Source organism: Paenibacillus sp. fava2, from assembly GCF_058313675.1.
Genome location: NZ_CM177755.1, coordinates 1,783,460 through 1,898,802, shown reverse-complemented (window position 1 = coordinate 1,898,802; position 115,343 = coordinate 1,783,460). Strand labels below are relative to the sequence as shown.

Below are 115,343 nucleotides of genomic sequence, written 5' to 3'. Positions count from 1 at the left end.
TCCAGGCCATGCGCTCCAGCTGCAGAGTGTGACAGCCGAGCTCCTGATCTACATTGCCCGTACTGTCCAGAAGCGCGGCATCCAGCCGGATGATCCGGCCTCCCCCTCCCAGCGCAAGGTGACCGAGATCGTCCGGCATATCAACCAGCATTACGGGGAAGCCCTGCAGCTGGACGATATGGCGGAAGCCTTTTACATCAGCAAAAGCCACCTGAGCCGCAGCTTCAAAAAAGTCACCGGCTTCGGATACACAGAATACGTCAATCTGATCCGGGTCCGGGAAGCCGAGCGGCTGCTGCGGGAGACCGTCTGGAGTGTCACCCTGATTGCGGAGCACTGCGGATTCGACAGCCTTACCCATTTCGGCAAGGTGTTCAAGAGCATATCCGGGGTCCCGCCGCGTGACTACCGGAAGCTGCACAGCTCCTGACGCCGCGGGAGTACGAACGCAAAAAGAGCAGCTTCTCCTTAGAAAAGCTGCTCTCTTTTACCCTATTAAGTTGTAACTCCCCACGTTAGCCGATAACATCCCTGATATGCACGAGACTCGTTTTACTCAAATCTATGAACTCATTTTGCGCCAGGGCAATGAGCGGGCGGGTCGGATAGTTCGAATTAGTCAGCACAATAGTGCCCGTCCGACCATCCGATAAATGGACCTCGCAGCCAACCTGGCTGGCCAGCAGCGAATCGAGAAACGTCATGCCTATATAAGAGTCAAAGCGGTTATGTATGATACCTTCGTGAATATTGTTGATGACTTCAAAAAATGAAACTGCAGGCCTGTGCGGCCGGTCGGAAATCATGGCCATGTAGATGTCTGCCAGGGTAACGATTTTGCTCAGCCGGTCGATCTGGTCCCCTTTGATCCCGTGGGGGTAGCCGCTGCCGTCTTCTCTCTCATGATGCTGCAGGGCGACCAGGGCAATACGGGGATCAACCCCCGAATTGGACAGCAGCTCATACCCGAGAACCGTATGCTGCTTCATGATCTCGTATTCATGCTTGTCCAGCCTGCCAGGTTTGGCGATCAGCGTGGACGGCAGTCGGACCAAACCGATATCATAGACACAGGCGGCGGTTGCCAGCAGCTCCATTTCTTCGTCGTCCAGTCCAAGCCGCCGGCCAAGGGATGTAGCGATAACCGCAACCCCTATGCTCTGCTTGTAGCGGTAATCCTCCTGCTCCTTAAGCTCCGAGAACACCTGGAACAGATTGAACCGCTTCGCAGTATCTTTAATGAAAGGAAGAATCTTCTCCTCTACATCGTCAATCGGAACGATTCCGTTGGCCCGTACGAGCCGGTCTATTTCCTGCAGATGCTTTTCCGTGCGCTTGGCCAGTCTGCGTGATTCAATGCTTGAAGGGCGAAGCCTGGCTTCTGCTTCAGGATGCTCCTGCTGCCCCTCCCCGTTCTCTTCGACAGCCTCCTCCACAATCCTGAGCTTGATTTTGAAATTCGCCAGCTTGTCGATGTGATTCTGATGCAGAACGGTATCCTTCGAAATTAACAGGATTCCGTCCGTGCTGTAGATATTGCTGCCCAGCTTTTTTCCGATAAAAATATCATATGCCTCAAGCGACATTTATGGACTCGCCCCGCCTTCCTTCCCTTAATTGCACAGACGCGCCGGATCACGATGATCATCCATCTGATAGATAGTATTCTAAGCCCTGTTCGGGCAGGTTCAAAGCATTAATTAGGGTTGTTTCCGGAAAATGAATCCTAAGTATGAGCTGTTGAACACTCGGGCCCCCGGAAGTGCATTTAGGACTACAATATACGATTTATTTCTTGGGTCATTGGAAGGATTGCTGCAGGGGTATGGATGCGCTCATTTGCACGCTTCTGCACACAAATAAATATCAGATACATAAGCCGCAACAGCTGCCGGATTTTTTAGTATTTTCATATTCATCAATATAATTTTTAAGCGTTATCATTTTGAAAATATAATTTTTTGGCTTAAATCTATGAAAAAGCTTCCGATTTTAATTAAAATACTATATTATAGTTTTCTATATGTATATTAAATGTGTTTTATGTATATTAATTCGTCACACGCAATGTGAATATTACATATTCATGGGAGATTTGCCGTACGAATCTACAGGAGGGATGCATAAATCTGCATAAGCAGACTCTACTGCCGTCCGGGCAGCGATCTATCAAACAAGACACTGGGAGGTATATGATGACTAAGAAATTTTTATCCTTATTAATCGCGTTAACTCTGACCCTATCCGGAATTATTCCGTCAGCCTATGCCGGAGCAGCTGTTACCGAGGTCCAGCCTCAGGTACAGACACAGGTTCAATCCTCAACGGTAACTGAAGAAGTCTATCAGACCCCTCCGGCCACCGTATCGGAAGAAGTCTACCAGGCTTCGATGACCGAAGCCAGAACCATGCCGGTTACGCTGACCCTTCCTGAAGGCGTTACAGCAGACCAGCTTACCTGGACATTCGGCAGAACCGCGGAAGAGATGAAGCCGCTGGCCGAATGGAAGAAATGGAATAATGCTTCGAACGTTAGAGCTTATACGGGAGATCCTTTTGTAAAAGTATCCTATGAGCCTGCTGCAGCTTCTACGGTAACCGCTCTGGTATACTTCGATATGCCATACGGTGTGAACCTGGCCGTCAGCGGCATCCGGGCCGAATATGTGAAGCTTGCCGGGGTATATAACCTGACTGCAAAAACGCCTGCCGGTGATGTGCTGGTAGAGCAGCAGGTGGATCTGAACCCGTATGATACCTATCATACATATGATGAAATCAAGCCGGCGATTGATAGAATCACCGCTGACAGCAACAACAAATACGGCCGTTATGTGGAGTACCAGCAGATTGGAACGTCCACACAGGGACGGGCAATCCACTTCTCCATCGTCGCCAAGGACAAGGCGTCCGTAGACCAATATTTGAACGAAACGCTGCCGCTGATGAACAACGACCCTGCCAAGCTGCAGGAAATGATCAAGAACGGCCAGCTTAAGGATTATAAAGTGCCGATCTGGCTGAACAACATCCATGCGGATGAAGCCAACGGTGTTGACGTTATTATCAAGTTCCTGGAAACCCTGATGACGGAAAAGATCGTCAACTATGATACAACCGATGCCAATGGCAATGTAGTTCCGGTAGCCCTCGATATCGACAAGGCGCTGGACAATGTGATTTTCCTGCTGGATTATGTAGAGAATCCGGACGGCCGTGCGCTCAATACACGTGCGACTTCCACCCTGCTTGACCCGAACCGTGACAACTCTTACCAGACACAACCTGAAACTCAGGCTGTTACTGCACAGATTGCCAAATGGACTCCGCTGAGCTTCCTGGATATGCACGGATTCGTGAGCGGCTTCCTGATTGAGCCTTGTACCCCGCCGCATGATCCGAACATTGAGTACGATCTTGTTATGGACAGCATGCTTGAACAGGCCAACGCTATGGGTAATGCCGGTATCGCCAACACCAAGTATGATGCATACCACATTCCTTATCTGGAAGCTGAAAAGCTGAAAAATGATCCTAACTATGCCGACCCATACGGCAACGCAACGGGCTGGGACGATGCTTCTCCGGCGTACACCGCTGTCTACGCTATGCATCAGGGTGCGCTTGGACATACCATTGAGGTTCCTGAGCTGAACGAAGATTCCCTGGATGCCTTCTACTATGCAACACTGGCTGCCACTAATTATGTACAGGGCAACAAAGAAGAGCTGTTCCTGAACCAGCTTGAAATCTTCAAACGCGGTATTAACAATGAAGACCACAAAGAAGTTGATCCTTACCTGGTTAACGCCAACTACGAGTCTATCGGCCGTGAGCGTGAAACCGAAGACACGAACTTCTTCCCTGAATATTATGTGCTTCCTGTAGCTAAAGATCTGCAGAAGAACGCGCTGGAAACTTACAAAATGGTGCAATACCTGCTCCGTAACGGTGTAAAAGTTGAACAGACCACTGCAGCGGTAACGGTAGACGGCAACACTTATCCTGCCGGAACTTATGTCGTAAACATGCATCAGGCTAAACGGGGTTATGCCAACCTTGTCCTGTATGATGGACTGGATGTATCCGACTTCGACGCCATGTATTCCGATACCGTACAGAACTTCGCAGATATGCGCGGATTTGACCGTTACATCAGCCGCAGTGCTGGTGCATTCACCGGCAAAACTACGCAGGTCAGCAGTATCGTAATTCCGGCAACGAACCTGGATCAGTATCCATTCTCGCAAAATTACGTTATCCGCAACAGCAACAATGATGCAATCAAAGCGGTTAACGAGCTGATCACGAACAAAAAAGCAGTAACACTGCTCGAAAACGGCGGTGCCGGCTATGAAAAAGGCAGCTTCCTGGTATCCAGATCCAATCTGCGGACCGTAGCTTCCAAATACCTGCTGGACATTGTACCGTTCTATGCCACAGGCGACAAAACAGGCAAGCTGCTGAAGCCGGCTAATGTAGCCATTGCCGGAGCACCTTCCTACATCCTGGCGGATCTTGGGTTCAAGGTAACTTCTGATCCTGTTGCTGCAGACGTGCTGGTTAACTCCGGTACTAATCTGATCGCCAGCGGCAAGCCGTTCATCGGTTATGGCCGTACGATCCTGAGCAGCGTTAAAGCTTTGAACGTCCTGCCAGGCCTTAATTTTGCCAATCCGGTGAATCAATCGAATAGAGCCGCCGCACATGAGGGCTTGTTCAAAGCAACCCTTTCACAGGATAGCCTGATTACTGCTGCTTATGAAGAAAGTGAATACCTGTACACTGTATCTGCAGCTTATATCACAGCTGTTCCGGAAGGCGCTGAAATCCTGGCGAAATACGGAACCGGCGATGACTTCTTCAAAGCCGGCTGGTGGCCGAACAATGATGCTGCCAAAGATCAGGTACTGGCTCTGGATTACCAGACGGACAGCATTCATGTAACCCTGTTCGCCAACGACCTGCTGAATAAATATCACCCGCAGAACCAGTTCAGATTACTGGCTAATGCCATCTACGCTTCGGCTCCGGCAGCCACAGAAGCTGACGGCATGGATCCTGGCGTACTGGAATCCGAGCCTGTAACGGGTGGACCAGCTCCAGCTGCAACTCCGGCACCGACTGCAACACCAGCTCCAACGGCAACACCGCAGCCGACAGCAACACCTGCTCCGGCAGGCAGCTTTACAGATCTGGGTAAGGTAACCTGGGCTGCATCGGCAATTGAAGAATTAAGCGCTAAAGGTATTATTAACGGCGTAGGCAACGGCAGCTTCGCACCGCTCAAGGAAGTTACCCGTGCCGAATTCATCACCATGATCGTCCGTGCTTTCGCTCTCCCGCTGGAGAATGCATCGGCTGACTTCACTGATGTGGCAGCAACCAACTGGGCTTACAGCTATGTTGCCGCCGGTGTAGAGAACGGTCTGGTTAACGGTGTAGGCAACGGCAAATTCGAGCCTAACCGTTCCATCACCCGTGAAGAGATGGCTATCATTGCTGCCAATGCCCTGACGAAGTTCAAAGGGAAATCGGTAAGCAATGCCGATGCCGCCCTTGCAGGCTTCAAGGACAAGGCAAGCATCGCTTCCTACGGTAAAGACGCTGTAGCGCTGCTCACCCAGGAAGGCATTGTGAAAGGGATGACCGCTGACACCTTCGCGCCAAAAGGCATTGCCAACCGCGCTCAGGCTGCTGTCATCATCAGCAATATCCTCAATCTGCAATAATCTGCATATAAAAGCTTAAACAGGGATGCCACTCGGCCGTTACGGCTGAAGGGCATCCCTGTTTTGCCTTGCAGATTCGTCTTGGGGCATCCTGCCGTTGGCAGTAGAAGTCTGCAGACTACTGTATATACATACTTACTCGTTCAATCTAGTTAGTTGGATTTTTGCTACTTAATTCTTGTATTTATCGGAGTTTGCGGCCATTAGGTGGAAAAAAGACATCTATTTCAGGCTACTAATCGCAAAAGGGCATATAGGGTGAATTTAGTTGGCGTTTTTCCAACTAGATTCCCGATAACCAGGTTTAGCGTAAAAATAGATGCCGAATTTCCACTTAGTTTGGATTCCCCCTTCCCCGACAAGCTGTCCCCGAAAATATGACAGATAATCGGAACTGAAACGAAATAAACCGTATCACACCGGAGAGTCCCCCGGTATGATACGGTTTATCAGTTTATTTAGAGCTGCAGTTCTTGGCCGTCCGGTACCGGCAGGCCGAATACCGGAAGCCCCTGCTCATCCCACTCTACCGGCTGGACACGGGCATGACGGTTCGGATCAAACAGGGGATCCCCTGTAATCTCCTTATAGTTTCTGGCATGATAGACGATCAGCTCCTGCGATCCGTCAGCCGATACCGTAAAGCTGTTATGCCCGGGACCATACTGGCCGGTCTCCTCGCTTGATGTGAAGACAGGAACCGGGGATTTGGTCCATGAGCCGGCATCCAGCAAATCACTGTCATCTGCTGCCGTGAGCATTCCCATGCAGTAATGATGGTTTGTTGCGCTGGCAGAATAGGTCAGGAAGATCTTGCCGTTCTTTTTGAGAATTGCTGCTCCTTCATTGACCCGGTAGCCGATTACTTCCCAGTCATACTCCGGCCGGGTAAGCACCGTCTGTCCGCCGTCCAGCGTCCACGGGTTGGCCATCTTCGAGATGAACAGGCTGGAGTTGCCCTGGACTGACGGGTCCTCCTGGGCCCACACCAGATACCGCGCTCCCCCATGCTCAAAGGTCGTTGCATCCAGCGAGAAGGTATCCCAGGCGGTATAAATCCGGCCCTTCTCTTCCCAGCTTCCCGTAAGCGGATTGTCCGATCCGTTCTCCAGTACATACAGACGCTGTGCAAAAGGCGCATCGTCGCTGCCTGCGGAGAAATACACATACCATTTGCCGCCGATAAAATGAATCTCAGGCGCCCACACATAACCGCTCATGATGCCGGTGACATGCTTGGTCCAAATGACTACCGGCTCGCTGCCGGCAAGCTCCCCGAGGGTCCGCGCTCTGCGCAGCTCAATCCGGTCGTACTCGGGAACTGAAGCGGTGAAATAATAATAACCGTCACTGTGTCGGTAGATGCAGGGATCCGCCCGCTGCAGGACTAATGGATTGGTAATGGTTTCTTTCATCTCTATTCAACCTCCTGATTATCTGAAGCTTCTACAGGTTCACCGGCTGCATCAGCCCGTTCTCGCCGAAGCTTAACGGATCGATGCAGGTTTCGCGGTGTATTCCCTTATAATCGTTGAACCGGGTCAGCGGTGTAACGAACCGGTGATAGGCAATCCAGTACTTTCCGGTATCCTTGTCCAGCATAATGGAGTGATGGGCGGTGCCGAGCATATCCTTGTCCTTATTTTTGCTGAGAACCGTATACTGATAAGTTACCGGCCCGTACAGCTGCTCCGCCGTTCCATAGTTCACATGATAATCTTCGCTGCCTGTATCGTCACAGGACCAGGTGAAATGATACAGCCCGTCCCGTTTGAGCACGGTGACTGCTTCGCGGAAATCATGCAGTCCTTCCAGATTCCGCATGGTGTCTTCCACCACCGAAATCATATCTGCGCCCAGCTCGACAACCGCAGCATGGCTGTTTCCGAACAGCAGGTATACCTTGCCGTCATCCTCGGCATAAATGGACGGGTCAATCGCCTGTCCCATGGTGATTCCCAGCCGCTGCAGCTGTCCCATGGTAATGAGCGGCTCAGGCTGCGCCGTGAACGGACCGGCAGGAGCATCGGCAACCGCTACGCCGATCGCACTCTCTCCGTCCGGTTTTTTGCCGCAGAAATAATAGAAGTAGCGGCCGTCCTTGCTGGCGATGCACGGAGCCCATGCGCTGCTGACTGCCCACGGCACATCATCGGTTGCCAGATCCAGAATGACGCCTTCGTCCTTCCACAGCTTCAAATCATCCGATGAGAAGACATGGAACTGCGTTCCCGACCAGCCGGTAAAGCCGTCTGTTGTCGGGTACAAATAGTAACGGTCACCGAACTTGGCCAGATCCGGATCAGCGAATTGCCCCGGTAGTACCTGGTGGCCGTCCCCGAAGGCCTGCAGCAGCAGGCTGGACTCTTCAAAGGTGATTGGCAGCACACCGCCATGGCGTTTTTTGTTTCTGCCGAGGTCAAACTCGCTGTCTTCCAGCACCCGGAACTCGCCGCTGCCGAGGTCAGAGGTTAGAAGCGGCAGATAGCCCTTACCCTCCGCATAGCGGTCCACGATCAGGCACCACTCCTCGCGCCCGTTCAGCTTGAAGATTTCCGGGCCCTCCACACCCATAATGGCTCCCAGAACAGGAGCATCTACATAGCTGAAGGCATCCTTATCCAGCGACGCACCTTCCTCTACCCGGATATTCTTCGTTGTCTCATCCTTGGAATAGCGGTAATACTTGCCGCCTGCCTCAATAATTGTAGTATCAATAATATGGTTGTCCCGCTCGATATATTTCTCAGCCGGCGTGAAGGTACGGAAATCCTTCGTGCGTGAGCTGTAGATTTTGTGCTTCCGTTCGCTTTCCTGCGGCTCCTGTGTAGCGGAAGCCCAGAATACCAGGAATTCATCCGCAGTCTCGTCATATATGGCTTCCGGAGCCCACACACAGCCGGCTCCCTCCACCCCGACAGTAACCGGCCAAGGCTCTGACCAGTTCACCAGGTCGGCAGATTCCCAGACGATAATATCACGGCTTCCTTCCTCAACGGCCGCCCCCCAGCCCTTGCCGCTGGCAATGCGCAGATCGGTGGCGATCAGATAGAATTTCCCTTCCTTGGGCGAACGGACGATAAAGGGATCTCTGGCCCCCTTTTCACCCAGCTCTGAGCGCAGAACCGGCAGGCCTCCATTCAGATCCTTCCAGTGCAGGCCGTTCTCGCTGTAAGAGAAATAGACCTGCTCACCGTCAGGCTGCTCCCCGATAAAATGGACTAACAGATAACCGGAATAAGTTGGTTTCGATTCGGACAAGATGAACCCTCCCTGCGGGATTAATAGATAATGTAATGGCAAATAGCGGATCTTACGTCTTGTTTAAGCCTTCTGTACTCTGAACACAGTAACCGAATGTGCCGGGAACTCATAATCAAAGCTGCTTCCTTCAAAGGCAATCGTCCGGCTGGACGGGCTGACCTTCAGCGGCTCAGCAAAGCTGTTCTCCGCATCCAGCTCCACTCCCGACAGCTCATGGACCTCAGCCTGGTAAGAAGCTGCGGCCAATTCCTGCAGTTCGACTGTAACCGGAAGCGGAGTGTCCTGCACGTTGACCGCCTTGACGATTACATCACCGGTTGCCTCTTCCACACTTGCCGTGTAATACAGCGGCTGAATGTCCGGCACACGGTCTTCCGCCGAGTTGATAACAACCCCGTTTATTGAAGCTGTAATCACGCGGCCGCTGACATGCAGCTCCAGCTCATAATCGGTATCATTCTCTACGGTGAACAGGCTCTGGGTCAGGCAGGAGCCCCGTCCGTTAACGACCGCACTCAGCGTGCTGTCCTGGTTCTGCCAGCCGCCAAGCTCCCAGTTCAGCCGGTTCTTGCTATCCTGCATACCGAAGAAGATCAGGAAGGCGCGGACGCCGCCTGTTTTGCGGGCAGTCAGGCTGAGCGTATAATCCCTCCAGTCCGTTTCCCCCAGCAGGAATGAGCGCTGTTCTTCCTCCTTGCTCACAGTGTCTTCCGTATCATTTAGCTCAACAGGCGCTTCGATCCTCTTCTGTTCACCTGTCAGATTGTTGGTCAGCGTAATGTTGCTGTACGTAACGGCAGATTTCTCGGCAGCCAGGACAATGCTGCCCTTCACCGGCTCCTGGACAGGCTCCGGCTTCTCCGGAAGATTCTCCGCAGCGATACTTAGCAGCCGGTCACCCTGATGGTTCATAAACAGCTTCTGTACATAATAATTCGGCGTACCGAACACCTCATGGTTATTGAACCAGATCATATCCGGCTTCCAGTTAACATAGTCGACATTGCACAGCATCGGCGCATAGCAGGCCAGGCCGATGGCATGAGCATTTCGCTCCAGCCGGGTCATGAACGCAGCCTCTACTAGAGCGTTATAGTAGGTATTGCCCCAGGATGCATATTCACCCAGGAAGACCTTGGGCTCATCAGCCTTGAAGCTGTCGTACCGGTCCATGTTGGCCAGGAACCATTCCGGGGACTGGTAGTAATGCTCGTCAACCAGATCCGAGCCGTGTTCTCTGGCCGAGGCCCAGCCCCGTTCGTATTCGCCGCCGGCAGCAAACGGACCGCTGCTGTTGATTACCTGGATATGAGGATACCGTTCCTTGATCGCCTTATGGAAATACGGATACCGCTCAAAGAACGGCTCGCCGACCTCCTCGTTGCCGATCGCGATGTATTCCAGCCCGAAGGGCTCGGGATGGCCGAGTGAGCTGCGGATTCCGCCCCACTCCGTCGTTGCGTCGCCTGTGGCGAATTCAATCAGGTCCAGTGCATCCTGGATCCACGGTCCGAGCTCGTCAAGGGGAACGATCCGCTTATGGTGGGGATCATAGCCGCCGGGCAGTACAGGAATGGCTTTGGCCCCGATGTCTTCGCAGAACTGGAAGTATTCGTAATAGCCCAGACCCAGCGTCTGATTGTACTGCCAGTTATTCCGTCTAGCCGGGCGTGCAGCAAGCTCTCCGATTGTATTCTTCCAGCGGTACATCGAATTCCGGTCATCCGGGTTCAGTGACCCGTCATGAACAAGGCAGCCTCCGGGAAAACGCATAAATTTCGGCTTCATATCCGCCAGCAGCACGGCAATATCCTCGCGCAGCCCGTTACGGCGGCCGAGATAGGTGTTCTGAGGGAACAACGATACCAGATCAACCTCGAGTCTGCCTTGCCCGCCGGTCAGAATGACCAGCCTGCAGGCATTGTCGGTGCAGCCTGCCGTAAGAACCGCTTCATATTTCTGCCACTGATCAGATTCTACGGCAAGCTCAGCTGAAGCACATACCGCCCCGTTGCTGTCTTCAATGAGGACACGTACCGGTGTGCTGAAGCTGTCACTGCGCCGTGCATACAACGAGAACAGGTAATGTTCGCCTTCCTTTACCGGAATACCTGTATTAAAGCCGGCATTGGACAGGCCCACACCGTCTCCAGGCTCGGTTATTTCAATCACCGCATAGTGCGGGTTTTTGGGATGGAACGGGGATTCGCTCGCAATGCTCAGCTCCGCACGCCCGCCTCCTCGCTCTGCCTTTTCCCAGGCTGTCAAAGCGTGGTAGGTGGGATGATCAATGGGATCAAATTCAAATGAGCGGTTCTGGACCAGCTCCGCATACAATCCCCCATCGGCTGCATGGTTGAGATCTTCAAAGAAAATGCCGAACAAATCGCCCAGCGGCGCTCCCGTTTGTTGCGCATACACCTTCAGCTTGGTCTGTTTATCCATTGGTTTGAGTCCTCTCTGCATAAACTTATTTAGTTAACATATTTATTAATACATTTATAATTATAAAAGTATTATAGGCAGATGAAGGAGAAGGAGTCAATCCATTATTATTGAAGAAGCTGACTAAAGAGCAGTTCAATGAATCCGCTTGCGATTTTTAATTAATGAATATATTAATTATATTTACATTCCCCATATAGTACAGCTCCCGCCCGGCCGCTTCATATCTGCTTCACACCTAACAAAAAGACCCGCCTCCCGGCAGGTCGCCCCTCTTCATTCTTATACTCGCACAGTTTAGGATACACTTTCCTCCATACAGGCAGCATAATCGCTGACCCACGGCAGGCTGACCTTCACATTCGTTCCCGCCTTTACTACGGAATTCACCTGGATTTGTCCGCCGTACATTTCGATTAATTGTTTACAGATGGATAACCCGATGCCGGTTCCTTTTGGCTTGGTAGTAAAAAACGGGTCAAAGATCCGGCTTAGCTTGTCCATAGGTATGCCCGCCCCGTTGTCGGCAAAATACAGAATAATCTCGTTCGTATCCGCTTGCGTCGTAATGGTAACATCAATTTGGCCGCTTACGGCTGTGAAGGCATCGATGCTGTTCTTCAAAATATTCAGGAAGACCTGCTCCAGCTGCGAGGCGTTTCCAAGCGTCCACACCTGTTCAGCAGAATAATGTACATTCAGAACAATATTATTGCTGATAATGAGCTGATTTACGATATTTACTACTCTATGTATCACCTCAATTACATTGAAAATCTCACCGTCTCTTTGCAGACTGTCCCCCTTCCGGGAGAGCACCAGAAAATCCGTGACCAGTCTGTTCAGGTTATCAATTTCCTTGATCGTGATATCCAGATAAGCCCGCAATTCTGCCGCCTTGATCTCGGGCTCATTCAGCCGGTTATGGATCAGCTGGGCAAAGCCCTTAATCGAAGCCAGTGGATTGCGGATTTCATGTGCCATTCCTGCAGCCATCTGTCCCATTACTGCTATTTTTTGCTCATGCAGGCTGTCAATTTCCTCATTTTTATTTGACAGATAGCCCTGGGCGAAACCGGTAAACCTGACCCAGTTGCATTCCATCAGACGGCCGTTAAAAAACAGCCGGTTCACGGGTTCATCCACCTTCTCCTCGATAATTCCGAACATGATGTTCTGGGCTGTCAGGTTCAGATCCTTGCTCATTTCCATCATAATATCAAAGTGCTCGCCGAATATGTCCGCGAGGAATATCCCTTGCTGGACACCCTCCTTGTGCGAATTATCAAGAAACTGTCCATAATCGGCAGCGTTCATGTACAGGGCCTCTATCATAAGTAATAAAATCGTAGTGAAGCTGGAATCCAGCAGTTCCTTGTGTGATTCTATAAACCAGGCAAGATTGTTATCCTTCCTCATTAAGGACTGATAATGACTGTCCAGAATAACCGGAACCGATAACATTAATGACGTGCGCAATTCAACTTCACTGTATGCCATTACTGTCCTCCCTTTACATTAGCAGCTATATTCAAGGAGCACCTTAAGCGCTTAGCCCAATATTCCCTATCTGAACTGTACGCTGACCTGTGCATTTTGTAAATATTGGATTACGAAAAGTTTCGGAACCACAGGATCCCTGTCAGATATTAGCCGGATTCCGGCATTGCATGCTAAAATCATCTGAGAGAATTCTTGATGTCGACTGCTTACGGATCGGAGAGTATGAATGTGAACAATCAGCAATTAACCCGGATGTATATGGAGAATCTCGAGGTACGCGTAACGGCTGCAGGATACAATCAGGTATGGACCGACTGGCGGGAATTGGATTATACGCCCGACTATAACAAGTTCTACCTGATATGTGAAGGGGAAGGCTGGCTGAAAATCGGCGATGCCGAGTTCAGCCCGCAGCCCGGGGAATGGTTCCTGATGCCGCAGGGCATCAAGCAGTCCTTTTCTTATACCTCCGGTCCCCGGTACACGAAGTACTGGTGCCATTTTACCGCGCGGATCGGGGAACGCAATCTGTTTGATCTGCTGCAGACGCCCCTTTGGATCGACACGGAGCAGGACAGCGGGCCAATTGAGCTTTTCCGTGAGCTGCTGAAGCACCATAAGGATTCTGCCCTCACCGGTCCGCTGCTCGTCAAATCCGCCATGCTGAAGCTTATAGCCCACTATCTGGAACAGAGTGCCCTAACCCAGCAAGGCCTCAGGCCGGCAGCGGTATCTGAGCCGCTTCAGCAGGTCATCTCGCATATTCAGCGCTGCTATCACCGGAATCTGACCATTGAAGAACTGGCTGAGCTGGCGCATCTGCAGCCCAATTATTTTATCCGCGTGTTTAAACGGCAGTTCGGGACCTCCCCGATCCAATACATCAATAAAAAAAGACTCGAGGAAGCCAAGCTGCTGCTTGCAACCACGAATCTTCTGCTGTCGGAAATCGGCGACAGGGTAGGGATACCCGACATTTCCTATCTGTCCAGAACCTTCAAGGCATTCACCGGCTTCTCGCCCTCAGCCTACCGGCTGACCTTCAGCCCGGAACAGATGCCGGTGAACGCCAAAAAACCTCAGTAATGAGGTTTTTTGGGCTGAACAGGCTATTCCTTTACGGTGAGGGTATACCGCTTGCCGGCTTCAACCGGAAACTCGGCAATCCCGTCTGTTACCGTAATATTCTCTACTCTCGTTCCGGCTTCGCTGATCTGAATCTGCCGACCGGCCAATATCCGGCAGGTTTGTGTACGGGAGGCTGTAATAACCGCCCCGGACAAGCTTCCGTTGCTCCAGTCTATATCCACTTCATAGCCCCCTCTGGCCCGCAGCCCTTTCACATATCCTTCCGGCCAGGAGTCCGGCAGCGCCGGCAGCAGCGCAAGGAATCCCTGGTGGGACTGCAGCAGCATCTCGGCAATTCCCGAAGTGGCGGCAAAGTTGCCGTCAATCTGAAACGGCGGATGAGCGTCGAACAGATTCGCGTATACGCCGCCCTCTGCAGCCCGCTGGCTCGCCGTTTCATTTTCCCTGACAAGGGTGAGCAGATTGGAAATGAGCCGCTCCGCCCGGTTGCCGTCCTTGAAGCGGGCCCACAGGCTGATTTTCCAGCCCAGGCTCCAGCCCGTTCCGCCGTCTCCCCGGATCTCCAGCGCCGTTCTGGCTGCCCGGAACAGCTCGGGAGCTGACTTCTCCGAGATCAGCCGGCCCGGATATACACCAACCAGATGGGAGACGTGACGGTGATGGACGTCCTCCTCCGGATAATCCTCAGACCATTCCTGCAGTCTGCCCTGGCGGTCTATGCGCAGAGGCAGCATGCGTTCCTTCGCGCGCCCCAGAGCATCGGCGAACTCCTTATCCGTCTGCAGGAGTTCAGCCGACTCCATACAATTGCCGAACAGTTCGGCAATCAGCGACAGATCCATCGCTGTGGCTGCACTGACTGCATGCAGCCCGCCTCCGGAAGCAAACTTATGCTCCGGGGAGGTGGAAGGTGACGTAATCAGCTCTCCGGCCTCATTCTCAATCAGCCAGTCCAGGCAGAACAGCGCCGCATCCTTCATCACCGGATACGCAGTCTCACGCAGAAAATCCATATCTCCGCTGAAAAGATAGTGCTCCCACACATGCTGGGTCAGCCACACCGCGCCCATCGGCCAGAACGCCCACACCGGATCACCGTCACCATAAGCGCCTGCCGGGCCTGTCTGGGCCCACAGGTCGGAATTGTGATGGGCAACCCAGCCTCTGGCGCCATAGTTCACCTCGGCAGTCTTCCGGCCGTTGACCGCCAGAGCGCCGATATAATCAATGAACGGCTCATGCAGCTCGGCCAGATTGCACACCTCCGCCGGCCAGTAATTCATTTCGGCATTGATGTTCAGCGTATAATTGGAGCTCCACGGAGCACGGGTCTCCTGGTTCCAGATCCCCTGCAGGTTCGCAGGCTGGGTTCCCGGCCGGGAGCTGGCGATAAGCAGATATCTGCCGTAATGAAACAGCAGCTCCACCAGCCCGGGATCACTGCTTCCGTATTCGGCAATCCGCTGGTCGGTCGGCAGATCGGCAGGAGCCTTGCCTGGCCCGAGATGCAGCTTCACTCTGTCAAAAAGCGAGCGGTGATCCTGAAGGTGATCCTGCAGAACCGCAGCGTATTCCCTGCTGCCGGCCGCCTGAATAATCCGGGCCGTCACCTCCCCGGGAATACGTTCCGGGCTGCTTGCCCTGAGCAGCGGATCGAAGCTTGTCGCTGCGCTGAAGTACAGCGTGGCCGAGGTCGCCCCGCTGATACGCAGCCCTTCCGCTCCCGCATGCAGGCTTCCGCCCTCATGTGTTACTGCAAGCCTTCCGTGGAATTGCAGCCCCCGGGATGCTCCGGAATCGCCGTAACGGACCGGTTCGGCAGACGCATAATAATTCGGGTCCACATGCTCCGGAGCATGGCCGGAGAGGGTTAACTGCTCCTGCTCCAGCCGGATGCTGTGGCGGAGCGGGCTGTCCAGCCTGGCAAGGAAGCTCAGCGCGCCTTCCCGGCTGGCCGTCAGCCTAACGGCTATGACCTGATCCGGATGCGAGACAAATACCTCGCGCGCGTACTGCACGCCCCCGATCTTGTATTGTATGCCGACTACACCGGCTGAAAGATCCAGCTTCCGGCTGTAGCTTCCCCGCTCTAGCGATTGCCCGTGCTCCATCGTAATATTCAGGTCCCCCAGCGGCAGATAGGACTGCGTGTAGGGACCCAGCATTTGCCGGCAGAGCTGATCCGCCTCCCCGTAGCGGCCCTCCGCAATCAGGGATCTTACCTCCGGCAATACTTCCCTGGCTCCCGGATTGTTCCATTCGCGGGGATAACCTGACCAGAGGGTATCTTCATTCAAAGCAATCCGTTCACGCTCAATACCGCCAAATACCATAGCTCCAAGATTACCGTTCCCTGCAGGCAGCGCTTCTGTCCAATAGACGGCAGGGGCAGAAAATTGTATATTCACCAGGGTAGAACCTCCATTTATCCGGTTGATGATGTTTCCATCTAATCCTACCAACCCCGGGCAGCCGGATGAATGTCCGATCCTATCTTTCTTTTGGAGAAAATTATCATTCAATCCGAAAAATGCGGGAATCCGAAAATCCAGATCAGCACACCGAGAATCAGCATGGCTATACCGGCGATTCTGGATAAAATCAGCGGAACGCCCTTGGTATACTTTTTGGTTTCCACTTTATTGGGCGTGGTGATGTTTACGGTCACTTTGCTCTGTACAAGGTACAGAAGCCCAAGAATAAACAGCGCCAAGCCTGCCAGTACCCTAAGGATCAGCATTGTGTAACCCCCTCGTTCATAGTCATCTCTGCCGCATACTGTTCATTACCCCCTAAGCTGTGCATTTAATGATACGCCCGTTACTTTTTCCTGTGTTATTATGAATCAAAATGCTCAAAAGGGGACTTAGATGATGAAGCTGATCATTCTATTCGGGCCGCAGGCCTCCGGCAAAATGACCATCGGACATGAGCTGGAAAAGATTACTGAGCTGAAGCTGTTCCACAACCATATGACGATTGAGCTGCTGGCACCCTTTTTCGGCTTCAGCCCGGAAATGTGGGGGCTCGTCAACAAATTCCGCCAGGACATATTCGAAACGGCTGCCGGCAGCGGGCTGTATGGAATGATTTTCACCTATGTATGGGCCTTTGATCTGCAGAGCGACTGGGATTACATCGAATCCGTCTGTTCCATAATCGAAGACCGGGGCGGAGAAGTATACCTGGTTGAGCTTGAGACCGCACTTGAGGAGCGGCTGGAACGGAACAAAACACCGCACCGGCTTGAGCATAAGCCAACCAAACGGGATGTCGCCCGCTCTGAGCAGAACCTGCTGCAGACGATGGAACAGCACCGGCTTAATTCTGATGAGGGTGAAATCACCAGGGAGCGTTATTTAAGAATCAACAATACGGACCTGTCTGCCGCTGAGGTCGCACAGAGAATTAAGGAGAGCTTTCAGCTGTAGTGTTTAAACGTAAAGAGGAGAATTGGAAATGAATAACGGATTGGTCAACGCTATAATCGCTTATATCATGTGGGGAATTCTCCCGCTGTATTGGAAGTTATTTAATGATGTGCCGGCAGGCGAGATTCTGTCGCACCGGGTAGTCTGGTCGTTCGTCTTCATGGCTGTTCTCGTCGCCGTCCAGCGCCGCTGGGGTGACATCAGGCGGATTGCGGCCAGCCGCTCACAGCTGTTATCGCTCACCGCCAGCGGACTGCTGATCGCTGTGAATTGGCTCATCTTTATCTGGGCGGTGAATAACGGGCATGTCGTCGAGACCAGCCTCGGTTATTATCTGAACCCGCTGTTAAATGTGCTGCTTGCAGTCGTCTTCCTCCATGAGAAGCCAAACCGCGGCCACTGGCTCGCGATTGCCATCGCCAGCGCTGCGGTGCTTATTATCGCCATCAACTACGGACGTTTCCCGTGGATCGCGATCTCGCTGGCCGTGTCGTTCGGCCTGTACGGCCTTGCCAAGAAGAAGACTATGCAGGATGCTTCTGTGGGCTTGCTGTCTGAGACAGCCGTAGTTTTGCCCGTCGCGCTCGGCTACTGGATCTATTTGGCGGTCACAGGAGAGTCTACAGCCTGGTTGCTGTCCCCGTCTATGTTTGCCGGGTTGCTTCTCTCCGGCGCAGTAACGGCCCTGCCGCTGCTCTTTTTTGCAAGGGCAGCTGCCCGGATGTCACTGTCCGCGCTCGGCTTTGTACAATACATCGGTCCGACCATTATGCTGTTATTGAGCATATTTGTGTTTAAGGAAACGGTCTCGCCTGTTCTGCTCCTCGGCTTCGGTCTTATCTGGACAGCGCTTATCGTATACGCCACATCCTCGGTCCGCGGCACAAAGCTTGCCAAGGCAAATTAATCTTCCCCCTTAACCCAATCAAAAAGCGGCAGTCTAAAGACACTGTATTCCCGTCCTTAGCTGCCGCTTTTTTTTGCAATTATAGGGTTAAGCTATCGCGAACCGGTAATTCCCTGATCCTATGGTCAGCTTCCGGACGCCGGCGTTCTCTTCTGCGGATAGAACCCCGCTTACGCGATCCAGCGCTTCCCCGCTCTCCAGAATTTCCCCCTGCTGCCCGGCCGGCACTATGAACTCAGCTGTAGTATTGGCCGGGACCGTTATCTTCAGCTCCAGTGAACCATCCGCCTGTTTGCTCCATGCTGAACGGATCGGACCGTATACGGAGCTGTAGGAGGCTTCCGCCCAAGTGAGCTGACCGCCCGGCTGGGGCTGGATGCGGATTTTTTTGTAGCCCGGCTCGATAAGCTCGATGCCCCCGGCAATACGGTAGAGCCAATCTCCTACAGCGCCGTATGCATAATGATTATAAGAGTTCATATTGTCGCTCCAGAAGGAGCCGTCCTGCTTGATTCCATCCCAGTGCTCCCAGATCGTCGTCGCCCCCTGAAGGACGGAATACAGCCAGGAAGGGTATTCCTTCTGCTGTACCAGCTCATAGGCCAGTTCGGTGTACCCGAAGCGGGAGAGGACCAGGCACAGATACGGCGTTCCCACAAAACCGGTCGTCAGATGGGTCCCGTTTTCTTTTACATGATCAGCCAGCATCGCGGCCGTACGCGGACGGTCTTTTTCCTCCAAAAGATCGAACATCAGTGCAACTGCATAAGCCGTTTGTGTGGGAGAGGCCACCCGGCCGCTTGGCGTTACGAATTCCTCACGGAAAGCGCGGATGATATTGCCGTGCAGCTGACGGTATTTCTCAGCCTCCTCCTGTTGCCCGGTTACCTCTGCGGTTTTGGCCAAAAGCTCTGTTGAGTAGGCAAAAAAGGCGGTCGCGATCAGATCCTTCGGCGTTGCCCCGATGTAGCTGTTCTCCTTCGCATCCAGCCCCAGCCAGTCTCCAAAGTGGTGGCCGGTGTTCCACAGGAATTCATGCTCGCCCTGGGCACGGATATATTCCACCCAAGCCTTCATGCTTGGATACTGCTGCTTCAGTATGCGGACGTCCCCGTAGCACTGGTATAGTGTCCACGGACAAATGACGGCTGCATCCCCCCAGGCCGAAGATCCATAACCTGCTGTCGGGATGTCAGGAATGACATGCGGCACTCTTCCGTCCGCCTCCTGGTCGGTAGCGAGATCCTTTAACCATTTTTCGAAAAAAGGCACCACATTCATATTAAAGGCCGCCGTACGGATGAACACCTGCGCATCCCCCGTCCAGCCCAGTCTTTCGTCACGCTGCGGGCAGTCGGTCGGCACATCGAGGAAATTCCCTTTTTGGCCCCACAGAATGTTATGCTGCAGCCGGTTCACCAGCTCATCAGAGCAGCTGAAGCTGCCGGTCTGCTCCAGATCAGAATGGATCACACAGCCGGTGAACTGTTCCAGCAGCTGATCGTGCGGCACACCCGTCACTTGTACATAACGGAAGCCCTGGAATGTAAAATGCGGCTCAAATGTCTCCGGCTCTCCGCCCCGGCAGATATAAGTCACGGTCTGCTTGGCGGAACGCAGATTACCGGTATAAAAATTACCGTCACGGTCCAGCACCTCGGCATGCTGCAGCGTGACCACTGTACCGGCTTCAGCCTTCACTGTAAATCTGACCCATCCAACCATATTCTGGCCCATATCCAGCACAGTTGCTCCTGCCGGTGTAGTTATGACCGCGATAGGCTTAATGGTTTCAACAATCCGGGCCGGCTCGTTCTCCTGGGCTACCAGCAGCGGAGGCGGAGCATCCGTGAGTGCCGCCTGCTTCCAATGGTGGCCTGCAAAGTTGGGAGAAGCCCATCCGTCCGGCTCAAGCCGCGCATCATAGGTTTCACCGTGATACAGCTCTGACATCAGCAGCGATCCGGTTGAAGTGCGCCAGCTGCCGTCTGTGACAATGATTTGTTCCGAGCCGTCGGCTAACGTAATATGCAGCTGAACGAGTAACGCACGCTGTTTGCCGTAATGGTCCTTGCCTCCGTCCCAGGCCAGATAGCCTTTGTACCAGCCGTTTCCTACGATACAGCCAAGTGTATTCCCGCCCGCCGTGAGCATCCGGGTCACATCATAGGTCTGATACTGCAGCCGTTTGTTGTAGCTCGTCCAGCCGGGGTTGAACAGTGTATCATCCGCCGGGGAACCGTTTACATATAATCTGTACAAGCCAAGTGATGTTGCGTAAATGCGCGCAGAGACAGCACCGGCAGGAAGCTCGAATTCTGTGCGGAAATAATCGCACGGGTCTTCGTTCTTCTCAGTGAGCTGCCCGGGAACGGGTGCCGTTATCCAGCTCGCCTGCCAGTTTTGCGCTGAGAGCAATCCCGTTTCCCAGTATGCCGGTGCGCTCCATGCTGAGCCGTTACCTTCGGAATCCCATACCCGGATTCTGAAGTAATAACGGGTGCGCGGCTGTAAGGTCTGCCCCTGGTATTCTATGTGCACACTGGAATCGGATACGACCTTTCCGGTATCCCACACGAGCTCTGCTTCTGCTTCAAAGGACAGATCACAGCCCGCCTGAATCTGATAGGCGGATTGGATGAAGCCTCTTGTCTCCGCCTGGATCTGCCAGCTGAGCCGCGGGTTAAGATCATCCATTCCCAAGGGATTTCTTCTGTAATTCACCATCAGATTTAACACTTTACATTGGGTCATTTAAGCCGCTCCTTTAAGTAAGATGTAGTCCTCAGGCCGGTCACGGTCCTCTGCTTCCTTCTGTTCCCGGCATTTCTACGTCTATTGTATGGGGCAGATCGATTGTATATGGAGGCTATTCCAGACATAGTTATAGGCGGATCTGGACATTCACAGCCTGATTGCTTAGGATGAAGTCAGTATGTTAACCAACGTGCAGAGGAGTAATCCGCATGACCGTCAGACGCAGCAGCTTCGTGATGTCGGGCCAGGCGTTTTTTGGCCCGGATATTCCCGTCTATGTCAACCGTGCCTACGAAAATTTCGAGCTGCATGAGCACTCTCATGAGTTCGTCGAAATTACATATGTGAGTGAAGGCTCAGGGGTTCACTACATTGACGATGAGGCACTGCCGGTGGAGCATGGAACCCTGTTCTTTATTCCGGTCGGGCGCAGCCACGTGTTCCGGCCCAGAACAACCAAGAAGGACCGGCCGCTGATCGTATATAACTGCTTGTTTCCGGTGGACTATTTGACCGGGCTCCGGGGGGCTTTTCCGCAGGCTGCGGTTATATGTGATTATTTCACAGATGAGCATATGCCCTGGTTCTCCATAAAAGACACTACCGGAGTCTATCATTCGCAGTTCCAGGAGCTGTACAGCGAGTTCTCGGCCAGGCCGCCGGGGTATTTGGCCGTTATAGCCGCGCTCATTGTGCGGCTGCTGACCGGCCTGTACAGGCAGCAACTGCAGACCGGCACATCTGCAGGGACGAGACCGCAGTGGATGGCGGTCGAAGAAGCCATCGCCAGCATGAAAGTCCATTATGCCGGCGGTCTGACGCTAAGCGGGCTTGCCGCCGCAGCCAACCTCAGTGAGCGGCAGTTCAGCCGGCTCTTCCGGCAGCAGACCGGCATGAGCTTCACCGGCTACCTGCACAATATCCGCATGGATGCTGCCTGCCGGCTGCTTGCGGACACCAGCTTCAGCGTTGCCGAGACCGCTGCAGCCGTCGGCTATGCCGATCTGAAATTTTTCCATCAGCTGTTCAGGCGGAAGATCGGCATGGCTCCCCGGCAGTACCGCCTTAGCGTGCGGGCTGGGGAGTGATCTGGGCTAGGAGCGGGCTGTTTCGAGGCGCGGGGACGGGCAGCTTTTGTTTGGGGATTAGTGGAGGAAGGGGATTTTTCCCTTTAATGGTGGGTTGGGACGGGGTTTTAGCTCATTTAAGGGGATTTTTCCCTTTAATGGTGGGGTTGGGGCGGGGTTGCGGCTCATTTAAGGGGATTTTTCCCCTTAATAGTGGGTTTGGGGCGGGGTTTTGGCTCATTTAAGGGGATTTTTCCCTTTGATAGTGGGTTTGGGGCGGGGTTTTGGCTCTTTTAAGGGGATTTTTCCCTTTAATGGTGAGTTGGGACGGGGTTTTAGCTCATTTAAAGGGATTTTTCCCTTTAATAGTGGGTTTGGGGCGGTTTTTTGGCTCATTTAAGGGGATTTTTCCCTTTAATTGTGGGGTTGGGGCGGGTTTTTGGCTCATTTAAGGGGATTTTCCCCTTTAATTGTGGGTTGGGACGAGGGTTTTGGCTCATTTAAGGGGATTTTCCCCTTTAATTGTGGGGTTCGGGCGAGGGTTCGGCACATGGGGCGGGGTTTCAGCGCATTTTAAGCCGGCACAAATAGCAAGCTGCTGTGTCAGATCCATAGATTGTATAGAACATAATGTTAGTTTTAACAATCAGCTCGTCCTCTACTCTTGCGGAACACTGCGCGGCTAACTCCTACCGTCCCCGCTCTTCCAAAACACTTCCGACTAACTCCATACCGTCTCCGCTCTTCCAAAACACTGCGCGGCTAACTCCATACCGTCCCCGCTCTTCCAAAACACTGCGCGGCTAACTCCTACCGTCCCCGCTCTTCCAAAACACTGCGCGGCTAACTCCTACCGTCCCCGCTCTTCCAAAACACTGCGCGGCTAACTCCTACCGTCCCCGCTCTTCCAAAACACTGCGCGGCTAACTCCTACCGTCCCCGCTCTACCGACAACGGCAGCTGTATTGGATTAACCACAGCTCTATGGCAGCACACTTTTGGGTTGAAGATGCTGGCCGGGGCAGCAGATATTAGTTAGTTAAAGATGCACCAGTGCTATCCAGCGCTATCCCCGCTATCACAGTATCTCAGCCCCCAAGCTAAGCCTCATCCTTACTCTACCGCCACTTCTGCAGCAAGCCCAACCAATGTAATAACTAATTGCCCGTTTTCAGCACTATCAACCAACCGTACCTGCCGGGCCCTCAAAAAGCCAGTCCCTTATTTATTACGATTATTGCTCTCACACGATCCGGTTCAATACCGCCGCAGCTTCTTCTTCCGTGATAAGATGCCGGCTAAGCGGTTCAAATCCCGCATCACGGATTCCCCGGGCTGCCAGCCTCGCGATCTCAACAGCTCCTGCTTCCGTGAAATGGGTATTGTCCTCGGCACCCTCAGGCAGGTTAGCGTACTGACCCGGCTCTGCCCACAGAAAAACCTGCTTGGTGCGCTCATCCCCCAGCTCTTCGAAATAAGCTCTGCTCATAGAGGCCAGGTCAATATAAGGCACCTCCTCCCGCAAGGCAAGCTGCCGCATAGCTTCAATGTAATCCCCGTGTGTATTCCGGATACTCCCGTCCGCCTCGAAGAAGCGCCGGTGCATCGGGGATACCAGCACAGGATAGGCCTCTTTTTCTCTCGCAAGATTGATATACTGCTGCAGATAGTGCGGATAGGTAGTAAACGGCCCTGCTCCGTCCTCTGTTTCCTTTTCGTCATTATGAGCGAACTGAATCAGCAGAAAATCGCCTTTGCGCAGCTTTTTGGCAATTCTGGTCAGGCGGTCCTCTTTAATAAAGCTTTTGGCGCTTCTCCCGGAGCACGCATGATTGGCAACAGCAAGATCATCCCGCAAAAAAAGCCCGAGCATCTGTCCCCAGCCGGAATACGGATACTTCGACGATGCCTGATCCGTAACGGTGGAGTCTCCTGCGAGAAATAGTGTTGGAATTTCTGCGTTCCGCCTGATCTCGACCTGCCCCATTACAGAGCCTGCTCCCGAGGCAAGCAGCAGTTGGCCGTTATTAACATGAACAGCGAAGGAGGCCGTAACCTGCGGATCAGCTTCCGTATTTTGCCGCAGCAGTCTGATATGTCCCACTCCCTCCCGCAAGGCTGTTATCCCCTCCTGAGCCGATAATGCTATCTTTACTGCAACATTGTAATTGCCGTTCGGCACATCCATCAGCAGCGTGGGCACAGGCGGCGAATAATAATCCCCCGGCCAGGAGTCCCGCAAATCCTCGTTTCCGGACAGCCCCGGCGCAGCAGCATAACCGTTTCCGCGGCCCGCATCATATGTACATTCTGGATAAGGTTTCAAAACACAGCTATATTCCATTTCCATCCGCCTCTCTATTCTACTAAATTCCAACGCGAAAGCCCCCGCAGCCTGTTAAGCATTGTTTTCCCCCGCTCATTACTTGTGCAGACGGTAAAGACCGCTCTGAGGATGATACTTTCATGAAATTTTTTTCATAAATCCTTTTCTTCATATGCCATTTTAGCAACCAACGGGGTGCCGGGCTATAATCAAATCAATTGATTGTCGTACATTCATCCGCAGCACCGCACAGGAATGCGTTTCTTTTGAAACCTCCTCCCCGTGTTAACCGTAACTTTTACAAACAGGTTCCAAATCGTAATTATTGGGCAAACTGATGTATCATACCTGAGTAGAAGACGAATGTAACGGGTATTAGTCCAATAAATCGAAGCTTATGTGCTACAGATAAAAAGACACCGCACAGCAGAGAGGAGAAATCATTAGTGGAGTATTACCGCAAAAGTGTATCAGACAGCTTACAGGAGCAGAAAAGCTCGGCAAAAGGGCTCACCTCAGCAGAGGTCCAGAGGCGGCTGGAACAGGATGGCTACAATGAAATCAAGGGACGGGACAGGGATCCGCTATGGAAGCTTTTCCTGGAAAATTTCAAAGACCCGATGGTGGTCGTGCTGCTGATCGCAGCTGCCGTCCAAATTTTTATGGGACATGTCATGGAATCGCTCATTATTTTCCTCGTCCTGATCCTCAATGCCGTAATCAGTGTCATTCAAACCCGCAAAGCGGAAAGCTCTCTGGCTGCCCTGCAGCAGATGTCGGCACCTGAAGCTAAAGTGCTGCGTGACGGCGCCCCCCGGACCGTTCCCGCTCGCGAGCTTGTCCGCGGTGATATCGTTATTCTCGAGGCCGGGGATTTCGTCCCTGCCGACGGCCGGATCATCGAATCCGGAAGCCTTAAGATCAATGAAGGTATGCTGACCGGGGAATCCGAGGCTGTTGAAAAGCATACCAACACCATTGACCAGGAAGCCCCGCTCGGCGACCGCCGCAATATGGCATTCAGCGGTTCCCTGGTGGTATACGGACGCGGTGTTTTTCTCGTTACTGGCACTGCTCTGACTACTGAAATTGGTAAAATCGCCGAGCTGCTGGAAAGCGCCGAAGCCAAGCAGACACCGCTGCAGCGCAAGCTCGAAGCCTTCAGTAAACAGCTCGGTATTGCTATTCTGATCCTGTCGGTCATTATCTTCGGTATCCAGGCCGGCCGTGTATGGCTGTCGGATACTAACGTTGATACCACTGAAGCCATATTCAACGCTCTTATGTTTGCTGTCGCTGTCGCGGTAGCCGCTATTCCTGAAGCGCTCTCCTCCATCGTGACGATTGTCTTGTCTGTAGGCACGAACAAGATGGCCAAGCAGAATGCGATTATCCGCAAGCTGCCGGCTGTTGAGGCGCTCGGTTCGGCCGGTGTCATCTGTACGGACAAAACAGGTACTCTCACCCAGAATAAAATGACGGTTGTCGATTATTATCTGCCGGAGGGACAGAAGGACCAGTTCAAGCTTGAACATCATGAATGGTCCCCGGAAGCCCGCAGGCTGCTGCATATTGCCGTTCTCTGTAACGACTCGAATATCAATGAAGAGGGTAAGGAGCTGGGTGACCCGACAGAGGTTGCGCTTATCGCCTTCAGTAATAGCCTTGATAAGAATTACCAGGAAATCCGGGATAACTTCCCCCGGGAGGCAGAGCTCCCGTTTGACTCCGAACGTAAACTGATGAGTACCCTGCATACGTTTGGCGGACAAAAGAAAATGATCACCAAAGGCGGACCGGATGTGCTCTTTAGCGTATGTTCGCATGTGCTGATCGATGAACAGGAAGTACCGTTTACAGAGGAGCTGCGTGAGCGGTTCATTAAAGTCAATGAGGATTTCTCCACCAGGGCACTGCGTGTCCTCGCGTATGCCTACAAAACGGTACCGAATTCCACTACACAAATTACGCTTGAGGATGAAAAGAATCTGGTGCTCGTAGGATTAACTGCGATGATTGACCCTCCGCGTGAAGCGGTCTACAGCGCCATCGCCGAATCCAAAAACGCCGGTATCCGCACGATCATGATCACCGGCGACCACAAAACCACGGCCCAGGCCATCGGCCGCGACATTGGACTGATGAGCAAAACGGATATTGCCATCACCGGCCAGGAACTGGATGCCATGTCCGATGCAGAGCTCGACAGCAAGCTGGAGCAGATCGGCGTATATGCCCGTGTCTCCCCGGAGAACAAGATCCGGATTGTCCGCGCATGGCAGCGTAAAGGTAAAATCACAGCCATGACCGGCGACGGCGTAAATGACGCCCCTGCGTTGAAGCAGGCGGATATCGGCGTAGCGATGGGCAGCGGGACCGATGTTGCCAAGGATGCAGCCGCAATGATTCTGACTGATGATAACTTTGTCTCGATCGTTAACGCAGTCTCTGTAGGCCGGACGGTGTTCGACAATATCAAAAAAGCGATCGCCTATCTGTTCTCGGGCAACCTGGGTGCGATTATCGCCATCCTGTTCGCCCTGATCTTCGACTGGATCAACCCGTTCACGGCGATTCAGCTGCTGTTCATCAATCTGGCTAATGACTCCCTCCCTGCGATTGCCCTGGGTATGGAAAAAGCCGAGCCGAATGTGATGAGCAGAAAGCCGAGAGAGCTTAATGAAGGCATCTTCTCCGGCGGCCTGATGCAGGCGATCATTACCCGCGGTGTACTTATCGGAGCAGCGGTTATTGTCTCGCTGTACCTGGGTCTTCAGCATTCTGATGAAATGGGTGTAGCGATGGCGTTCACCACGCTGATTCTGTCCCGTACGCTTCAGACCTTTGCCGCGCGCTCCAATACCCAGACTTCGATTGAAGCCGGCTTCTTCAGCAACAAATATGTGATTGGAGCTGTCCTGGTCTGCTTCGCCTTCTACGGTGTTGCAGTACTGCCGGGAATCAGACAAATCTTCTCCATTCCCGATACGTTCGGCATGTCCCACTGGCTGACAGCAACAGGCCTGGCACTGGGTGCCGTTATCCTGATGGAGCTGGTCAAGCTGGTCCGCAGAGCCTTCAGCTCCAAACCGGCTGAAAGTGCCCGGGCCTGAGAATAAAGCCGGATACGCCATAGCCTTACTAGATAGACAGCACAGCGCTGCTCCCGCCTGCGGGAGCGGCGCTGTTTTTTGCGGACGGGTGTGATAAAGTTACAGTCAGATACTATTCCTGCAAGGAGGCCACCTACAGCTATGGATATGTCCGCAGGCACCTACGGCTTCCGGTTCGCCGAAGATAAAGAGCTCAGGCTATGCGTGCTGTATGCCGCCGGCTGTGATTCCATTACCACGCCGGCCTACCGCTGGGACGGACTGGAACGGACCGATGGCCCGCTTCTGCTGTTTCAGTACACCCTCTCCGGCGAGGGTGTGTTTGAATCCGGGGGCCGGACTTACCGGGTCACGGCCGGACAGGCTTTTCTGGCGGAGATTCCCGGACCCCACCGTTATTATTATGACCCGGAGGCATCAGAGCCGTGGGAGTTCCTGTTCCTGCTGTTCCGCCCCGACCTGATACTGCCCCATTGGCGCAAATTTCTGCGCGAAGCCGGGGAAGTCCCTCACCTGCCTGCCGACTGCGCGCCAATCCGGCTGCTGAAGCTGATTGTCGCCGATGCCGCGGCAGGCCGGATCTCCGACCCGCTAATCGCCTCCTCCTCCATCTACCAGTTCATGACAGAGCTGGCCAGGATGCAGGTAACGACCCAGCGGGACAAGGAAAACTGGTCGGATAACGTGAAGCGGGCAGCTGAATACATAGAGCAGCATTATGCGCAGATGATCAGCATCGATCAGCTGTCCGAGCATGTGGCGCTGTCCAAGTACCATCTGATCCGCCGCTTCTCGGCCAGCACCGGACTGACTCCCGGCGCTTATCTGACCCGGGTCCGAACCGAGAAGGCCATGGAGCTGCTCAGGGGAACCGGGCTCAGCATTGAAGCCATTGCCAGGCAAATCGGCTATTCCAGCGGAAGCTATTTCATCAAGGCGTTCCGGGGGCTGACCGGGCTGACGCCGGGCGAATTCCGCAGCGGAGGCGAGAGCCTGACCTACCGCAGGCTGTTCTTTGATTAACAGCAAACCGCAATATAGTGCTACCCGGCTTGTAAGATTACTATAGATATTGCGAATCTCCTACCTTATGATGATCTTAACAAGAGCAATAATCCATCAGAAAAGGAGATTTACAATGACACATAAGCTTGCAGCACCTACTCCTCCGCTCGGCTGGAACAGCTGGGACTGCTACGGCGCAGCCGTAACGGAAGCCGAAATCCGCGGCAATGCGGAATATATGGCAGAGCATCTTAAAGACTACGGCTGGAACTACATCACCGTTGATATTCAGTGGTACGAGCCTTACGCCAACTCCTCCCAGTACCGGCCGTTCGTTCCGCTGGTCATGGATGAATATTCACGGCTGATGCCTGCCGAGAACCGCTTCCCTTCGGCAGCGGACGGCCAGGGCTTCAAGCCGCTTGCTGATTACGTACACAGCCTGGGGCTGAAGTTCGGCATTCATATTATGCGCGGCATTCCGCGGCAGGCTGCACATGCCGGTACGGTGCTGCTCGGCACAACCGCAACTGCACGCGAGATTGCCCATACGAACTCCATCTGCCCTTGGAATACAGATATGTATGGAGTGGACGCCTCCAAAGAAGGTGCACAGGAATATTACGATTCGCTCTTTGAGCTGTATGCACAGTGGGGCGTCGATCTGGTCAAAGTGGATGACATCGCCGCTTCCAGGCTGTATGATACCCACCAGCCGGAGATTGCCCTGATCTCCAAGGCGATCGAGCGCAGCGGCCGGCCGATGGTGCTGAGCCTGTCACCGGGCCCGGCTCCGGTGGAATACGCAGACTTCTTCGTAGAGCACGCCAACATGTGGCGGGTCACGGATGACTTCTGGGATCTGTGGCCGCTGCTGCTGGACATGTTCGACCGCTGCCGCAAATGGCAGGGCGTACCCGGGGACGGCAGCTGGCCGGACTGCGATATGCTGCCGCTCGGCCATATCGGCATCCGTTCCGTGGACGGCGGCGGCGCAGACCGCTGGACCCGGTTCACGCGCGACGAGCAGCTGACGATGATGTCGCTCTGGAGCATTTTCCGCTCGCCGCTCATCTTCGGCGGCGAACTGCGCGACAATGACGAGTGGACACTGTCATTGCTTACGAACCGCGAAGTGCTGCGCATCCAGCAGGAGAGCCACGGCGCAAGAGAAGCCCTCTGCAAGGGCGAGCTCATCGTGTGGACAGCCGAGCATAACGACGGCACCCGTTATGCTGCGGTGTTCAACACCGGTGAGGCCCCGCTGCAGGTGGAGCTGGCTCTTGAAGAGATCGGCCTCAGCGCAGCAGCCGGTACCGAGCTGTGGAGCGGTGAAGCGGCTGAGCTTGCCGCAGGTACACTGCAGACAACCGTACCGCCGCATGGCGTGAGATTGTATAGCTTCGCTTAGATAGTAAGGGGTATCCCGTAAGCCGTCAGCAGACGGCCGGGATACCCTTTTTTGATGCAAAAGTTACACTACATTAATGATCAGCTGTGCCGGATACATTCCTTCCGAGTAAGCTGATAATACAATGCGCCCCTTCTCTCCGGTCAGACGGATGGCCGTGCTGAGACAGCCGTGGTACAGATGCATCCAGCTGCGGTCATACGGCTCGCTTGAGCTAAGATCGCCGTTGTCCACAGCAATGATCTCCGCCGGGCCTTCAATCTCAAAGGTCACCTTGGAGCTGTCACGGAACACAGGCACACTATCAGCATCTACAGCCCGGACAGTGAGCAGCTTTTGCGATACATCCTCCGCTTTCAGACGCACAATCTCCTGATCAAACACCAGCCTGACCGCAGGCCCTGCCGTCTTCAGCACATATTGGCTCACTTCTTCGCCGCCGATATAGCCCTTTACTGTAATCGTACCAGGCTGATAAGGCAGAAAACCGGTAATCATCCGGCCCGGGTAAGCGGCCGGCTTGCCCACATGAAAGCTTTTACCGTTCAATTCAAGAGTGACCTCTTCGCAGTTCGTAGCAATCATGTATGGAATCACCGTCTTGTTGAACTGCGGAAAGTTCCAGTGGCCGGCATACCGCGGCGTATCCCAGTGCTCCTTGGTGCCCTCGTCCTGCAGGGAATAATCCATGACGGCCAGATAGGCCATCGGCTTATCAGACCAGTAGCTTTCATAGAGATAAGACAGCGGCTTGCGCTCATTATTCGTATAGAACAGCGAGCCAGCCCAGCCCTTGGCCGGATACCCCATCGATTCCCCGAGGTAATCAATCCCGGTCCACAGCATACCGCCAATTACATAATCGTGCTGCTCCACATCCATCCAGGGAACCTCTGCCGTAAAATTCTGCATCTGCTCGCGGTGGCCGCGGAAAAACTGGTATGTCTCCGTGCCCAGAATCAGCTTATCCGGCAAAGCCTCATGAATCTCAGGGTACCATTGCTCCTGGTAATTGCAGCAGACCACATCGACGATTTCCCCGATCCGGCGGATCCGCTCCACCCGTTCGGCCACATCATAAATTTCCGTATCATCCGCTTCATCAACAAACTGCTGGATATCCTCTATTTTGGACACATCGACATTACTTTCAACTTTAAAATGCGGGTTCATCGCATACGACACCGGCCGCGTATCATCCAGCGTTAGCAGATGCCCTCTCAGCATACTAAGAATCTTCAGCATGGAGGCCTGCCCCTGATGCTCCACCTCATTGCCGACACCCCACATAAAGATGCACGGATGATTCCGGTCGCGCTTCACCATCCCCTCCAGATCACGCTGCCACTCCGTCTCGAAGTAACGCCCATAAGCCCCGCCGGTCCATTTGTCAAAAGGCTCCTCGTACACCAGCAGGCCCAGCTCATCACACAGGTCCAGTAACTCTGCCATAAAAATATGGTGGGAGGTGCGGATCGCGTTACAGCCGATTTTTTTGAAGGCAAGCAGCCGGTCTTTCCAGATCTCAGTGGTAACTGCCGTTCCGAGACAGCCTGCATCCTGGTGGATACACAACCCCTTGATCTTGGTGAGCTGCCCGTTGATGTACATCCCCTTGTGCGGAACCATCCTGATCTCTCTGATGCCGACATTCAGGCCGTAATGGTCCACAGCTTCATCCCCCTGCAAAAGCGACAGCTCCAGACGGTACAGCTGCGGCTGCTCCGGACTCCACAGCTTCGCTGATGGAACCTCAAACCGGATAATGCCCTGCTCGTCGGACTCTTCCGTGTAAGAGGTGTCTGTATCTGCATCAGTGAGAACGGCTTTTACGAGGGCAGTTGTGCCGGTTTTTACAGTGACAATGCCTTTGTTGTCATCAATTTTCGTTGTTACTTGAATTTCATAAGGCACCAGATGATTCTGCGGCAGCTCCAGCAGCGTTACATCACGGTAAATGCCTGCACCCGAATACCATCTGTCCGCCGGGAACACGGTGTTATCTACCTTAACCTGAATCAGGTTATCGCCTTCATGAATCAGGTCTGTGATATCCAGTTCAAAGCTAGTATAGCCGTATTTATGGCCGCCTGCTTCTTTGCCGTTGACCCAGACTGTACTATTTTCATAGATTCCGCCAAAATGCAGCTTATACACATAGCCTTCCTTAATTCTGCTGATGGTCAGCCGCTTTCTGTACCAGCCTGTTCCCCAGCGGTCCCTGAAGCCCTGAGCCTCACCCTGCTTCATCTGCGTATTTACCGCAGCGGTGATCGCCCAGTCATGCGGCAGCTTTACGGGTGCGAAATTTCCGTCCCCAGGCTGCTGCAAGGTGAATTCCCAGCCATCCATGATTTTGGTTTCAAGCCTGCTCATTGTGATGTACCATCCTTTTAATATATTTGTAAGCGCTACACAAACTTTGTTATATTTATATTGTAATGATGTCATCCCCTGCGAACAATCTAAGGATATTCATATAAACATTAAAATATTAAGGTCGTGATCCTATGTACAGGCGGCTTCTGCCCCTTATCACGGAATCAGACAAAGCGCTCCCCTACTACCTTGTGGACGCGGGTGTTCACTGGGAGCAGGAGCCTATTGTCCGTCCGGACGGCTACTTATATCAATGGATTCAATGTGTGGAGGGTGAGGGCGAGCTGATCACCGGCGGCAAAACCTTCCGGGTAAAAGAAGGCACCGCGATGCTGCTGCTCAAGGGGGCTCCCCATGAGTATTATGCGGTCAGCCCGACCTGGCGGGTGAACTGGATTGTGTTCGACGGCCATCAGGTGGAGGGATTCCTGAAGCGAACGGCGGGGATTACCGCTCCTGGCGTTTACTATATTTCGAAGCCTGAGGTTTTTACAGCCAGAATCCAGAGCATTATGGATATTCAGCAGTCGGACTATGCCCTGCGAAGCCTGGAGTGGTCTGCGCAAATCTATTCCCTGCTCATTGAAATGGTCCAGTATGCCTCTGTCCACCCGCACAACAGCGCATCCAGCCTCAATCTGAAGCTGAAGCCGCTGTTTGACTATATCGAGCAGAATGCCCACAAACCGCTGACGCTGGAGGAGATGGCCGGAGTGGCCGGCATTACGCCGCAGCACCTGTGCACTGTGTTCAAGAAGACGACGAACATCCGGATTTTCCAGTACATCCATTCGGTGCGGATCAAGAACAGCAAGGAGCTATTGCTGCGCAGTCCCAATATGCCTGTAAAAGAGGTGGCCCTCCTGTCCGGGTTCGAGGACCCCAACTACTTCTGCACCGTGTTCAAAAAGCACGAGCAGCTCAGCCCGAACCAGTTCAGGAAGCTGTATTACTGAGCTGGTTCGGGTGGCGGTGCGGGGGTAGCGGATGCGAGACTGCCACGGCTGAGGCTGGGACGCAATGCAGCCGCAAACGCGAATGCGCTTGCGGCTGCTGATGCGGCTATGGGTGGGATAACTTTTGTGTAGCTGCGATCTCCTTAATGGAGCGGATGTGACGCAGACAAGGATATGGTGCGGACATGACTGCTTGTGCGTTCGTGGATACTGATACAGCACGGCATGTCTCTGGGGCGAACGCAGCTGCGGGTGACTTTTGGATGCAAATGCGGTGCGGATGATCATGGCGCGAGCGCATCTGCGAGCTCGTCTATAGACGCTGATGCAGCGCGGATGACTATCGCTGAGATGCGGACGTAGCTACAGTTATCGAGCCGATGCAGTTGTGGTGGCATTGACCGCAGCCTCCACAGCCTCACCCCAGGTCCCCTCATCTCCGCTGCCCCCGGAGCCGTCCATTACAAGCTGCAGGCTGCCGCCGCTGGCTGCAATTTCACCGATCCGGCTCCAGGGCTGGTCCATATTGTCCTGCAGCAGTCCGGGACGGAAGTCATCCATCGACACGTCGATCGGCTTCCGCTGGATTTCAATATGCCCGTTGCCCGAGTGCAGATCAGTCCCGCTGTCCTCTGCCCAAAAGGCGGCGTAATCCAGCATACTGCTCTTGGCCTGCTCATATGGAATGTCGGGTTTTACCGTGGCGTAGGCCCAGTTATCCCACTGCCGGCCGACCTTATAGCCCCTTGAAAAGCCATTGTCGTCCATGATCGGCAGCGGCACGGACGAATCTCCGTCTACATAGACCAGCCGGGTCTGAAACCCATACTTCTCATAATGAGTTTCCGTGTATACACCATGGTTAGTCCAGCCCAGAACGGGATAGGTTACCCGCTTGTAGACTGCAGCTGTGTCCCTGAGGGCAGCCGTCAGGCTGCTGTTCTCGCCGGTGAAATACTTCCCGTAGGCCGGTGTCCCGAAGGAAATGACTACAAACGAGACCGCCCACAACAGCAGGAATGTCCCTGCCGGCCAGAATTTCCCGGCAAAAGGAGTCGCCGCCTTCTCCGGCGGAGCCACGATCCCGATGCCGCAGGTGCTGTCTGTGCAGCCGCCCTCCCGTTTGCGTTTCGCTGCCACCTTGCCGTAAATGGCCGCCGCGATACCGTGGAACGGCGGCAGGCCCAGCAGAAGCCCTGCCGGATAAGCCCAGCCCATCGACCGCAGAACCGCAGCGTAGGTATCCACTCCTTTATGCAGCCTCTCTCCCTTTTCCACGGCATAAATGTCATGCAGCAGATCTGCCTCCGGAATATCAGCCAGCAGCTTTTCCTCAGCCGCAAAATCCTGCAGCGCCTTCCACTCAATTCCCTTGCGGAAATCCAGTGCCGAGAGAATGCCTAACGTCTGGCGGCACAGCGGGCAGAGCCGGTCATAATAGACGGTCAGCCGTTTGCGCTTCGCGGCGATCCACCGGTCATAGAGCTTGCGGTAGGCGCTCTCCGGAATTATCGCCAGATGAATGGTGATCACCAGCAGGCTCATTGCCGGAATCGGGAAAACAACCAGCACACCGGCATGCAGGAGTATTCCGGCAAGACTCATCCATATCCTGAGCCGCTTGAACCACACCAGGAAGATATACACGCCTTCATAGAGAAGCAGAGAATAGCCAAGGATGCGCACCAGCCATTCATGATCGATCAGCCAGGAGACATCATAGTAAGTAGTAAAGGGCAGGGAGGCCGGGGCCCATAAGCCAAGTCCCGAAAGATACATGTCCGAGGAGAGCTTGTAGAACATCGAATCCAGATAAAACAGCCCGATCAGCAGAATCAGAAACGCGGTATGCATAAATCTGGCCTGGGGCCGGGGAAGCTTCCGTACACGGACTCTGGACTGGCGGCGTCGTTCCATCAGACTCTCTATTGACAGGCAAGCCGGCACAGGCATGAACATCAGCAGAAACGAGCCTGTCAGAAACAGCGAATCCACCTGCCAGTTGTTCGCTTCATTCACCACAACAAAGCCCAGTATATAGACACTAATCAGATAGTTGACGATTGCAGCGGGGCGGGTCAGGTATCCGATCAGCAGCAGGAACAAGGCGATCATCCAGAGTACAAACAGGACGGTCAGGAAGGCCGGCACGGTTGCGGCCAGGCTGTCTTTTTGAAAAATCAGCTCCCTGAGCGTCATCATCTGCAGCAGCTCAAGCATAAATACTAGCGAGAACCCGATCCGGAACAATGCCAGCGGAAAAGCCGGCTCCTTCCGGTCATACAGCTTCTCTTTCATCTTACTCCACATCGCATAGCCCCCTTGCACCTGTCTTGGTGTTCACTCACTCAATCATTAACCGATTACCCGCCGTGCAAACAGCAGGAACTCAGACGCAGCCGGCTGTAACGGACTCAGATAACCTTATTTAGCCAAAATCCCGCTCTTGGCCTGGCTAACGGACACCAGCGCTCTTATTTGCGGAAATGACCTGTCCGGCCTTCATTTTAGGGATAATAAGAGCATCCCGGTCCGTTAGCGCCAATAAAAAAACCTTGATGGCATCCAGCCATTCAAGGTTTAATAAACGATCCGGCAAGTATAGCGTCATACCGGCTGAACTCCAGATGAGGCTGCCGGCCGTCACCTGCCTGCAGCCCCCGGGGATTATACCAACAGGCCTGCCAGCCTGCTGCCAGCGCGCCGGTCACATCTTTGTCCCAGGAGTCTCCGATGTATATACATTCCGGCGGCAGCGTTCCGGTCATCCGGTTAACGTATGCAAAAAGCCCAGGGTCCGGCTTGGCCAATCCAAGCGCACCGGAGATAAAGATCAGCTCCCTGGCGATGAACCGGTCCAGCCCGAGCCCCCGGATCTTGGCCCACTGGTAATCCTCGGGCCCGTTGGTAATAATGCCGACCGGATGCCCGGCCTCCATAAGCCGGCGGATACACTCCCTTGCTCCGCTGATCCAGTCAAACCGGCGCTGGCGCTGCAGATAATCGCGCTGGAATTGCTCCGACCGGCTGCGGTCCAGTTTCAATCCGCAATCCTTGCAGGCCAGCTCTATTCTAAGCAGCTTAAGCTCGGCCAGCTCCAGCTCACCGCTCTCGTAACGCGGCCAGAGCTGATCGCTGTGGTGGCGCATCCGGTAGAACAGCCGTGCCGTATCCGTTGCTTGTTCATCCGCAGTAAGCAGCCTGCTTACTGTTTCCTCAAAGGGCACAAAATGATCGTAAAGCGTATCGTCCAAATCAAAGAAAAAGGCCTGTTTACGGGTTATCACGGCAGACTCCCTTCACTGCAGATTTAGGTTATCCCGGCAGCCGGATCCGGACCAGCTCGGCAAAATATTCCGCCCCCCGCTTCAAGATCCGGTCATTAAAATCATAACCGGAGCTATGCAGCGGAATATTGCCCGAACCTTCAGCATCGTCGCCGTTGCCGATAAATGCAAAGCAGCCCGGAATATGCTGCAGAAAGACGCCAAAGTCCTCGGAGATCATCATCGGCCGCACATTCCGGTCAACACAATTATCACCGGCGACGGTACGCGCTGCTTTTACAGCGAATTCGACGCACTCCGCCCAGTTAACAGTAGGTGCAAACTCATGGGTATATTCAAACGTGCATTCCGCCCCGTTCATTCCGCAAATGGCTGTGCTGATCGTCCGCATCCGCTCCTCCAGCAGCTGCTGCACCTCAGGCGTATAGCTGCGGGTATCTCCTTTGATTTCAACACGGGTCGGAATGGCATTGCGGATTCCGTCCGTATGAAGCTCCGTGCAGGAAATTACTGCCGGCACGCCCGGCTCGAGATTGCGCGAGATGATGGTCTGCAGAGCAATAATGATTTCCGAGGCAATAACCAGCGGGTCCTTGCTCATATGCGGTCGTGCCGCATGCGCACCCTGCCCCTTAATCCTGATCACAAAATTATCCTCACTAGCCATTATACCGCCGCTGCGGGTAGAAAATGAACCCGCCGGCATTCCGGGCATATTATGCAGGCCATAGATTTCATCCACCGGAAAGCGTTCGAGCAGCCCGTCCCGGAGCATGGCCAGCGCCCCTTTTCCCGGCTCCTCGGCAGGCTGAAAGATAAAACGGACCGTGCCGTTAAAATGCTGGCGCTGGGTTAACAGCCTTGCTGCACCCAATACCATTGCCATATGGCCATCATGACCGCAGGCGTGCATCTTGCCGGGATTCAGTGAAGAGTAAGCGTGCTGTGCTTCTTCAGTCAGATTAAGGGCGTCCATATCCGCACGGATGCCGATGACCCCTGGCCCGTTCCCCGCTGTCAGGCTGGCCACTATACCTGTTCCGCCGATGCCTCTATGTACCTTGAGGCCCATCTCCGTCAGTACAGCGGCGATATAATTGGAGGTGTCCTTCTCCTCAAACGCAGTTTCGGGGCGCCTGTGCAGATCATGTCTCCAGGCGGTAAGCTGCTCCTCAAAGTCTGACACATCCGTATTCATCGCCGCAGCCTCATCTATATCCCTGTCCTTGTCTTTGTCCTTGTCCTTGTCTTTGTCCTTGTCCTTGTCTTTGTCCTTGTCCATGTTTTCCCCCTTCCCGCCGGCCCGAAAAACTGCCTTTCCAGACAATCTCCCTGTAGCTCTCCGGATCGGTATCACCCTCAGTACTAATCAGTAGTATTTTGGCATTCTGGTCAAGATTTAGCCTTTCAGCCAGCTCATGCTGATCTCCGTGCTCCAGAATAGAGTATAATACGCCCAGCCCGACTGCCCCGGATTCGCCTGAGATCACTTTGGGATCACCTTCCAGCGGATTGCCGAGGATTCTCATTCCACTCGCGGCGGTATAATCCGGACAGGATATGTACAGATCCGCATAATCACGCAAAAGCGGCCACGCCATCGTACTCGGTTCCCCGCAGGCCAGTCCTGCCATGATTGTAGGCATATAACCTTCTACAGCATGCGGTTTGCCGTCACCTGCCGCCGCTGACTTGTAAATGCAGGCCGCCTCATCCGGCTCAACAATGACGGTTACCGGCCTGTCCGCACCAAACTGCATCAACAGATAACCAAGCATGCTTGCTGCAAATGACCCCACCCCTGCCTGCAAAAAAACATGCGTCGGAGCCTCCTCCCCTTCCGCCCTGATCTGTTCCAGCGCCTCATCGATCAATGTGCAGTAGCCCTGCATAATCCAGACGGAAACTTGTTCATATCCGTCCCAGGCGCTGTCCTGCACCAGTGTGCCGTTATTCTCAGCCGCATAAGTGCCAGCCCATCTTACCGCATCGTCATAGTTGAAACTGGTGACCGATGCGTCTGCGCCTTCTTTTCTTATATTAGCGAGCCGGGTTGCCGAGGAGTCCCTGGGCATGAACACGACCGATTTCTGGCCCAGCTGCTGTGCCGCCCAGGCAATGCCTCTGCCATGATTTCCGTCTGTCGCCGTTACAAAAGTGACCGCTCCAAGCTGCGCTCTAACCGCATCCGTGTTCAGTTCACCGAAAGTCAGCTGCGCCGGTTTCCTTTCAAGCTTTTCCGCCAGAACCATTCCGGCTGCGTAGGAGCCTCCCAGCACCTTAAAAGCATTAAGGCCAAACCGGAAGGACTCGTCTTTAACCCAGATTTTATTAACCCCGAGTTTTCCGGCCAGCTTATTCAGACTGTGCAGCGGCGTTACCTCATATTGCGGAAAGCTCTGGTGGAATGCCCTCACCCTGTTAACCGTCTCCCTGTTTAAAAAAGGGACTGCACTCTCCTCTACCTCCTGCTTCCGGGCCCGTTCATTGGCCACATATTTCAGTTCACCAGCTTTCTTCACATGCGACCCTCCTTAGAAAAATATGGTGCTTGGCCTGTATTGATGATTCCGGTTTGTATTGATGATTCCGGCTTGTGTTGATGATACCCGTCGCCAAATTGATATGTGATATATTACATGTTAATCAGACTGCCCGCTTGCTGTCAATCCAAAATTGTATGTGATATATTACTTCTATGTGTAATTGTAATGAAGGAGGGTTTTCGATTGCTGCCGCAAGATACTGCCAAGGTCAAACGCTCATCCATCCGTGAGCAGGTGTACCTTCAAATACAGGAATGGATTATTAACGGGGTGCTGAAGCCGGGCGATAAGCTCAAGGACCAGGAGTTGGCTGAAACACTCGGGGCCAGCCGTACTCCGATCCGCGAGGCGCTGCTCCGGCTCGAAGAAGAAGGTATGATTCAGAGCAAGGCCAACAGCTGGACCCAGGTTGCACCTGTGGATGTTAATCAGGCTTACCGGCTGTATCCGATGATCATCTCACTGGAAAAGCTGGCTGTCTCCTTTGCCAAGGACCATGTCACCTCTGCGCATATCCGGGAAATGGAGCAATATAATGAGCAGCTGGAGCAAGCGTTGAACACCCGGGATGCACTGGAAGCCCAGCGTCTGGATACGTTATTTCATCAGGTGCTGATCAGCCTGTCAGCTAATGAGGAGCTGATCAGCGTACTGGACGGGCTCAAAAAAAAGCTGCGCCGCTATGAAGGAACCTACTTCAACGGTTTCACTGGTGCCGGGCAGTCGGTTGAAGAGCATCAACAGATTATCAGCGCCTTGCGGACAGGTGATTTCACGGCTGCGGCAGCGGGCATTGAACGGAACTGGCAGGAAAGCTTCAAGCGCCGGCTCGGCGGGCAGGGATTGGACGCATAAGCGCCTATTTTCGCGTAACGATCAGAACGGTAAAGGGGATATCATGGAATCCAATACAACAGAACGAATTCAAGAGGACAACTACAAAGTCTTAGCCTTGTTAAGCCAGTATTTAAATAACAGGCCAGATTACATTAGCAAAGAAGATATAGATGAGATAACCGGACTCGGCGTGTCTGCGGAGTATGCATTCGGTGTTCTTTTTGCGGGGGCGCTGGGGCTGGATATTGTGGATAACGCTGAGGATACGATCCTTTACAACCAATACTTCAGCAAAATGCTGCACAGGCTGGATGTCCAGGAATATTACGCTAACCCCTACTTCAGGAACATTACAATACCTGCGGTCACGATCGGCGGCAGTGAATTGAAATATGAACAGTACAAGCCTTATGAGGCTTTTGTCTGCAATGACATCATTACCACGCCCGAAGGACGGCTGATGCCGCAGATCGGCTTTTTTGAGACGGAATTCCGCTTTCCGGCGGTGCTCGAGAATAACCGGATCTGGATGACGATTACCCCGAATGAGATCGAGACGATGAAGGAAGCTGTCACAGGAGCGACTGGCAATGTGCTTACGTACGGGCTCGGGATGGGGTATTATGCCTACATGGTGTCGGAAAAAGAAGACGTGCAAAGTGTAACGATTGTGGACAGCAACGAGGATGTGATCAGGCTGTTCAGCCAGTATATTCTGCCCCAGTTCGGTAACGCGCACAAGGTCAAGGTTATTCAGGCAGATGCTTTTGAATATGCGCAGCGGCAAATGTCCCAGGGCCAATTTGACTTTGTGTTCACCGACCTGTGGCATGACGTTTCAGACGGCCTGGACATGTACCTGCGGATGAAGACATACGAGAACCAGAGCCCGGCTTCCCGGTTTATGTATTGGATTGAGCAGTCTATTCTGTGTTACTTGTAAAAAGAGGATACTTGCCTCTGAGAGGGATGAAGAGGGCGGTGGCGCATGGTTAGCGTGACCCGAGGTGCTGAGCCGCGTGGGGGACGAGGCGCGGGGCCGCAGGGGCCGCAGGGGCCGCAGGGGCCGTAGGGGCCGCAGGGGCCGCAGGGGCCGCAGGGGCCGCAGGGGCCGTAGGGGCGCGAGGTGCCGTCACGGTTGCTGCGTAGGAGGTCAGTTTAAAGGGAAAAATCCCCCTATTTGACCTCCACCCACCTGGTTTGAGCCAGTATAAAGGGAAAAATTCCCTTATTTGACCTCCATCCACCTGGTTAGAGCCAGTTTAAAGGGAAAAATCCCCTTATTTGATCTCCACCCACCTGGTTTGAGCCAGTTTAAAGGGAAAAATCCCCTTATTTGACCTCCATCCACCTGGTTAGAGCCAGTTTAAAGGGAAAAATCCCCTTATTTGACCTCCATCCACCTGCTTTGATCCAGTTTAAAGGGAAAAATCCCCTTATTTGACCTCCACCCACCTGGTTTGAGCTAGTTTAAAGGGAAAAATCCCTTTATTTGACCTCCATCTACCTGTTTTGAGCCAGTTCAAAGGGAAAAAATCCCTTTATTTGATCTCCACCTACCTGGTTTGAGCCAGTTTAAAGGGAAAAAATCCCTTTATTTGATCTCCACCTACCTGGTTTGAGCCAGTTTAAAGGGAAAAAATCCCTTTATTCAGCCACAGCCACAAACAGCCAGTCCCCGGTTTTTACTAAAACAAGGAGCTATGGCTGTCGTCCCCCTGTCCCAGGCGAGCGGGGGCTGCTTTAACCTTCACAGTAAGCCGACCAGAAAGCCATAAAAAAGCGTTCAGCCCGCAGACGGGCTGAACGCTTTTTACACATCAACAGTATTGCTTATTTTTCAAGGAATCCGGTAGATGGATTTGTGATAAAGAAGCCTTCCTGCGGCACGTAGAAGTATTGAATCCATACTCCGTCCAGCAGCGGCTCACGTGTATCCAGCAGGACCTCGATATCCTTGTCGGTTGCCACAATTTCATCATGCTCAGTCGGTGTATCCAGGGTCACATCATAGTGGCCGTGGTCCCCGTGATTCTGGGTAATCACTACGCGGATCTTTTTGCCTTCCGCTTCCGGAGTGTTCAGCATGTCCTTCAGGACTTTAGCGGCATTACGGTTAATTTTACATTTCATCCTCTGGCGACCTCTATTCTTCATAGTTTGCAGTAAGAAGTCCATTATAACATATTATAAGGTACTATATATAATTTAGTGTGACCTAGTCCTTGCCATCTAATTTAGTGCGGCCTGGTCCTTGCCATTTAATTTAGTGTGACCCGGACCGTAACATATAATGTAGTGCAGCCCCGTCCAAGTCCATGCCGGATTCCTGTTTTATTACTCCCAATCCCCGGCACTCAGCTGTACTTCAAATCCCGGCTCCGAAAAATCGAGCTCGATCCGCCGCTCCCTATAAACTACAGTAACCCTTCCGCCGGCTATGGAGCGAACGTTGGCCCGGACAAGCCTGCCGCCGCTCCACTCCATTTCCACCTCGAACCCTCCGCGCGCCCGCAGACCTTTGACCAGTCCCTGCGGCCAGGCACCGGGTAATGCGGGCAGCAGGCGGATGTCTCCCCCGTGGCTCTGCAGCAGCATCTCGGCGATGCCTGCCGTCCCTCCAAAGTTCCCGTCAATCTGAAACGGCGGATGATCGCAGAACAGGTTGGGCAGCGTGGAGGTGCGAAGCAGCTCAAGAATATTTTCATAAGCACGCTCAGCCTTCCCAAGTCTCGCCCACATGTTCAGAATCCATGCCCGGCTCCACCCTGTATGTCCGCCCCCATGGGCAAGCCTTCTTTCAAGGGTGATCCGGGCAGCCTCCGCCAGTTCCGGGGTTGTGTCCGGGATAATTTGTGATCCGGGATGCAGGGCAAACAGATGCGAGATGTGTCTGTGTCCCGGCTCCAGCTCTTCATAATCTATACTCCATTCCTGAATCTGACCATGCTGTCCGACTGCAAGCTCCGGAATCCGCTCCAGTGTCTTGCGCAGACTATCCCCAAACTCCCGGTCTTCCTGAAGAATTTCCGTACTGCGGCTACAGCTGTTAAACAGCTCCCTGATAATCTGGCTATCCATTGAGGCGCCATAGCACAGTGCCCCTGACTCGCCGTTTGGCAGAAGGTAACGGTTCTCCGGCGAGGAAGACGGGCTGATGACCAGGTTCCCGGACGGATCTTCTATTAAGTAGTCCAGCAGGAAGACCGCGGCTTCCTTCATTGTTCCGTAGACTTCCCGGAGGAACGTCAGATCCTGCCCAAACTCATAGTGATCCCATAAATGCAGGGACAGCCAGGCTGCACCCATGACCCAGAACGTCGAAGTAATGCACACATCCTGCGGAGCGGTATCCGCCCAGATGTCTGAATTATGATGGGCCATAAACCCTTTGCAGCCGTACATCACCTGTGCCGTCTCTGCTCCGCGTTCCTTCAGCCTGCCGATAAAATCGAACAACGGGAGGTGACATTCAACCAGATTCGCTGCTTCAGCAGGCCAGTAGTTCATCTGCGTGTTAATGTTGATCGTATATTTGCTGTCCCAGATCGGCAGCATATGCTGATTCCAGATGCCTTGCAGGTTGGCCGGCAGAGAGCCGGGCCGGCTGCTTGCGATTAGTAAATAACGCCCGAACTGGAAATACAGGCTGATCAGCCCGTTATCCGCCGCCCCGCTTCTGACCCGCTCCAGCCGCTGATCAACCGGAAGCATTTTTACTCCATCACTGTCTTCATCCTGCAGCGATAATTCTACACGGCTGAACATGGCCGCATAGTCCAGCACATGGCTGGCCCGCAGTTCCTCATATGTTTTGGCTGAAGCCTGATCGAGCCTGCGGAGACATTCCGCTTCCAGCTGATCCTTTGGCACACGGAAATCGGTGCAGGCTGATACAAGAACCGTCGCCGCGCTCCCTTTTTCGAGGGCAATCTGCCCGCCCGTGCAGGTTAACCGGCCGTCCCCGGCTACAATCCGGATGGCCGCGCAGAACCGGATCCCTTCCTCACCGCCGGTGCGGCCGCGTACAATCAGATCAGCCGGTGTGCGTGCCTCGGCACGGTCCAGATAAGCCTGGAATCCTACAGGCCGCTTGAGAATATCGGACCATGGGGTCGGTTCCAGCACAGTCCCTCTTCCAAATAAAGCTGCAAAGGACAAGCTTCCCGGCTCACTTGCATTCAGCCGAATAGCTATCACCTGATCAGGATAGCTTGCAAAACATTCCCGGCTGTAATGAACCCCGGCTGCACTGTAGCTTACAGATGCCACACCTTGTCCAAGATCAATCTGCCGGCTGTAGCCAGCCGCTTCCCCTTCATTATGGCCCAATTCCAGATACAAATCGCCCAGCGGTTCATAGTGGCGCTGTCCGTCAGGCACGCCAACCAGCGATTGTGCCGCAAGCTGCTCTGCTTTACTGATTTGGCCCGCGAACAAAAGCCGGCGTATTTCATCCACAGCCCCGCGCGCCTGCCGGTTGTTGCGGTCCATAGGACCGCCATACCACAGACTGTCCTCATTCAGCTGAATCCGCTCGATTCCGTTCTTGCCGAACACCATTCCCCCAAGAGTTCCATTCCCTATAGGCATAGCTTCTTCCCATTGTTCTGCCGGCCGGTTAAACCGGATTATATGTTCACTCATTCCCTGGCCTCCTGTCGCTAAGACTCTCTCATTCTAATGCCTCCTCCCTGCACAAATGAATGCAGAAAATTATCTATGTTATGTAGAATCCTATCGACTTAAATCCTCCCTGTTTAGTTCCTCCGGCACGGGTTATTTATAATGTAGCACTTTATAAATCTACAAGGAGGCATACATGAAACAGCACTTGAGCTGTCCAAATAACCGCAGGAAAAATTCGCACTATTTCCGGCAGTCCGGTTAGATCCGGGCTTTTTTTTGACGGCAATTATTTGACCCGGCTTATTCTATTTTATAAAGGTAACAATAAAAACCATACATCATCCACTTACAGGGAGGAACAAAGATGATATCCAATGAACAAGCCATTAGCTCTGCTAACCTTACCACAAATATTCATTTGGAGAGTCTGCATCATGTTCCCCACAGCAACTGGGCCTACCCTTACGATAAAGACACCTTTCATCTGCGCGTCCGGACCAAAAAGCAGAACGTGGAGCGGGTCTATGCGCTGACCGGGGATAAATATGACTGGGAAACCTACAATCACGAATACGAGATGCGGAAAGTAGGAACCGACCGGCTCTTTGACTACTGGCAGACGACCGTGAAGCCGGACCATCGCCGTTTCTCCTATGCCTTCCGTTTTCATACCGGCGAGGAAACCGTGTGGATGACAGAGAACGGAATTCATACCCGGGACCCGGAAGCGCCAAACGGCTTCTATGACTGGCCGTACATCCATGAGATTGATATCTTCCAGGCGCCGGAATGGGCAAAGTCGGCGGTGTTCTATCAGATCATGCCTGAACGTTTTGCGAACGGGGATACAAGTAATGATCCCGATGACGTTGCGCCATGGGGGGATAAACCCACCACGGATAATTTTTTTGGCGGAGATCTGCAGGGGATTATCGACCATCTCGACTACCTGGAGGACTTGGGCATTACGGCCATTTACCTCACTCCGATCTTTGAGGCACCTACGAATCACAAGTATGATACCACCGACTATATGAAGGTTGACCCTCATTTTGGCGATACGAAGCTGCTGAAAAAGCTGGTCGATGAAGCCCACTCCAAAGGAATCCGGATCATCCTTGATGCCGTGTTTAACCATATCGGGTCTAATTCTCCCCAGTTCAAGGATGTTATTGAAAAAGGGGAGCATTCCAAATATGCGGACTGGTTCCATATTAACGAATTCCCGGTCCAGGTCAAAGACGATAAGCCTAATTACGATGCCTTCGGATTCTTCGCCGAGATGCCCAAGCTGAATACGGCCAATCCGGAAACGCGCGAATATCTGCTGAATATTGCCGAATACTGGCTCAAGGAGCTTGGGATGGACGGCTGGCGGCTGGATGTCGCCAATGAAATTGACCATCGTTTCTGGAAGGAATTCCGTGCGCGCATTAAAGCGGTTAATCCGGATGCGTATATTATCGGGGAGAACTGGAATGATTCCCTGCGCTGGCTGCACGGGGACCAGTTTGATTCGGTGATGAATTATCCTTTGTCTGACCGGCTGATTGAATTTTTGAAAAGCGACGATATGGACGCCCAGACCTTCTCGGAATATATCAGCAGTCTGCTGATGCGTTATCCGCAGCAGGCCAATGAAGTGCTGTTCAATCTGCTGGCCAGCCATGATACCGCGCGGCTGCTTACCCAGCTCGGAGGCGACAAAGACAAGCTCAAGCTGGCGGTTGCCTTCCTGCTCACTTTTACCGGAACCCCGTGTATTTATTATGGAGATGAAATCGGACTTGCGGGTGAAGATGATCCGGATTGCCGGAAATGCATGATCTGGGAGGAAGACCGGCAGGACCGCGATCTGCATCAAGCCTATAAGCAGCTGATCAGGCTCCGCAAAGAGCATCCGGTTCTCCGTACAGGAGACTTCGGGTTCCTGCTGAACAACCCTCAGGAGCGTCCGCTGATTTACGAACGTTATAATGATGAAGATCATTGTACCGTCTGGATGAATCCGTCCGGAGAGCCGGCAGCCCTGGCCCAGAAGCTTGAGGGCAGCTGGAAGGATGCCCTGACCGGAGAATTAGCCGAAGCGGATGATGGCGAGATCAGACTTGAGCTCGAGCCCTTCAGCTTCAGGATTTTGATTAAAGAATAAGAGCGGCTGCTTTTGCACAACCTGGCTGCTTTATTCTCTTCCGGGAATAAAGCAGCTTTTTATTTGCCCGGATTTCCATATAAATAATTCTGCAATTTCTGTACATTTCCGGGCATGCTATTTGTTGTTCCATATTTAACTTTAACGACAAAGGAGCATAATCATGACAGGAATTTTAGGCGGTAATCCCAAAGACGAGCCGATGCATTACGGTGAGATTTTTAGTGTGTGGTCAGCCTCGACAGTAGCCAAAGGCGCTTTATCCTGTTATCGGGCATACATGTATCACGCCGGTGATCATGATCTGAAGAAGATATTAGGGTCTATGATTGATCAGGCGGAGCTGGAAATCAGCGAATTGGACTCACTATTGGCCGAACAGGGCCTTGCTTCTGCACCGGCTATGCCGCTGCGCCCTGAAGCCAAGCTGGAGGACATCCCGGTTGGTGCAAGATTTACGGATCCTGAGATTGCAGCCAAGCTTGCTGCAGACAGTGCAGCCGGATTGGTTGCCTGCAGCCAGGCCATGGGAATATCCATCCGTGAGGATGTCGGCGCCTTGTTCGGCAAATATCACCTCACCAAAGCAGCACTTGGGTTGAAGGTGCTTCACTTAACCAAGAAGAACGGCTGGCTGATCCCTCCGCCGCTTCAGGTTAAAAGACCCGAGGCTGTCATGGCGTAACCGCTTTATTTACAACACTAAGGCGGACATTTCGGTGAGATGCGGACATTGATGCAGTATTTCTTCCAGAGCAGCAGCTTCCGCGGCAAGGAGACCCTGTAACGGAATCTCCTGCGCGGCGTACTTCTGGAGGAAATTGCCCATGTGGAGTTGTTCATGCCTTAAGAGGCCTGCGGTTTCCGCAGGCCTCTCTTCTTGTCAGGCACCAGTCCGGCTGTAATGGATCGGCTCCTGATATTCCCTGTGCAGCAACCGCAGCGGAATGTCATTCTCCCGTTGCATTTTTTAACCGCTATTCCCGCTGCATAAGCTCTTTAATATGGGCAGCCAGTTTATCAGCCGCTTTATGATGAGTAACCGGAGACGGATGAAAGTCGGACGCATAACCGTCTGCAGCCTGCTGTACTTCAAATTTCATCGCCGATAGATTGCGGTCGCCGGTTTCTTCGGTGTAGCGGCTAACCGCCTGCTCTACATAAGGATACAGCCTGTCCCCCATAATTCCCAGCGTACACAGGATATGCGCATGGGGGTTGCAGCTTCTGACCGTTTTTAGAAATCCGGCATATTCCCGGGCATACTCGGCTTGCCGCACAGCTTCATCTTTGGTATAGGAATCATCATTGGTACCCAGATTAATAACGATCAGGTCGGGTACAAACCGCTTGAAATCCCACGGAATCTCCTGGGGAAGAAGCGTATTATTAAATCTGCCCTCGGATTTGCCCACTTTTTCATAGTAATCCGGAAGCAGATGTGTGGTCAGCTTCTGGTCATTTTCCGTATAGCCTGTGATAATCCCGTATCCGCTGAAGGATACCATGCTGTAGTCTGCCTGAAGTCTCCGGGCGGTCAGATACGCATAAGCTTTGGTTACATCTTCAGTAGCTGTGGTAAAAGGGTGCGTTCCGTCCTCATCATCCACACCATAGCCGCAGGTAATGGAATCGCCGATAAATTCGATCTTATGTACTCTGGCCGGGGCCGGCTTAATGCCGTCCGCAGCATCGACTGTAATGGCCTTAATCCCAGCGGTCGACATGGCCGCCTCGGACAGCTTGATGACGGTTACCGTGATTTCCTGCTCTGTATCACTTTCAAACACCGTATAGGTTACCAACGGCTGTTTAATCTGGTCATCAATTACCCTCACGCCGTTTACACAGATAGCGATCCGGGCCAGGTTATTGCCGGTTGCGGCGATGGCATCCCCCTGCAGCGTAATTTCCGCTTTGCGGCCGTAAAAGGTGAACTCAACGCCGCTGCCGGAGAGGGCCATCCACAGCACATCATTATAATAGTGGGTCCTTCCGATAATTTTTACCTTGTCCTCCGTTGCTTTATATACCTGAATGGATTCTGTCATACTGCAGCAACCTTCCTTCTTGGCGTTTATACTCGCAGTAGTAATGTAAACCCAAGTCCGGTTTTTTGGCAACAGCTTTAAAGGAACAGTGAGGCTGAATTCATATAAATGTTGATTCATTTTTTTTGCTGAAAAAAGAGGTCCGCTCACTCTCCCTTATTAGCCTTGCCCTGAAAGCTGTCTTGCAGGGGCAAGCATGTAGCTGCGGTATAGAATGGTGACAAAACCGAGCATTAAGGATAGTATGCCTACCCAAATAACATAGGGTGTACCCATCTGAGAAATAAAGACTCCGCCCGCAGCTGCACCTACAGTCGTTCCGACATTACAGGCAGATATGAATAATCCATTAGCAAAATCAGGCGCATCAGGAGCAGCCGACATAATCAGATATTGATTCAGATTAGCCATAATCCCTCCGGCGAGTATTCCCCAAAAGACCGTCGTCAATGCCATCGGCACAGCAATAGGTCCGGTAAAGAAAAGAAGGGCGTAAACAGCAGCAAGCAGCAGCGGAAAGACGATTACGGTTGCAGCAGCCCGGCTGGTAAGCAGTCTTCCTGCAATAATATTTCCGATTATATTCGCTCCGCCGAAGAGGAATAACGTCAAGCTTACAGTATTGGAAGACATACGGGTTACTGTGATCAGGTACTCGGTGAGGTAGCTGTACACCCCAAATATAGACGCGTTCAGTAAAATAACCGTAACAATCGAAACCCATAAGAGCGGCCGTTTCAAAACAGAGAACTGTGTGCCATAAGAAAGCCGTTCCCCGACAGGCAGAGAGGGCACAAACAGTAAGGTAGCGATGAATACAAGGATATTTACCAGGGGAAAGAGGGCCATCGCCATTTCATAGGAAAGAGTACTATTGATAAAGCTTGCGATCGGAACGCCTGCCACCATCCCGGCAGAGACGCCTATAAATATTTTTGACACAGCTTTGGGCGCTTCTTCTTTACTTACCGAGGAGGCTGCAACTGTAAAGGCCAAGGAACAATAGATCGGATGGAATAAGGCTGGTATAATTCTGGCTATTAATAAAACAGTAAAGTTAGTTGTAAACAGGGAGACCAGATTACCCAGAATGAAAACTCCCAGTACCAGCAGCATGACCTTTTTACGGTTTATACCTGAGAACAACAGCGGCATGACCGGACCCGATACAGCGATCCCCAGAGCAAAAACACTCACCAGCAGCCCCGCTTCTGTAACACTGACATTAAAGCGTTCAGCAAGGGACGGCAATATGCCAATTACGCCCATCTCGGTATTGAGTATACCGAACACACCTATCGTTAGAATGAAAATCAGTAACGGATTTCGTTTAGTCAATCTTGATGCAGCGTTCATTTATTCATCCTCACAATCTAAAGAAGTAGTCACAATTAATTCCAACAGCAGCTGCATAACCATAAACATTTGTTAAAACAACTCGTGTCTATTATTATAGAATTACAACGTGCAGATTCAATGGTTAAAAGCATGCATTCTGTTGATATCTCAACACATCAGCTTGAATTGTCAATTAACTGAGAAGGTTTGGTGGAAATCGTATGGCAAAAGTGGACCGGAGGATTGTTAAAACACAAGAGGCTTTAAAAAAAGCGGTTCTTGAGCTAATGGGCGAAAAAAGCTTTGATGAAATTACTATCCAGGACATCGCTGACAGGGCAAACCTGAACCGGGGCACCATCTATCTTCACTATCAGGATAAATATGATCTTTTGGATAAACTGATAGAATCCCATATGGATGAATTAAGCGAGATGGATGAATGGGCATGCAGGCTGGATTGGAGCAACGGGCTCACACCTTTTTTTGAATACTTCGAAAAAAACTATTTATTCTTCTCGACCATGCTGGCAAGCAAAGGCGCCCCTACCTTCAGAGCCCGGCTGCTTGAATATGTCATGAAGGGGTTCAATGAAGAAATCGACAGGGACAGCGGAAAAAATGCCGATATATTTGAAGATGTGATGCTGCAATATACAGGCACCGCTTATGTGGGGATTATTGAGTGGTGGATTATTAACGGAATGCCGCATCCCCCGCAGGTCATGGCAAAGCAGGTTGGCACCCTTTTGGAAAGAAATCTTTAACGGTATAAAAAAGGGCTGCACAAAAAGCGCCTCCACATGGGAGGCGCACCATAAAGAATAATACTGTTACAGCTTATTAATAATTCTGTACATAATAACCGCAGCCTCTGCTCTGGTCGCATTGGCGTGAGGATTGAGCTTGCTTCCGCTTCCGCTGACGATTCCCTCTTTTACCATCGCAGCCACATCCTCCACCGCATAAGCGGCAAGCCCGGCCCGGTCGCTAAACTTACGGATATCGTCAGCGCTGCCTGCCGGTATTGCCGCCCCGCTAAGCGAAAGAGCCCTGCTGCCGAGCACCATCAGCTCCTGGCGGGAGATCGGCGTATCCGGCTTAAAGAGGTTATTGCCCGCTCCGCCCGTGATCCCCAGCTCCCTGGCAATCCCCAGCGCTTCATAGTAGTATTTCGCAGGACTAACATCGCTGAAGTTATCATTGAAGCTGGCTGTAAGTCCCAGACCTCTTACCAAAATAACCAGGAAATCCGCCCGGGTGATGTTCGCTTCGGGGGCAAAGGACGTATCCGAAATCCCGTTGATCACCCCTTTGGAGGCCAGTGCTTCTATGGATTGCTGCGCCCATGTAAATTTAGCAGCATCAGCAAAAGTCTTGAATGCATAGGAAACGGCAAACTTGCTGAAGTGCGTGGTACTAAAGGTTACCCTCCCTGCCGCCGCGTCAAATCTGGTATTAGGTATCTTGGCTGCCTTCCCCGCCGGATCAATATACCAGACTACAAGATGTTCACTGCTGTTAAGTTCGTCCTGCTTAGGTGTGTATGGAACAGATACTGTAACCGGTGCATTTTTGTTGCTCCATTCAACGGCTGCACCGTCAACCTTCGCAGTCAGCTCGATGAACGGTTTACCGCTGGCGCTTTCTCTCAGCGACGGGTCATTTATTGCCGCCGCATCCGCTAAGCCGATAACCACGGAAACAGTGGAGCTGCCTGCTGTAAGCGCAGCTTCGAACATATTTCCGGGCAGCTGGGCGGTTCCAACCGGAGTAACCAGCCGGATCACTTGCTTCGGATCTCCTGCAAACAGGCTGGCCGGCAGCACCGGCTCATACGCCTTGGCTCCTTCTGCCTGCGTTATAATGATCTCCACCGTTCTGATTCCTCTAGCATCCGCTGCCGCCATGGACAAGGCTGTGCTGACGGCTGCTGCAGAGACCTCTGCCTTCGCGACAGCCGTTGCCGGATCAAGCACCGCAGTCAGCGTGATAGCAGAGCTGCCTGCCGATGGCGATGGCTTCGGTGTCGCTGTTGCTGCGCTGGGTTGCCCCCCTGGTACAGGTGGCGCTGTCGCAGCAGGTGTGACGGTTGGCGCCGGTGTTGATGTTGGTGTTGGAGTTGGAGTCGGCGCTGTCCCGCCGCCGACCTTTACCACCAGCTCCACCGTTTGCAGGCTTCCGTTCACATTACCGGTAACCGTGAATTGGCCGGCTGTACCGGTATCCGGCACTCCGGACCATTTCACCCCTACCTCCCGGTTAGCCCCGCTGTCGAATACAGCAACTACGGAGCCGGGCAGTACAAGCTTCCCGCCTTTGGCAACTGTAATAGCCTGCAAGGGCCTGAAGCCCGTTATCGTCTCGGTATGCTCAACCATGAAAGCCTGCAGCTCTGCCTTCCCGCTGCCGGCCGAGCTCACGGACCCGTAATACTCTCCCTTTGAAAGCACGGTCTGGAAGGTGTGCTGTCCGTTTTTAAGCTCAGCCTGATCCATATAGGCGATGGACCCGGTCTGCTTTTGCATAATCAATACCGTTACTGTGTCCTGCTCATTGGCTGTACTGGTAACCTTGATTGCTGCTGTATTATGATCTACCTCCAGGCTAGCCGTTAAGGCTGCAGCTGCCGATACACCGGCACTGCCGAATGGAAGCACCAGCAATGAGAATATGATCCATGCTATACATGCTCTGAAGCACCTCTTGTTCATAAGCCTCCTCCTAACTGCACGGACTTCTCGTTGGAAATGAGCTGCCCTTCTTGCACATTATTGACCACATAAGCCTTTATCTGCAGCCCTGTAAGATGCAGGGGAGTGCTGAACATGGCTTTTACAGTCTTGGTCCCGTTCACCCCAAAGGCTGACTTCACATAAGACGAGGATAGGACATTGCCCTCAGCGTCACACAGCTGGACTACAATGACCCCCTCCGGGGCAGCAATGGAATTCCGTTCAACGGTAACTGCGGCTACTGCGGTCAGCCCCGGAGCCAGCTCCGTTGCCTGATTTCCCAAGGCATCTGTAAGCTTGATATCCGTTACCGTAAAGGAGCTGCTGAGCTGCACATTCGAGAATTTAGCCGTGTTGTAGTATTTATCCCCAATCGCAGGCTGGGTCCCGTCGACGGCAAATCCGATATAAGCCTCCTTATCCATAGCAAAGGTATCCCTGAACAGCTCTTTCCAATGCTCACCGTCATAGGAGGTAAAAGCAACAATGGTATCCCCTACACGCTCCAGCTTCAGCCAGATCGGCAGGGTGTTATCGGTTAAGGCCGGCAAATAATCCTGCGGATAATCGGCATTGTTCAGTGTGCGGATTGTCTCTCCTTTGTTCATCCGCGATGAGAAGTAGGTGGCGTAGAATGTATCATCCTTATCACCGTTTCCAAGCTCATCCCGGTCTGCCTTCACGATGGAGGTGCTGATCACCGCTGCAGCCGCGTCCGGCTCCAGGCTGTCCCGGATCATCAGGCCCGAAATGGCGTTGTTGTCCAGCAGGGCAATGGAATCCAGTCTGGCGGTTAAGGAAGCATTGCCGCTGACCTGCTGATATACATAATGGAAGCTGTCATTGCGGCCGGTGATTTTTCCGGACCCTTTCACAGTCAGCGTACCGGAGCCGTCCAGGCTCCCACTGCCCTTCACCGGCGTATTGCCGATATCCGCAGAGGTCCAGCCCGAACTCACCCCGGGACCGTTGACATGAACCGGCAGGGAGGTGGACTGGGTTGCATTTCCCTTCGTATCGTAGGCACGCGCCGAGATAAAATAAGTGCCGTCCTCCACATTGTCCAAAGAGAAGCTGTACGGGGCCTTCTTTACTTCCCCCAGCAGCACATCATTGCTGTAAAATTGCACCTTGGCAATTCCATCCTTGTCTACAGCCTCTGCATCGATTTGGATGGCTCCGCCCTCGGCAAACAAAGCGTTATACACCGGTGATTTCAGCTTGACCACAGGATTGTCTGCAGCATGGGTCATATCTGTCAGACTGTTCAGATAATTTTCCAGATTGCTGTACCCGTTCGGACTGATGGCTTTGCCGTCCGCTTTGTCCAGCTTATTCAGGCCATTAGCCTCTTCCCAGGCATCCGGCATGCCGTCATGATCGCTGTCCAGCGGAGCCTCTGCGGATCGTAATTCCGGGTAACCGCCCACCTCATATTCCCGGTTGATCGTCCGGCCGGTTCCGTCTATTACATCCTGCACGGCCCGGGCGTCTGCGGCATCTCTTCTTGGCAGCACCGCACCAGCCATGTTAAGCACATCATTGTATGCCTGCTCGGCATCCGTGATTTTTACGGTTGTATAGCTGTCATTCTGAAACGGGGCCTTTGAGATAACCGTGGCGGGGATTGCATTCTGAATCCCCTTGCTGTTGTCCGCGCTGATCTCCGGACTGCCGTACATGTAATTGCCGCCCACAAAAAACTCGCCGTCCCCCGGATTAACGATTCTTCCTTTTACAGACTGGAGTGTGGATGGCCCCGGCTTGTAGTAATTATTCACTACGTTGAACTTCATGGCAGTCGTCCCGCCATAGCTGCTGTTGAATCCCCAGTTGTAGATCACATTATTGGACATCGTCATATCTCCGTTTGCGATTCTCGGCATTCTGCTGGTATGGCTGGTAAGCAGATTGTGGTGGAAGGTTGTCGCATTGCCGCCCCAGATCCCGCCGTACCCGTGTTTTCCTTTTACATGCCCTGATAAAGTAAGGCTTTCGCTGATAATGCTCCATTGCACTGTCATATTAGTATTATCATAAAAGGACAGAGATTCGTCTGTAGACCAGCCGGCCGAGACATGATCTATCATGATATAGCTCGAGCCCCGGCCTCCCAGCGCATCCGGCTCGCTGGAGATATTGGATGAACCGGGCCTGAATCTCAAATACCGGACAATAATATTGCGGGCATTGCTTACGTCCGTATTGTGCCCGGCAATGCAAATCCCGTCTCCCGGAGCTGTCTGTCCGGCAACGGTAATATTCTTTCGGTTGTTAAAGCTGAGCGAGCTGGATAGCTGAATCGTTCCTGACACGCGGAACACAATCATTCTGTTATCTCCGCTGATCGCGTCTCTTAACGAGCCGGGACCGGAATCATTCAGATTGGTCACCTCATACACGTCATACCCCCGGCCGCCGCTGGCATACATCCCGCCGCCTTCAGCACCCGGAAACGCCGGTATCGCCGCCGGTGCCTGGTCTGCATAAGCAGGCATTGCATCAGCCAGAAAAGAAAGGCCCAGCAGCCCACAAAGCGCAGTTGAAACTATCCGTTTCTTCATATTTATCCTCCCTGCGGATTAATTAGGCTTCAATTCAATAACTTCAGAAACAGGCTGCATGTCAGTCATGTTGTCCCAGACAAAGGCTTTGAGCGTATAGCCGTCCACATCATCAGGAAGCCTCAGCCGGGCGTATAGGGTATCCGTCTCACCACTGTACAGGGTCTCAGCCGTACTGATGAATTTGATCAGGTTGTTATGTTCGTCATACAGGCCGATAAACAGCAGGACATCTTTGGTGTCAGCGATATAATTTTCAGCTTCTGCCTGTATCCAAATTTCCTTGCCTGCTTCGAGCACAGTAACGGTTTGCCCCTCTGCATCATAAAAGCCAATGCTGCCCGCTCTATACGTATAAGTGACGGTATACTTAATAACGGTTTCATTGCCGTACGTATCGGTGGCCTTGATTTCAATTTCATTCAGTCCCGGCACCAGAATCAGCTTCGCACTGAACGTATCCCCTTTGTGTAAAAGTAATTGCTCTTCCGTCCCGTTCAGCTTTTCTGGAATTCCGTTATTTCTGATTGTCAGGATGCTCTCCTTATCCACGGTCCCGCTTAGCGGCAGCAGAGCACTGAATACCCGGGCGGCCGGCTCAGCCGAAGTCATCGTTAGAACCGGAGGCATATCCGCTGAAGCAGCAGGCGAGACACTTACCACCTGTGACGGCACGCTTTCCCCGCTGGCATTCTTTGCAGTTACGGCAAAATAGTAGGTTCTGTCATTTTCCAGCCCTGTAACGAAAGCTTCGTATACAGAGCCCCCAACGGTCAGCGCTTTTGTAAACGGCCCTTCCGGGCTTGTGCTTTGTTGTACCGTATAGGAAGTGGCTGTATTTAACGCATCCCAGGTAATGCCGGCACCTGCATTATAAGGCTTGGCCTGGACATTCTTCGGCGCGACCGGCTTGCCGGCGTTGGCATCAAACAGCACGGTTCCATCGGCCATCACAATTTTGACATCCTCGAATACAGCCTTAAGGGAAGAAGATGCATTGGCGGCATTCACCATCAGCCCCACGTACAGCTCCTTGGGATTCCCGTTCTCATCCAGGCCCAGCTGGCTGGCAGTAGCTGTACTGACCGCAAGCGTCTCCGAAGCAACCGGATTAGCCGGAATCGGCAGGGTACTGACGATCGAGAGGATTTTGTCGCCGGTTTTGGTGATCTGCAGGTAGGCTGTTCCCTTCACCGGCATCACGGAATTGGAGCCGTTGGAGGAGCCGCTGTACCGGAACATTTTTCGTCCGCCTGTAGCGGTAGCCGCCTGTGTGTAATGATAGCTGTTCGGGTCCAGGCTCTCTCTGAGTGTTAAGCTCATCGCCCCCAGCTGGCCTTCACTGTAGACCGCTTTGGCGCTGATCGTATAATCTCCCTTGACCTTGACTGCCTTCATATAAAACTGATCCAGTCCGGTAGCATTCTTATTAATTCCCGTTCCTGAACCGGTCAGCGTGAACAGGTTGGTATCCTCATCAAAGCTTGATGAGCCCGGTGTGCCGGGACTGCCGATGTCATAGCCGGTGAAATCCTCCGGTTTAATAACAGTAACGGGTGCAGTTCCGGTTCCCGGAGTTACCGCAGCTTCATTGGAATCCGGACCTTCCCCGTGCTCATTGGAAGCGGAGACAACAAAATGATAGGCTGTTCCGTTGGTTAACTCCGAATAGGTATATGAGGTAACCGTTGCCGGGCTAACCGTATGCAGCATGTCGTATCTGTCACTGCCTACAGACCTGCCTTTGACGGTATAGTAGGTAGCGCCTGTTACTGTGGACCAGGAGATCGTTGCATTCCCATCGCCGGGTTCAGCCGTTATGACCGGTGCTGCAGGCAGTCCCTGCTCGGCGGTAGTAATCTCTACAGCATTACTTTCCGCCGTATTTCCGGCAGTGTTGACGGCATTGACCTTAAAGGTATAGCTTGTCAGCGGGGCCAGATGATCCGCCGCATAAGTGGCTTCAGTTGTTGTGGCGACCTTGCGGCCATCCTGATATACCTCATATAGGATGGAGCCGATGCTGCTGACAGCACCCTGCCAGCTGATAACAGCCCGGGATTCGCTGACGGAGTCAGCCTGCAGCACAGGCGGTGTCAAAGTACCCGGCTCATAATAGTGAGGCACCCAGTCAGCGCCAAAATATTTGGTCACATCAACCACAGCCGATGCTGCGCTAAGCAACTTCCCTTTTCTCGCAGAGGTGTCTACCGGCACGCCGTTATAGGTCGTGTTGTATTCATAGAAATCTGCCTTTTCCGGAACGGAGCCGCCCATGCCGGCCCAGCCCTCCGGATAGATGATAGAGCTGTTCTCCAGTCTGGTATCCAGAAAGGTCACCTTGGCATCCTGCCCCCACGGTCTCCCGAAATCCCCGGATGCCTTGTAGTTATTAGTAGAGCTGCCAGTGACTGTGCTGTCCCTGAACAGATAGCCGTGAAAGGACGGATCAGCTGCGGAAGAAGGCTTGGCTGCTGTAATATGGCCCCCCGAATCCTGGTCGCTGTAGCCTGTGAAGTTAAGCGTGCTGTTATCGAATACAACGTTGCCCGAGCCGAAAATATAGTCGGTGTTGCCTTCTATGAAGCTGTCCTTGTAATACTGGCGGGTGTTGCCCGTGAACAGCGTATCCTGGTTGGACAAAAAGGAGCATTTATAAAATTCTGCCTGATCGGCTTCGACCGCGATGGCAGCCGCCCGTTCTGTTGCCCCTCTCGATCTGGCGTCCAGGGAAGCTGTTCTTGGAGTCAGATTGGTAGGCGTGTTGATCGTTGTGACCTCAACTCCGTCCTCCAGCTCCTCCTCAGTAATGTACTTGTTAAAAGAATTCTCAAACACGATGTTCTCTGCCCTGAAGCCGGTTGCAGCACCCGTAACAAACACGGTGGCACCCCATTTGAAGCTGCCCGGATTGCCCTTCAGGTATTTATCAAAAGCCCGGTCCTCATTGTACAGTCCATCCGGCCCTGCGCTGTAATAATCGTATCCAACCCCGTAGTACCAGGTGATTATAACCTCCTTACCCGGATCGGCATTGACGAGGCTGATGTAAGGAGTGGCGATTTTCAGCTGTGCCCGGTAAGTGCCGGGGGCAATATGGATCGTAATCCGCTCAGCCTCGCTGGAAGGATTCATTCTCGCGGCTGCTGCCAGTGCTTCCCTGACTGAGCCGAAATTATGCTCCTTGGTGCTGTCACCCACATACAGATCCTGAACCAGCGGAAGAACGGCCGGAGCCTTGGAGGTTGAGAATTTGAGATCCTTTACCGCGCCGCTTCCCTTAATAACGGTGTGTCCTGCAGTTGTGTAGGCAGGGTCAGAGCAAACGGCGGTCACTGCATAAGCGCCATCCCTCAGCTTGGCTGAATAACCGCCGCCCGTAACGTTTCCGGTATAGCTGTACCCGTCATTTAGATTCGTAAATTGGAGACTGCTGACGGTGACCCCGGACGGCAATCCGGTAAAAGCACCGGTTGCATCATAAACCGCTGCCTTCGCAACCGTGAGAGGCCGCATAGTATCCGCGCTGATGTTAACATCCGCTTCGCTGGTAAGCACGTAATCGTTCACGCCGGATAGGGTCAAGGTATAGCGCTCTCCGGCACGGAGATCTGCCGAGTACGTCAGCGCTGCTGTATCCAGCGCAGCTTCTACAACCGGAGCAAGACTCCCCTGGGGCGGAACCAGATTAAGCTTCAGACTATTGAGGCTGTAGCCGGACTCAAATCCGCTAAGGATACCGCTGAGCTTCGCCATGGAGCTTTTAACCACATCTAATTTGACATTCTTAATACCGCTGCCCAGATCAGCAAGCGTAACGGCTACTGTCTTGGAGGTGTCCGAAATGGCATACTCAGAGCTGACGCCCCGGAGAACGGCGGTATAGGTGTAGCCTGCTGTAAGAGCGGCCGTGTAAGTGCCGTCAGCAGCAAGCTCAACCGGCAGCAGCTCCCCGGTGGACTGATTCTGAAAAACAATGGAATGACCGGAAAGCGCGTGCCCATTCAGGCTCAGCGTACCGGAGACTGTAACACCCGGTGTTCTGGTAATGCGGGCCACATTAGGTTTATAGCTTCCTGACTCCGAATAAAACAGCTGCAAGGTTCCCGAGTCCAGTGCATGATATTCAAGGATCTGCCCCGCTGAAGTAAACGAGTCGGTGCTTCTGCTCACCACTTCACCGGTGGTGCTGCTGGTCAGGGCAAAATTAACGGTTGCCGGCCCGGACCCGTTGGTAACAAAGCCGTATACCGTGATCTTGTCCCCGGCTTCCACATTCTCCAGTCGGATGTATTTGGCTGAAGCATCCCCGTTGCCGGCGGAATAGACAGAGCCCTTGCTCGCATAGCCGTCGCTGAAGGTCTTGGTGGTCGGCTTGCCGTAGGATAATGCGCCGTTCCCTTCACCGTCGTAATAATATAGTCTGTGGTAACCGCCCCCGGCTGGGGTCATTACCGTTAAGTCGCCGAACGCGGTATTCTCCCTGAACCAGCCGGCCCCGATAAAGGAGCCTAATCCGTTAAGGGTATTCACTGTAATGTGATTGATATAGGAATCTCCCGCTGCCTGTACGCCTCCGAAGTCCCATACCTCGATCTGGCCGCCCTGTGCATTGCCCTCCGCCTCTGCGGGGGCAGGCTGCAGGCCCAACACAGCCGTTACCAGCATCACAAGTACCATGAGCTGGCTCAAGGCTTTTTTCGTCTGCTTGTACATGTGTGTCCTCCTTGTTTTAAAAATGATAAACCTGCATTCATCTAAGCGCTTTCATCTTTACTCTAAAAAAACCGCCTTACTTCCTTTCCAGGTTCATAAGACGGTTCTACTCCAGCCGGCAAATCTTATTTGTTTTTCAGATAAGCTTCCTTATACTCTTCCATCAGGCTGCTGCCGCCGGCCTGCTTCCATTTCTCAATTTCGGCGTTCCAGCCTGCTTCATCAATTTTGCCCATGATATACTTGGTTTCCGCGTCCGTAATCATCTGCTCAAGCTCGCTTCCACGCTCTGTATAGGTATTTGAGATCAGCGTAAGGGCAGGATTGGATACCACATATTGTTCATTGTCTGATACGATTTTATTGTTCTTCTGGAACAGCTCTGTCTGCTTCATCGGCTTATCCATGTTATAGGACTCTCCGCGCTGAAGCAGGGTATCCCGGTAAGGCTTCACTTCCTTGGCATCGGCATCCTTATCCAGCGGAAGGGTATGATCGCCTTCTACTGAATAATGCGTCCCTTCGATCCCTTTATTGATCAGATTGACCATTTCCTTGTCGAGCAGCTGATCGAGGAACGTCATGACCCGTTTCATTTCCGCTTCATCCTGAACAGAGGACTTCGGCAATGCCAGTATTCCGGCATTTCCGCTCTCGGCAGGAACCCGGATTCCGCCCGGCCCTTCAAGTGCAACCACATCCATAACGGCGGAAGGCACGACCTTCACCAGATTGGTCTGCATGGACTGGGCATTGCCTCCGGAGATGCGCATAGCTACCCGGCCTGCTTCATATGCCTTATCGATGGTCTGGGCATCCGTTACAGCAAAATCCTGATTGATCAGCTTCTCGGCATACAGCCGTCTGAATAAATCCAGCGTATCGTTAAATACATCGGTCATGAACTCAGGAGTGAAGTTTCCCTGTTCATCTGCCTCCCATTTATTCGGACCACCCTGCATAACAGAAAATCTGGTTAAGGTCGAAGCCACACCCTGATTGTAGTTCTTATCCAGCATGATTCCGTAGGTATCCTTCTTCCCGTTCTTGTCCGGGTCATTCTCCGCTACAGCCTTCAGCACGTTATACCACTCATCCAGCGTCTTCGGAACCTTCTGGCCGGATTCATCGAACCAGTCCTTGCGGTACTGCAGAACAGCGCGGCCTACACTGCGGAATACCGGCAGTCCGTATAGCTTTCCGTCAACTTTAATATTGTTATAGTAAGTCTCAGGCTGGGCGGCGAGGTTCGGATAATCCTTCAGATAAGGCCCAATCTCCCAGAACACATCAGCCTGCATGGCACTGATAATGGTTGGAACATAGCTGACCTTCAGGATCTTGGGAAGCTCTCCCGAGGCAATCATGACATTAATTTTTTCGTCATAGCCCGAATTCGGAATCCACTGGAAGCTGAGCTTGGTATTTGTATATTTCTCAATCGCCTGCTCCATCGGATTTCCCTTGGCAGGCGCCTCAGCGGCCTGGTGTACGGCAATGGACAGCTCCAGCGGTGAAGTGTCCTCCACAGCAGGTGCATTTGTGTTACCCTTAGCCGCGTCCGTATTGCCGCCCGCCGCATTCTGCTCATTATTGCTGCCGCATGCCGACAATACAGATGTGGCCAGTAACGCGCCTCCCATTAGTAACGCCATTCTTTTCTTCATTAACCTAACCCCTCCGGTTGTAGAAATTTCTATGGTAAGCCTGTAACGCCCGTTTAATCAGGAGCTACAGGCATTCATAGCCTGTTCATTGCCTTTCAAGCATACTTAGCCCTTAACCGATCCGAGCATTACCCCTTTGGCAAAATGCTTCTGGAGGAACGGATAGACCAGCAGAATAGGAACGGTAGCAAACACGATGACGGCCATCCGTATGGTCAGCGGCTGAATCTCTATGTTGTCAATCGAGGTGTCACCTATGCTGCCCTGCGCTAAAATAACGATCTGGCGGAGCAGCACCTGAATCGGGTACAGCCGGCTGTCGTTGATATACAGAATGGCGCTGAAGAACTGGTTCCAGTGACCGACCGCATAAAACAGGCCAAAGGTAGCCATCGCCGGCATCGAGAGCGGAAGCACAATCCGGAACAGCACGCCAACATCGGTGCAGCCGTCGATCCGAGCCGAATCCTCCAGGCCGTCAGGAATCTGCTGAAAGAAATTTTTAAGCACAATCAGGTTAAAGGCACTGATCGCATTCGGGATCATCAGCGACCACAGGCTGTTCGTCAGCCCCATCGCCTTGACTACGAAGTATGTAGGAATCATGCCCCCGCCGAACAGCATGGTGAACAGTACAGCAAGCAGAATAAACTGGCGGCCTCTGAGTGTTGCTTTTGCCAGCGGATAGGCCATAAGTGAAGTGAACAGCAGGTTGATGAAAGTCCCCACTACCGTAATGTAGATGGATACCAGCATGCTGCGGAACAGCGTATCCGTTGAGAAGATATACCGGTACGAGGCCAGTGACCATTCCTTCGGCCACAGAATTAACCCGCCTCTGGCGACCTCCGCCGGACTGGTAAAGGAAACCGCCAGCACATATACAAAGGGCAGCACGCAGACCAGAGCGATCAGAATTAACAGTGTGTAATTGATAATGTCAAAAATCCGGTTACCGATGGTTTTATCTTGAAGCATAGTAGAATACTCCTCCTCCGTTCCTTGTTCATCCAGCGGGTTCAGTAGACCCCTTCTTCTCCGAATTTTTTGGCCAGCCAGTTGGACCCTAATACCAGCACCAGCCCTACTGCCGATTTGAACAATCCGACCGCCGCACTGTAGCTGTACTGGGCCTGGGTCATCCCTTTGGTATACACGTAGGTATCGAATACTTCCCCCACCTCGCGGTTGGTCGGTGTAATCATCAGGAATATATGCTCAAACCCGGAGTCCAGGAAGTTGCCCAGCCGCAGAATAAACAGGATGATGATTGTACTGCGTATCGCAGGCAATGTGATATGCCACAGCTGGCGCCAGCGGCTGGCTCCGTCAATCCGGGCTGCTTCATACTGCTGCAGATCGACACCGGCCAGGGCAGCCAGAAAAATAACCGTACCCCAGCCGATTTCCTTCCAGATCGATTGGGTGATAATCATCGTCCGGAACCATTCCGCTTCCAGCAGGAAGGCTATTTTTTCGCCGGTAATCCGGTAAAGCAGCTCATTCAAAATGCCATTCTCCGTTGTTAGCAGAATATAAAAGATCCCGACAACCACGACCCAGGAGACAAAGTGCGGAATGTAGATCAGAGTCTGCACGAAATTTTTGAATTTGGCTCTTCTTACCTCATTAAGCATAAGGGAGAGGATAATCGGCATCGGGAAAAAGAACACCAGATTGTAAACCGCCAGAATAACCGTATTGCGGAACAGCATGCCGAACTGCGGCTCCGAGAAAAACCGTTCAAAATGCTTGAAGCCTACCCACGGGCTGCCCAGAAAACCGGTATACGGCTTATAATCCATAAAAGCCATCGATACCCCGTACATCGGGACATACTTAAAAATAATGAAATAGATGACACCGGGCAGCAGCATCAGATACAGCCACTTGTCCCGGATAATATCCCGCAGCAGGGTACCCGCCTTGCCTCTGGGGGCTTTGATGCCGGGCATTCCTGCAGAAGTTGAGACATTCTGCTTCACCTTTTGTAACCTCCTTATAGTCCTGTTTGGTTTCTGGCCCCATCTTATTTCAGTTTGCCGTAACCGGCTATAAGGCTGGGGCAACCTGTTGACCGCTGCGGCTGTCCGGCCGCTGTCCATAAGGCTTTCCGGGGATTCCGAATCCCCCAATAACCTTCAGATATCCTTTACCGTTGACTCCAGGCAACCATGGTTAAAGCGTCTATAAACAAAAAAAACGGGTGAGATCTGTGATCTCAACCCGCCGGTTATTCCGCCGCCCTGCTGCTGTAGGCCAGCTCGTATTCAAGACACATTTGAATGCCGCCTGCCGCCTTCCACTTTGCCAGCTCCGCCTGCCAGCCCTCCTCATCAATCATGCCCATTATAAATTTGGTCTCGGCATCCAGAATAATAGTCTCCAGCTCCTTGCCTCTTTCTCTATAGGTGTCCGACTCCAGTGTCAGGGCCGGATTGTCTACGGTATATTCCCTGTTCATTTTGCCGATCTGCTGATTCTTCTGGTACAGCTCAGGCTGACGGACCGGCTTGATGGAGCGCTGATACTCTGCGAGATTGGGCAGCAGATCCCTGTACGGCTTCACCTCTCTCAGATCCAGCGTGCGGTCCGTAATTTCGGCATAATCTCCCTGGTCAGACCAATGCCGGTCTTCAATTCCTCTTGTAATGACGGTCTGCATCGGAGGCTCAAACAGCTTGTCGAGAAATTCGAGGATCTGCCTGACCTCCTCCAGTGTTTTTACAGAATCCCTGGGAACTGCGAAGAATCCGGCATTGCCCGGTTCACCCGGCAGACGGCTGCCTGCTGGTCCGGCAAGAAAGACTACATCCACCTTCGCGTCCGGCACTGTCTTGATTAATTTATCCATCCAGCTCTGGGCGTTACCTCCGGAAATCTGAATGCCCGCACGTCCCGAATCATATATTTTAGACGCTTCATTATTATCGATAACTACAAAATCAGAATTAATCAGCTTCTCCGCGTACAGTCTTCTGAATAATTGCATGGTTTCATAAAAGGGCCCGGTCAGGAATTCGGGGATAAACTTCCCGTCCTCCACCAGCCACTTGTTCGGCCCGCCCTGGGAGACGGAAATCCGGGTCAGCATCGAACTGGCATCCTGGTTGTATCTTTTATCCAGCACCATGCCGTAAGTGTCCTGCTTTCCGTTTCCGTCCGGGTCCTCCAAGGTCATGGCGCGTACGACAGTGTACCAGTCCTCCAGCGTAACCGGCACCTTCAGGCCCAGCTTATCGAACCAGTCCTTGCGGTACTGGATGGTCGCCCGGCCGAGATCACGGACAATGGGGATGCCATAGATCCGCCCTTCCACCGAGATATTGCTGTAATATTCGCTGTCAAGCACCGATAAATGGGGATAATCCTTCAGCAGAGGGCCCAGCTCCCAGAATTGGCCGGCTTTGATCGTACTTATATAGTCCGGTGTATAGCCCAGCTTAACCAGCTTGGGGAGCTCGCCGGCAGCAATCATCAGCCTCAGCTTATCGTCATAAGCAGACATCGGAATCCAGTCAATCTGCAGCTCGGTATTCGTATAAGCTTCGATTGCCTGCTCTACTGCATTATTGTTGGGCGGCAGCTCACCGATCAGGGTGGCACCTATAGACAGATGGAAGGGAGCCGGACCGGAGGATATCCTGCTGCTTCCGTCCACAGGTCCGCAGCCGGCAAGAACAGCCGTCAACATCAGGATAGCTGCACCACGGCAGAGATTTTTTTTCATTCCTGGACTCCATTCATCATATTCTCCCGGTATTGGCCCGGGGTAATCTGATAGGTTTTCTTGTAGCTGCGGATAAAGGAGCTGATATTTTTGTATTTTATTTTCTCGCTGATTTCCGCTATCCTCATATCCGTCGTCTCCAGCATCTCCTTGGCCATCTTCATCCGGTAGTCTGTCAGATAATCGCTGAAAGAGACTCCAATCTCCCGCTTGAAAATACGGCTCAGGTACACCGGATGATAACTCAGCAGCTTCGAGTACATCTCCAGTGTAATATCCTGATCGTACTGCTCATGAATCAGGTTCACCAGCCTGTCGGCAATTTTAACGTACTGGATTTTGGAGCTGTCTGACAGCAGCCGGATTATAGGCTTGAACAGTCTGGATTCAAACCAGTGAATAATCTCCTCCCGGGTCTGCAGCTGAAAAATGGTTCTCAGGCTGCTCTCCCCATCCAGCACCTGCTTAACCGGAATCCCCTGCTCCTGGGCGATCCTCAGAATGCCTGAAGCCAGCTGCAGCAGCATGGTCTGGTGTTCATACAGCGGGCGGTCCTTATGGACAAGAGTGTCCATATACTGGCCCAGCAGCTCAGAAGCGCTGTCCGGCTGCATTTCCTTAATGGCGTAGATTACCCGGTCCTCCAGAATTTTCAGATGAGAGTATTCATAATGACTATCTGCTGCATGGTTGCCGGTATCGCCGTAATGAATGATCATTTCCGGCCCCAGGCTGATCCGCGCCTTCAGGGCATTGAGGCTTTCCGCGTAGGCATGGACGGTATCTGTGAGCCGGGCATACGGATTGCTGATCCCGATGCTCACCTTAATCTGCAGCACCTTCTCGGCATTTAGCTTGATACACTCTGCAGCCTCATACAGAATCTTTCTAACCGCCTCCCTGTCTTCTTTATCTGTAGCAATCAGCGTAACCTGAGAACCGTTCAGCGTAATCGGCGGAAAACGGAGCGAGGCAGGAAGCACCTCCTGGGCAATATTGCTGACCGCATAGAGCAGCAGCTCACGGTCCTCTTCCCGGCAGCGGGTCTCCTGCAGATTATCAATCTGCAGGGCAAGCACCCCGAGGCTCCTCCAGCCTTCAGGAAAGCCGTATTTATCTGAGCGGAATAAATAGTCGTTTTCGCTGATCTGTCCTGTAAACAGCTTTAATACGAAGTATTCCTTCAGATGGCTGGTCTGGCCCATCATCTGCTTCTCCAGCTGGTCCCGTGATCCGGCAAGGGACTGAAAACTCGACTTGATGTATTCAAGATCATCCCGGCTGCGCGGGGTGCGCGGGTCTGAATCGGAATCCCCGTAGGTCCGCGCCACCTTCAGCAGATTACGGATAGGCAGATACATTCTGCGGCTTCCATACAGAGCTATAGTAACAACAATCAGCAGGATAGTCAGACATACCAGAATGGTGAATCCGGCTATTTTCTGCGTATCCTTTTTGATCTCTCCAATATCTACTACCGATATATAGGTCCAGCTGTTATAGCCTGAGGAACGGTACATGACAGCTGCTTCTTTTCCGTCCAGCCGGGTATTCAGTATTCCTGATTGCCGTTCCGTATCGGAGGCCAGCCGGTCAAGCACCTCGCTGTTTATCGCTTCATATCTGGTCTTATCCGGTCCTGCAGCCAGAATATCTGCACCCGTCCGGTCCAAAATATAATTCCGGCTGGATACGTTGGAGGATAACTGCATGACATCCTGGATTTCCGATAAAACAATGCTCACGACCAGCAGTCCCTGCGGTTCATTGGTCCGCGGCAGAATCGGGATTTTATGCACTAATGTAATCGTTTTCACAGGTTCGTATAAATCTTCTGTTCCGGGAGCCGACACCCCCGTATACCAGAAGATGCTTTTGGGCTGTCTGGCATTCTCCAGAAATTCCTGATAGTTATCCAGCTGATCCAGCGGCTTCATAACATTCAGGCCCAGCGCCCAGTTCTGCTCCAGGCTGACCAGGTAGGCCTGCGTAATAATGGCATCACTTGACTGCAGGTTATACAGTTCCTTGGTTAGCTGGCGGACGGCCTCAAAGTTATATGAAGATAACGGGCTGCTCATGGATTCCCTGACAAGCGAGGAGTTGGCAAACTGGGTAGCCGATTTCTCTGTCGTTCTGAGAATCTGCTCGACGCGCATCTGCGTCTGATCCAGCCACTGCATATTCATTTCCTTGACCTTCGTCTCCATATCCCTTGAAGCTGTAGAATAGGAGGCAAAGCCGATAATGATCGTAGGCAGAATGCCCAGCACCAGACTATATGCAAGCAGCTTCAGCAAGTATTTGCTCAACTCTATTCCTCCTGACATCCATTCTGTAGAGCAGATCATAATCCCCAGGCAACCTTTATCATCCCAGCTAATGGCATTTCACACAATATACTTCAGATAACCTCTTTGACATTTTACTGATTTTTCCTGTATCCCACAAGCAGTCCCCACCTTATTAAGACGAGGACTGCTGCAGCTATTCAGATTGAACGCGGTATTTCTGCTGATCGCAAAAAGTAAAAAATAAAAAACGAATCTGTAAAATAAGTGCACTATACAACCGTTTCAGCAGCATCAAGTCAAAAAAGTAACGGGTTCCCGTCAATATAATTGATTACGCTTCAATACCGCCTCGTTTAGAATAAGTGGTGCAAGTTACTCTTTAACTACAAGATTAATGGGGGTAGATGTATGGTCAAGAAATTTACAGTTGTGATCCTGACATTTTGTATGGTCTTTGTACTGGCGGCATGCAGCGGCAGCGGCAATGAAAGCAATAGCCCGTCGGGAGAAGCAGCCGGCAACAATGAAGCAGCCGGCTCCATTGAGGTTGACCCTTCCGATCCTTCCTTTAGCGCCTTCAAGGAACCGGTAACCATTCACACGGTAACTTCTGAATACGCTTCCGCAAAATATCCGGAGGGCGATGATATTACCAATAACGTCTGGATCGGACGCTACAAAGAAAAATACAACATCAGTGTCGTAACGGACTGGGTCAGCGATGAGTACGATACCAAGCTCAATCTGGCGATTTCCTCCAATGATCTTCCCGATGTATTTCACGTAAATGCCTCTCAGTTGCAGCAGTTAATTGAAGCAGATATGATCATGGATTTAACAACCGTCTTTGAGGGTTATGCCTCCGACCGCCTGAAGGGTTACATGGAGGCTGATGCAGACAGCTTTGAATCAGGCAAAAAGGACGGCAAGCTGTACGGCATTCCGCAGCTGCACTGGGGACTCATCGACCAGCCGGATTACATCTGGATCCGCAATGACTGGAAGGAAGAGCTGGGAATCAGCGACCCGCAATCCGTTGCCGATCTGAAGGACATCGCACTTACATTCATGGAGAAGCATGGCGGCTACGGTATAGCAGTAGATCAGACGCTCGACTATCTCAATCTGCTGGCCATTGCCTGGAATGCACATCCTGATATGTGGATTGAAGGCAGTGACGGCAAACTGACCTACGGCTCGATCCAGCCTGAAATGAAGGCTGCCCTGACCGATTGGGCGGAATGGTTCAAGCTGGGGATTATTGATCCGGAATTTGCCATCAAGGATTTCAGTGCGATGAATGCTGATGTGGTAGCCGGCAAGGTCGGCATGCAGCCTTACTATCAGTGGTGGGGCTACAACCCGGGGGTAGATACAATCTCCAATCTGGGCAAGGATGCCATCTTCTATCCGTATCTCATTCCGACAACCGACGGTAAAGAAGCCAAGCAGTCCATCTTCTTCGCTAACGGTAGCTATACCGTTATCAAGAAGGGATTCAAACATCCGGAAGCCGCAATTAAGCTGCTTAACGACTATGCCTACATCGTAGATGAAGGCGTCGGCAAAGAATCCGAGGAAACCTTGTCCGCTCTTCTGGACAATGATATGGCGCATGTAGTTGGGGCTTTCCGGGTGCTGAATCCAAACTCCGACTATGAGCAGTTCGAAGCAGTCTCTGCAGCTCTGCAGTCCAAGGATACCAGCGGCCTGACCACTGCGGGCATGTGGCAAAAATATAACAATAGTGTCGATTTCATTAACAATGCCACACCGGGTGCCACAGGCGATTATCTGCAGCAGGGTGCTCCCAAGACCGCCTACGGCTTGTCCAAAAAAGTTCTCGACAGCGGAAATTACATCAAGACCGCCTTGTGGGGAGCCAGTCCAGAAGCACTCGCAAGCTTCGGTACAACACTGGACGACATCCTGACCGAAGGCTTCACGAAAATCATCATGGGCACTGAAAGCATCGATTACTTCGATACTGTAGTCCAGAACTGGCGGACAGCCGGCGGAGATGCAGCCGCTGAAGCCGTTAACGCAGCATACGGAAAGTAAAGGTTCCGGTGACAGGGGGACGAGAAAGCTCGCCCCCCTGTGTTATGTATGCGTGAAGATCGATTGAAACGGAGGATTTCGAATGCTCAAAAAATTAAAACAGCAGGGCCCCTTTCACCTGATGCTGCTTCCGAGTATTGTTCTTGTATTTATCTTCTGCTATATCCCTTTCTACGGGCTGGTCATCGCCTTTCAGAAATACAATCCCGGCCTTGGATTCAGCTCCCCGTGGGTGGGCTGGGACAACTTCCAGCATGTCTTTAATCAGCCTAACTTTGTACGGACGATCTGGAATACGCTTTACATGTCCGCCTTCAAGATTATCGGGGGCATTGTAATGCCTGTTATCTTTGCACTGCTGCTGAACGAGGTGGCCAGAAGCAGTATCAAGCGCACGTTTCAGACCCTTGTCTACATTCCGAACTTTCTGTCTTGGGTCATTATGGCCGGCATCCTGCTAGATATCCTAAGCGCAGACGGCATTGTCAACAACTTCCTGGCCATCTTCGGCGTTAACCCCGTCCCTTTTCTGGGCAATCCGTCCATCTTTCCATGGACGATGATTGTGAGTGATATCTGGAAAGGCTTCGGGTTCGGCACAGTTGTCTATCTGGCTGCCCTGACCAGTATTGATCCCGGATTATATGAAGCGGCGGTCATCGACGGAGCCAAGCGATGGAAGCAGACGCTCTACATCACCCTGCCTTTACTGATGCCGACGATTGTACTAATGTCTGTACTGGCACTCGGCAACGTACTGAATGCCGGCTTCGACCAGATCTTCAACCTTTATTCACCGGTTGTCTATCAGACAGGGGACATTATCGACACCTATGTATACCGTCTGGGTATTCAGCAGGCACAGTATTCCATCAGCGCGGCTGTAGGCCTGTTCAAATCCATAATCTCCTGCATTCTGGTAGGTGTATCCTATATTCTGGCCTACAAAGTAGCCAATTACCGCATTTTCTGAGGAGGCCTCTTATGATTCAAGACAACAGCCTGGGCAGACGCCTGTTCCATATCCTGAATTACACCATACTGATCGCAACCTCCCTGCTCTGCATCCTGCCGTTTATTAACCTGCTGGCCGTATCCTTCAGCAGCAGTGCAGCAGTATCAGCCGGCAATGTGGCATTCTGGCCGGTCGAATTCACAACCAAAGCCTATGAGTTCGCCTTGACCGGCGGTGAGTTCTTCAGCTCCCTGTGGATTTCCGTCAAACGGGTGGTGCTCGGCACCCTGATCAATATCATCCTGATGGTGCTGACCGCATATCCGCTCTCCAAGTCTGCCCAGAAGCTGACGGGCCGCAATCTCTATATGACTTTTTTTATCATCACAATCCTGTTTAACGGCGGGTTAATCCCAACCTATCTTGTTGTAGTGAAAATGGGACTGATCAACTCCATCTGGTCGCTTATTCTCCCCGGCGCCCTCCCGGTGTTCAGTATGATTATCCTGATGAATTTTATCCGCGGCCTTCCCGAGGAGATCGAAGAATCAGCCATTATAGACGGCGCAGGGCCGATGCAGATCCTGACCCGCATTCTGCTTCCCTTGTTGAAGCCGGCCTTGGCCACTGTCGGCCTGTTCAGTATTGTCGGCCACTGGAACTCCTGGTTTGACGGCATTATCTATATGAACAACCCTGACAATTATCCGCTGCAAAGCTACCTGCAGACCCTCCTGCAGAGCTTTGAGCAGATTATGCTGAAGTCGGGTACGGATTATACCCAGCTGTTATCCATGATGAATGCGAGAACCGGCCGTGCCGCCCAGATGTTTCTTGGCGCCATCCCTATTCTGTTGGTATATCCATTTTTACAGAAGTATTTCACCAAGGGCCTGGTGCTCGGAAGTGTCAAAGGTTAGGATCAAGTTACGGGCAGCAGCCATCATCCGAAAAAAACAGCAGAGGCGCACTCTCCCCCGGCGGAGAATGACACCTCTGCTTATTTGTCTGACTATCCGGGAATACCCGGCAGCAGAATATAAAAGACTGTTCCTTCCCCCAGGCGGCTCTCAGCCTTTATTCCGTAGCCTGCGCCAAAATGAAGCTGGATGCGGCGCTGGACATTATACAGCCCGATTCCTTTCGCTCCGCCTTGAGTGGCCGTCCAGCTCTCCGTCAGCTCCTGTACCATCGCCTGATCCATACCGCTGCCGTTGTCACGGATTGTAATCATCAGATCATTGCCGCTGGACCCAATGGTTACGGTGATCATCCCCTCTTCTTCGAGCTCCGCAAAACCATGGAAGATTGCGTTTTCAATAATGGGCTGCATAATCATCTTGGGAATCCGGTAATCCAGCAGCGTCTCTTCAATCTCATATACTGTCTGAATCGAATGATAATATCTGACATTCTGGATCGTGATGTAGTTCATGACATTATCCAGCTCTTCGCGGACGGATACCAGCGTTCCGTCCAATCTCGTAGCATAACGGAGCATGGAGATCAAAGCTTCCGTCATATCGACGATTTTGTCCGCTTTCTGCATGGAGGCAATCCATTTGACCGAGCCCAGCGTGTTATACAGAAAGTGAGGGTTAATCTGAGAGTGCAGCGCTTTGATCTCAGCTGCAGCCTTTTCGCTTTCCTCCTGCTGAACCCGTTCGATCAGCTGCTTTAATTCGTAGGACATTTTAATGAAACGGCCCGACAAATGCCCGAATTCATCTCTGGAGCCGATATCCTCGACTCGCTCGAATTGCCCTTTTTCAACAAAACGGATATTGTTCATAAGCTTTTTGATGGGCCGGGTAATCACATTGGACAGAAAGACGGAAATAATAAGGGCAAACAAGGACATTACGATAGCCAAGGTAATCAGATTGCGTCCCAGAATTTCGCCTTCATCAGTTAATTCATCCATGGGCATATACAAATAGGTGGTCCATTCCTGCTGGCTGAGCGGATTAGTCACCACAATATTCTTAATTTCATCCGGACGGACATTATCCCTGAATAAGGTGCCGATCAGCCGGTCATCGGGGTTGTACACAATTTTATCGTCAGCATCGACAATCATGAACCTGGAGCGCAGCGCCTCCTGCAGATTGCTGTTCACAATCTCGATAAACCGGATATCGATACTGACGACAATGACGCCAAGCAGCTTGCCGGTTGTCCCGTCGTATATTTTTCGCGCATGGGAGACCGCCAGCACTTTATTTTGCAGCTGCTCATCGATCCGGGTAGTTAAGGTGATCGTCCTGTCCTTGGTATGCATAAATTTCTTGAACCACAGCTCGTTAGCGACTTTGAAATCATAGTTAATCGGCTGATTGGGGCTGACGAACAGGTCGGCTCCGCCGTTTAAATTGTAGAGATAAATGGAGAATACACGGTCTTTCATCATGATGTAATTCATCAGAATGTTATAGGCTGAGTTCTCGTTCTGCTCGCCGCCAAACCGCAGATAATCCTGGATCGGATAGCTGCCCTCCATTGTCGCGGATAGGGTACTGCTTAGCCCGATGCCGGCCAGCAATGTGATTTTTTCGACATCCTTCAAAAATTCATCAATTCTTATATTCGTTTGCTTTGCAAGATCCTTCAGCAGATTTCTATAGTTATGCTCCAATAATCTTTCAGAGGACCGGTACGAATTGATGGTCATGACAAACACAGGCAGAATAATTACCGTCAGGCAAATAATCATAATTTTGGTCTTTATCCGAACCGGATATCGTCCCCGCATATGCACCTCTCCAGACCTCATAAGCAGAATTGGTGTTATTCCCGGTAGTCCTCAGGAGAGACACCTACGATTTTTTTGAATATCTTGCTGAAATAGGTGTGATTGTGATAACCAACCTTGTCAGCGATTTCATAAACCTTCAGCTTGCCTCCCTTTAAATACGCTTTAGCCCTTTCAATCCTGACCCTGGTTAAAAAAGAGATGAAATTCTCTCCCTGCTCCTGCTTGAAAATCCGGCTCAGATACGACGGGTTAACGTTGATTTGGCCTGCCACACTCTGCAGCGAAATATCCTCCGCATAATATTTGTTAATAATATCTACAGCCATCTCTGTATACGTGCGTTCGCGCATCATACTGGAGTCCACTTCAAAGCAGTATTTCATGTAATCGAGTACACCCTGATGAATATCGCCCCAATTCTCCCCTCTCAAGATGGCTTCATAAGGCGATCTTTCTACCGGTGAAGGGCGCAGCCGTTTGGCAGCGAGCGGAAAATGAGTGTGCATCTGCTCCATCAGTAAAATATACTTTTCCCGGATGCTATGCTCATCAGCCTGTAATTCAGCAAGCCTGGAACGGAATCCGGCCAATAATTCTGCCGCCTGCCGTTCATCCTTACTCTCCCAGACGGCCGCAAATTCATGCTCTTCGTCAGGGCTGATTAAAGTTATAACCGGTTCACGGGAAGGTAATTTAGCCACGTCTTCATAGAACAACACGTTCTTGGTGCTGTCAAAAAAACGGTAACCGAGAGCCAGCTCAGCCTCCTCATAGGCTGTCTTGATCGATTTATAGCAGGCAACGACTGTACTTACTCCTGCAGTAAGCTCAAGATTCATAAAATCTTTTATCGAAAGAATGATCTTATCGCACAGCCGCCCGATATCACCGCGTATGGAACCGCTACCAATAAGTGTGTTCACAAAGACCAGATATTCGGATGAATCGCCCAGGATAACCTCCCTGTCCCATTTTGCAGGAATAACCTCTTCAATAATGTTAAGAATCGAGAACCTGAGCAGCTTTTCATCCTTCTCCACATATTTCTTCTTCACTCTATCAAAATGATTCACTTTAAAGATCAGCACCGTCAGACCGCTGCCCCTGACCCTGATCTCAAGCTCCTCCGCTCTTGCCCTTGCAGCCTGCTCACTGATGAACCCGCTGATCAAGTCCTTGAAATAGTCCTCCTTCAGGTGCCCCAGTCCCCGCGTAACGTTATACGGCAGCTTGCGGACACTCCCCTGGCTCTCGTGCTCTGTCTGCAGCTTATCGCGGATTACGGCAAGAAGATCTGTTAAAGAGGCTGGTGAGATCTCACTTTTGATCAGGTAATCTGCTGCACCCAGCTTCAGCGCTTCCTTCACATAAGCGAACTCATCAAAATTGCTCAGGATGACATATTTGCAGGCCTTTAAGTTAAGAGAGAGCTCCCGTATAAACTGCAGGCCGTCCATCACAGGCATTTTGATATCGGTAATAATCAGGTCTGGCGAGGTCGCCAGGGCCATTTCCAGCCCTTCCTTGCCGTTCCCCGCTTCTCCCACCACCTGAAACCCGTGCTCTTCCCAATCAATCATTGAACGTATGCCCACACGCATTAATAATTCATCATCGACAATCATTAATTTGTACATAATCATCCCTCGGGTGTATTGTTCTTAAATAGAATATAATCAATTTCTCTTAAAAGGGATACAAATTAATTAACGTTTTTATAAAATAGATAGGCGGATCCTGCTGTCTTATCCATCTCTTCTCTTCCGCTGGCTCCCGCCTTACGTTATGATATGGGCAAGAATCGCCGGGGAGGAACCTATGCGCAATCTATTTCACAATGTAGGCTTATTCAGGCAGCTGGTCTATCTAATCGGAGTGACGTTTATTATCGTGCTTGTATCGTTTGCTGTGTCCAATAAAATAGCGGAGCGCACAGTAGAGAAGAAGGTCGCGGACTCGGCTGACAAAATCGTGCTGCAGGTGGAGGAGACACTTGCCAACTTTTTCAAGGATATGGACGGTATCTCTTACTCTCTGCTCTACAGCACGATCCTGCAAAACTATTTAAGCAGCAATGATCCGCTCACGAAGATATTGATGAATCCGGAGATCGTTGCCGAGTTCTCCAGCACACTGGCTCTGAAGGAAGAGGTGATGGGGATCCAGCTCTATGACCGGGAAGGGGAGCTCGCTACCAGTGTCGGCAAACCCTTTGCTCCGGTGCAGCAAAGATCGGTAGATGAAATTAAGTATGAGCTGGGCACCTCCGATCAGGCCGGCAGAACCTTTTATACCATTTCGGTACCTGTGTACAATTTGCAGAATAACCGGGTGCTTAAGGACTACCGCGGCATGTGTGTATTTTATATGGATGTTAAGAATTTCACTTCCGTCCTAAGCAAGTCGAAGCTGACCGAGCATTCGCGCCTGTTCCTGACCGATGAGCAGGACCGTATCATAACAGGCTCTGACGGTCCTGATCCCCGCATGCTTGCAGATGTGGATCAGCACAGCTCCGGCAAAACCTATATTGTGCTGAGCAGGACACTGGCCAACGGCTGGAAAATTGTCAGTGACATCCCCCGTGCCGAGCTTCTGTCCGAGCTGGATCTGGTCAAACGGCTGAACATTGTGGCCTATGCCGTAATTTCTCTGGTGTTCCTGCTGTTTATGCTGCTCTTCTATTTCCAGCTGCTGCGGCCCGTACGCGCCCTGCTGGATTTCGTAAATTCGTATACGCGGAGCGGCGGACAAGCCAGGTTCCATAGCAGCTACCATAATGAAATTGGCGTGCTGGGCACAAGCATCAATCATATGCTGGATTCCATTGTACAGCTGGGAAATGATGTGCAGAATGCCCAGCGGAAAATGTACGAATCCGAGCTGGACCGCAAGCAAATGGAGATCACCGCTTACCGGAATCAGATCAATCCCCATTTTTTGTACAATACACTGGAAAGTATCCGGGCTTTATCCCTTTACCACAAGGTAGGCGACATCGCTGAAATCACCTCCTCCTTATCGAGGCTGTTCCGGTATTCTGTTAAAGGGGATAACTTTGTTACCATCCGTGAAGAGATAGCCCATATGCAGGAATATGCCCGTATCATTGACTTTCGTTTCAGAGGTAGAATCACGATCCGCTTTGAGGTGGAAGAATCCTTAACCGAGGTGAGGACACTGAAGCTGCTGCTTCAGCCGCTGGTTGAAAACGCTGTCTTCCACGGGCTGGAACGTAAAGTCGGACCCGGGACAGTGACCGTTACGCTGCACAGCGTTCATCCAGACTCCATCCGGGCTGTCGTTGCAGATGACGGGATCGGAATCCGGAAGGACAAGCTGGAGCAGCTCCATGCTTTTTTGCTGCAGGCTGAGCTTACAGGCGACCACCGTACAGGACTGCAGAGCTCAGGGATCGGCCTCGCTAACAGCTTCCGTCGGCTCAAGCTGTTTTACGGCGGGCAGGCTTCGCTTAAGATTGAGGCCGGACCTGTACAAGGTACAGTTGTGACGCTGGATTTTCCCATTCAAATTCCCTTAGGGGAGACGGAGGCCGACTAACATGAGAAAAGTATTAATCGTCGATGATGAACCTTGGGTTGCCTATGGCATATCCCAGCTGATCGACTGGGAACATCTCGGCTTCCGGATTATCGGTGAAGCCTATGACGGAGCCAGTGCATGGCAGCAGGTGATGCAGGAACAGCCTGAACTGGTTATTTCAGATATCCGCATGCCCGGACTGGATGGCCTTGAACTGCTTGAAAATATTAAAAAAAGCGGACTGCCGACTCAGGTTGTGCTGATCAGCGGGTATGCGGATTTCAGCTATGCCCAGCAGGCAATCCGCCACGGCGCCTTTGATTATCTGCTCAAGCAGGTGGAGCAGGACCAGCTGGAGGATGCGGCTGTTCGGGTAGGGGAATATCTGGATGCCAGGAAGCAGCCCGACAGCAGTCTGGATCTTTTCCTGGATGACCTGTTCGAGCTGCTTGATCCGGATAACAGTGTGAGCATCGCAGAATTCACTCTGAACAGGCGGATACCGGCCAGCTTCCCCCACTTCCGTTTCATCAACTGCCTGTTTCCGGAAGCCTACTCTGACTGGCCGGCCCTCACCAGCCCTGCTGCCGCCGGACAGCTTCAGGAGCTCCGCATGCGTACAGGACACAATAAGCTGTCCATTCTTATCAATTATGACGAGGATAACCATCCTCTTGATTTGCTGACTTACATTTCAGAGCATCTGCAAGTTGCGGAATGGACCGGCATCAGCAGCCTGGGTCTGCTGGATTCCCCTCTCTCGCGCCTTCATCAGGAGGCCGACATCGCACTGCACAGCTCAGCCTTTTACCGGACAGAGCCTGTGATGCGCTACAAGCTGATACAGACTCCTGCAGATCTGCGCAAAACACTGCTTAGACTGGAGGTGTCGGTCAAGGAACGAAGCCATGACGAGATTGCCTCTGATATCGCGTTTATTGCATCCATTTGCCGGGCTCATCTGCTGCCAGCCGATCAGGTGGCTTTTGTCTACAATCAGGTTGTCAGCCTGTATTACAAATACTATGAAACTTCCTGGAACTCGGGTCCTGAGCTATTAACCTATGAAAATATCGCCCGCCAGCACTGCACCTCTGAAGAATTGTTTGCCCGCCTTGCCGCCGGTTTCGAAAATGCCTCCGGAGAAGCGGCTGTTAATCCGAGCGGACTTGCCAAGCGGGTGCTGGATTATATTGATGACAGCTTTACCGAAGATCTGCTGCTGAGCGAGGTAGCCCGGAACTTCAAACTCAGCATCGGGTATGCAAGTGCCCTGGTCAAAAGGGAAACAGGCTCTACGTATTCAGACTATGTGGCTGCCAAGCGTCTGCAGCTGGCCCGCCAGCTGCTCGCAGACCCGGAGCTGTCGATCCAGGAAATCGTGCAGCGCATCGGCTACAAGGATTATTTCCATTTCAACAAGCTGTTCAAAAAACATTTCGGTGTAACGCCAAGCAAGTACCGCAAACTGTGAAAGCGGATTCAGTCCGTGAACAAAACACCAAAACTGCAAACTCCAGCCCTATGCCCTGGACGGCTGAACGTTTAGCATAAGAATTGTCTTATGCCTCATTACAACAAACGGGGAGGTTCAAAGAGAAATGAAAAGAATGAAGCCACTGGCATTAAGCGGTTTATTGGCCTTATCCCTTCTGGTTACAGCATGCGGCAGTTCCGGTTCTTCTAACGGCACTGCAGGCAACGCGGGCAATGCCGCATCACCGTCACCGGATACCGCCGGAGAGCAAAGCGGGAAGCTGGATCAGGCTATATGGTTCTCCAGCATTGATTTCTGGAATCCGCCGGCTACCTGGAACACGGACCCGAAGTCGGTGCAGGGCGCCATTTCGGAAAAAACCGGATTGAGCTTTGAATTTAACATTCCGGCCCAGGACGGTGATACGAAGCTGAATCTGATGCTCGTATCGGGCAAGGATTTCCCTGACGTTCTGACAGTGACGAATGACGTGATGGTCAAGAAGCTGATTCAATCGGGCAAGGTATGGGATCTGGAGGAATTTTTGACCAAATACGATCCTGAATCTCACATTCTTAAAGACTTTCCTACTGACGTAAAAGAAGTTATCGAAGAGCGTGACGGCGGCTTCTATTCCTACCCGAGCCATATTAACTCCGCAGATGCACGCAGCGTCTACCCGCCTTCCGGGGAATTCTACGTTGACCTGGTGGATTACGCCTCCAATCTCGGCATAATGGTCAACAGCAAGATTCTGGAACAGATCGGCATGACGCTTGAGGATATCCGCACGGAGGAAGGACTGCTGGCTGCATATGATAAGGCCAAAAATCTCAAAGTGGACGGCGCACCGGTAATTCCGCTGCTGGTTGACGGCAAAGGTTATCAGGACAGCACGCTAAGGTTCCTCCAGGACACCTTCGGTGCAATGGTTGTCGACAAAGACGGAACCTACAGGGATCTGCTGCTTGCCCCTGAAACCAAAGATGCCTTGTCCTTCCTGAACCAGTCCATGCGCAGCGGTTACTTTGAACCGGGGCAGATGACCGTTGACAACGCCGCCGTCAAAGCCGATGTTGCCTCAGGACGGGTCTTCACCTTTATCGGTAATACTGCCAACACTTCATTCCAGCTTAACGATTACTGGCAATCCCAAGGGCCGATCCTGTCCTCCAGCGGCAAAATCCCCACTCTGGAAAAGAGCAAGCGCGCCGGCGGCGGCTGGATGAAAACCCTGATCTCCAAAGACACCAAATACCCGGAGAAGCTGGCTAAATGGCTTAGCTATATGACCAGCAAGGAAGGGATGATGCTGCATATCTACGGCTTTGAAGGCGAGCATTACACCCTGGACGACAAAGGCTTGCTTGTCAAAACCGAAAAAGGGCTGAAGGACGCTGCAGATTATATGAATACCGCTGTCAGCGCGATCTGGCCATTCCATCACACCACCTTCTCCTATTCGGTACAGCAGCCTCCGACTGAGGAAACGGATAAAGAAGCCGTGACGGCCAATAAGGTTCAGGCAGCCTACGGCAAGGATAAGCAGACTCAAATTTACGACAGCTCCGCACTGTCGCTGCCAGCCGATCTCTTCCCTGCGAACAGCGATAACGCCAATATTGAAACACAGATCAAGGCTTATAAAGAAGCACAGATTGCCAAGATTGTGATGGCCAAAACGGATGATGAATTTAACCAGCTGTACGATGAACTGATTGATCAGTTAAAGAAGCTGGGCATTGAAAAGCTGGACACCGAACGCAACCAGTATATTCAGCAGAAAAGTGAAGAATACGGCGTTCACGCCAAAGGCATAAACTCCTGATAAGCAGTTAAACCAAAGAAAGAAAGGCTTGGGCCAGTCTGAGGCAGGCCCAAGCCGGATTGGAGGAAACCGGTATGGCGATGATTGAACCGTTCACTTCTGCTAAGAAGAAGAATAAGACACTCCGCAAGCAAAAATCCTTCAGGCTTGGCTACGACTTCCGCACACAGCTGGAGCTTAAAACCATGCTGCTGCCGGCAGTGTTCCTGATCTTCCTGTTTGATTTTACGCCGCTGTTCGGGCTGCTTATGGCCTTTAAGGATTTCGAGCCGGTCATGGGTGTCAAAGGTATTTTCACCGCGGACTGGAACGGCCTGGCCCATTTCAAAAGGCTCTTTACGAACTTTCAGTTCTGGCCGATGATCCGCAACACACTGGGCATTAATCTGCTCGGCGCAGCCGTCAGCATTCCGTGTACCCTGCTCTTCGCCCTGCTGCTCAATGAAATCCGCAGTTCCCGCTTCAAGGCGGTGGTCCAGACTGTCACCTATTTACCGCATTTTCTGTCCTGGGTTATCTTCGGCGGTTTGTTTATTACGCTGCTGAATAGCGACGGTATCGTCAATTATATGCTGCTTCACCTGGGCTTCATTGACTCGCCGCTGCAGTTTCTGGCTGATCCGAAATATTTCTGGGGTGTCGCCATTGCCACGGGCCTGCTGAAGGATCTCGGCTGGGGTGCCATTCTGTATCTGGCCGCCATGGCCGGAGTGGATCAGAGCCTGCATGAAGCGGCGGCAATCGACGGAGCCGGGAGATTCAAACGGATGCTCCACGTGACGATTCCGGGCATCCTCCCGACCTTGATGGTGCTTATTATTTTTGCAGTCAGCGGCATGCTGAATAACAACTTCACCCAGATCTATGTTCTGCAAAATACGCTAAATCTGCCTGCCAGCCAGGTTATCGATACGTATGTCTACCAGACCGGACTGCTCAACTTTCAATTCTCGTCAGCGACCGCAATCGGGTTAACAAAGTCTGTCTTTGCACTGATCCTGCTGGTCAGTTCGAACTGGGTATCCAATAAAATTACAAAAACCGGATTGTTTTAAGGAGGAATACTGTTATGGTGGGCGGAAACCATGCCGGAGAGCGGCTGTTTAACGGTTTAACCATTGCAATAATGATCCTGCTCATGATCATGACCGTGTACCCGTTCTGGTTTTCGGTTATAAGCTCGTTTAACAGCGGAGGAGACTTACTCCGTGGTCCGGTGTTCCTCTGGCCGCGGGAATTCACCTTCGCCAGCTGGAAAGCGGTGCTGTCCGATCAGGGCATTCTATACGCAGCCTGGATTACAGCTTCAAGGACTGTGATTGTAACGGCTGTGTCCATCCTTTACACGTCGATGTTTGCCTATGCCTTCTCCCGCCCCTACCTGCGGCGCAAAGCCTTTTACATTACGATCGGCTTCATCAGCATGTATTTCAGCGGCGGGCTGATTCCTTCCTATATGCTGATGAATTGGCTTGGCCTGTACGACAGCTACTGGGTGTACATTCTCCCTGCCCTGTTCGGCGGGTTCTGGAATGTCATTATTTTCAACGCCAACTACAAGGGCATTCCGGAAGCGTTATTCGAATCCGCCAAAATGGACGGCGCCAGCGAATACCGCATCTTCTTCCAGATTGTCCTTCCCTTATCCAAGCCGGTATTGGCCGCCTTGTCTGTATTCACAGCCGTTAATATCTGGAATGACTACGGTGCAACGCTGTACTACACCCAGTCTACCGATCTGCAGACCCTGCAGTATCTGATCCTGCGGCTGATCCAGTCCAACCGTGCGGTAGAAAATATGATGAGCATGAACAATGGCACCAATCTTGCCGTGGCCAACCTGCTTAACAATACCGGCGGTGTCGGAGCCGTCACCGCCCGCACGATCGAACTGGCTGCAATGGTCATTGCTTCTCTGCCGATGATTATTCTGTACCCGTTTGCGCAGAAGTTCTTTGTTAAAGGCGTGCTGCTGGGCTCGGTTAAGGGTTGAACATGGTCTGGCAGAAGAAACAAAAGAGCAGGAAGCCCCGTTACCGGTCTTCCTGCTCTTTTGGCTTAATCAATAAACAAAGTGTTATTCACTACATAATAAAGCGTTCCTTTATTATCGTAGAAAATATGCTTTGCTCCGGTCAAATCCACGGACCCGATCTTCTCGAAGGTCGTAAGGTCATAGATTCCCTTTTTGCCGAGTGCCGTGTTATTCACCGGATTCACTGCATAAATCGTTTCGGGGAATGTCCCTTTGATGTCCTGCAGATTATCCTTATTGAATGCTTTATTCTTCACAATGATCATGCCCAGACTCTCCACCAGGAGAGCAGGCGTATCCAGCGGATCTCTGTCCAGTCCCGGGTAATTCAGGCCAGACTCATTCACAATGGAAAACCCGTCATCATGAACAGAATACATGTACACATTGGAATTGCCCAATCCGGCATCCCATCCGTATTGGCTCCAGTAATAGAAGCTTGTGCTGTCACCGGTAAATACCATTTCTCCTATGCCATTGATTGTCTCATTACCGGGAGCAGGCTGGAACGACGCCTGATCAAAGACCAGCAGCGTTGGTGACCAGTCCCCTAATACAACATACAGGCGGCCCGCTTTGCTGTAAATATGGCGATCCGAGAAGTCCCGGGAATCCGGTGCATTCGCATAAGTCAAATGCCGGATAACGGAATAATCACTTAAGCTTACCTCTGTCACCAGAACGTTAGCATCCTTATTAACGATATATAGCTTCGTTCCGTCTTCAGATATCGTCAGGCCGGCCGGTTTGTATGGCAGTTCCATTTTTTGAACAATAGACTGGCTGGAAGAATCGACTATGACCAGTTTCCGGAAGGCCTGATCAATAGCGTAAATCTTGTTATTAGCAGGGTCATACACGGCATCTGCAACCGTTCCGCCCAGGTAAATTCCCGGTCCGTCTGCCGGTGGGACTTCCCCTCCAGAAGGCTTGTCAACGAATTCAAGAACCGTTTGTGTTCCCAGAGTGGTCAAGGCGAGCAGCTGATTTCCTCCATCGAATACCCGCTTGCCGGTTCCATCTACAGCTATGGATTCAACCTTGCCGAAAGTGCTGTATTCATATACGTCGATTGCATGATCTTTTACCGCATACATTCTGTCTTGCTCCAGATCAAACACCAGATCATCAAATGTTCCATCCATTTTGTACACAAAATTCATGTCATCAAACCGGTTTTCCGTAGTTAAGAATACCGAACCCCCGCCGTTAAAGAGATACTGGCCATCCGGCGATAAATGGTTATTGGTTGCCATCGGATAATCCCCGTGATAAGGAGAGTCATAGTTTGAGATGAATTGCCCATTATTGATCACAAAAGTCTCGATATCCCGCGGACTCGAATCAGTATCCACCGCATAAAGCTTATTTATCGTCGGGTGCATCAGAATATGACTTTGCTGCCTGATTGAGGATTTACCAATGAAGGTAAATGTCCCGCCGGTATAGGAGTGGATATCCGTCCATTGGCCTGAACCGGATGCAACATATACATTGCCCTGCCGGTCTGCTGCAATGCTGTAAGGGTCCAGATTAATATCGTATATACGGTCAACCTTAAGCGTTGCTGCATCTAATACTGCGACAGCACCTTTCTGCTGTTCATCGAAGATATAGTAAGAATGCTCCGCCTTCAGAAGAGCTACATACAGTTTGCCGTCTGCATAAGTAATATCTTCCGGCGGCAGGTCAAACGGGATGTAGGAAATCTGTCTGGTCTCATAGTTAATGACAGCGAGCCTTTTATTTTGCTTGTCTGTTGCATAAATAACAGGCTTGTCCGGGTCTTGAACGCTATCTGCAACCTTGAAATCTAATGTCATATGCTCATTAGCAACAGTAGTTCCTGTCGTGTACTGGCTAAGTGCCGATCCGGTGCCGTTAGCCATCGCCATCACTTTGTAGTAAACCGTTGTATGGGGCGCAAGTCCGCTATGCGTATAGGAGGTTCCTTTTACCCGAATGTCGGCCCCTGAAATGTCTTTGAGCGGAGAATAAGTTCCGTCCGCTGTACTGCTCGTATAAATAGTATAGTATTCTGCTCCCGGTACCTCAGCCCACTTTACGGTGATATCACTTCTGGAAGCCGGAATTGCCGTAACCTGCCCCGGAGCTTTTAAAAGGCTTGAAATTCCCTGATACACCCACTTCTTGCCTGTACCATCCCACTTAGCCTTTAATACGAGAAAATCCCCGTAATAAACAGAAGCTATATCTCCGTCCGCCAATGGAGCGGCAACACCACCTCCGGCTGTAGGCTGATTAGGATTATTGGTAATCCCGTCCTGATTAATTCTTAGCTGAATGTTAAGCACACCCGTGTAGTACACAGCAGGATAATAAGAACCGTTTGTAAGCGTCTTAGTTAGCAAAAGACTCGGCAAAAAATCATAATAATCATCATTATATATAGCAGCAATATACCTGGCCGGCGGAAGTGCGCCGCCTGTTAACGTATAAATCCCGATCCGGCCGTCTGAATTCTTGTACGTTGTTGCGTATTCAGCTTCACTGTCCAGATTAAGCAGATCCCACTGCATTTGGCTGTAATTACCGTACTCTTCGAAGCGGGAGTACAGCTGATCTTCCACGATAAATACTCCCATAACCTCCAGGAGCTCTACCGCTCCAGGCTGCGGCTGAGGTTGCGGAGCAGGTCCCGGGCTTGAGCCTCCGCCTCCACCGCCTCCGCCTCCGCTACCTCCGCCTCCAGCAGCTGGCAGCAATGCATTTAATTGCTTGTTTATATCCGTCTCTGCAGCAACAAGCTTGCCGTTCACAGACGTTATCACGTCTTTGGCTATAACGTAATTTTTAATATCCTGCTCAAAGGTAGTACCGCCGGCATTAATGAATGCTTTTGAAATGGTGCCCTTGCCCTTAACTGTAGTCGCTGCATTCAAGGTCAGCTCCTTCAGTACACTGCCCTCGGCTACGTTCACTGTGCTGAATGCTGCTACTCCGGCTACCTCAAACGTACCGATTTCAGACTTTTCAAGCACATTAACTAATGCCTTCTGTTTAACCGTTACCTTGCTGAAGGTACCGCTCAAATCTACATATTCACTTGAATCCGGTAGATCCAGCTCAATGGAGTCAAAGCCTGCCTCTTTATTGGCCTCCTCCAGCCTGGCCCCGGACTTCACAGTCGTTCTGGTAATCCGGGTGCTGCCTTCCGACACGATCCGGACCCTGCCCGACTGCTTGTTAACAAGCATATCATTCACCTGTGAGTTCAGCAGATGAATACTGTTCTCCCCGCCGCCGGCGACAACCGTTCTTCCCGACACCGTTACCTGATCGAGCGTCACATCACCTGCACCAATGCCTGCTGTCAGCAGCAAGTCACCGGTTATTGAAATATTCTTCAGAATAACGCCTGGTGTGTTAACCGTCAGATTTCCCGTTATCTTAGTTGCCTCTGTTCCTCCGAAGGTCCCTTTATCCATAACAAGAGTACCCATTACCTTATCAAGCATGACAACAGCTTCTGCCCGCGTGATGGTCTGGAGCGGTCTCAGTGTCTGATCCGGATACCCGTTCATGTATCCTTTGCTGACAATCTCATTTAAATAAAGCTTGCTCCATGCCGGTACCGTGCTGTAATCCTTAAACGTTGTAATTGCAGAATCTGTACTGGTACCGTTTAGCTGCAGCAGCAAATACAGCATCTTTGCCGCTTCCTGTCTGCTGACAGCCGCCTCGGGCTTGAATGAATTATCTCCGAATCCCGATATGTACCCGGCAGATTTCGCTACTGCGATCACGGAATAATACCACTTTCCTGATTTCACATCATTGAAGCCGGTCTGCGCCTGTTCCTTAAAACCAAACGCCTTATTGACAATTGATGCAAACTCAGCCCGTGAAATACTGGCATTCGGTTTGAACGTATGGTCCGCATAACCCGAAATTAAACCCTTGTCCAGCCATTTGGTAATCTGGCTGCCGGCCCAGCTGCCCTGAATATCCGTTGCCCGCCCGTCCTGCGGTGCCGAGGCTGCAAGGACCATCCCCTGACTCCCGAAAATTACATTCACCAGGACTAAAGTCCCCAACAACAAACTCAAAATCCTTTTCCCCATACGTCCCCCCTGTGATTGCGATGGACTAAAATATGCAAATAATGCTAGGTCCACCGATCCACAAGAATCATATAATAATCAATTATCCAAGTCTATACAGCAGAGTCATAACTTCCGGTAAAAATTATGACAATTAACAGGAGCCAGCCTGCTATAAAAGTTGCCGCTTACCGCGTCAGCCCCCTCGTAAACGTCCCCACACTCTCTGTGATGAATTCTTCCAGCGTCAGATTAGGGAAGTGTTCACCGGCCGTCAAATTGTTAAGGAATACGCCGTAATTCATAGAAATGAAAGAATAGGCCTGCAGCTCCGCGTTGGTCTCGATCAGCTTGCCCTGAGCAGTCATCTCGGTAAAATAACGGGTTAGAATTTCAATGAATTGCTTCGGGTGCTTAATCGTCCGCTCACGAAAGCCCGGCAGATGATCTGCCTCCTTTACACTGATCATTATCATTTTGCGGTTGCGGTTCATGATCTCATGGTAGGTCCGGCTAATTAACAGCAGGTCTGTTTCCAGGTCCCATACCAGCTTTTCATTAAACAGCCTGGTCATTTCCTCCGCATAATGAAACCGGTCAAAAGCTGCCTCAAGCAGGTTTTGTTTACATCCGAAATGGCGGAACAGCGTCTTCTCGCTCAAACCGGCGGCTGCGGCAATCTCTTGGGTTGTTACCCCCTTATAGCCTTTGCTTGCCATCAGATCGATCGCAGCCAGCAGCAGCTTATCACCGGTACTTGTAGCAGCGTTGCTTCCTTCACTCATTCTTTCCACCTCATGATTATAGTCTGGCCGTTCCTGCCCGCTCAGCTGAGTCCTTTTTAGAGCCGCGCCCGAATTGCAGAAAATATAGAGCAGCCATGATTGCCACCAGTAACGCCAATGCTAAGAAAATATTACTGTAGACAAAAGCAGCGTCATTCCGGGGAATCGGATTAAACCGGACCGTCGTTGTGCCTAAATCCAGAATTTTGCCTATTGCTGCCGTAGATACCGCTCCTGCAATAAAGTTTAACATGGAAAACAGCCCCATCCCGATCCCGATCTGCTCCTTCGATAAAGTGCGGGAAATGGTGTTTGATAAAGCAATCTGCATAAAAGACTGGCCCAGCACAGTAAAGATCAGCGAGACGGCAATGAACACAGGCAGCATACCCGCAACCGTAGACAGGCAGATAAAGCCAAAGATCAGCAGGGCTACCGCCGCAGTTAAAAGAAATGAATTCCCTTTTTCATCAGCCAGCCTGCCCCCTTTGCGTCCCATATATGCCGTGATAAGCGCAGCTGGCAGCATAATCAGTCCGATTACAGCCGGTGACAGACCGTTTAGCTGTGCCAGGAGCTGGGGCGTAATGAACGGAGTACTGAAGCTGATTGCAGTCAAAACAAAGGCAATAGCCAGACCGGATGTATACGCCTTGTTCCGGAAAACAACGGGATCAATAAACGGATGAGCCGCATAGCGGATACGTAATACGAACAGAACCAGCAGAACAACTCCGCCTACAGCATACCCGGCCCCTCCATTAGTTAAGCCAAGCAGCAGTACAGCAACGGTCCCAGCCAAAAGAACACCGCCGATAAAATCGATTTTGCTGTCGTTCCCTTTTTCATCGTCCAGGTATTTACGGTAGAACGGCAATGTGAACAGGGCAAGCAGCGGAATGACGAAAAGCACCTGCCAGCTCCACACCGTTGACACAAACCCGGCAATAATCGGGCCGAGTGCTGAGCCAAGCGCTATCCCGATGGCGGAAGTGCCCAGGGCACGCCCGCGCTTTTCCGGTGAAAAATAACGGATCGGGATGATCATCGCCAGCGCAGGAATGACGGATGCCCCGACAGCCTGCAGCAGACGTGCCACAATCATCATCCAGTACTGGGTGGACACGATTCCGAATATGGAGCCTGCTGCTAAAAAAATCAGGCCAAACGTCAGCAGGTTTTTAAGACTGTATTTGTCCGTCAGCTTGCCGAAGGTAACGGTACCGATCGCGTATACAATCAGATAACCTGATACCATCCAGCTTACCTGTGACGGCGACAGCAGAAATTGCTTGCTGATCACCGGAAGCACTACATTAAACATCGTTCCGTTCATCACCGAGATGATCAGTGTAAATACAAGAATTCGCATAAGCCGCTCACCGTTATTGGCGGGGATGCTGGTGTTTGTCTGCATTAAACTGCCTCTTTTCTATAAAATAAGCCTGCCGTTCCCGGCCCGACTAACTGTCAGTACTGACTGACATTTAAGCAGATGATAGCCTACATCCGGTTGTTTGTCAAAGGTTGATAGGGTGCTGTTACACAAAAATAACGCGCTCGCGGAAGAAAAGTGATCCTCCTGCAAGCGCGTCATATGGTGCTTAGTGAATGTCTTTCTTTTTAAAGTTACCGCCCTTAACCTCAGCCACATCGTACACTACGACAAAAGCACCCGGGTCAATTTCGTGGATGATATCTTTAATCTTGCTTTCTTCCAGACGGTTGATGACACAGGTAATTTCTTTGAACTGCTCATTGGAGTAGCCGCCGTATGCATCAGTATAGGTTGCTCCCCGTCCAAGCCGGTCACGGATGGTTTCTACCATGACTTCAGGCTGGTTGGTGATGATTTTGAACGTTTTGGAGCCGCTTAGACCTTCCTCTACGATATGTATAACCTTTGAAGCAATGAAATAAGCAAGCGCGGACAGGATCGCCCCCTGCAGACCAAACACGGTTGACACGACAATAAATACAAAGGTGTTCAGGAACAGGATCAGGTCACTCGTACCAAAAGGCAGCTTCCGCGACAGCAGCACAGCCAGCATATCAATCCCGTCCAGCGCCCCGCCGTTACGCAAAGCAAGACCCATCCCGAAACCGATAATAATCCCGCCCACCACCGTAACCAGCAGGGTATCCCCCTGAATGATTGTCGGTACGTGATGCATAAGGACAGTGCCGACCGCTAATGAAGCAATTCCGAGAATGGAATAGAGGGCAAAGCTTTTACCAATCTGTTTATAACCCAGCCACACAAAAGGGATATTAATGACCGCAATCAGCAGCCCCAGCGGCAGTCCGAATAATTCCGAACCCACGATACTGAGACCGGTCACGCCTCCGTCCGAGACGTTGTTCGGTATTAACACAGCCTCCAGCCCGTAAGCAGCGATCATGGCTCCGATGGTTACTAATAGTGCTTTTGAAAAAATCTTCAGCTTATTGGACTTCGGTTGTCTTCTTACATTCATTAAACTTCCCCGTTTCTGAATAAATTTCCCTTTTAGAAAAAAGCTCACAGAAACCAGTCTATAATATTTCTCACAACATTAGCAAATGAGCGGTACGTCTGTGGAAAAGGAATAGAGGACTTTATGGTTCATGCGGTCCGGGGACGGTTATCGTTACATATAACGGCTTTTTGTGACACATCCTTAGATAGAGTCTGCACATAGAAGGGAGATTATCCATATGAAGGACAACAAGGAAGCTCCGCTGGACGGACGCAAGCCGGGTGTACACCCGATCCCGGAACCGGATTCCAAAGCGGATAGCGATACAGGCGCAGCGGGTAAGCTCGACGAAATCGTCGGCGCTGTGCTCGGAGATGCCCCCGAGGTAACCGCTCCCGGGATAGCCCCGGATCGTGAGGACAAAAAGGACGGCCGGGACTGAACAAGGGTCTGAAAATCTATAGGCGCTTTGTTTAGCAGGGTGGATCGAACAGGCATTGCGTGAGCAGAGGCATTTTTGCCTTTCATTTGCTCGTTCCGCCCACTTTGGGCAGAATCAGAGGCATTTTTGCCTTTCATTTGCCCGCTCCGCCCACTTTGGGCGGTACCGTAGGTTTTCCCTTTACTTAGTCCGGCCTAGCCAGGCCTGCACTAACGCATTGGGATTTACTCCAAACATCAAACAAGGTATCCCGGTCCGCCGCAGGCTGCGGAGTCCAGGATACCTTGTTTTTGTTAAGCACCATTATCGTTCAACGCACCTTACAGCGATACGGGGCCGCCATTTCCTTTTGCACCCGTTTTGCCCAGCAGCTTGTTCGTAAAATGCACATCGAAGAAATGAATAATCGGACCCAGACCGAATGCGGATACCAGCGTGCCCAGGCCGATGATCCCCCCAGCCAGGAAGCAGATCAGCGCACACAGCGCGTCGGTAAACATCCGGTGCCAGAAGTAAGAAATTTTCGGCGCTCTAATCTTCATGATCAGGGACAGCGCGTCATAGGGAGCTACTCCGACATCCGAGCTCTGATACAAGGATACCCCGAAGCTGCACACCACCACACCAATCGCCACAGTAATTACCCGCTGCCAGAGCACATGGGGTTCTCCCAGGACATCTATCCAGATATCATAAAAGAATGTAGCAATATAACCCAGAAAAATAGCATTGACGAATGTTCCGGCTCCAATAAACTTCCTTCCGGTGATCCATTCAACTATGAACAGCACTACATTCAGTAAAATCAGAAAATTAGCATAGGTGATAAAACTGAGATCTGCAAGGGCCATCACCATGCCGCTGAAGGGATCGTTCCCCATGCCGGACAGCTTGAAAATACTGATGCCCATTCCCAGAAAGATGTTGCCGATCACCATAATGATCAGCCGTCTGGGATTCACGCTTTTAATATACCTTATCATATAGCTCATCCCGTCACCTTAATGCTGACTTCCAGTTTGACCGGGATTATCCCGTCATCAGCAATGAATTCTGCAATATATGGTTCATTCCGCACATCATCCGCAGCAGGTGTCCAGCTGAACACACAGGCCTTACCCGGTACAAAAGATGAGGAGTCAAAGCCCGCCCCCTCAGGCAGCTTACCAGTTGTCAAAATCATCGGCTCCGCAATCCCCTGTACTACCGGGTCCCTATCCGAGGATGTCTCATTATAAATTTTGCCGTCCGTTTCACGGGCGGAAGCCTCGTACGCAGGCTGCCTGGCTACAACGGCAAAGGAAAGGAGTTCACCCGCCCGGACACTCTGCTCCGGAACAAAGGCGAAGAACGGCCGGAATACCGTCTGCGGCAAAGGAACCTCCGGAGTGGCAACGGGATACTTGTATCCACTCTCAGGAATTGCGACCGTTTTATACGGATACAACGAATCCCCGGGCGTCCCCGGAGCAGGTGCCCCGACTTCTACAGCCTTGACAGACAAACGGCTATCTAGAGCTACATATTCAACCTCAGTCTGCTGATACGGATAATCCGGCACATATTCTAGTCCTGCAGGCCGTTTGAACCGGTTCTTCACCAGGACAATTTCTTCAACACCTTCTGCATGGTCTGCACGGATATTCTGAAGTGAGCCGTTTACGACATCATCAAGCACAATGGGATGCCGGGTATCTTCAGTAAGATAACGCAGCTCAATTTCATCCAAAATCAGATTTTCCACATGTCTTGCATACAGCCCGTATGCCGGGAGGATTCCCCAGTTGCTCGGCTCCGGATAAACCTCCGGCAGCTCCGGTACGTTGAAGGGAGCATTCTTCCACACTCCGGCTTCCGCATCCCATTCCACCCGGGGCAGCAGCCCTTCATTTTTCAGGAAAAAGGTGTTCACCAGCCACGGAAGCGACTGCACACTGCGTTTGTTCCCGCCATACTGGGCATATTCCCAGTTCGTATTCAGCTGGCGCTGCTCCGCCGCATGCTCCAGGCTTAGACCGCCGCGGTATTCCACTTTGACGTTGGAGATCAACACATTGCAGATCCGGCTGCCAATCAGCCCCATGATTTCAATCGGATAGCGGGGATCGGCATTCCTGACCGTAATATTCCGGATGATAATGTCGTGAACATGAGCAATGTGATCGCTGCCGTTCGCATTGGCATACAGCGGAAGTTCACTTTCCCGCAGCTCTTTATCATAGTCGGGCACATACTTATTCAACAGCTCATCAAAGCGGACAGCAAAGAATCTGCCATTCTCTTCGTGTATGTTCGCCGGATTGAGCCGGAGAGGCTGCTCAGCGTCCACAATGTAAAAGGAAGATGCGCCGTCCGCAGAAACCTTGCGGGTTCTGTTATAGGACGGAAGATAGCGCCTTGCCGGGTACACCTGATACGGCTCCTTAGCAGGGAGCACCCAAAACGTTTGATCCAGCCTGACATTCGGCTTCGCATCCGGGGCCGGAATAAAGTCTTCCTCCGTGCTGTTTCCCGTTACCGGGAAACGTCCGCGGTCTCCTGCTTTTATAAAAATCGGCGAGCTGCTTACATCCTCCATAGTGGAATCCTCAAAAATAATATTGCTCAAATCCGCCCCGTCGACAGCCTCAAGGGCAAAGCCTCTGGATCTTTTAAACTGGACGCGCCGTACCGTTACGAGATCATACCCGCAGGTGGATTCCGTACCCAGCTTGACCCGGGCGGTAGGGCCGCAGCGGTCAGTAGCAATCAGCTTGTCCTGTGTATACGTTTTCGCATATACCGAGCCCATGTCGTAACCGCTGACGATGCAGTCCTCAATCAGCACATTCCGCAGCGGCATGAATAATCCGCCGCCGTAGGAGGCTTTTAGCACAATGGCATCATCGGTCAGGGAGTTAAAGACGGAATGGACAATCGTCACATTCTCACAGCAGTCCACATCGAATGCATCGCGGTTCGTATCCACCAGAATACGCTCCACGTACATATTTTTCACACAGGTTGTAATAATCGCAAAATGGCCGCCGGCCAGGATGGAAAAATCGCAGAAGGCCACATTTTCACAACGTACCAGAGCAATTGCCTTGTTGCCGAACCATTCTCCCTGATGTCCAGGCCCGTTACGGCGAACCGGTTCATGCGGGTCTCCGCCCATCAGAATCTGCTCCAGCTCCCCCTTATCATTCAGAGAGCTTCCATTCAGCAGCCCGGGCCCATAGATCATTACATCACGGATATCCGCACCATAAATCAGGCTGTTGGCAAAATAAGTGTGGCCGTGATCCTGCAAGCCGACATACAGATTGACCTCAGGTTCTTCAACATTACCGCCCTCTCCAATCTGAAGCTCATAGGACCGGGTGATGTCCGTTCTGGCTGCAGAAAGTTCGCTGCCTGGGGACAGATACAGATTGACGCCGCTCAACAGACGGATCGTATACACTCTGAAGCTGCCTTCTGGTATAACCACGGTACCGCCTTCTGCTGACGCAGCCTGAATAGCGTCATTAATCGCCGCAGTATTCACCACAGGCGAATGTTCTGCACCCGCCCCAAAATCGCGGATATCGAACCGGCGTTCTTCCTTTAATAGATAGCTTCTGTCAAAAGGACACCCTGTTGCTTCTGTTACCTGAAACATAATAGCCTCCATTTTATCAGAGAGAACCCAATCCGATCATCCGGCGCAGTCTTCTCTTATTCTATTTCTGTGTTGCCGTTAAGAAGCCGGCTTGCATTACTGAACCCTTTCATTATAGCGCGTACCGCTACATTATAGGCAGTGTAATCTCAACAATCGTTCCAGAAGGCTGATTCGCCTTGAACAGAAACGTCCCTCTATGATTATGTATAATCTTTCTGCTGATCATAACCCCGAGCCCGTGTCCTCCCGGCTTGGTGGTGAAGAAAGGCGAGCCGATCTGGTCTATGTATTCTGCCGGAATGCCCCGTCCATTATCGCTGATCCGAATGATGGCTATATCCTCTGTGCGGTCCAGCTCTACGATAATTTCCGCTCCGTCCGGGCTTGCTTCAATTGCATTTTTAAGTACATTGATGAAAACCTGCTTCAGCTTGTTGGCTGATCCTTTAAGCGTAAGGCAGACAAGATGGGTATGCATGAGAATCTCAATATTCGTCATATGCGCCTGGGCATTCAGCAGCACGACGGCTTGTCTTAACAGCTGGACCAGATTATAGTCAGCCAGACTGGAAGGGGCCTCTTTGCCCAGCAGCAGCATTTCACCAATAATCGAATTGATCCGGTCTACCTCCGATATCACGATCTGATGAAACTCGCCGCCTTTTACCGAATGGGCGAACAGGAGCTGGACGAATCCCCGGATACTGGTAAGCGGATTACGGATCTCATGGGCAATGCCTGCAGACAGCTCCCCAATCATGGAAATATTCTCCGTATACCTGAGAAACTCCTCGGTCCTCTTGCGTTCAGTCAGATCACGGCTGATCGAAACGACCATTTTACGGCCGTTCAGCTTAAACGGCTTGGCACTGATTTCCACGGGGATTTGCTTCCCTTCCCTTGTTACCTGAATCCACTCAACGAACATTCCGTCTCCTTCAAGGATTCTTTCGAACAGATTATCAACCTCGCTCTGCAACGACTCTGCTGCTATGCAATACGGTGTTTTGTCCAGGAGTTCCCCGCGTGTATACCCCAGCATCCGGCAGGCCGCTTCATTGACGTCCAGAAATTTTGACGGCTTCCCGTCCGGGCTCTGCTCATAGATAAAAATGGGGTCATTCGCTTCATTAAATAGTTTGTAGTACTTTAACTCAGAGAACTTAATCTCCGTTACATCCCTCAGTACACATACATAAGCCTTAATGCATCCTTCCGGATCCTTTACCGGGGAAATGGTTATTTTGACACTGATCAGCTCCCCGTTCCGTTTAATGCGGAACGTATCGAGGGCAAACAGCTTCCGGCCCTGATCGATGAAAATATACATCTGGGCAAGCTCTTCCCTAAGCTCCAGGGGGATATGCGGGAAATCGAGCTGATTCAGCTCTTCCATTGACCATCCATACAGCTCTACGAAGACAGGGTTGGCGTAGATTACCTTTTTATCGTTGCCCAGAATGTAAATAGGATCAGGACTGTACTCGGCAAAAGAAAACAGCGAATAATGTATGATATCGTGAACTGAGTAAACACTCATATAACCGCTCCCGCAGCCAGTTTATTTCAATATATAGTAGCATTACACGGGTAACATATCTATGAAAAATCAGACTGTAAACCGAGTACATCTAAGGTTTTACAGCCTATCGTCAAATTAATAGGATGCATTTATGGTTAATGATGCTTAAAGAGACACCATAATGAACAGATTGGAGTGTTCCTGTGAAAGATATCTACGATAAAACACATGCTGCGGAGATCTTACAGCGCATAGATCAATTAACTCCGCAATCAACCCCTCAGTGGGGAACCATGCAGGCCGGTCAAATGCTCGCTCACTGCTCAGCGTTTCAGGATATCCCGATGGGCAGTTCCTCTCCCCCCCGAGGCTTGCTGGGAAAACTCATCGGCCGGTTCGTAAAACCTGTTTTTTATAACGAAAAGCCGCTCCCTCATAATATGTCAACCATTCCTGAGACGCTCATTTCGGATAACAGAGATTTTGAGGCAGAAAAAGAAAAGCTGAAACTACGCATTATAAAGCTTCAAAGTGACGGTCCGGGTAAATGCTCACCCCATCCTCATCCCTTTTTCGGCCCGTTAACGCCTGAACAATGGGGCAAAGGCATTTATAAGCATCTTGATCATCATTTAAGACAGTTTGGTGTGTAGCCTATCCTTTTATAGCCCTCCCCGGGAAAAAAAGCGGTGCTCACAATAAGGAGCACCGCTTCGGCATGATATTTATAGATTAAGTCAGCTGCAGGCTTCTGAAAATAACATGTTCTGCAATCTGGATTTAGAGCCCTCATTCGCGGACGTAAGGCACCCTGCTTTACTTTTTCCTACACCCCTGCTCTAATATTTTTCACCGTTTTCTTTTCTAATGAGAAGCCAGCGTAGCGTCTGTCACCGCCGTTACCATTGGGAGCCTGAGGAACGAAGCCTACCTTTACAGTCTCCTCCACCGGTAAATTAAAGAATCTCACCATATAGAACCGGTCACCATCTAATGAATAATGAAAAGCAAAGGCTTGACCGACTCTGGTAATCTGGAGCCACACCGAATCGCCGTCAATATTGTTTCCATTTGCGTCGTCTGATAACGGATTCGTTACTACACTTACAACGGCACGGGTATTAAAATCCGTCAATTCAAAGCACAGCTTGGCCCACACCGCGAGATCCTTCATGACCATAACTGAAGCAGAATCATACACATCCCTGAAATCATGCCCTGCCTTAACCCTCATCACAAAATCACCGGAAACCTCTGTGTAAAAAAACGGGGCGTTTGTAAGCGAGCTTGGCGTAATTCCTTCTTCCGAAACAGTCCCGTTGTTGCAGAAAAAATCACTATCCTTCGGAGCGTATAATATCATTGCTTTATTTTCAAACCGGATGCTGCTTTCGTTAAGCCATTTAAAGTTACTGAAATCCTTGTGATCCATTCAACTTCCCTCCAGCTGGTTTAGGATTAGTAAATTTTCACACTACAGTAAATAATTTTATCACTACAGCTGCCATTTCGTGTAGAACGATTCCGCTCAACTGATAGCACAATCTGAACAATCCGCGCTGCACTCAACCAACCGTTCAACTCCCCAATGAAGACGGCGGTTTACATGTCCTTAATGTGTTTCTTAATAAGCCCCTCTTTGTCGATCTTATATCTTTTCAAAAAAGAACCTTAACTTCATAGAATCTTATTTCACTTGCTGATACTTACGGACTCGGGTAATTTATTTTTAATCAATTCCAAGAATGTTGTGGTACTCATCGATACTAACGTAGCCTATGAAGAAGACGAGCCTTCCCTTCAGCTTATTTCTGTTTCAGCAAAAGAAAAGCATGTGGCTGTTTTTGTGGACTATTTACCATCCAATACTCAAGTAAATGTATACCGTTTAGAACAAGGTACATTAGTTAACAAGCTAAGATTTATGGCTGACTATTCTGCTGAAGTCGACAAAGACGGACAGCTCCATCAGTTTTGGAAAAAATATAATTCTGATGGCGGTTATAAATTAGCGCACGGCGTTTTTAAGTGGGATGCTAAGACCAACAAATATAAGGGCAGCGGCCAGTTCGTCAGCCAATAAAAAGCTGCTCTGCGGCTAAATCACAGTACAGATAAAAACCGGTGCCAAGATATATCTAAACTCTTTATCCAATAATGATGATATTATTATGTTCAGTTGCAATGTCCACTCTACAAAATCCGCAGATAAAGGTGATAATGATGAACCGCGAAGCTGTTATTGAGCTGTTGAAGCAGCAGAATGTAAGCCATGAAGTGATTGACCATCCTGCAGCCTATACCATCGCAGACATGGAGAGCTTCGGGCTCCCCAGAATAGATCAGATAGCCAAAAATCTGTTCATCCGCGATGACAAAAAAAGAAACTATTATCTGCTGACGATCCAAAAGGATAAATCCGTTAATCTGAAGCAGTTACGTACGCTGCTGGAGTCCCGTCCCCTTACGTTTGCTTCTGAAGAAGATCTGCTGCAGCTGCTCGGGCTTACCAAAGGTGCTGTCTCCCCGTTTGGCATACTGAACGACAAGGAGCGCACGGTAAAATTCGTACTGGACGAGGATTTGCAAAAAGGCAAAACCATCGGCGTCCATCCCAACGAAAACACCGCTACCGTCTGGCTTGCGCCCGAAGACCTGCTTAACATCGTAACAGCTCATGGTAACGAGATTAGTGTAATAACATTGCAGGTATAGATGAAATGAACCCAGGCTCTTATCCTTTTTGGGGACAAGCGCTCGGGTTCATTTGAGTCCTGCAAAAAGCAATGCTTATTCAGCACTATCAAGCATACGCAGCAGCACATCCCGCAAATGCCCCAGGTCCCCCTCAGCATTGCTGAGCAGAATAACTCCGGTTTCCTTAGACATATCCCGCCAGATCTCCGAGGAGAAACCATTAATCGCCCCGTTATGTGTGTATATCGTTCCCGTTGAACCGGGAATTGCCCAGCCGAGTGCGTATTCATTAAGCTCCGGTGTGCGCATCGCTTCCCATGAGGCCTTGCTAAGGATGGTCCCGTTCTCAAGCCCCGTAAGCCATTTATAAAGATCTTCTACAGTGGAATAGATGCCTCCAGCCGAATAAGGCACGGTCATATCGATAGGCTGGGCGATCTGAGAGACTTCAGGAGTAAGAAGGGAATACCCGGTTGCAATATCTGTAGAGATGCTGTCTTTAGCTAAATAACCAGATCTGTTCATACCCAGCGGTGTAAAAATATGCTCCTGCAAATAATCGCTGTATGGCTGCCCGCTGACCTGTTCAATTACTGCTCCCAGCAGCACGTACCCGGAATTACTGTAGGCGAACCGGCTGCCCGGATCAAACTCTAATGAGAGGTCTTTAAACTTGGCAATCAGTTCGTCAACGCTAACTCTGACATTCAGCTCATTTAGAAAATCCGGTAAACGGGTATATTCGGGTGTCCCCGACGTGTGGGTTAATAAGTGGCGGAGTGTAACTTCATGATGAGGATAATCTTTAATGTATGCATCTACGGTGTCGTCAACGCTGAGCTTTCCCGCCTCTTGAAGCTGTAAAATAGCTGCAGCGGTAAACGCTTTGGTAAGTGAGCCGATCTTGTAAATCGTATCAGGCCCGTTAGGCAGGTTATTCGCATAGTCCGCCATGTTATAGCCTTTGGAAACAACGACCTTGTTATCTTTGACAAGCAGCACAGAGCCCGAAAAGTTTTTGGACATGTACTGGTCAAGCTTTGCTTCAAAAGTCTCTTCGTGAACGGCTTCTTTCACTGGCGGCGGTGTACTCTCTTTAACACTGGTGACGTCATTGATTGAACAGGAAACCAGGACAAGGGTTAAACTGAGGATTGCAGCATATTTTGAAAATTTCAACAAACTAAGTCCCCTCCTCTGTAAAATAACACTGCTCCATTTCCACAAAAAACCATACGTTATCTTAAAAATAATGTTCCATATTTTCCAATTGATTCCCTGTATTCCCTCATTAAAAAGAAAAGCAACTTATCCGAAGACAAGCTGCTTTCCATCCCAATATTCCAGCTATGGCTTAATATCTACATTTGTTACATACCAGTTACCGGATTTCAATTTGTAGCGGAAACACAAAGCCGATATGATGTGAGCCTGTGCTATATTCAAAATTATCTGCTGTCATTCCACGTTCGACCGGATTAATATGTTCATACGCTGAACGGCTCATGTATTTCATATCGGGATTCCGCTTCTTGCCTTCTTTTATTTCTCATTCGTAATTTCACCTCAGGCATTATCTGCCGGAAGCTTAACAAGTACCTTATATTGTCCCCCTGCTTCCAGCCCTTTAAGGACACCGTCCCGGACAAGCTCACCGTCCAGATAAACCTCTGCAGCCGTAACTCCGGCTTCACGCTTCATTTCAACATGCAACTGTGCGCCTCTGAAGGTACGTTTAACTACAGCCTCATTCCAATCCGAAGGCAGCTGCGGCCGCACCCGCAATCCTTCACGGTTACCCTGTAATCCGAACAGGCCGTCAATCAGACAGCGGTATACCCACGGCACGGTTCCTGTATTAAAAAGATGGCTGGAGCGTCCGGCCGTCTTCGGAAACTGTCTGTAAGCTCCGCGGTAATAGTTCGGAATAAAGACCGGCAGCTGGCCCCGCTGGATGATGTCCTCGATGTCAGGTCCCGGAAGCATTTTGCGCAGCAGCCGGTAGGCATCATCCTGCTCGCCCACTGCATATAAGCCATAAATATAGAACGCTGCGGCGTGATTATAGACCGCCCCGTTCTCGGCTGTCCCCGGATGCTTTTGTGTTACCCGGCCCACATCTTCCCGCATAGCGGTGTAGGAGGGTGCCAGCTTTTCCACCCCATACGGGGTTTCCAGCTGTTCGCGGACTGATCTCATCAGCTTCTCCCGCTTCTCCTCATCGGCCGCATCGCTGAGCAGCGCCCAGCCCTGCGGATTAATGAAGATTCGTCCTTCCTTATCTTCGCTTATGCCAAACACAACATTGTCGTCGGTGATTCCCCGCGCATACCACTCGCCGTCCCAGAAATACTGATTGACTACCGCATTCGTCTCATCCGCAGCCAGACGGAATGCCTTCCCGATCTCCGGCCGGCCGCAGTGTTCACAGATGTCTGCCCAGATCATAAAAGCATACGCCGTAGCGATCGTCAGCCACCCGGATACACCTGCACCCTTATAGCCGACCATATTCATCGGGTCACACCAGTCACCCTGATTAATGTAATTCAGGCCTCGTCCGTCCCGCTCATGAATCAGCCAGTGCATCGCCCGGTCGATGTGCTCGAAGACAGAGCCGGTTTCCTCTCCGCCCGAGTAAGGAACCTGCTCCTCGAGAATGGTGTAATCATCCGTCTCCTCCAGATAGGTAATGAGGCAGATCGGCAGCCAGACGCAGTGATCTGTATGCGGAACCTGATTGATATATTTTAGCTCAGCCGCTTCGTGCAAAATAATACCATCCGGCATGGCTCCGCTTACATTTTGCTGGCTCAGGGCTGTCAGGAAGGCCTCCCTCGCCATGTGCGGCTTAATATAACTCATGCCCATATTATCCTGCAGATAATTCCGGGTTTGTGGATCTGTCGTCAGGCGGTTCGTCTGGCCGTGGTAGTACATTTGCCGGGGCAGCCAGTGGTTAACCAGATTATCAAGATCCGCATCTGGAGTAGATATCTCGATACAGCCTCTGCCCTCCCGGATGTATTCCGCATACTCCTCCTCAGCGAGCACAAATCCGTCTTCACCGGCTGCGTTGGTAGTCAGGAACAGCCGCTGACGGATAGCAGCAATCTCCTGCTCATCATGAGCGGGTCCAAACACGAAACGGTATTCCCGTTCTTCACCCGGAGCAAGGCCGATGCTGTACTGAAGAACGGCTACGGGCGTTTCATAACGTGCTTCTCCGTTGGCCAGCAGTCCGCTTTTGAGTGCAGATGGTGAGCCGATTCCGCCCTCTCCTTCAAACGCTTCCTGATTTACCTCCCAGGCTACGGGCGCTTGATCGGCAAGAAGAAACGTCTTGTCCTTCAGGTGCTTGATCTTGTCATAGTCCTGATATTTCTGGTAAGGTGTGACGGCTGTAGCTACGATCCCCTGCAGAGCTTCCTTATACTCACCGGACTGGTTCATCCAGGACATATACCCGATGGTGAAATAGGGATAGATGCTGATTTTCCGGGCAGCAGAGGACAGATTGGTCACCTTCACCCGCCACAGCTCCATGGGCTCATTTTTGGGCAGGCTAAGCGTCATTTCAATGGCAATGCCGTTTTTCTCTATTTTCCAAACAATATTATGTTTACCTACAGCAAAGGTATAGTGATCCGGAGGCATGCGGACAGGCTCGTACGGAGCAGAGAACAGCTCACCGCTCTCCTCATCCTTCACATAGACAAACCGGCCGGGATGATGGGCATAGTAAGGCTGCTCCGGCTGCATAAAGGTCTTGGCCTCCAGATTCGGGGCATACGAATACTTCGCAGGCTCAGGCTGCATAAACTGGGCTACCGCATACCCCCGGCAGTTCATATGGATCATCATTTGCTCATTCCACAGGAAGCCCGAAGCCTTGGGCAGAATCGTCGGACTCGACAGCTCATAATACTGGTCATCTTCAGAAGCTCTTATCATTTACTTGCCTCACTTTCCATAAAATCTCATATTTATCCAAATTAATAGTTTATCTGTTATAAAATTTAGCGTCAATCTGCTAGCTCATATATTAAATGGTATTTATTGGCATATAATCTCTTTAATACCCAAAGGAGGTGAGATCATATGAAAAAGGAAGAACAGGAGCTGCTCGCAGCCATTCTGGAGGTCACCGAAGAATTTGACAGCGTTGTTACACGCGAGAACAACATCAATAATATCCACTAACCGCTTTCCGCAGCCCGGCCTCCTCATTGACTCTTTCAATTGGGGAGGTATTCTCTTTAATATGGAGGTCATGAAATGGTAAAAACTGCGCTTATCTACCCGCCTGTCAGCGATCCTACCTCGGGTTATCACAGCCTTTGCTGTTTGGCGGGCTATGCGCGGCAATTCGGATTTACCGATATCGATATTATTGACAGCAATATTGATTCATGGCTATATACCACAACTCCTGAGCAGATCGAAAGAACGATGCAGGCTATTAATGAACGGACTGCACAGCTTCAGGTACGGGAGCACCTTACGCCTGTTGAACAGATGGAGCTTTATTACTCGCTCAAAGTACAAGGCATGAACTTCGCTAAGGAGCTTCCGTCCGCACTGCATACGTTCAGGAATGAAGCAGCCTTTTTTGACTACACGCTGTATACAAGCGCCGTCGAGACCGTAATGCTCTGGATGGATGCCTTATCTTTAACGGGCTTCCCGGGGCAGTTCCGGGGATTCAGCCTGGCGACCAGTGGATTTTTTATTATTTTCAGCTCGCTGGATATGCGTGATCCTGAAATCACCGGAGTGATCTCCCGGCCGTTCACTGATTATTATAGCAAAGAATTGATCCCTGCCATTAGTACAGGCGGCTATTCCCTCGTTGGCATAAGCATCACCTATGTCGCCCAAATCCCCTTCGCACTCAGCATGGCACGTCACATCCGGACAAGCTGTCCGGAAATCCGGATTATATTCGGCGGTACTGCCGTCTCGGATTACTGGAAATACATTTTGGACAGAAAAGATTTTTATGCGGTATTTGATTCTGCAGATGCCTGCATCATCGGTGAGGGCGAAAGTGCCTTTGTCTCTATTCTCCAGGCCTTGAAGCACGATACCTCTATACCCCTGTCTCCGAATATTGCCCTGCACCCAAGGCATCAGGCTGTGACTGATCCTTTCACGCTTGAAATCAAATACGAGGATATCTGCTCCTTTCCGGCACCGGAGTACAGCAAGCTGCCCTGGGAAAAGTACCTGTCCCCGTATCCGTTCATATACTATTCTCCTTCGCGGGGATGCTACTGGAACCGGTGCACCTTTTGTGATTACGGCTTGAATACCGATTCGCCTACCAGTCCCTGGCGGCAATACCCGCTGGATAAAATTATGGAAGATTTGAGGACGCTTGCCGTCACCTACAAATATATATATTTTTCAGTGGATGTGCTTTCTCCTGCTTTGCTCCTGAAGCTTGCAGCGGCCATTCTGGAAGAAGGGCTTGATTTCCGCTGGGGAGCCGAGATCCGGCTTGAGGAATACTGGACACCGGAACGCTGCGAATTGCTGCATCAAAGCGGCTGTACCGCCATCTCGGTCGGCTTTGAATCCGGCAACCAGCGGATCCTCAATCTGATTAATAAAGGAACCAAGGTCGACCGGCTGCAGGAAACGATTCAAATGTTCAGCGAAGCCGGCATCGGCGTGCAAATTATGGGCTTTACCGGCTTCCCTACCGAAACGGTTGAAGACGCTCTGAGCTCTGTTGATTTTCTGCAGGAGAATACCAGGCATTGGACCTTTGGCGGACTCGGCCAGTTCGTCTTAACCAAAGGCGCTATAATAGCCAAGAAGCCGGAGCGCTTCAATATTCATGGTGTCCGGCCATTTGAGGGGGAGGATGTCACATGGCGGCTGTATTACAATGAGCCTAAGGATTTACTAGCTGACACTTCACGCTGCGGATCGAAAGAGCTAACACAAGCCAAAGCCGCTTTGCGGGGAGGTCTGCTGGACCGTCCCTGGGTGGGGGGAGTGGATACTGCGCATTCGATGTTCTACCATGACTGGTTCGGAACCAATATCCTGAGCGTCATTGGAGGTGCAGATCATACGCCCGCTAACACAGACACAGTCATGGAATTAAACGGTTATCTCCTCAAGGGAAGTTATCACCTTCCAGTACACAAGCTGTTCAGCAAAAAGAACCTGGATAATATCCTTGATACTTCCGAACGCGAAGGAAAGGCAGTCACTGCGCAAAATATAACGGAGCTGCTTCAGCAATGGAAACCGGACGCTCCAAGCTATATGGAGCCGCTGGAACAGCAGCTGTTCGTCCGGCGTGACGGTACCCTTTTCCCGTTTCCAGCACCGATGCTCGGGTTTTTGCAGATGTTCGAGCATGGCTTAAGCTTAACGGAGCTGCTTCGGCACTCCTCACAGCTAGAGTTCCATACCAAGCTATGGCAGCACTGTATCAGCAGCCGGTTTCTGCGGCTGAAGCAGCCGCAGGTCACCGAGGTATGTAAAGCCTTGGACAGAGGAGGAGTGTTCAGTTGAAATCCGTAGTAAGCAAGCCTAGTTACAGGCTTCTGCTGCAGCATAATGCGGACTTCCGCTATTTATGGCTGGCCCGTGCCTGCTCCTTCTTCGGGGATTCCTTATACAATCTGGCCATCAGCTGGCTCGTATACTCAATGACCGGCTCCTCGCTCCAGGTCGGGCTTGTGATCGTCACCAAATTCCTGCCGGAAATGATCCTCGGCCTATTCATCGGCGCATGGGTTGACCGGTTAAACAAAAAAATCCTAATGCAGATCTCCGATGCCGCTCAGGCCCTGCTAACCGGAACCCTTGCTGTACTCATGTTAACCGGACAGCTGCAACTGCTGCATATCTATCTGATTACAGCCACCCTATCGATCATGGGCAATCTGTTCGGGACTTCACAGAGCTCCCTGATGCCCGAGCTCATCGCGGATAAAGCCTATCTTATCTCGGCCAATTCACTGATGTCCGTTTCACTGCAGATCACCCGTATTCTTGGTACCGTTACGGGCGGAATACTGGTGGCCTCCATCGGAAACTCAGGGGCCGTAATTGTAGATGCGGTATCCTTCATCCTCTCACTCTTCCTGATTCAGCGGATTAAATTCCACAGTAAGACCGGGAGGCCATCCGGCGCTGCCGGGTTGTCCATCTTCGCGGAAATCCATGAGGGCTGGGGATGGCTGCGGAGGCAGACCGCCCTGCTGCTGCTCATCCTTCTCGGTACACTCAGCAATATTGCCTTGGGTCCAAGCAATGTGCTTCCCCCCCATGTTGATCGGGGAGCTGCTGCGGGGCGGCTCCCGCGAACTTGGTATTTTTAATGCCTCTATAGGAGCCGGTCTGCTTCTGGGCGGACTCTTTGTCGGCAGCCAATCCCCGCGGCGAATCGGTCTCTGGTTCTCCTGCGGTCTGGGGATCCAAGGCCTTGGCATGGGAGTAATCGCAATATCTTCTGCACTCTGGCCTGCCTGCTTTGGCAACCTGCTCCTTGGCTTTGGCGTGACTGTCACAGTAATCCCGATGAGCACCCTGTTTCAGCTCCTGGTTCCCTCTCAGCTTCGGGGACGCGTCAACAGCATCAGCTCCATGGCCTTTAACCTCTCCATCCCGTTAACCTACGGCGGAGTAGGGATTCTGGCCGACCGAATCGGTGTGGCCATTTGCTTCGGGATTGCTGCCGCCCTATTTGCTGTATGCCTGACCACCGGCCTGACCAATCCTCATCTGCGCAGTCTTGATATAAAGGATCCCCTGGCTTCCCAGGCACCGGGAATATCGGGCTGACGGTAGGACTCCCCTTGCATTATTCCAATCCTGCCCTATCTCTTCTGTGAACATTAAGTTTACAATTTGAATACTTATGTTTTTTGCGGCACCAGCGCCTGCTCCTACGCTCCTTGCTTCGAAATAGATCATTACTGATCCATTCTTCGCAGCAGGATAGTTCTAATTCAATATGTGTTAAAATAATATGAGATATTTTTACAGGTACAGATATTCGATATTCAAGTATTGGGGAGAGTATATGACAGAAGTAACCAATTATATAAAGTGGATTAGAAACAAAGTTGGACATGACTTAATCTTCCTCAACTTTGCTGGAGGTATTATATGCAATGAGCGTAATGAGGTCTTGTTGCAAAGACGAGGTGACAGTGATCATTGGGGATTTCCAGGAGGTGCAATGGAATTAGGTGAATCTGCCGAAGAAACTGCGATTCGAGAAATCTACGAAGAGACTGGACTGAGAGTCGAAGTAGAACACATGATTGGTGTGTACACAAAGTATTGTCATCAATATTCCAGTGGTGATAGGGCTCAGACCATTACGTTCTTCTTCCAATGTAAACCCGTACAAGGTGAACTCACCATTGATGGTAACGAAACTCTGGAACTGAGATACTTCTCCCGAAATGAACTTCCACAGTTATTCGCGCAGCAACATCAGGATGCTTATGATGATTGGCAATCAGGTAAAATCGGAGTATGTCGTTAAAAATGACTACTATTGACGGAAGACAACAACTCAATAAACCGCCTTGGTGAACAAGGCGGTTTTCTTATACTAAGCCAACATGCTGCTGTCTCCCGCTCTCAAGAGCTATACTTTATCTCGCCTTAATGTTCGGCAACCAGCTGCCACACAACATCACTCTTTACTCCTGCACTAAGACATAATTGAATATATTCCCCATGCTCATTCTGTTCCACCTTGGCTTCACTCCCGTTAACCACAGCCTTTGTCCATGGAAGCCCTAGCTTTAAGCGGATGGTATTATCCTCCCTGAGAGAGTTCAAGGTCACTTGTACCGTTCTCGCGGGCAAATCCCAGGACAAGACCGTCACCTCGACTGTTGTTCTTGCCATAAGTCCATTTATGGAGCCGGTTTGCCAATCGGAAGGCAAGGCCGGAAGAACCTCTATTTCCCCGGTATTCGAGAATACTAATGCTTCATTGACGGCTGCCACTGTGCCGAAGGAGGTGTCTGAACAGTAGCAGTTACACCTTCTGTTAGAATCATGATCTGTCATCAAGGAGCTGTAGTACCCGGCATCCCGCATCATCGGAAGCAGTGAGGAGAGCACTCCGTCACCATTTTTCAGCCTGGCTTGAACCAGCGCCTTATGCATCCAGCCATGCCCTGCGGTATCATCGCCGGTATTATACTGGTCCCTGTTGACAATCGCAGTCTTGGCAGCCCGGGCCAACCCCGGATTGTTCTGCGTTTCATAGGCAGGCCATGCTGCATAGAGATGGCTCAAGTGCCGATGGTTGTTATTCTCCATATATTCATTCATAGCCCACTCGCGTAAGGCACCGTCCGAATCGTATTTATAATCCGGCAGCAGCTTTAGCAGTGACTCCCATCTAGCAATTGCGTGTTCATAGCCTTCCCTCTTGACTGCCTGCTCCATTGCGATAACCATGGATAGACCATCCCGTGCGGCTGAAATATCCATAGTGGCATTAGCTGTAATGGTGCTGTTGTAGCCGATGGGATGATTTTCGGGTGAATACGCCGGAATAATCAGGTATGTTTCACCCGGATTTAGCGCGGTTTTGCCGTGCTGGTGACATGCATTGCCGTGAACATCCGTGTAGTATTCCGGCGTACAGAGCTGCTCCCAGAAGTTAGCCTGCTTGGTCAGCAGGGGGAGCAGAATATCTTCTGCAAGATTCAAATAGCCTTTATCCTTAAGCTGTGCGAACTCCTCATCATTCAGGCCTCCATCACGAACACCAAGAACCGGTTTCAGCTCATCGAACCGCATGTTATCGTTAATCGGAATCTGCTGATTGCCGTAACACTGCCAGTACTCATAGATAGGCAAAAGACACCAGCTGGCCCCCGCATTCCAGTATTCAAACGGATAATCATTGTCATATTCCACGTGCATCCCGCGGTCGCCGTCAGAGTTAACGGATACCTGCAGCGCATCATGCATGCCGTACGCCATCCGCGCATTATATTCAAAATCGGGAGTGTTCCTCAAGAAAAAAGTAATATATCCAAGCTGGGCATGTGTCAAATGGCCCGTGTTCATGGCGGCAACCTGCAAATTCACATTGGCATCAAGCGTATAAATCCCGCGCCAGCCAGGATTCCACTCTCCCGTCCACATTCCATACAAGCGCGGTGCGCTTGCACCGCTGCAGCAGATCATGCCATACCTTCCCTGGTTATACACCTGCTCCATAAAAGCAGGGTTGACTTTTTTCGGAGTTGACTTTTGCGCATGGATTAAGGCCAGGTTATTAGCGTCCTTATCCTGCTCATCGCCTTCAATGCTGAAGCTGACTGCGTTAAACTCTGCTGAATGCTTCTCTGAATGGGCCGCAAGAGCCGCATCATAATCGAACCCGACGCCCGGAGCCGAATATTTTTGCACAACTGCATTCGTGTCTTGGAAGAGCTGGTCTACAATATCGTATTGTGTCATTGCGGAGAAATCTTCTATTTTCCCCATGGAATGCGTTCTACTAGAGCGTGTAATGAGATATACGGCATCGGCATCCTTAACCTGAACCGCTGGAGTTGCTGTCCCGGACACATTCATCGGTTCATCGCCGCTGTCAGCCAGCAGTACTTTTTCCTTAGTACCGTTAACCACAACAACCCGGGTCAAGCCTGCGTATCCCCCATAGGCCAGCTCACTTCCCGGATAGGACGGGTAATGAACAACCTGCGCGAGATAATCCGCACTAGAATCCGCCAGCTTTTTATATTGGAGTGCCTTCAAATCGTTAGGGCCAGCATATGCCCCGCTCAAAGCTGTAATGTCATCTATGGAGAGAGTTAAGTTAACCTTGGCCCCCGTAGAGGATGAAGTGATCTCCGTTATCGAAACATTATCCTCCCTGGAGGTAAAAGATGTGCGGACCCACTCCCCATTATCATCACTGTAGCGCACTCCCGTCTCTGCCGTTTCATAGTTCGTCCATCTCTCATAACCGTACAAACTTCCTTTATCGGGTATGTTAACCCTGATCTGATGTCCCGGATGGTAGCTATAGTAAAAGGTTCTCTTCCGCGTCCCGCCGTCCTTGTCCGTAATCTTCCAGCTATCGTTCTGGCTAAAGACGTTCTGCCGGGCATCCGGGAGCTGAGCGGTTAATTCCTTCGGAATGTCTCTGGGGTCTCTGGAAGGAAAGTTAAACCACATGTACTGAAAAATAAAGCTGTCCGAGTACGGTGAGCCGGAGGTGATATACCCGTTCTCCCCGTTTCCGCTGATCATGCCCTCCCGCCACGCATTACCGGGATTGACGGCAGGAACCTCTGTATACGTGTTAGCGTAGTTCCCTTTCTGATACATGCGTCTTGTCATCTGTTATCCTCCTGAACGGCTGAGTCTGAATGCAAAATAATTATATCAATGGGCGTTTAGATTCGTTATCCTTAGAGATGACAAGGGAGCCGGAAAGATGTCGCATTTTTACAGGAGGGAACGTCTGTGGGCATAAAATTACCCAGCATCAACATTGATCATATGGATATCAAGCTGAACCTTGAGGGAATGGCGCTGAACGTATTGTATGTCAAATTCGGCTATTTCTACAGGCCGATGCCTGAGCACAGCCACAGCCACAACAGCTATGAGCTTCATTATATTCCGGCCGGTCAGGGCATTCTGTATGCAGAGGGGAAACGTTATGCAATCACCCCCGGCACGATATATGTGACCGGACCGGAGGTCGCTCATGAACAGATCCCTCATCCCGAGGATCCGATGGCGGAATATTGCATCTTTTTTGAGATTTTGCCAGGTAACGCCGTTCTCCCGCTGGTCAAGCGAACCTTCGTGAATGAGCCGTCTCTTCCGGAGCTGCTCCTGTCCACTCCCTTCTGGATCGGACCAGACAGCGGAAATTTGCTCGGATTGTTTGAAATGCTTGCGGATGAGCTCTCTCTGGAGCAAGCCGGTGTTCATCATATGGCAACTAACCTTCTTGAGATGATTGTAATCCGGGTGATCAGACAATACAGTACGAATCGCGCGTCCACCCAAGTCCTTCCGCTGAAGACGCTTGACGACAGCAGACTGCTAATGATCGAAAACAGCTTCCTGTACCATTACGATTCCATTACACTTCAGCAGCTTGCTGACCAGCTGGGGCTAAGCACCAGACAGACGGAGCGGATGGTATACAAGCAATACAGCATGCCCTTCAAAGATAAGAAACTGCAGGCGCGAATGGGCACCGCTTCACGTCTTCTGCTCACAACGGACACTCCAGTTAGCGAAATCGCAGCACAAGTGGGGTACGCCACACCGGAACAATTCAGTAATGCGTTCAAAAAATATTTTGGGATGACGGCTACTGGGTATAGAAGCTTGGAGGAATAAGATGTCAAAAACAATATTAGTTGTAGACGACGATAAAGAAATCGTACAACTCATCACAAAGAGCTTAAGGTACGAGCAATTTGCAGTAATTCCGGCATACTCCGGAAAAGAAGCCTTGGCTGCATTGGAAGAAAACCACATTGATTTCATCGTTCTGGATATCGTGATGCCTGATATGGATGGACATGATGTCTGCAGAAGCATCCGAGCATCTTATAATGCTCCGATCCTGTTTTTAAGTGCGCGTGATAAGGACATTGATAAAATCGTCGGTCTCGAAATAGGAGCAGATGATTACATGACCAAACCCTTCAGCATTCAGGAGCTTGCCTCCAGGATAAAGGCCCATTTCAGAAAAGTGGACAGGCTGTTTAAAGAGTGGGAAGAGCTCAGTCCCGGTAACGAAAAGGCGGATGCTCCGCTCCTTTTGAACGATAAAACATTTGAAGCCTTTCTGCATGGCAGGAAGCTCGACTTATCTACGAAGGAATTTCAAATTTTGTCTGTTCTTATGCGTCATCCCAATCAGGTACTGACTCGTGAGCAGATCTATGAAAATGTCTGGGGAGATGAATACGGAGAGTTAAATACCGTAACGGTCCATATTAAAAATATCCGTAAAAAACTGGGGCCTGAATCAAATTTTATTACAACCATATGGGGCATAGGATATAAATATACGGAAAGAGAGCAATAGTATGAAACTGAAAATGAAGCTCCCTCTTCTATTCCTTCTGATGTTTATCATTTTGATGTTTTCCATTGGATTGTACCTGAAGTTCGTATTTGCAGTGTATTCGCCTATAAGCACTTCATTGCTGGACCCACAGTATATAGCCTTGCTTCTGCCCATATTTGCCATAGCGCTCTTTATATTTATTATTCTGATTATCTACATTTATTTTTGCATAGAGAAACCCATACGGCTGCTAAATACCCGGCTGGAAGAAGTAAATATTGCACATCCGATGCCTCCGCTGGCTTTGAGGAGTAACGACGAGATCGGAGAACTTTATAAACACTTCAATAAAATGGAGCATAGACTTCAGCTTGCCCACAGAGAGCAAACCGATATGATTGCGGCGATTGCCCACGATTTGAAAACACCCCTGACATCCATTAACGGTTTTACTGAACTGCTTGCTGCACATAAGGACTTACCTGAAACTGAAAAGCAGGAATATTATGAATTGATTCAAAGGAAGTCAGCCTATATGGTCGAGCTTATCAATGATTTCTCCAGCTTCACCAAAGAAAAGCTGGAGCTGGAATCCATGGTAGCCGCACCTGTACAAGCATCACAATTATTTGAACAAATTGCTTTTGAATATGAGTACGAGCTGGCCGGACTTGATTATGAGCTTGCTTACCGCCATTCATTCACGGACAATATATTGCTGATGGTCAATGAACCGATGATCCGCCGGGTTTTCGGCAACCTCTTTAGCAACGCCGTAAGATATGGAGGAAAAAATGAGCTGAAGGTGTATATGACCGGATATGTGGAAGGACCTTATGCTTACTTCCAAATCGAGGATAATGGAGTCGGAGTGCCGGATAAGGATATTTCTTCACTGTTCCTTAAATTTTTCACTGTGGATAAATCGCGGCAAATCCAAAAGGGAGGGCTGGGGCTGGGCCTTGCAAGCTGTAAATCTATTATTGAACATCACGGGGGCGAAGTTGCTGCCTACGCCTCCGAATACGGCGGTTTGGGGATCAGGTTCAGCCTTCCCCTGGCGGCATATCGTTGATTTATTAGTTCCCTTCTTCTTTCTGCAACAAAGGTAAAGGCTTCTGCCTGGGTGTTCACACCCGGCAGCAGCCTTTTTTTTGCGTTTTATAGTTTTTTATATCCTCTTTATAAACCTTTATTTTTCTTTTAAAGCAGCTTTATCTTTGAATGTAAAAATGAATTGTAAGGATTATCACATTTTTTACGGAGGAGTTAAAGGCTATGCGAATATTATCAAAGAATAAGAGTGCCGGGACACCCGCTATACAAATTGACGGGGTGCACAAAAGTTATGGAGACTATGCCGTATTAAATAATCTTTCGCTGGAGGTGCACCGGGGAGAGATATTCGGATTTTTGGGACTGAATGGCGCAGGGAAGACAACGACCATAAAGCTGCTCCTGGCAATGCTGAAGCCAACCTCCGGCAAGCTCTATATGTTGGGTGAACAGGTCCATGCCGGAAACTATAAATTATGGAGCAGCGTTGGATATCTGGAGGAGGCTACTTTTTATCCTGATCTGACTGTAGCTGAGAATCTTGACATCGCAAGGCGAATGCAAGGGGTGCCTGACAAAGATTCCGTACATCAGGTTATCTATAAGCTGGGACTTGAGCCGCACAAAAAAAAGAAAGCAAAGCATCTCTCTTTAGGGAACAAACAGCGTCTGGGACTTGCCAAAGCGATGCTTCACAATCCGCAAATTCTAATCTTGGATGAGCCGATCAATGGCCTTGATCCCGCAGGCGTGGCGGAGATACGTGATATGTTATATAACTTGGCGAAAAATTTCGGCGTAACTGTTTTTTTATCCAGCCATCTGCTAGAGGAGCTCGCGAAAGTGTCCACACGCATTGGAATCATTCATCATGGCCATCTTGTTAAAGAAGTTGCTATGGATCAACTGGAGCAATCCTTACAGAAAAGCTTAGTGGTAGGCGGCCGGGACAAGCATGCTTTAAAGAAGGTGCTTGTAGAGCACGGTTATGCATTTGAGGAGACTATAGACGGTTTTATTAAATTAACCGGTGAACACGCAGCGGATCGTCCTGAGCGGCTGGCCGAACTGCTGGTGAAATGCAATCAGCCGCCAACCTCGCTTCAGGTGATTACGGAGGATTTGGAGGGATATTTTCTCCGCACGATTGGTATGACCAGGGGGAATAAATAATGAGTATATTTTCTGTTTTATATTGTGAGACCCGCAAGATTATCCGCGCCAATGTGTTTTGGCTGATGTTTCTGGTTTTAGGCTTTGGACCGATCATGATGGGAGTAGGCATTGTTTTATCCGGTGACGCCGGCGGTATCCATTGGGAACAGTATTTGACCGAATTGCTTGACACGCTTGCCCCGCTTGGACTTATAGGATATACCTTTATCGCGGCATGGGTATTTGGACGGGAGTTTTCAGATAGAACCATTAAAGATATGCTTGCCAAGCCCGTTTCCAGACCGAAAATAGTATTGTCCAAATTTCTTGTCATTCTGGTATGGTGCCTGTTACTTTCCATCTATATGTTTGCCGTAGGCTTTGCAGCGGGGGCTATCCTGGGAGTTGAAGGCGGGGCAGCTTCTTTCATTTGGAGTATCTTCTTGAGGTTCCTTTTAACATCACTCTTGTACATTTTTGTTACTGCACCAAGCACGCTTTTGGCCAATGTGACCAAGGGATACCTCGCGCCACTGGGACTCATCCTGATCATCGTCATTCTCTCCAGTGTGTTGGCTTCTTTTGGATTTGCTCCCTATTTTCCATGGACCATTCCCTCGGTATTTCAAAGCACCGGTTCTTTAAATCTGAGCAGTATAATGATTCTTGCGTATACGGGAATAGCCGGAATAGCCGGAACATTTGTCTGGTGGAGGTATGCCGAGCAGCGATAAATGTATCCTTCAGTTAATACGGGAAGACGCCGGGCACGATCCCCGGCGTCTTCTTTTTTCCCTTTTCTGACATTGAGTTACCTGAATATAAGAAGATAGATGTAACCTTTTACCCTTTTCGTACATCTAATCATCAGAAACGGCGACACCGAATGAACTATAAGACCTCATAGAGAATGGAGGCTGACGGTTGGATATTGATCAAGAGGAAAAAGTCAGGCGCGCGCAGGAAGGAGATGAGGAAGCTTTCATCCATCTTGTGAAAGGGATGGAGCTGCAAATGTACAATGTGGCGAAATCCATTGTGAAGAAGGATGAGGATTGTGCAGACGCGATGCAGGAAACGGTATTGAAGGCTTACAAGGCTATTTCAACGCTGCACAGCCCCTATTTTTTCAAAACATGGCTGTTTCGTATTTTGATTAACGAATGCAATCTGATTTTACGTAAGCGAGCACAGAATATCACTATGGCCGAACCGCCCCAGAGGCAAACGGTTCCCACCGAAGTTGAAGCTATCGACCTTCGCGAAGCGGTCTACCGGCTGGAGGAAGTGTCGCGGACGATCATTATCCTCCATTATTTTCAGGATCTTCCGCTGCAGCAGATCGCAGACATCCTGGAGCTGTCCGAGAGCGCAGTCAAGACACGGCTGCACAGGGCAAGAAAAACGTTATATGGATGGCTTGCAGACCCCGCAGAAAGAAAGGTGAACGCATGAGTAATCCGGAACTTGAGCTTGATCTGGGAATTTTGAAAGAGCAGAGGATTGAAGAGATGCCGGAATCAGTACGTGCCCGTATGGAGCAAACCTATCAGATGCTGAGCAGTGTGCCTCCGAAGCCTGTCCCTGTCAAGAAAAAAAGCCGCTGGCTGCGGACTGTTATGATTACAACGGCAAGTGTGGCGGCTGCAGGCATTCTTTTCATCAGTTTGGGATTCATATCACCTGCGATGGCAGAAACCTTGAAACAAATCCCCTTCGTAGACAGTGTATTCCGGTTGGCGGGAGACCTCGGGCTGCAAAACGCGAATGAAAAAGGGATGACTGCCGCTGTTCACCAGACGGTTACCCATCAAGGAGTAACGCTTAGTATCTCCGAACTAATGTATGACGGGAGCCGTTTATCTCTGGTGTTGACCC

General features: G+C 51.1%; 78 protein-coding genes (2 of these 78 running past the window's edge). 39 read left to right on the top strand and 39 right to left on the bottom strand.

Going from position 1 to position 115,343, the window contains the following annotated elements; all coding sequences use genetic code 11:
- Window positions 1–430, top strand: partial view of a helix-turn-helix domain-containing protein gene (locus tag AC4G46_RS07970; protein WP_491127456.1) — the end only. 434 nt of this gene lie to the left of the window's left edge; 430 of the gene's 864 nt are visible here — the last part of the coding sequence; the start codon falls outside the window, past its left edge; its stop codon occupies window positions 428–430.
- 85 nt (window positions 431–515) lie between these two features.
- On the opposite strand, the gene AC4G46_RS07965 is transcribed toward AC4G46_RS07970, so the two are convergent.
- On the bottom strand, window positions 516–1,586 hold the full coding sequence (locus AC4G46_RS07965; RefSeq protein ID WP_491127455.1) for an HD-GYP domain-containing protein: 1,071 nt from the start codon (window positions 1,584–1,586) through the stop codon (window positions 516–518).
- 609 nt (window positions 1,587–2,195) lie between these two features.
- Here AC4G46_RS07965 and AC4G46_RS07960 point away from each other — a divergent pair.
- Window positions 2,196–5,732 carry a M14 family metallopeptidase gene (locus tag AC4G46_RS07960; protein WP_491127454.1) on the top strand — a complete coding sequence of 1,179 codons (3,537 nt, stop codon included), beginning with the start codon at window positions 2,196–2,198 and terminating at the stop codon, window positions 5,730–5,732.
- Window positions 5,733–6,190: 458 nt separating this feature from the next.
- Here the strand turns inward: AC4G46_RS07960 and AC4G46_RS07955 are convergent, their stop codons facing one another.
- The 4 genes from AC4G46_RS07955 to AC4G46_RS07940 form a co-directional block, all read right to left on the bottom strand.
- Window positions 6,191–7,147, bottom strand: a complete 957-nt coding sequence (locus AC4G46_RS07955; protein ID WP_491127453.1) for a glycoside hydrolase family 43 protein — start codon at window positions 7,145–7,147, stop codon at window positions 6,191–6,193.
- Between the two features lie 31 nt (window positions 7,148–7,178).
- Window positions 7,179–8,993, bottom strand: a complete 1,815-nt coding sequence (locus AC4G46_RS07950) for a glycoside hydrolase family 43 protein (protein WP_491127452.1) — start codon at window positions 8,991–8,993, stop codon at window positions 7,179–7,181.
- Between the two features lie 63 nt (window positions 8,994–9,056).
- Window positions 9,057–11,441, bottom strand: coding sequence for an alpha-L-arabinofuranosidase family protein (locus AC4G46_RS07945; protein ID WP_491127451.1), 2,385 nt, complete (start codon window positions 11,439–11,441; stop codon window positions 9,057–9,059).
- Window positions 11,442–11,738: 297 nt separating this feature from the next.
- Complete coding sequence (locus tag AC4G46_RS07940; RefSeq protein ID WP_491127450.1) at window positions 11,739–12,941, bottom strand: sensor histidine kinase; 1,203 nt, start codon at window positions 12,939–12,941, stop codon at window positions 11,739–11,741.
- 231 nt (window positions 12,942–13,172) lie between these two features.
- Between AC4G46_RS07940 and AC4G46_RS07935 the strand changes: the two genes are divergently transcribed.
- A complete protein-coding gene (locus tag AC4G46_RS07935; protein ID WP_491127449.1) occupies window positions 13,173–14,030 on the top strand; it encodes a helix-turn-helix domain-containing protein in 858 nt (285 codons plus the stop codon).
- A gap of 23 nt (window positions 14,031–14,053) precedes the next feature.
- Here the strand turns inward: AC4G46_RS07935 and AC4G46_RS07930 are convergent, their stop codons facing one another.
- Together AC4G46_RS07930 and AC4G46_RS07925 are read right to left on the bottom strand one after the other, a co-directional pair.
- Entirely contained in the window at window positions 14,054–16,441 is a 2,388-nt protein-coding gene (locus tag AC4G46_RS07930) for a glycoside hydrolase family 95 protein (RefSeq protein ID WP_491127448.1), read from the bottom strand.
- Window positions 16,442–16,551: 110 nt separating this feature from the next.
- Entirely contained in the window at window positions 16,552–16,773 is a 222-nt protein-coding gene (locus tag AC4G46_RS07925; protein ID WP_491127447.1) for a hypothetical protein, read from the bottom strand.
- 133 nt (window positions 16,774–16,906) lie between these two features.
- On the opposite strand from AC4G46_RS07925, the gene AC4G46_RS07920 reads away from it, so the two are divergent.
- Together AC4G46_RS07920 and rarD are read left to right on the top strand one after the other, a co-directional pair.
- Window positions 16,907–17,464 carry a DEAD/DEAH box helicase family protein gene (locus AC4G46_RS07920; RefSeq protein ID WP_491128816.1) on the top strand — a complete coding sequence of 186 codons (558 nt, stop codon included), beginning with the start codon at window positions 16,907–16,909 and terminating at the stop codon, window positions 17,462–17,464.
- A gap of 28 nt (window positions 17,465–17,492) precedes the next feature.
- On the top strand, window positions 17,493–18,371 hold the full coding sequence (rarD, locus tag AC4G46_RS07915; RefSeq protein ID WP_491127446.1) for an EamA family transporter RarD: 879 nt from the start codon (window positions 17,493–17,495) through the stop codon (window positions 18,369–18,371).
- An 87-nt stretch (window positions 18,372–18,458) separates the two neighbouring features.
- On the opposite strand, the gene AC4G46_RS07910 is transcribed toward rarD, so the two are convergent.
- Window positions 18,459–21,125: a family 78 glycoside hydrolase catalytic domain gene (locus tag AC4G46_RS07910; protein WP_491127445.1), complete on the bottom strand. Its 2,667-nt coding sequence runs from the start codon at window positions 21,123–21,125 to the stop codon at window positions 18,459–18,461.
- Between the two features lie 212 nt (window positions 21,126–21,337).
- Here AC4G46_RS07910 and AC4G46_RS07905 point away from each other — a divergent pair, with 212 nt between their 5' ends.
- Window positions 21,338–22,216 (top strand): AraC family transcriptional regulator, encoded by an 879-nt coding sequence (locus AC4G46_RS07905; protein ID WP_491127444.1) that lies wholly within the window; start codon window positions 21,338–21,340, stop codon window positions 22,214–22,216.
- A gap of 1,222 nt (window positions 22,217–23,438) precedes the next feature.
- Here AC4G46_RS07905 and AC4G46_RS07900 read toward each other — a convergent pair.
- Entirely contained in the window at window positions 23,439–24,521 is a 1,083-nt protein-coding gene (locus AC4G46_RS07900; protein WP_491127443.1) for a rhamnogalacturonan acetylesterase, read from the bottom strand.
- A gap of 446 nt (window positions 24,522–24,967) precedes the next feature.
- Here AC4G46_RS07900 and AC4G46_RS07895 point away from each other — a divergent pair, with 446 nt between their 5' ends.
- From AC4G46_RS07895 to AC4G46_RS07885, 3 genes are all read left to right on the top strand, one after another.
- On the top strand, window positions 24,968–27,634 hold the full coding sequence (locus AC4G46_RS07895; RefSeq protein WP_491127442.1) for a cation-translocating P-type ATPase: 2,667 nt from the start codon (window positions 24,968–24,970) through the stop codon (window positions 27,632–27,634).
- Window positions 27,635–27,775: 141 nt separating this feature from the next.
- Window positions 27,776–28,657, top strand: coding sequence for an AraC family transcriptional regulator (locus AC4G46_RS07890; RefSeq protein WP_491127441.1), 882 nt, complete (start codon window positions 27,776–27,778; stop codon window positions 28,655–28,657).
- 115 nt (window positions 28,658–28,772) lie between these two features.
- The gene (locus AC4G46_RS07885) at window positions 28,773–30,050 is read left to right on the top strand and encodes a glycoside hydrolase family 27 protein (protein WP_491127440.1); all 1,278 of its coding nucleotides are present in this window, start codon (window positions 28,773–28,775) and stop codon (window positions 30,048–30,050) included.
- Between the two features lie 63 nt (window positions 30,051–30,113).
- Here the strand turns inward: AC4G46_RS07885 and AC4G46_RS07880 are convergent, their stop codons facing one another.
- The gene (locus AC4G46_RS07880; RefSeq protein ID WP_491127439.1) at window positions 30,114–32,426 is read right to left on the bottom strand and encodes a glycoside hydrolase family 2 TIM barrel-domain containing protein; all 2,313 of its coding nucleotides are present in this window, start codon (window positions 32,424–32,426) and stop codon (window positions 30,114–30,116) included.
- A 134-nt stretch (window positions 32,427–32,560) separates the two neighbouring features.
- Between AC4G46_RS07880 and AC4G46_RS07875 the strand changes: the two genes are divergently transcribed.
- A complete protein-coding gene (locus tag AC4G46_RS07875) occupies window positions 32,561–33,385 on the top strand; it encodes an AraC family transcriptional regulator (RefSeq protein WP_491127438.1) in 825 nt (274 codons plus the stop codon).
- A gap of 225 nt (window positions 33,386–33,610) precedes the next feature.
- A complete protein-coding gene (locus tag AC4G46_RS07870) occupies window positions 33,611–33,748 on the top strand; it encodes a hypothetical protein (protein WP_491127437.1) in 138 nt (45 codons plus the stop codon).
- 6 nt (window positions 33,749–33,754) lie between these two features.
- On the opposite strand, the gene AC4G46_RS07865 is transcribed toward AC4G46_RS07870, so the two are convergent.
- From AC4G46_RS07865 to dpaL, 4 genes are all read right to left on the bottom strand, one after another.
- The gene (locus tag AC4G46_RS07865; protein ID WP_491127436.1) at window positions 33,755–35,695 is read right to left on the bottom strand and encodes a DCC1-like thiol-disulfide oxidoreductase family protein; all 1,941 of its coding nucleotides are present in this window, start codon (window positions 35,693–35,695) and stop codon (window positions 33,755–33,757) included.
- A 263-nt stretch (window positions 35,696–35,958) separates the two neighbouring features.
- Window positions 35,959–36,672, bottom strand: coding sequence for an HAD family hydrolase (locus tag AC4G46_RS07860; RefSeq protein ID WP_491127435.1), 714 nt, complete (start codon window positions 36,670–36,672; stop codon window positions 35,959–35,961).
- A gap of 28 nt (window positions 36,673–36,700) precedes the next feature.
- On the bottom strand, window positions 36,701–37,954 hold the full coding sequence (locus AC4G46_RS07855; RefSeq protein WP_491127434.1) for a M20 aminoacylase family protein: 1,254 nt from the start codon (window positions 37,952–37,954) through the stop codon (window positions 36,701–36,703).
- Entirely contained in the window at window positions 37,881–39,194 is a 1,314-nt protein-coding gene (dpaL, locus tag AC4G46_RS07850; RefSeq protein ID WP_491127433.1) for a diaminopropionate ammonia-lyase, read from the bottom strand. Before dpaL ends, AC4G46_RS07855 begins: the two co-directional genes overlap by 74 nt.
- 207 nt (window positions 39,195–39,401) lie before the next feature.
- Between dpaL and AC4G46_RS07845 the strand changes: the two genes are divergently transcribed.
- Both AC4G46_RS07845 and AC4G46_RS07840 read left to right on the top strand, forming a co-directional pair.
- On the top strand, window positions 39,402–40,073 hold the full coding sequence (locus tag AC4G46_RS07845) for a GntR family transcriptional regulator (RefSeq protein ID WP_491127432.1): 672 nt from the start codon (window positions 39,402–39,404) through the stop codon (window positions 40,071–40,073).
- A gap of 43 nt (window positions 40,074–40,116) precedes the next feature.
- Window positions 40,117–40,998 (top strand): spermine/spermidine synthase domain-containing protein, encoded by an 882-nt coding sequence (locus AC4G46_RS07840; RefSeq protein ID WP_491127431.1) that lies wholly within the window; start codon window positions 40,117–40,119, stop codon window positions 40,996–40,998.
- A gap of 890 nt (window positions 40,999–41,888) precedes the next feature.
- Here AC4G46_RS07840 and AC4G46_RS07835 read toward each other — a convergent pair.
- Window positions 41,889–42,188: a heme biosynthesis protein HemY gene (locus AC4G46_RS07835; RefSeq protein ID WP_068722354.1), complete on the bottom strand. Its 300-nt coding sequence runs from the start codon at window positions 42,186–42,188 to the stop codon at window positions 41,889–41,891.
- Between the two features lie 204 nt (window positions 42,189–42,392).
- Window positions 42,393–44,702 carry a glycoside hydrolase family 95 protein gene (locus AC4G46_RS07830; protein ID WP_491127430.1) on the bottom strand — a complete coding sequence of 770 codons (2,310 nt, stop codon included), beginning with the start codon at window positions 44,700–44,702 and terminating at the stop codon, window positions 42,393–42,395.
- Between the two features lie 346 nt (window positions 44,703–45,048).
- Between AC4G46_RS07830 and AC4G46_RS07825 the strand changes: the two genes are divergently transcribed.
- Window positions 45,049–46,836, top strand: a complete 1,788-nt coding sequence (locus tag AC4G46_RS07825; RefSeq protein ID WP_491127429.1) for a glycoside hydrolase family 13 protein — start codon at window positions 45,049–45,051, stop codon at window positions 46,834–46,836.
- A gap of 163 nt (window positions 46,837–46,999) precedes the next feature.
- Entirely contained in the window at window positions 47,000–47,521 is a 522-nt protein-coding gene (locus tag AC4G46_RS07820) for a DUF3231 family protein (RefSeq protein ID WP_491127428.1), read from the top strand.
- 292 nt (window positions 47,522–47,813) lie between these two features.
- Here the strand turns inward: AC4G46_RS07820 and AC4G46_RS07815 are convergent, their stop codons facing one another.
- Window positions 47,814–48,887, bottom strand: coding sequence for an SGNH/GDSL hydrolase family protein (locus AC4G46_RS07815; protein ID WP_491127427.1), 1,074 nt, complete (start codon window positions 48,885–48,887; stop codon window positions 47,814–47,816).
- 159 nt (window positions 48,888–49,046) lie between these two features.
- Window positions 49,047–50,225, bottom strand: coding sequence for an MFS transporter (locus AC4G46_RS07810; protein ID WP_491128815.1), 1,179 nt, complete (start codon window positions 50,223–50,225; stop codon window positions 49,047–49,049).
- A gap of 221 nt (window positions 50,226–50,446) precedes the next feature.
- On the opposite strand from AC4G46_RS07810, the gene AC4G46_RS07805 reads away from it, so the two are divergent.
- Entirely contained in the window at window positions 50,447–50,992 is a 546-nt protein-coding gene (locus AC4G46_RS07805; RefSeq protein ID WP_491127426.1) for a TetR/AcrR family transcriptional regulator, read from the top strand.
- A 66-nt stretch (window positions 50,993–51,058) separates the two neighbouring features.
- On the opposite strand, the gene AC4G46_RS07800 is transcribed toward AC4G46_RS07805, so the two are convergent.
- The 8 genes from AC4G46_RS07800 to AC4G46_RS07765 form a co-directional block, all read right to left on the bottom strand.
- Complete coding sequence (locus tag AC4G46_RS07800; protein ID WP_491127425.1) at window positions 51,059–52,939, bottom strand: S-layer homology domain-containing protein; 1,881 nt, start codon at window positions 52,937–52,939, stop codon at window positions 51,059–51,061.
- Window positions 52,936–55,524 carry an Ig-like domain-containing protein gene (locus AC4G46_RS07795; RefSeq protein WP_491127424.1) on the bottom strand — a complete coding sequence of 863 codons (2,589 nt, stop codon included), beginning with the start codon at window positions 55,522–55,524 and terminating at the stop codon, window positions 52,936–52,938. The genes AC4G46_RS07800 and AC4G46_RS07795 overlap by 4 nt, the downstream gene beginning before the upstream one ends.
- Before the next feature lie 18 nt (window positions 55,525–55,542).
- The gene (locus tag AC4G46_RS07790; protein WP_491127423.1) at window positions 55,543–60,240 is read right to left on the bottom strand and encodes a pectinesterase family protein; all 4,698 of its coding nucleotides are present in this window, start codon (window positions 60,238–60,240) and stop codon (window positions 55,543–55,545) included.
- Window positions 60,241–60,365: 125 nt separating this feature from the next.
- Complete coding sequence (locus tag AC4G46_RS07785) at window positions 60,366–61,907, bottom strand: extracellular solute-binding protein (RefSeq protein WP_491127422.1); 1,542 nt, start codon at window positions 61,905–61,907, stop codon at window positions 60,366–60,368.
- A 105-nt stretch (window positions 61,908–62,012) separates the two neighbouring features.
- On the bottom strand, window positions 62,013–62,885 hold the full coding sequence (locus tag AC4G46_RS07780; RefSeq protein WP_042199483.1) for a carbohydrate ABC transporter permease: 873 nt from the start codon (window positions 62,883–62,885) through the stop codon (window positions 62,013–62,015).
- Between the two features lie 41 nt (window positions 62,886–62,926).
- On the bottom strand, window positions 62,927–63,862 hold the full coding sequence (locus AC4G46_RS07775; RefSeq protein WP_342566368.1) for an ABC transporter permease: 936 nt from the start codon (window positions 63,860–63,862) through the stop codon (window positions 62,927–62,929).
- Between the two features lie 278 nt (window positions 63,863–64,140).
- Window positions 64,141–65,637 carry an extracellular solute-binding protein gene (locus tag AC4G46_RS07770; protein WP_491127421.1) on the bottom strand — a complete coding sequence of 499 codons (1,497 nt, stop codon included), beginning with the start codon at window positions 65,635–65,637 and terminating at the stop codon, window positions 64,141–64,143.
- Complete coding sequence (locus AC4G46_RS07765; protein WP_491127420.1) at window positions 65,634–67,949, bottom strand: helix-turn-helix domain-containing protein; 2,316 nt, start codon at window positions 67,947–67,949, stop codon at window positions 65,634–65,636. The genes AC4G46_RS07770 and AC4G46_RS07765 overlap by 4 nt, the downstream gene beginning before the upstream one ends.
- A gap of 390 nt (window positions 67,950–68,339) precedes the next feature.
- Between AC4G46_RS07765 and AC4G46_RS07760 the strand changes: the two genes are divergently transcribed.
- From AC4G46_RS07760 to AC4G46_RS07750, 3 genes are all read left to right on the top strand, one after another.
- Window positions 68,340–69,992 carry a type 2 periplasmic-binding domain-containing protein gene (locus AC4G46_RS07760; protein ID WP_491127419.1) on the top strand — a complete coding sequence of 551 codons (1,653 nt, stop codon included), beginning with the start codon at window positions 68,340–68,342 and terminating at the stop codon, window positions 69,990–69,992.
- Between the two features lie 82 nt (window positions 69,993–70,074).
- Window positions 70,075–70,965 (top strand): ABC transporter permease, encoded by an 891-nt coding sequence (locus AC4G46_RS07755; RefSeq protein ID WP_491127418.1) that lies wholly within the window; start codon window positions 70,075–70,077, stop codon window positions 70,963–70,965.
- 11 nt (window positions 70,966–70,976) lie between these two features.
- A complete protein-coding gene (locus AC4G46_RS07750) occupies window positions 70,977–71,867 on the top strand; it encodes a carbohydrate ABC transporter permease (RefSeq protein ID WP_491127417.1) in 891 nt (296 codons plus the stop codon).
- 92 nt (window positions 71,868–71,959) lie between these two features.
- Here AC4G46_RS07750 and AC4G46_RS07745 read toward each other — a convergent pair whose 3' ends face one another.
- Entirely contained in the window at window positions 71,960–73,618 is a 1,659-nt protein-coding gene (locus AC4G46_RS07745; RefSeq protein WP_491127416.1) for a cache domain-containing sensor histidine kinase, read from the bottom strand.
- A gap of 116 nt (window positions 73,619–73,734) precedes the next feature.
- Window positions 73,735–75,327 (bottom strand): response regulator, encoded by a 1,593-nt coding sequence (locus AC4G46_RS07740; protein WP_491127415.1) that lies wholly within the window; start codon window positions 75,325–75,327, stop codon window positions 73,735–73,737.
- Window positions 75,328–75,520: 193 nt separating this feature from the next.
- On the opposite strand from AC4G46_RS07740, the gene AC4G46_RS07735 reads away from it, so the two are divergent.
- From AC4G46_RS07735 to AC4G46_RS07715, 5 genes are all read left to right on the top strand, one after another.
- Entirely contained in the window at window positions 75,521–77,263 is a 1,743-nt protein-coding gene (locus AC4G46_RS07735; RefSeq protein WP_491127414.1) for a sensor histidine kinase, read from the top strand.
- A gap of 1 nt (window position 77,264) precedes the next feature.
- Window positions 77,265–78,719, top strand: coding sequence for a response regulator transcription factor (locus tag AC4G46_RS07730; RefSeq protein ID WP_491127413.1), 1,455 nt, complete (start codon window positions 77,265–77,267; stop codon window positions 78,717–78,719).
- Between the two features lie 127 nt (window positions 78,720–78,846).
- Window positions 78,847–80,550 (top strand): extracellular solute-binding protein, encoded by a 1,704-nt coding sequence (locus AC4G46_RS07725; RefSeq protein ID WP_491127412.1) that lies wholly within the window; start codon window positions 78,847–78,849, stop codon window positions 80,548–80,550.
- Window positions 80,551–80,624: 74 nt separating this feature from the next.
- Complete coding sequence (locus AC4G46_RS07720; RefSeq protein WP_491127411.1) at window positions 80,625–81,605, top strand: ABC transporter permease; 981 nt, start codon at window positions 80,625–80,627, stop codon at window positions 81,603–81,605.
- A 14-nt stretch (window positions 81,606–81,619) separates the two neighbouring features.
- Window positions 81,620–82,543, top strand: a complete 924-nt coding sequence (locus AC4G46_RS07715; protein WP_491127410.1) for a carbohydrate ABC transporter permease — start codon at window positions 81,620–81,622, stop codon at window positions 82,541–82,543.
- Between the two features lie 65 nt (window positions 82,544–82,608).
- Here AC4G46_RS07715 and AC4G46_RS07710 read toward each other — a convergent pair whose 3' ends face one another.
- The 4 genes from AC4G46_RS07710 to AC4G46_RS07695 all read right to left on the bottom strand — a co-directional run bounded on the left by AC4G46_RS07710 (window position 82,609) and on the right by AC4G46_RS07695 (window position 89,911).
- Window positions 82,609–86,643 carry an S-layer homology domain-containing protein gene (locus tag AC4G46_RS07710; RefSeq protein WP_491127409.1) on the bottom strand — a complete coding sequence of 1,345 codons (4,035 nt, stop codon included), beginning with the start codon at window positions 86,641–86,643 and terminating at the stop codon, window positions 82,609–82,611.
- A gap of 194 nt (window positions 86,644–86,837) precedes the next feature.
- A complete protein-coding gene (locus AC4G46_RS07705; RefSeq protein WP_491127408.1) occupies window positions 86,838–87,434 on the bottom strand; it encodes a TetR/AcrR family transcriptional regulator in 597 nt (198 codons plus the stop codon).
- Between the two features lie 16 nt (window positions 87,435–87,450).
- Window positions 87,451–88,851, bottom strand: a complete 1,401-nt coding sequence (locus AC4G46_RS07700) for an MFS transporter (protein WP_491127407.1) — start codon at window positions 88,849–88,851, stop codon at window positions 87,451–87,453.
- A 187-nt stretch (window positions 88,852–89,038) separates the two neighbouring features.
- Window positions 89,039–89,911 carry a YitT family protein gene (locus AC4G46_RS07695; protein WP_491127406.1) on the bottom strand — a complete coding sequence of 291 codons (873 nt, stop codon included), beginning with the start codon at window positions 89,909–89,911 and terminating at the stop codon, window positions 89,039–89,041.
- 220 nt (window positions 89,912–90,131) lie between these two features.
- Here AC4G46_RS07695 and AC4G46_RS07690 point away from each other — a divergent pair, with 220 nt between their 5' ends.
- Window positions 90,132–90,335: a hypothetical protein gene (locus tag AC4G46_RS07690; protein WP_491127405.1), complete on the top strand. Its 204-nt coding sequence runs from the start codon at window positions 90,132–90,134 to the stop codon at window positions 90,333–90,335.
- 320 nt (window positions 90,336–90,655) lie between these two features.
- Here AC4G46_RS07690 and AC4G46_RS07685 read toward each other — a convergent pair whose 3' ends face one another.
- The 3 genes from AC4G46_RS07685 to AC4G46_RS07675 all read right to left on the bottom strand — a co-directional run bounded on the left by AC4G46_RS07685 (window position 90,656) and on the right by AC4G46_RS07675 (window position 95,521).
- Window positions 90,656–91,318, bottom strand: coding sequence for a YczE/YyaS/YitT family protein (locus tag AC4G46_RS07685; RefSeq protein WP_491127404.1), 663 nt, complete (start codon window positions 91,316–91,318; stop codon window positions 90,656–90,658).
- Between the two features lie 5 nt (window positions 91,319–91,323).
- Window positions 91,324–93,978 carry a glycoside hydrolase family 28 protein gene (locus AC4G46_RS07680; RefSeq protein WP_491127403.1) on the bottom strand — a complete coding sequence of 885 codons (2,655 nt, stop codon included), beginning with the start codon at window positions 93,976–93,978 and terminating at the stop codon, window positions 91,324–91,326.
- Between the two features lie 127 nt (window positions 93,979–94,105).
- Window positions 94,106–95,521 carry a PAS domain S-box protein gene (locus AC4G46_RS07675; protein WP_491127402.1) on the bottom strand — a complete coding sequence of 472 codons (1,416 nt, stop codon included), beginning with the start codon at window positions 95,519–95,521 and terminating at the stop codon, window positions 94,106–94,108.
- Window positions 95,522–95,706: 185 nt separating this feature from the next.
- On the opposite strand from AC4G46_RS07675, the gene AC4G46_RS07670 reads away from it, so the two are divergent.
- A complete protein-coding gene (locus AC4G46_RS07670) occupies window positions 95,707–96,156 on the top strand; it encodes a DUF1569 domain-containing protein (protein ID WP_491127401.1) in 450 nt (149 codons plus the stop codon).
- 173 nt (window positions 96,157–96,329) lie between these two features.
- Here the strand turns inward: AC4G46_RS07670 and AC4G46_RS07665 are convergent, their stop codons facing one another.
- The gene (locus tag AC4G46_RS07665) at window positions 96,330–96,935 is read right to left on the bottom strand and encodes a DUF1349 domain-containing protein (protein WP_491127400.1); all 606 of its coding nucleotides are present in this window, start codon (window positions 96,933–96,935) and stop codon (window positions 96,330–96,332) included.
- Window positions 96,936–97,253: 318 nt separating this feature from the next.
- Between AC4G46_RS07665 and AC4G46_RS07660 the strand changes: the two genes are divergently transcribed.
- Both AC4G46_RS07660 and AC4G46_RS07655 read left to right on the top strand, forming a co-directional pair.
- Complete coding sequence (locus tag AC4G46_RS07660; RefSeq protein ID WP_491127399.1) at window positions 97,254–97,586, top strand: hypothetical protein; 333 nt, start codon at window positions 97,254–97,256, stop codon at window positions 97,584–97,586.
- Between the two features lie 101 nt (window positions 97,587–97,687).
- Window positions 97,688–98,218: a prolyl-tRNA synthetase associated domain-containing protein gene (locus AC4G46_RS07655; protein ID WP_491127398.1), complete on the top strand. Its 531-nt coding sequence runs from the start codon at window positions 97,688–97,690 to the stop codon at window positions 98,216–98,218.
- Window positions 98,219–98,293: 75 nt separating this feature from the next.
- On the opposite strand, the gene AC4G46_RS07650 is transcribed toward AC4G46_RS07655, so the two are convergent.
- Both AC4G46_RS07650 and AC4G46_RS07645 read right to left on the bottom strand, forming a co-directional pair.
- Window positions 98,294–99,382 (bottom strand): serine hydrolase domain-containing protein, encoded by a 1,089-nt coding sequence (locus AC4G46_RS07650; protein WP_491127397.1) that lies wholly within the window; start codon window positions 99,380–99,382, stop codon window positions 98,294–98,296.
- A gap of 384 nt (window positions 99,383–99,766) precedes the next feature.
- Window positions 99,767–102,154 (bottom strand): GH36-type glycosyl hydrolase domain-containing protein, encoded by a 2,388-nt coding sequence (locus AC4G46_RS07645; protein WP_491127396.1) that lies wholly within the window; start codon window positions 102,152–102,154, stop codon window positions 99,767–99,769.
- Window positions 102,155–102,478: 324 nt separating this feature from the next.
- Between AC4G46_RS07645 and AC4G46_RS07640 the strand changes: the two genes are divergently transcribed.
- From AC4G46_RS07640 to AC4G46_RS07625, 4 genes are all read left to right on the top strand, one after another.
- The gene (locus tag AC4G46_RS07640) at window positions 102,479–104,734 is read left to right on the top strand and encodes a B12-binding domain-containing radical SAM protein (protein WP_491127395.1); all 2,256 of its coding nucleotides are present in this window, start codon (window positions 102,479–102,481) and stop codon (window positions 104,732–104,734) included.
- Window positions 104,731–105,546: an MFS transporter gene (locus AC4G46_RS07635; protein WP_491127394.1), complete on the top strand. Its 816-nt coding sequence runs from the start codon at window positions 104,731–104,733 to the stop codon at window positions 105,544–105,546. Before AC4G46_RS07640 ends, AC4G46_RS07635 begins: the two co-directional genes overlap by 4 nt.
- Window positions 105,494–106,009 (top strand): MFS transporter, encoded by a 516-nt coding sequence (locus AC4G46_RS07630; RefSeq protein ID WP_491127393.1) that lies wholly within the window; start codon window positions 105,494–105,496, stop codon window positions 106,007–106,009. Before AC4G46_RS07635 ends, AC4G46_RS07630 begins: the two co-directional genes overlap by 53 nt.
- Window positions 106,010–106,250: 241 nt before the next feature.
- Window positions 106,251–106,721 carry an NUDIX hydrolase gene (locus tag AC4G46_RS07625; RefSeq protein WP_491127392.1) on the top strand — a complete coding sequence of 157 codons (471 nt, stop codon included), beginning with the start codon at window positions 106,251–106,253 and terminating at the stop codon, window positions 106,719–106,721.
- A 122-nt stretch (window positions 106,722–106,843) separates the two neighbouring features.
- Here the strand turns inward: AC4G46_RS07625 and AC4G46_RS07620 are convergent, their stop codons facing one another.
- Window positions 106,844–109,555: a glycosyl hydrolase family 95 catalytic domain-containing protein gene (locus AC4G46_RS07620; protein WP_491127391.1), complete on the bottom strand. Its 2,712-nt coding sequence runs from the start codon at window positions 109,553–109,555 to the stop codon at window positions 106,844–106,846.
- A 126-nt stretch (window positions 109,556–109,681) separates the two neighbouring features.
- Between AC4G46_RS07620 and AC4G46_RS07615 the strand changes: the two genes are divergently transcribed.
- The 7 genes from AC4G46_RS07615 to AC4G46_RS07585 all read left to right on the top strand — a co-directional run.
- Window positions 109,682–110,575, top strand: a complete 894-nt coding sequence (locus tag AC4G46_RS07615; protein ID WP_491127390.1) for a helix-turn-helix transcriptional regulator — start codon at window positions 109,682–109,684, stop codon at window positions 110,573–110,575.
- Window position 110,576: 1 nt separating this feature from the next.
- Window positions 110,577–111,272, top strand: coding sequence for a response regulator transcription factor (locus tag AC4G46_RS07610; protein ID WP_491127389.1), 696 nt, complete (start codon window positions 110,577–110,579; stop codon window positions 111,270–111,272).
- A gap of 1 nt (window position 111,273) precedes the next feature.
- Entirely contained in the window at window positions 111,274–112,329 is a 1,056-nt protein-coding gene (locus AC4G46_RS07605; RefSeq protein WP_491127388.1) for a HAMP domain-containing sensor histidine kinase, read from the top strand.
- A 203-nt stretch (window positions 112,330–112,532) separates the two neighbouring features.
- Window positions 112,533–113,483 (top strand): ABC transporter ATP-binding protein, encoded by a 951-nt coding sequence (locus AC4G46_RS07600; RefSeq protein ID WP_491127387.1) that lies wholly within the window; start codon window positions 112,533–112,535, stop codon window positions 113,481–113,483.
- Window positions 113,483–114,199 (top strand): DUF2705 family protein, encoded by a 717-nt coding sequence (locus AC4G46_RS07595; protein WP_491127386.1) that lies wholly within the window; start codon window positions 113,483–113,485, stop codon window positions 114,197–114,199. The genes AC4G46_RS07600 and AC4G46_RS07595 overlap by 1 nt, the downstream gene beginning before the upstream one ends.
- Window positions 114,200–114,395: 196 nt before the next feature.
- On the top strand, window positions 114,396–114,920 hold the full coding sequence (locus AC4G46_RS07590; protein WP_491128814.1) for a sigma-70 family RNA polymerase sigma factor: 525 nt from the start codon (window positions 114,396–114,398) through the stop codon (window positions 114,918–114,920).
- On the top strand, window positions 114,917–115,343 hold the start of the coding sequence (locus tag AC4G46_RS07585; RefSeq protein ID WP_491127385.1) for a DUF4179 domain-containing protein. It continues 674 nt past the right edge of the window; 427 of the gene's 1,101 nt are visible here — the first part of the coding sequence; it begins with the start codon at window positions 114,917–114,919; the stop codon falls past the right edge of the window. The genes AC4G46_RS07590 and AC4G46_RS07585 overlap by 4 nt, the downstream gene beginning before the upstream one ends.

What these genes read in the sequence shown, in the direction of transcription:
- AC4G46_RS07965 (WP_491127455.1), bottom strand. Translation starts at nt 1,586, where the DNA reads ATGTCGCTTGAGGCATATGATATTTTTATCGGAAAAAAGCTGGGCAGC.
- AC4G46_RS07960 (WP_491127454.1), top strand. Translation starts at nt 2,196, where the DNA reads ATGACTAAGAAATTTTTATCCTTATTAATCGCGTTAACTCTGACCCTA.
- AC4G46_RS07955 (WP_491127453.1), bottom strand. Translation starts at nt 7,147, where the DNA reads ATGAAAGAAACCATTACCAATCCATTAGTCCTGCAGCGGGCGGATCCC.
- AC4G46_RS07945 (WP_491127451.1), bottom strand. Translation starts at nt 11,441, where the DNA reads ATGGATAAACAGACCAAGCTGAAGGTGTATGCGCAACAAACGGGAGCG.
- AC4G46_RS07940 (WP_491127450.1), bottom strand. Translation starts at nt 12,941, where the DNA reads ATGGCATACAGTGAAGTTGAATTGCGCACGTCATTAATGTTATCGGTT.
- AC4G46_RS07925 (WP_491127447.1), bottom strand. Translation starts at nt 16,773, where the DNA reads ATGCTGATCCTTAGGGTACTGGCAGGCTTGGCGCTGTTTATTCTTGGG.
- AC4G46_RS07920 (WP_491128816.1), top strand. Translation starts at nt 16,907, where the DNA reads ATGAAGCTGATCATTCTATTCGGGCCGCAGGCCTCCGGCAAAATGACC.
- rarD (WP_491127446.1), top strand. Translation starts at nt 17,493, where the DNA reads ATGAATAACGGATTGGTCAACGCTATAATCGCTTATATCATGTGGGGA.
- AC4G46_RS07910 (WP_491127445.1), bottom strand. Translation starts at nt 21,125, where the DNA reads ATGACCCAATGTAAAGTGTTAAATCTGATGGTGAATTACAGAAGAAAT.
- AC4G46_RS07905 (WP_491127444.1), top strand. Translation starts at nt 21,338, where the DNA reads ATGACCGTCAGACGCAGCAGCTTCGTGATGTCGGGCCAGGCGTTTTTT.
- AC4G46_RS07890 (WP_491127441.1), top strand. Translation starts at nt 27,776, where the DNA reads ATGGATATGTCCGCAGGCACCTACGGCTTCCGGTTCGCCGAAGATAAA.
- AC4G46_RS07885 (WP_491127440.1), top strand. Translation starts at nt 28,773, where the DNA reads ATGACACATAAGCTTGCAGCACCTACTCCTCCGCTCGGCTGGAACAGC.
- AC4G46_RS07880 (WP_491127439.1), bottom strand. Translation starts at nt 32,426, where the DNA reads ATGAGCAGGCTTGAAACCAAAATCATGGATGGCTGGGAATTCACCTTG.
- AC4G46_RS07875 (WP_491127438.1), top strand. Translation starts at nt 32,561, where the DNA reads ATGTACAGGCGGCTTCTGCCCCTTATCACGGAATCAGACAAAGCGCTC.
- AC4G46_RS07870 (WP_491127437.1), top strand. Translation starts at nt 33,611, where the DNA reads ATGTCTCTGGGGCGAACGCAGCTGCGGGTGACTTTTGGATGCAAATGC.
- AC4G46_RS07865 (WP_491127436.1), bottom strand. Translation starts at nt 35,695, where the DNA reads ATGTGGAGTAAGATGAAAGAGAAGCTGTATGACCGGAAGGAGCCGGCT.
- AC4G46_RS07855 (WP_491127434.1), bottom strand. Translation starts at nt 37,954, where the DNA reads ATGGACAAGGACAAAGACAAGGACAAGGACAAAGACAAGGACAAGGAC.
- AC4G46_RS07840 (WP_491127431.1), top strand. Translation starts at nt 40,117, where the DNA reads ATGGAATCCAATACAACAGAACGAATTCAAGAGGACAACTACAAAGTC.
- AC4G46_RS07835 (WP_068722354.1), bottom strand. Translation starts at nt 42,188, where the DNA reads ATGAAATGTAAAATTAACCGTAATGCCGCTAAAGTCCTGAAGGACATG.
- AC4G46_RS07830 (WP_491127430.1), bottom strand. Translation starts at nt 44,702, where the DNA reads ATGAGTGAACATATAATCCGGTTTAACCGGCCGGCAGAACAATGGGAA.
- AC4G46_RS07825 (WP_491127429.1), top strand. Translation starts at nt 45,049, where the DNA reads ATGATATCCAATGAACAAGCCATTAGCTCTGCTAACCTTACCACAAAT.
- AC4G46_RS07820 (WP_491127428.1), top strand. Translation starts at nt 47,000, where the DNA reads ATGACAGGAATTTTAGGCGGTAATCCCAAAGACGAGCCGATGCATTAC.
- AC4G46_RS07815 (WP_491127427.1), bottom strand. Translation starts at nt 48,887, where the DNA reads ATGACAGAATCCATTCAGGTATATAAAGCAACGGAGGACAAGGTAAAA.
- AC4G46_RS07805 (WP_491127426.1), top strand. Translation starts at nt 50,447, where the DNA reads ATGGCAAAAGTGGACCGGAGGATTGTTAAAACACAAGAGGCTTTAAAA.
- AC4G46_RS07800 (WP_491127425.1), bottom strand. Translation starts at nt 52,939, where the DNA reads ATGAACAAGAGGTGCTTCAGAGCATGTATAGCATGGATCATATTCTCA.
- AC4G46_RS07795 (WP_491127424.1), bottom strand. Translation starts at nt 55,524, where the DNA reads ATGAAGAAACGGATAGTTTCAACTGCGCTTTGTGGGCTGCTGGGCCTT.
- AC4G46_RS07790 (WP_491127423.1), bottom strand. Translation starts at nt 60,240, where the DNA reads ATGTACAAGCAGACGAAAAAAGCCTTGAGCCAGCTCATGGTACTTGTG.
- AC4G46_RS07785 (WP_491127422.1), bottom strand. Translation starts at nt 61,907, where the DNA reads ATGAAGAAAAGAATGGCGTTACTAATGGGAGGCGCGTTACTGGCCACA.
- AC4G46_RS07780 (WP_042199483.1), bottom strand. Translation starts at nt 62,885, where the DNA reads ATGCTTCAAGATAAAACCATCGGTAACCGGATTTTTGACATTATCAAT.
- AC4G46_RS07775 (WP_342566368.1), bottom strand. Translation starts at nt 63,862, where the DNA reads ATGCCCGGCATCAAAGCCCCCAGAGGCAAGGCGGGTACCCTGCTGCGG.
- AC4G46_RS07770 (WP_491127421.1), bottom strand. Translation starts at nt 65,637, where the DNA reads ATGAAAAAAAATCTCTGCCGTGGTGCAGCTATCCTGATGTTGACGGCT.
- AC4G46_RS07760 (WP_491127419.1), top strand. Translation starts at nt 68,340, where the DNA reads ATGGTCAAGAAATTTACAGTTGTGATCCTGACATTTTGTATGGTCTTT.
- AC4G46_RS07755 (WP_491127418.1), top strand. Translation starts at nt 70,075, where the DNA reads ATGCTCAAAAAATTAAAACAGCAGGGCCCCTTTCACCTGATGCTGCTT.
- AC4G46_RS07750 (WP_491127417.1), top strand. Translation starts at nt 70,977, where the DNA reads ATGATTCAAGACAACAGCCTGGGCAGACGCCTGTTCCATATCCTGAAT.
- AC4G46_RS07745 (WP_491127416.1), bottom strand. Translation starts at nt 73,618, where the DNA reads ATGACCATCAATTCGTACCGGTCCTCTGAAAGATTATTGGAGCATAAC.
- AC4G46_RS07740 (WP_491127415.1), bottom strand. Translation starts at nt 75,327, where the DNA reads ATGATTGTCGATGATGAATTATTAATGCGTGTGGGCATACGTTCAATG.
- AC4G46_RS07735 (WP_491127414.1), top strand. Translation starts at nt 75,521, where the DNA reads ATGCGCAATCTATTTCACAATGTAGGCTTATTCAGGCAGCTGGTCTAT.
- AC4G46_RS07730 (WP_491127413.1), top strand. Translation starts at nt 77,265, where the DNA reads ATGAGAAAAGTATTAATCGTCGATGATGAACCTTGGGTTGCCTATGGC.
- AC4G46_RS07725 (WP_491127412.1), top strand. Translation starts at nt 78,847, where the DNA reads ATGAAAAGAATGAAGCCACTGGCATTAAGCGGTTTATTGGCCTTATCC.
- AC4G46_RS07720 (WP_491127411.1), top strand. Translation starts at nt 80,625, where the DNA reads ATGGCGATGATTGAACCGTTCACTTCTGCTAAGAAGAAGAATAAGACA.
- AC4G46_RS07715 (WP_491127410.1), top strand. Translation starts at nt 81,620, where the DNA reads ATGGTGGGCGGAAACCATGCCGGAGAGCGGCTGTTTAACGGTTTAACC.
- AC4G46_RS07705 (WP_491127408.1), bottom strand. Translation starts at nt 87,434, where the DNA reads ATGAGTGAAGGAAGCAACGCTGCTACAAGTACCGGTGATAAGCTGCTG.
- AC4G46_RS07700 (WP_491127407.1), bottom strand. Translation starts at nt 88,851, where the DNA reads ATGCAGACAAACACCAGCATCCCCGCCAATAACGGTGAGCGGCTTATG.
- AC4G46_RS07695 (WP_491127406.1), bottom strand. Translation starts at nt 89,911, where the DNA reads ATGAATGTAAGAAGACAACCGAAGTCCAATAAGCTGAAGATTTTTTCA.
- AC4G46_RS07690 (WP_491127405.1), top strand. Translation starts at nt 90,132, where the DNA reads ATGAAGGACAACAAGGAAGCTCCGCTGGACGGACGCAAGCCGGGTGTA.
- AC4G46_RS07685 (WP_491127404.1), bottom strand. Translation starts at nt 91,318, where the DNA reads ATGATAAGGTATATTAAAAGCGTGAATCCCAGACGGCTGATCATTATG.
- AC4G46_RS07680 (WP_491127403.1), bottom strand. Translation starts at nt 93,978, where the DNA reads ATGTTTCAGGTAACAGAAGCAACAGGGTGTCCTTTTGACAGAAGCTAT.
- AC4G46_RS07675 (WP_491127402.1), bottom strand. Translation starts at nt 95,521, where the DNA reads ATGAGTGTTTACTCAGTTCACGATATCATACATTATTCGCTGTTTTCT.
- AC4G46_RS07665 (WP_491127400.1), bottom strand. Translation starts at nt 96,935, where the DNA reads ATGGATCACAAGGATTTCAGTAACTTTAAATGGCTTAACGAAAGCAGC.
- AC4G46_RS07655 (WP_491127398.1), top strand. Translation starts at nt 97,688, where the DNA reads ATGTCCACTCTACAAAATCCGCAGATAAAGGTGATAATGATGAACCGC.
- AC4G46_RS07645 (WP_491127396.1), bottom strand. Translation starts at nt 102,154, where the DNA reads ATGATAAGAGCTTCTGAAGATGACCAGTATTATGAGCTGTCGAGTCCG.
- AC4G46_RS07640 (WP_491127395.1), top strand. Translation starts at nt 102,479, where the DNA reads ATGGTAAAAACTGCGCTTATCTACCCGCCTGTCAGCGATCCTACCTCG.
- AC4G46_RS07630 (WP_491127393.1), top strand. Translation starts at nt 105,494, where the DNA reads ATGTTGATCGGGGAGCTGCTGCGGGGCGGCTCCCGCGAACTTGGTATT.
- AC4G46_RS07625 (WP_491127392.1), top strand. Translation starts at nt 106,251, where the DNA reads ATGACAGAAGTAACCAATTATATAAAGTGGATTAGAAACAAAGTTGGA.
- AC4G46_RS07620 (WP_491127391.1), bottom strand. Translation starts at nt 109,555, where the DNA reads ATGACAAGACGCATGTATCAGAAAGGGAACTACGCTAACACGTATACA.
- AC4G46_RS07610 (WP_491127389.1), top strand. Translation starts at nt 110,577, where the DNA reads ATGTCAAAAACAATATTAGTTGTAGACGACGATAAAGAAATCGTACAA.
- AC4G46_RS07605 (WP_491127388.1), top strand. Translation starts at nt 111,274, where the DNA reads ATGAAACTGAAAATGAAGCTCCCTCTTCTATTCCTTCTGATGTTTATC.
- AC4G46_RS07600 (WP_491127387.1), top strand. Translation starts at nt 112,533, where the DNA reads ATGCGAATATTATCAAAGAATAAGAGTGCCGGGACACCCGCTATACAA.
- AC4G46_RS07595 (WP_491127386.1), top strand. Translation starts at nt 113,483, where the DNA reads ATGAGTATATTTTCTGTTTTATATTGTGAGACCCGCAAGATTATCCGC.